The sequence below is a fragment of the Flavonifractor sp. An10 genome (assembly GCF_002161215.1).
Taxonomy (GTDB): domain Bacteria; phylum Bacillota; class Clostridia; order Oscillospirales; family Oscillospiraceae; genus Flavonifractor; species Flavonifractor avistercoris.
Genome location: NZ_NFMB01000010.1, coordinates 57,672 through 172,645, shown reverse-complemented (window position 1 = coordinate 172,645; position 114,974 = coordinate 57,672). Strand labels below are relative to the sequence as shown.

The 114,974-nt window shown below is 63.0% G+C and carries 102 protein-coding genes, 2 tRNA genes, 1 pseudogene and 1 CRISPR repeat array (2 of these 106 cut by a window edge); of the genes and pseudogenes, 58 read left to right on the top strand and 47 right to left on the bottom strand.

The window, feature by feature from the left end; all coding sequences use genetic code 11:
• Both B5E42_RS17025 and B5E42_RS17020 read left to right on the top strand, forming a co-directional pair.
• A protein-coding gene (locus tag B5E42_RS17025; protein WP_087241852.1) for a hypothetical protein crosses the window boundary here: on the top strand, positions 1–126 show its 3' portion. It extends 81 nt beyond the left edge of the window; the window shows 126 of its 207 coding nt (coding positions 82–207); its start codon lies beyond the left edge, outside the window; its stop codon occupies positions 124–126.
• 296 nt (positions 127–422) lie between these two features.
• Positions 423–1,982 carry a recombinase family protein gene (locus tag B5E42_RS17020; protein WP_087241850.1) on the top strand — a complete coding sequence of 520 codons (1,560 nt, stop codon included), beginning with the start codon at positions 423–425 and terminating at the stop codon, positions 1,980–1,982.
• Positions 1,983–2,426: 444 nt separating this feature from the next.
• On the opposite strand, the gene B5E42_RS17010 is transcribed toward B5E42_RS17020, so the two are convergent.
• The 5 genes from B5E42_RS17010 to B5E42_RS16990 all read right to left on the bottom strand — a co-directional run bounded on the left by B5E42_RS17010 (position 2,427) and on the right by B5E42_RS16990 (position 9,011).
• On the bottom strand, positions 2,427–3,980 hold the full coding sequence (locus B5E42_RS17010; protein ID WP_087241845.1) for a hydantoinase/oxoprolinase family protein: 1,554 nt from the start codon (positions 3,978–3,980) through the stop codon (positions 2,427–2,429).
• Positions 3,980–5,074 (bottom strand): DUF917 domain-containing protein, encoded by a 1,095-nt coding sequence (locus B5E42_RS17005; protein ID WP_087241843.1) that lies wholly within the window; start codon positions 5,072–5,074, stop codon positions 3,980–3,982. Before B5E42_RS17005 ends, B5E42_RS17010 begins: the two co-directional genes overlap by 1 nt.
• A gap of 185 nt (positions 5,075–5,259) precedes the next feature.
• Positions 5,260–6,588 carry a cytosine permease gene (locus B5E42_RS17000; RefSeq protein ID WP_087241841.1) on the bottom strand — a complete coding sequence of 443 codons (1,329 nt, stop codon included), beginning with the start codon at positions 6,586–6,588 and terminating at the stop codon, positions 5,260–5,262.
• Positions 6,589–6,734: 146 nt separating this feature from the next.
• Positions 6,735–8,327 (bottom strand): PucR family transcriptional regulator, encoded by a 1,593-nt coding sequence (locus B5E42_RS16995; protein WP_162614013.1) that lies wholly within the window; start codon positions 8,325–8,327, stop codon positions 6,735–6,737.
• A 607-nt stretch (positions 8,328–8,934) separates the two neighbouring features.
• Positions 8,935–9,011, bottom strand: a tRNA-Arg gene (locus B5E42_RS16990).
• Between the two features lie 286 nt (positions 9,012–9,297).
• Between B5E42_RS16990 and typA the strand changes: the two genes are divergently transcribed.
• A complete protein-coding gene (gene typA / locus B5E42_RS16985) occupies positions 9,298–11,124 on the top strand; it encodes a translational GTPase TypA (RefSeq protein WP_087241837.1) in 1,827 nt (608 codons plus the stop codon).
• Positions 11,125–11,463: 339 nt separating this feature from the next.
• Here typA and B5E42_RS16980 read toward each other — a convergent pair whose 3' ends face one another.
• From B5E42_RS16980 to B5E42_RS16960, 5 genes and pseudogenes are all read right to left on the bottom strand, one after another.
• A complete protein-coding gene (locus B5E42_RS16980; protein ID WP_087241835.1) occupies positions 11,464–12,456 on the bottom strand; it encodes a diaminopimelate dehydrogenase in 993 nt (330 codons plus the stop codon).
• Positions 12,457–12,466: 10 nt separating this feature from the next.
• Positions 12,467–13,036: pseudogene (locus B5E42_RS16975) on the bottom strand (polysaccharide deacetylase family protein); the annotation flags it as partial.
• A gap of 74 nt (positions 13,037–13,110) precedes the next feature.
• Positions 13,111–14,409 (bottom strand): ATP-binding protein, encoded by a 1,299-nt coding sequence (locus B5E42_RS16970; RefSeq protein ID WP_087241833.1) that lies wholly within the window; start codon positions 14,407–14,409, stop codon positions 13,111–13,113.
• A gap of 264 nt (positions 14,410–14,673) precedes the next feature.
• A complete protein-coding gene (locus B5E42_RS16965) occupies positions 14,674–14,964 on the bottom strand; it encodes a type II toxin-antitoxin system YafQ family toxin (protein WP_087241831.1) in 291 nt (96 codons plus the stop codon).
• The gene (locus B5E42_RS16960; protein WP_087241829.1) at positions 14,961–15,239 is read right to left on the bottom strand and encodes a type II toxin-antitoxin system RelB/DinJ family antitoxin; all 279 of its coding nucleotides are present in this window, start codon (positions 15,237–15,239) and stop codon (positions 14,961–14,963) included. Before B5E42_RS16960 ends, B5E42_RS16965 begins: the two co-directional genes overlap by 4 nt.
• Before the next feature lie 257 nt (positions 15,240–15,496).
• Here B5E42_RS16960 and B5E42_RS16955 point away from each other — a divergent pair, with 257 nt between their 5' ends.
• Positions 15,497–15,676: a hypothetical protein gene (locus tag B5E42_RS16955; protein WP_087241827.1), complete on the top strand. Its 180-nt coding sequence runs from the start codon at positions 15,497–15,499 to the stop codon at positions 15,674–15,676.
• 496 nt (positions 15,677–16,172) lie between these two features.
• On the opposite strand, the gene B5E42_RS16945 is transcribed toward B5E42_RS16955, so the two are convergent.
• The 9 genes from B5E42_RS16945 to B5E42_RS16910 form a co-directional block, all read right to left on the bottom strand.
• Entirely contained in the window at positions 16,173–16,730 is a 558-nt protein-coding gene (locus B5E42_RS16945; protein WP_087241823.1) for a recombinase family protein, read from the bottom strand.
• The gene (locus tag B5E42_RS16940; protein WP_087241821.1) at positions 16,727–17,002 is read right to left on the bottom strand and encodes a DUF6809 family protein; all 276 of its coding nucleotides are present in this window, start codon (positions 17,000–17,002) and stop codon (positions 16,727–16,729) included. The genes B5E42_RS16945 and B5E42_RS16940 overlap by 4 nt, the downstream gene beginning before the upstream one ends.
• Before the next feature lie 127 nt (positions 17,003–17,129).
• On the bottom strand, positions 17,130–17,498 hold the full coding sequence (locus tag B5E42_RS16935; protein WP_087241819.1) for a DUF3846 domain-containing protein: 369 nt from the start codon (positions 17,496–17,498) through the stop codon (positions 17,130–17,132).
• On the bottom strand, positions 17,486–18,433 hold the full coding sequence (locus B5E42_RS16930; protein ID WP_087241817.1) for a class II glutamine amidotransferase: 948 nt from the start codon (positions 18,431–18,433) through the stop codon (positions 17,486–17,488). The genes B5E42_RS16935 and B5E42_RS16930 overlap by 13 nt, the downstream gene beginning before the upstream one ends.
• Positions 18,433–19,554: an amidoligase family protein gene (locus B5E42_RS16925; RefSeq protein WP_242967205.1), complete on the bottom strand. Its 1,122-nt coding sequence runs from the start codon at positions 19,552–19,554 to the stop codon at positions 18,433–18,435. The genes B5E42_RS16930 and B5E42_RS16925 overlap by 1 nt, the downstream gene beginning before the upstream one ends.
• Positions 19,555–19,782: 228 nt before the next feature.
• The gene (locus B5E42_RS16920) at positions 19,783–21,324 is read right to left on the bottom strand and encodes a recombinase family protein (RefSeq protein ID WP_087241813.1); all 1,542 of its coding nucleotides are present in this window, start codon (positions 21,322–21,324) and stop codon (positions 19,783–19,785) included.
• A 40-nt stretch (positions 21,325–21,364) separates the two neighbouring features.
• A complete protein-coding gene (locus B5E42_RS19920; RefSeq protein WP_255397047.1) occupies positions 21,365–21,490 on the bottom strand; it encodes a hypothetical protein in 126 nt (41 codons plus the stop codon).
• Positions 21,491–21,597: 107 nt separating this feature from the next.
• Positions 21,598–22,086 (bottom strand): relaxase/mobilization nuclease domain-containing protein, encoded by a 489-nt coding sequence (locus tag B5E42_RS16915; protein ID WP_087241811.1) that lies wholly within the window; start codon positions 22,084–22,086, stop codon positions 21,598–21,600.
• Positions 22,068–22,343 (bottom strand): hypothetical protein, encoded by a 276-nt coding sequence (locus tag B5E42_RS16910; protein ID WP_087241810.1) that lies wholly within the window; start codon positions 22,341–22,343, stop codon positions 22,068–22,070. The genes B5E42_RS16915 and B5E42_RS16910 overlap by 19 nt, the downstream gene beginning before the upstream one ends.
• A 328-nt stretch (positions 22,344–22,671) precedes the next feature.
• On the opposite strand from B5E42_RS16910, the gene B5E42_RS16905 reads away from it, so the two are divergent.
• Entirely contained in the window at positions 22,672–24,477 is a 1,806-nt protein-coding gene (locus B5E42_RS16905) for a hypothetical protein (RefSeq protein ID WP_087241808.1), read from the top strand.
• Here the strand turns inward: B5E42_RS16905 and B5E42_RS16900 are convergent.
• Both B5E42_RS16900 and B5E42_RS16895 read right to left on the bottom strand, forming a co-directional pair.
• On the bottom strand, positions 24,474–24,704 hold the full coding sequence (locus tag B5E42_RS16900; protein WP_141242564.1) for a helix-turn-helix domain-containing protein: 231 nt from the start codon (positions 24,702–24,704) through the stop codon (positions 24,474–24,476). The genes B5E42_RS16905 and B5E42_RS16900 overlap by 4 nt on opposite strands.
• Before the next feature lie 550 nt (positions 24,705–25,254).
• The gene (locus B5E42_RS16895) at positions 25,255–25,488 is read right to left on the bottom strand and encodes a helix-turn-helix transcriptional regulator (RefSeq protein WP_087241806.1); all 234 of its coding nucleotides are present in this window, start codon (positions 25,486–25,488) and stop codon (positions 25,255–25,257) included.
• 124 nt (positions 25,489–25,612) lie between these two features.
• Between B5E42_RS16895 and B5E42_RS16890 the strand changes: the two genes are divergently transcribed.
• The 11 genes from B5E42_RS16890 to cas2e all read left to right on the top strand — a co-directional run bounded on the left by B5E42_RS16890 (position 25,613) and on the right by cas2e (position 39,441).
• Positions 25,613–26,545: a WYL domain-containing protein gene (locus tag B5E42_RS16890; RefSeq protein ID WP_242967204.1), complete on the top strand. Its 933-nt coding sequence runs from the start codon at positions 25,613–25,615 to the stop codon at positions 26,543–26,545.
• Positions 26,546–26,549: 4 nt separating this feature from the next.
• Positions 26,550–27,917 (top strand): hypothetical protein, encoded by a 1,368-nt coding sequence (locus tag B5E42_RS16885; RefSeq protein WP_087241802.1) that lies wholly within the window; start codon positions 26,550–26,552, stop codon positions 27,915–27,917.
• 21 nt (positions 27,918–27,938) lie between these two features.
• Entirely contained in the window at positions 27,939–29,534 is a 1,596-nt protein-coding gene (locus tag B5E42_RS16880; protein ID WP_087241800.1) for a hypothetical protein, read from the top strand.
• Between the two features lie 699 nt (positions 29,535–30,233).
• Positions 30,234–32,966: a CRISPR-associated helicase/endonuclease Cas3 gene (locus B5E42_RS16875; RefSeq protein ID WP_087241798.1), complete on the top strand. Its 2,733-nt coding sequence runs from the start codon at positions 30,234–30,236 to the stop codon at positions 32,964–32,966.
• Positions 32,947–34,581 (top strand): type I-E CRISPR-associated protein Cse1/CasA, encoded by a 1,635-nt coding sequence (gene casA, locus B5E42_RS16870; RefSeq protein ID WP_087241796.1) that lies wholly within the window; start codon positions 32,947–32,949, stop codon positions 34,579–34,581. Before B5E42_RS16875 ends, casA begins: the two co-directional genes overlap by 20 nt.
• Before the next feature lie 2 nt (positions 34,582–34,583).
• On the top strand, positions 34,584–35,186 hold the full coding sequence (gene casB / locus B5E42_RS16865) for a type I-E CRISPR-associated protein Cse2/CasB (RefSeq protein ID WP_087241794.1): 603 nt from the start codon (positions 34,584–34,586) through the stop codon (positions 35,184–35,186).
• Positions 35,179–36,252, top strand: a complete 1,074-nt coding sequence (gene cas7e / locus B5E42_RS16860) for a type I-E CRISPR-associated protein Cas7/Cse4/CasC (protein ID WP_087241792.1) — start codon at positions 35,179–35,181, stop codon at positions 36,250–36,252. Before casB ends, cas7e begins: the two co-directional genes overlap by 8 nt.
• Entirely contained in the window at positions 36,252–36,980 is a 729-nt protein-coding gene (cas5e, locus tag B5E42_RS16855; RefSeq protein WP_087241790.1) for a type I-E CRISPR-associated protein Cas5/CasD, read from the top strand. The genes cas7e and cas5e overlap by 1 nt, the downstream gene beginning before the upstream one ends.
• A gap of 4 nt (positions 36,981–36,984) precedes the next feature.
• On the top strand, positions 36,985–37,638 hold the full coding sequence (gene cas6e, locus B5E42_RS16850; protein WP_087241788.1) for a type I-E CRISPR-associated protein Cas6/Cse3/CasE: 654 nt from the start codon (positions 36,985–36,987) through the stop codon (positions 37,636–37,638).
• A complete protein-coding gene (gene cas1e, locus B5E42_RS16845) occupies positions 37,631–38,596 on the top strand; it encodes a type I-E CRISPR-associated endonuclease Cas1e (RefSeq protein WP_087241786.1) in 966 nt (321 codons plus the stop codon). The genes cas6e and cas1e overlap by 8 nt, the downstream gene beginning before the upstream one ends.
• A complete protein-coding gene (gene cas2e / locus B5E42_RS16840; protein ID WP_087241784.1) occupies positions 38,593–39,441 on the top strand; it encodes a type I-E CRISPR-associated endoribonuclease Cas2e in 849 nt (282 codons plus the stop codon). Before cas1e ends, cas2e begins: the two co-directional genes overlap by 4 nt.
• Positions 39,442–39,488: 47 nt before the next feature.
• Positions 39,489–42,320: a CRISPR direct-repeat array (repeat unit 28 nt; unit sequence CTTTTCCCCGCGTATGCGGGGGTGATCC).
• 113 nt (positions 42,321–42,433) lie between these two features.
• Here cas2e and B5E42_RS16835 read toward each other — a convergent pair.
• Positions 42,434–42,649 carry a hypothetical protein gene (locus B5E42_RS16835; RefSeq protein ID WP_242967203.1) on the bottom strand — a complete coding sequence of 72 codons (216 nt, stop codon included), beginning with the start codon at positions 42,647–42,649 and terminating at the stop codon, positions 42,434–42,436.
• A gap of 235 nt (positions 42,650–42,884) precedes the next feature.
• Here B5E42_RS16835 and ppdK point away from each other — a divergent pair, with 235 nt between their 5' ends.
• Positions 42,885–45,524, top strand: a complete 2,640-nt coding sequence (gene ppdK / locus B5E42_RS16830; RefSeq protein WP_087241780.1) for a pyruvate, phosphate dikinase — start codon at positions 42,885–42,887, stop codon at positions 45,522–45,524.
• A gap of 343 nt (positions 45,525–45,867) precedes the next feature.
• On the opposite strand, the gene larC is transcribed toward ppdK, so the two are convergent.
• The 16 genes from larC to B5E42_RS16745 all read right to left on the bottom strand — a co-directional run bounded on the left by larC (position 45,868) and on the right by B5E42_RS16745 (position 61,463).
• A complete protein-coding gene (gene larC, locus B5E42_RS16825; RefSeq protein WP_087241778.1) occupies positions 45,868–47,223 on the bottom strand; it encodes a nickel pincer cofactor biosynthesis protein LarC in 1,356 nt (451 codons plus the stop codon).
• Positions 47,220–47,981: a nickel pincer cofactor biosynthesis protein LarB gene (gene larB, locus B5E42_RS16820; protein ID WP_087241776.1), complete on the bottom strand. Its 762-nt coding sequence runs from the start codon at positions 47,979–47,981 to the stop codon at positions 47,220–47,222. Before larB ends, larC begins: the two co-directional genes overlap by 4 nt.
• 4 nt (positions 47,982–47,985) lie before the next feature.
• The gene (gene larE / locus B5E42_RS16815; protein ID WP_087241774.1) at positions 47,986–48,729 is read right to left on the bottom strand and encodes an ATP-dependent sacrificial sulfur transferase LarE; all 744 of its coding nucleotides are present in this window, start codon (positions 48,727–48,729) and stop codon (positions 47,986–47,988) included.
• Between the two features lie 10 nt (positions 48,730–48,739).
• On the bottom strand, positions 48,740–49,270 hold the full coding sequence (locus B5E42_RS16810; RefSeq protein ID WP_087241889.1) for an FmdE family protein: 531 nt from the start codon (positions 49,268–49,270) through the stop codon (positions 48,740–48,742).
• Between the two features lie 159 nt (positions 49,271–49,429).
• Positions 49,430–51,067, bottom strand: a complete 1,638-nt coding sequence (locus B5E42_RS16805) for an ABC transporter ATP-binding protein (protein ID WP_087241772.1) — start codon at positions 51,065–51,067, stop codon at positions 49,430–49,432.
• Positions 51,052–51,876, bottom strand: coding sequence for an ABC transporter permease (locus B5E42_RS16800; RefSeq protein WP_087241770.1), 825 nt, complete (start codon positions 51,874–51,876; stop codon positions 51,052–51,054). Before B5E42_RS16800 ends, B5E42_RS16805 begins: the two co-directional genes overlap by 16 nt.
• Entirely contained in the window at positions 51,873–52,841 is a 969-nt protein-coding gene (locus tag B5E42_RS16795; protein WP_087241768.1) for an ABC transporter permease, read from the bottom strand. The genes B5E42_RS16800 and B5E42_RS16795 overlap by 4 nt, the downstream gene beginning before the upstream one ends.
• A 27-nt stretch (positions 52,842–52,868) precedes the next feature.
• Positions 52,869–54,476 (bottom strand): ABC transporter substrate-binding protein, encoded by a 1,608-nt coding sequence (locus B5E42_RS16790; RefSeq protein ID WP_087241766.1) that lies wholly within the window; start codon positions 54,474–54,476, stop codon positions 52,869–52,871.
• A 286-nt stretch (positions 54,477–54,762) separates the two neighbouring features.
• Complete coding sequence (locus tag B5E42_RS16785) at positions 54,763–55,857, bottom strand: aldo/keto reductase (protein WP_087241764.1); 1,095 nt, start codon at positions 55,855–55,857, stop codon at positions 54,763–54,765.
• A 29-nt stretch (positions 55,858–55,886) separates the two neighbouring features.
• Entirely contained in the window at positions 55,887–56,414 is a 528-nt protein-coding gene (locus B5E42_RS16780; protein ID WP_204244426.1) for a zinc-binding dehydrogenase, read from the bottom strand.
• Between the two features lie 186 nt (positions 56,415–56,600).
• Positions 56,601–57,143 (bottom strand): flavodoxin family protein, encoded by a 543-nt coding sequence (locus B5E42_RS16775; protein WP_087241760.1) that lies wholly within the window; start codon positions 57,141–57,143, stop codon positions 56,601–56,603.
• A gap of 33 nt (positions 57,144–57,176) precedes the next feature.
• Positions 57,177–57,806 carry a TetR family transcriptional regulator gene (locus B5E42_RS16770; protein WP_087241758.1) on the bottom strand — a complete coding sequence of 210 codons (630 nt, stop codon included), beginning with the start codon at positions 57,804–57,806 and terminating at the stop codon, positions 57,177–57,179.
• A 7-nt stretch (positions 57,807–57,813) separates the two neighbouring features.
• Positions 57,814–58,281: a flavodoxin gene (locus B5E42_RS16765; RefSeq protein WP_087241756.1), complete on the bottom strand. Its 468-nt coding sequence runs from the start codon at positions 58,279–58,281 to the stop codon at positions 57,814–57,816.
• A gap of 27 nt (positions 58,282–58,308) precedes the next feature.
• Positions 58,309–59,199 (bottom strand): DUF362 domain-containing protein, encoded by an 891-nt coding sequence (locus B5E42_RS16760; protein ID WP_087241754.1) that lies wholly within the window; start codon positions 59,197–59,199, stop codon positions 58,309–58,311.
• Positions 59,200–59,638: 439 nt separating this feature from the next.
• On the bottom strand, positions 59,639–59,971 hold the full coding sequence (locus B5E42_RS16755; RefSeq protein WP_087241752.1) for a nucleotide pyrophosphohydrolase: 333 nt from the start codon (positions 59,969–59,971) through the stop codon (positions 59,639–59,641).
• Between the two features lie 208 nt (positions 59,972–60,179).
• Positions 60,180–61,463 carry a DNA/RNA helicase domain-containing protein gene (locus B5E42_RS16745; RefSeq protein WP_087241747.1) on the bottom strand — a complete coding sequence of 428 codons (1,284 nt, stop codon included), beginning with the start codon at positions 61,461–61,463 and terminating at the stop codon, positions 60,180–60,182.
• A 310-nt stretch (positions 61,464–61,773) separates the two neighbouring features.
• Here B5E42_RS16745 and B5E42_RS16740 point away from each other — a divergent pair, with 310 nt between their 5' ends.
• The 14 genes from B5E42_RS16740 (at position 61,774) to B5E42_RS20000 (ending at position 78,710) form a co-directional block, all read left to right on the top strand.
• Positions 61,774–62,958, top strand: a complete 1,185-nt coding sequence (locus B5E42_RS16740; RefSeq protein ID WP_087241745.1) for a DEAD/DEAH box helicase — start codon at positions 61,774–61,776, stop codon at positions 62,956–62,958.
• Between the two features lie 97 nt (positions 62,959–63,055).
• Entirely contained in the window at positions 63,056–63,262 is a 207-nt protein-coding gene (locus B5E42_RS16735) for a PspC domain-containing protein (RefSeq protein WP_087241743.1), read from the top strand.
• A 63-nt stretch (positions 63,263–63,325) separates the two neighbouring features.
• Entirely contained in the window at positions 63,326–63,622 is a 297-nt protein-coding gene (locus tag B5E42_RS16730; RefSeq protein WP_087241741.1) for an MGMT family protein, read from the top strand.
• A 137-nt stretch (positions 63,623–63,759) separates the two neighbouring features.
• The gene (locus B5E42_RS16725; RefSeq protein WP_087241739.1) at positions 63,760–64,677 is read left to right on the top strand and encodes a phosphatidylglycerol lysyltransferase domain-containing protein; all 918 of its coding nucleotides are present in this window, start codon (positions 63,760–63,762) and stop codon (positions 64,675–64,677) included.
• 488 nt (positions 64,678–65,165) lie between these two features.
• Entirely contained in the window at positions 65,166–66,047 is an 882-nt protein-coding gene (locus B5E42_RS16720; RefSeq protein ID WP_087241738.1) for a GNAT family N-acetyltransferase, read from the top strand.
• A gap of 365 nt (positions 66,048–66,412) precedes the next feature.
• A complete protein-coding gene (locus B5E42_RS16715; protein ID WP_087241736.1) occupies positions 66,413–67,366 on the top strand; it encodes an ABC transporter permease in 954 nt (317 codons plus the stop codon).
• 3 nt (positions 67,367–67,369) lie between these two features.
• Entirely contained in the window at positions 67,370–68,698 is a 1,329-nt protein-coding gene (locus B5E42_RS16710) for an ABC transporter permease (protein ID WP_087241734.1), read from the top strand.
• Positions 68,699–68,720: 22 nt separating this feature from the next.
• Entirely contained in the window at positions 68,721–69,815 is a 1,095-nt protein-coding gene (locus tag B5E42_RS16705) for an ABC transporter ATP-binding protein (protein WP_242967202.1), read from the top strand.
• Positions 69,808–70,842, top strand: coding sequence for an ABC transporter ATP-binding protein (locus B5E42_RS16700; protein ID WP_087241732.1), 1,035 nt, complete (start codon positions 69,808–69,810; stop codon positions 70,840–70,842). The genes B5E42_RS16705 and B5E42_RS16700 overlap by 8 nt, the downstream gene beginning before the upstream one ends.
• A 945-nt stretch (positions 70,843–71,787) precedes the next feature.
• The gene (locus tag B5E42_RS16690; RefSeq protein WP_087241728.1) at positions 71,788–73,524 is read left to right on the top strand and encodes a peptide ABC transporter substrate-binding protein; all 1,737 of its coding nucleotides are present in this window, start codon (positions 71,788–71,790) and stop codon (positions 73,522–73,524) included.
• A gap of 151 nt (positions 73,525–73,675) precedes the next feature.
• Positions 73,676–74,584 (top strand): transporter substrate-binding domain-containing protein, encoded by a 909-nt coding sequence (locus B5E42_RS16685; protein ID WP_242967201.1) that lies wholly within the window; start codon positions 73,676–73,678, stop codon positions 74,582–74,584.
• 83 nt (positions 74,585–74,667) lie between these two features.
• Positions 74,668–75,429 carry an amino acid ABC transporter permease gene (locus B5E42_RS16680; RefSeq protein ID WP_087241724.1) on the top strand — a complete coding sequence of 254 codons (762 nt, stop codon included), beginning with the start codon at positions 74,668–74,670 and terminating at the stop codon, positions 75,427–75,429.
• A complete protein-coding gene (locus B5E42_RS16675) occupies positions 75,416–76,138 on the top strand; it encodes an amino acid ABC transporter ATP-binding protein (protein WP_087241722.1) in 723 nt (240 codons plus the stop codon). Before B5E42_RS16680 ends, B5E42_RS16675 begins: the two co-directional genes overlap by 14 nt.
• Before the next feature lie 415 nt (positions 76,139–76,553).
• Complete coding sequence (locus B5E42_RS20000) at positions 76,554–78,710, top strand: 5'-nucleotidase C-terminal domain-containing protein (RefSeq protein WP_162614012.1); 2,157 nt, start codon at positions 76,554–76,556, stop codon at positions 78,708–78,710.
• Between the two features lie 90 nt (positions 78,711–78,800).
• Here B5E42_RS20000 and B5E42_RS16665 read toward each other — a convergent pair whose 3' ends face one another.
• Positions 78,801–80,498, bottom strand: coding sequence for a DAK2 domain-containing protein (locus tag B5E42_RS16665; protein WP_087241718.1), 1,698 nt, complete (start codon positions 80,496–80,498; stop codon positions 78,801–78,803).
• Positions 80,499–80,535: 37 nt separating this feature from the next.
• Positions 80,536–80,886: an Asp23/Gls24 family envelope stress response protein gene (locus B5E42_RS16660; protein WP_087241716.1), complete on the bottom strand. Its 351-nt coding sequence runs from the start codon at positions 80,884–80,886 to the stop codon at positions 80,536–80,538.
• A gap of 222 nt (positions 80,887–81,108) precedes the next feature.
• Here B5E42_RS16660 and B5E42_RS16655 point away from each other — a divergent pair, with 222 nt between their 5' ends.
• The 18 genes from B5E42_RS16655 to B5E42_RS16570 all read left to right on the top strand — a co-directional run bounded on the left by B5E42_RS16655 (position 81,109) and on the right by B5E42_RS16570 (position 99,547).
• Entirely contained in the window at positions 81,109–81,306 is a 198-nt protein-coding gene (locus B5E42_RS16655; RefSeq protein WP_087241714.1) for a hypothetical protein, read from the top strand.
• Positions 81,307–81,463: 157 nt separating this feature from the next.
• Positions 81,464–81,991 (top strand): DUF1836 domain-containing protein, encoded by a 528-nt coding sequence (locus B5E42_RS16650; protein ID WP_087241712.1) that lies wholly within the window; start codon positions 81,464–81,466, stop codon positions 81,989–81,991.
• A 43-nt stretch (positions 81,992–82,034) separates the two neighbouring features.
• A complete protein-coding gene (locus tag B5E42_RS16645; protein ID WP_087241710.1) occupies positions 82,035–82,907 on the top strand; it encodes a DegV family protein in 873 nt (290 codons plus the stop codon).
• The gene (prmA, locus tag B5E42_RS16640; RefSeq protein WP_087241708.1) at positions 82,907–83,848 is read left to right on the top strand and encodes a 50S ribosomal protein L11 methyltransferase; all 942 of its coding nucleotides are present in this window, start codon (positions 82,907–82,909) and stop codon (positions 83,846–83,848) included. The genes B5E42_RS16645 and prmA overlap by 1 nt, the downstream gene beginning before the upstream one ends.
• 356 nt (positions 83,849–84,204) lie before the next feature.
• On the top strand, positions 84,205–85,362 hold the full coding sequence (locus B5E42_RS16635; protein ID WP_087241706.1) for a diphosphate--fructose-6-phosphate 1-phosphotransferase: 1,158 nt from the start codon (positions 84,205–84,207) through the stop codon (positions 85,360–85,362).
• A gap of 138 nt (positions 85,363–85,500) precedes the next feature.
• Complete coding sequence (locus B5E42_RS16630; protein WP_087241704.1) at positions 85,501–86,280, top strand: ABC transporter permease; 780 nt, start codon at positions 85,501–85,503, stop codon at positions 86,278–86,280.
• Positions 86,256–87,059, top strand: coding sequence for an ABC transporter ATP-binding protein (locus B5E42_RS16625; RefSeq protein ID WP_087241702.1), 804 nt, complete (start codon positions 86,256–86,258; stop codon positions 87,057–87,059). The genes B5E42_RS16630 and B5E42_RS16625 overlap by 25 nt, the downstream gene beginning before the upstream one ends.
• Positions 87,060–87,113: 54 nt before the next feature.
• Positions 87,114–88,196 (top strand): ABC transporter substrate-binding protein, encoded by a 1,083-nt coding sequence (locus B5E42_RS16620; protein ID WP_242967200.1) that lies wholly within the window; start codon positions 87,114–87,116, stop codon positions 88,194–88,196.
• A gap of 126 nt (positions 88,197–88,322) precedes the next feature.
• Positions 88,323–89,831 (top strand): ATP-binding protein, encoded by a 1,509-nt coding sequence (locus B5E42_RS16615; protein WP_087241700.1) that lies wholly within the window; start codon positions 88,323–88,325, stop codon positions 89,829–89,831.
• A 5-nt stretch (positions 89,832–89,836) separates the two neighbouring features.
• Positions 89,837–90,514, top strand: coding sequence for a response regulator transcription factor (locus B5E42_RS16610; RefSeq protein WP_087241885.1), 678 nt, complete (start codon positions 89,837–89,839; stop codon positions 90,512–90,514).
• 219 nt (positions 90,515–90,733) lie between these two features.
• On the top strand, positions 90,734–91,549 hold the full coding sequence (locus B5E42_RS16605) for a glucosamine-6-phosphate isomerase (RefSeq protein WP_087241698.1): 816 nt from the start codon (positions 90,734–90,736) through the stop codon (positions 91,547–91,549).
• Between the two features lie 10 nt (positions 91,550–91,559).
• Positions 91,560–92,717 (top strand): N-acetylglucosamine-6-phosphate deacetylase, encoded by a 1,158-nt coding sequence (gene nagA / locus B5E42_RS16600; protein WP_087241696.1) that lies wholly within the window; start codon positions 91,560–91,562, stop codon positions 92,715–92,717.
• 25 nt (positions 92,718–92,742) lie between these two features.
• A complete protein-coding gene (locus B5E42_RS16595) occupies positions 92,743–93,897 on the top strand; it encodes a class II fructose-bisphosphate aldolase (protein ID WP_087241694.1) in 1,155 nt (384 codons plus the stop codon).
• A gap of 3 nt (positions 93,898–93,900) precedes the next feature.
• Positions 93,901–95,184 carry a glucose-6-phosphate isomerase gene (locus B5E42_RS16590; RefSeq protein ID WP_087241692.1) on the top strand — a complete coding sequence of 428 codons (1,284 nt, stop codon included), beginning with the start codon at positions 93,901–93,903 and terminating at the stop codon, positions 95,182–95,184.
• 1 nt (position 95,185) lies between these two features.
• Positions 95,186–96,022: a triose-phosphate isomerase family protein gene (locus B5E42_RS16585; RefSeq protein WP_087241689.1), complete on the top strand. Its 837-nt coding sequence runs from the start codon at positions 95,186–95,188 to the stop codon at positions 96,020–96,022.
• A gap of 16 nt (positions 96,023–96,038) precedes the next feature.
• On the top strand, positions 96,039–97,526 hold the full coding sequence (locus tag B5E42_RS16580) for a lactate racemase domain-containing protein (RefSeq protein WP_087241687.1): 1,488 nt from the start codon (positions 96,039–96,041) through the stop codon (positions 97,524–97,526).
• Positions 97,527–97,570: 44 nt separating this feature from the next.
• Positions 97,571–98,350: a sulfite exporter TauE/SafE family protein gene (locus B5E42_RS16575; protein WP_242967212.1), complete on the top strand. Its 780-nt coding sequence runs from the start codon at positions 97,571–97,573 to the stop codon at positions 98,348–98,350.
• Positions 98,351–98,446: 96 nt separating this feature from the next.
• Positions 98,447–99,547 (top strand): metallophosphoesterase, encoded by a 1,101-nt coding sequence (locus B5E42_RS16570; protein ID WP_087241883.1) that lies wholly within the window; start codon positions 98,447–98,449, stop codon positions 99,545–99,547.
• Positions 99,548–99,783: 236 nt separating this feature from the next.
• Here the strand turns inward: B5E42_RS16570 and B5E42_RS16565 are convergent, their stop codons facing one another.
• Together B5E42_RS16565 and B5E42_RS16560 are read right to left on the bottom strand one after the other, a co-directional pair.
• Entirely contained in the window at positions 99,784–100,443 is a 660-nt protein-coding gene (locus B5E42_RS16565) for a hypothetical protein (protein ID WP_087241683.1), read from the bottom strand.
• Positions 100,440–100,778, bottom strand: a complete 339-nt coding sequence (locus B5E42_RS16560) for a PadR family transcriptional regulator (RefSeq protein ID WP_087241681.1) — start codon at positions 100,776–100,778, stop codon at positions 100,440–100,442. The genes B5E42_RS16565 and B5E42_RS16560 overlap by 4 nt, the downstream gene beginning before the upstream one ends.
• Before the next feature lie 156 nt (positions 100,779–100,934).
• Here B5E42_RS16560 and B5E42_RS16555 point away from each other — a divergent pair.
• The 6 genes from B5E42_RS16555 (at position 100,935) to B5E42_RS16530 (ending at position 107,342) form a co-directional block, all read left to right on the top strand.
• A tRNA-Gly gene (locus tag B5E42_RS16555) sits at positions 100,935–101,010 on the top strand.
• A gap of 113 nt (positions 101,011–101,123) precedes the next feature.
• Positions 101,124–102,398: a 2-hydroxyacyl-CoA dehydratase family protein gene (locus B5E42_RS16550; RefSeq protein WP_087241679.1), complete on the top strand. Its 1,275-nt coding sequence runs from the start codon at positions 101,124–101,126 to the stop codon at positions 102,396–102,398.
• On the top strand, positions 102,395–104,047 hold the full coding sequence (locus B5E42_RS16545) for an acyl-CoA dehydratase activase (protein ID WP_087241677.1): 1,653 nt from the start codon (positions 102,395–102,397) through the stop codon (positions 104,045–104,047). Before B5E42_RS16550 ends, B5E42_RS16545 begins: the two co-directional genes overlap by 4 nt.
• Before the next feature lie 53 nt (positions 104,048–104,100).
• Complete coding sequence (locus tag B5E42_RS16540; RefSeq protein ID WP_087241675.1) at positions 104,101–105,435, top strand: transglutaminase-like domain-containing protein; 1,335 nt, start codon at positions 104,101–104,103, stop codon at positions 105,433–105,435.
• Between the two features lie 154 nt (positions 105,436–105,589).
• Entirely contained in the window at positions 105,590–105,943 is a 354-nt protein-coding gene (locus tag B5E42_RS16535; protein ID WP_087241673.1) for a BlaI/MecI/CopY family transcriptional regulator, read from the top strand.
• Positions 105,944–105,959: 16 nt separating this feature from the next.
• Entirely contained in the window at positions 105,960–107,342 is a 1,383-nt protein-coding gene (locus tag B5E42_RS16530; protein WP_087241671.1) for a M56 family metallopeptidase, read from the top strand.
• A 59-nt stretch (positions 107,343–107,401) separates the two neighbouring features.
• Here B5E42_RS16530 and B5E42_RS16525 read toward each other — a convergent pair whose 3' ends face one another.
• Positions 107,402–110,029 (bottom strand): cation-translocating P-type ATPase, encoded by a 2,628-nt coding sequence (locus B5E42_RS16525; RefSeq protein WP_087241669.1) that lies wholly within the window; start codon positions 110,027–110,029, stop codon positions 107,402–107,404.
• Between the two features lie 333 nt (positions 110,030–110,362).
• Here B5E42_RS16525 and B5E42_RS16520 point away from each other — a divergent pair, with 333 nt between their 5' ends.
• The 3 genes from B5E42_RS16520 to B5E42_RS16510 all read left to right on the top strand — a co-directional run bounded on the left by B5E42_RS16520 (position 110,363) and on the right by B5E42_RS16510 (position 112,465).
• On the top strand, positions 110,363–110,776 hold the full coding sequence (locus tag B5E42_RS16520; RefSeq protein ID WP_087241667.1) for a hypothetical protein: 414 nt from the start codon (positions 110,363–110,365) through the stop codon (positions 110,774–110,776).
• 124 nt (positions 110,777–110,900) lie between these two features.
• Positions 110,901–111,389 carry a sigma-70 family RNA polymerase sigma factor gene (locus tag B5E42_RS16515; RefSeq protein ID WP_087241665.1) on the top strand — a complete coding sequence of 163 codons (489 nt, stop codon included), beginning with the start codon at positions 110,901–110,903 and terminating at the stop codon, positions 111,387–111,389.
• Positions 111,386–112,465, top strand: coding sequence for a DUF4179 domain-containing protein (locus B5E42_RS16510; protein ID WP_087241663.1), 1,080 nt, complete (start codon positions 111,386–111,388; stop codon positions 112,463–112,465). The genes B5E42_RS16515 and B5E42_RS16510 overlap by 4 nt, the downstream gene beginning before the upstream one ends.
• Before the next feature lie 282 nt (positions 112,466–112,747).
• On the opposite strand, the gene obgE is transcribed toward B5E42_RS16510, so the two are convergent.
• The 4 genes from obgE to rplU all read right to left on the bottom strand — a co-directional run.
• Positions 112,748–114,028 carry a GTPase ObgE gene (gene obgE / locus B5E42_RS16505; RefSeq protein WP_087241661.1) on the bottom strand — a complete coding sequence of 427 codons (1,281 nt, stop codon included), beginning with the start codon at positions 114,026–114,028 and terminating at the stop codon, positions 112,748–112,750.
• A gap of 63 nt (positions 114,029–114,091) precedes the next feature.
• Entirely contained in the window at positions 114,092–114,376 is a 285-nt protein-coding gene (rpmA, locus tag B5E42_RS16500) for a 50S ribosomal protein L27 (RefSeq protein ID WP_087241659.1), read from the bottom strand.
• 46 nt (positions 114,377–114,422) lie between these two features.
• Entirely contained in the window at positions 114,423–114,755 is a 333-nt protein-coding gene (locus B5E42_RS16495; RefSeq protein ID WP_087241657.1) for a ribosomal-processing cysteine protease Prp, read from the bottom strand.
• A 1-nt stretch (position 114,756) separates the two neighbouring features.
• A protein-coding gene (rplU, locus tag B5E42_RS16490; RefSeq protein WP_087241655.1) for a 50S ribosomal protein L21 crosses the window boundary here: on the bottom strand, positions 114,757–114,974 show its 3' portion. Its footprint extends 94 nt past the window's final position; 218 of the gene's 312 nt are visible here — the last part of the coding sequence; its start codon lies off the right edge, out of view; the stop codon is at positions 114,757–114,759.

Genomic DNA, 114,974 nt, shown 5'->3' with positions numbered 1-114,974 from the left:
CATTATATGTGCGGCGAGGTCTTCATCCTGGAGTTCGGGGACTTTGAATCCGCCGAGGTGTCCCTCCCAGAGCGTCTCACTGAGGCCGCCCCGCCGGGTGCCTGCTGCCGGAACACTGCCGGCTGAACGAAATGGTTTCCACCCCTGGGCGCATCATTAAGTCATGATCTCACTTGTATGGGCCTGCCGGGGTTGCATACCGGCCCCAGCAGGCCCATACCATGGAGTATCCTGACACAGAAAGGAGGTGGCTGCTATGGCACCGCAGGCCGCTCAGAACAACAGAAACGATGCTTGGCGGATCTCCCGCTGCTTTGAGGGGGACAAGAGCCCGGAGGAGTTGCTCCGGGCCCTGATCCAGGCCCACAGCAAGTAAGCCCCGGTACATAACGACATTGTGGCAGAAAGGAGGTGGGGCGGTCATGGAAACCTGGAGGACGGCGGCGTATCTGCGCCTGTCCCGGGAGGACGGCGACAAGGCGGAGAGCGACAGCATTGCCAACCAGCACAAGCAGCTGGAGCAGTATCTGGCGGAGCATCCGGAGCTAGAACTGGCGGACTACTATGCGGACGACGGCTATACCGGCACCAACTTTGACCGCCCCGCCTTCCGCCGCATGGAGGAGGACATCCATCAAGGGAAGGTCAACTGTGTGCTGGTGAAGGATCTGTCCCGCTTCGGTCGGGACTACATCGAAATGGGGCGCTATCTGGAGAAGGTCTTCCCCGCCCAGGGGGTGCGCTTCATCGCTGCCAACGACCACGTGGACAGCGAGCGGGGGCGCTATGATATGCTCCTGCCCATGAAGAACCTGTTCAACACCCAATACGCCCGGGACATCTCGGACAAGGTGCGCTCCGCCATCCACACCAAGCAGCGGCGGGGGGAGTTTGTGGGGGCCTTCGCCAGCTACGGATACCAGAAGGACCCGGACAACCACAACCATTTGTTGATTGACCCTCCGGCGGCCCAGGTGGTACAGCGGATCTTCGACCTCTTTGAGCAGGGCGAGGGAAAAGTCAGGATCGCCAAGCTGCTCAATGCGGAGGGGGTTCCCAGCCCCAGTGAGTACAAGCGGCTCTCCGGTGAGCGCTACCACAACGGCCGGCGGCTGGGACAGACCACCTACTGGACCTACGCCACGGTCCACCGGATCCTGCAGAACCAGATGTATGCGGGGGATATGGAACAGGGGCGCGCCTTACGCCCCACCATGCACGGCAAGGCAAAGCAGAAGGCGCGGGCAGACTGGACGGTGGTTCCACACACCCACGAGGCCATCATTGACCGTGCTCAGTGGGAGCGGGTGCAGGAACTGCTGGGCAAGCGGACCCGCCAGTTGAATTTTGAGCAGAACCAGAGCCCCTTTGCCGGCTTCCTCCGCTGCGGAGACTGCGGGCGGGCCATGGTCAAGACCCGGAGCGACGGCGGCATCTACTACAGCTGCGGCTCCTACAAGCGCTATGGCCCCACCGTGTGCAGCAAGCACAGTATCTCCCACAAGGTGCTGGAGGAGATCGTGTTGGCGGATCTCAACCGCATCATTGCCGCCGTTCAGGACTGGAAGAAGCTGGCCGACGAGCGGGTGGAGGGTCCCCGGCGAAGTGTTCAGGCGGAGCAAAGCCGGCTGGAGATCAGGCTGGAGCGGATACAGGAACGCAAAAAGCGCGCCTATGAGGACTACCAGGACGGCCTGCTGGGCCGGGAGGACTATCTCCGTTACCGGGAGGACTATGAGCGCCAGGAGAAAACGCTCAACGCCCAGCTGGAGCAACTCGCCCAGGCCGGAGAGTCCGACCCGCTGCACCACCCCTGGGTGGAGGCACTGCTCCGCTATGGGAAGCTGACCGAACTGGATCGCGTCACTGTGGCGGAGACGATTAAGCAGATCCGAATCTTCGAGGACGGACACGTTGAGATTACGTACACCTTCTCCAATGAGCTTGGACTTCTGGAGGCAGAGGGAGGGATTACGGTCTGAACCGTAATCCCTCCCGACTTATTTTGAAAATCAGCCTTTGATTTTGTAAAGCAAAATAGGAAGGACATCCCATGCCGGCATCAGAACTGCTGAAGTTTGTCAAAACGGATTGCAGACAGAAGGCGAAAGGACAGAGCGTGGAGGTAAAAAGCGCACATGTGGACGGCCCCAGACAGCTCTACGACACCCTGTCCAGTTTCTCCAGCCAGGACAGCGGCGATATCAAAAGGCCTTTCAACCGGAGTACGCCGCCAAGCTGTCCACAAAAAATTTGACATGGAAAACGGACACGGTGCCCTTGTACGTATGCTTCTGCATCTGATGCCAGCTCTGAGCATAACACACAGAGACGGCACAGACAGTAAGGAACCTCCCCGACTCAATTGAGCCGGGGAGGTATAGCTTGGAATGAATGTTCACGCAGCCCGGCGGGACTCCATGGTCTTACGCCAGATCCCCGGCGGCCTTGATCTTCACCCGGCAGGTATTGCCGGGGTAGTACTGCAGGGGCACGTCCTCCACGTCGATGATCTCCACGGTCTCCCGGACGGCGCCGGCCTGCACCGCCAGCTCCACGGCCTCGGCCTTGAGCTGCTCCAGGGCCTGCTCCCGGGGGAGCTCGTTGTAGTCCACCAGCTTCTCGCAGGTGCCGGACACCTTGGAGATGGCCGAGCCGATGGCGTTGGCCACGCCGCCCTCGGCGGGCTTGGCCACGCTGCGGGCGCCGGAGAGCTTCTCCGGCAGGATGATGGAGCCGCCGCCCACCAGGATCACATCCACGTCGCCGGCGGACACCTTCATGGCGTCCAGGGCGTCCTCCGCCAGGGTGGTGATGGCCGCCAGGGCCTTGCGGGCGAAGCCCTCGTCCAGGCTCATGACCTTCTCCCGGTCGCCCAGCTCCGTCATGCCCAGCCGCACGGCGATGTCGGTGGCGGTACAGACGGCGCCGCCGAAGCACAGGGCCTCCTCGGTGATCCGGTAGCCCACCGAGTCCGGGCCCACGGTGACCGTGCCGTCGGGCTGCTGCCGCACGATGGAGCCGCCGCCCAGACCGATGGACACCACGTCGGGCATACGGAAGTTGGTGCGCACCCCGCCGATGGTCACCGCCACGCCGGACTCCCGGGGGAAGCCGTGCTGGATCACGCCCAGATCGGTAGTGGTGCCCCCCACGTCGATGACGATGGCATCCCGCAGGCGGCTGAGATAGCTGGCCCCCCGGATGGAGTTGGTGGGGCCGCAGGCGATGGTGAGGATGGGGTAGCGCCGGGCGTAGTCCATGGTCATGAGGGTGCCGTCGTTCTGGGAGAGGTAGACCTGGGCATTGGTGACCCCCAGGTCGGCCAGGGAGCGGGCGAAGCCCTCGGTGAAGGAGTGGGCCACCTGGTAGAGCGCGGCGTTGAGGATGGTGGCGTTCTCCCGCTCAATGAGGCCCATGGAGCCGATCTCGCTGGAGACGGACACGTGGACGTCCTCCCCCATCACCTCGCGGCACAGCCTGGCGGCCGCCCGCTCGTGGTCGTCCCGGACGGTGGAGAACACGCAGGAGATGGCCACCGAGCGCACCCCTTTGGCCTTCAGCCCCTGGAAGAAGGCGCGGGCCGCCTCCTCGTCAAAGGGGGCCAGCTCCTTGCCGTCGTACTCAAAGCCGCCGCCGATGACGGCGGTGTCCACGGCGATGGAGCGCAGATCCTCCGCCCAGTCCACCATGGGCGGGATGCCCACCGTGGCGGGGGCGCCGATGCGCAGCACGCCGATGGGGGCCAGGTGGCGGCGCTCCACAATGGCGTTGGTGCACTGGGTGGTGCCCAGCATGGCCTGGCCGATCTCCCTGCGATCCACGCCGGACTCCTCCAGCACCGCGCGGACGGCGTCCAGGATGCCGTCGTAGGCGTCGGGGGTGGTGTGGCGCTTTACGCTGGCCACAACCCTGAGGTTTTCGTCAATGAGCACCGCGTCGGTATTGGTGCCGCCCACGTCAATTCCTAATTTATACATCAGCCGCGGCCTCCCTTGCACCGCTCCTCCAGCGGGATATAGTCGGTATCCACCCCGAAGTACCGGGGCCCCACCAGGGCCAGCCCCTCCGGCGTGCGCCACAGGGGGAAGCACTCCAGGCCCACCACCAGTACCCGCTTGCCGTATTTCAGCGCGTCGGTGGGGACGGGGGTGAAGGTCTCGGTGTCCACCAGGCAGATCAGATCCGGGGTGGTGGCCAGGATCTCCCCGTCCACCGTGGCGGTGAGGTTTTCGTTCTGGAACTCCACATAGGCCTGGCGGCCCTTGTACTCGTAAATGCCCTCCAGCATCACCTTACCGAAGTTGAAGCCGCCCCGCACCTCCCGCAGCACGTCGCCGATCTTGCCGCGGAACAGCTTGTGGCCGCCGGTGAAGCGGAAAAACTCCTCCTCCGGCGTGCCGTCGGCCACCTCCTTCATCCGGCGGATGGCGGTCCCCAGGTTCTGGCTGCGGGTGACGATGCCGTGGACGCCGTACCGCTTCATGAAGGCCCCCTCCATGGGGTAGAGGGACACGGACACCGAGCCGCCGCAGGCCATGGTCACCGCCCGGGCCAGCTCCTCCGTCCACTTGTTGGTGATGGTCTTGAAGATGCAGGAGTTGCCCTTCTCGTCCACCAGGGCCATGGGGGTGGCGGAGCCGCCGCCGATGGTGAAGGTGACCATCTGCAGCTCCGGGAAGGCACGGCCCATGCCGTCCACATCCACCAGGGGCAGACCCAGCCGGGCCGCCGCCGCAATGGGCAGCATGGAGTTGACCCCGCCGGCCTCCATGGGCATGAAGGCGTAGATGGGCTTGCCGAAGAAGCCGGACACCGTGTCGTAGAGGGTCTTGTACTCGCTGCCGCCCACCGCCTTCTCACACAGGACGGTGGGGGCGCCCATCATGGCGATGGGCACGATGAGGGCGTCGTCGGGCACCTCCTCCGGCTCCAGCAGGGTGACGGGGCCGTGCTCCTTCACCGCCCCGATGGCCACCAGCTTGCCCACATAGGGGTCGCCGCCTCCGCCGGCCCCCAGCAGGGCCGCGCCCAGGGCAATGTCCTCAATCTCGGGAATTCCGATCTGTCGCAAAATGGGTTCCTCCTTCTTGTTTGCTATGCAAAAGCATAGCAGATATGGCCATGTGCCGCCTTCAGCGGCACGGCCATGGAATCAAAGCGCGTGGGCCGGGACGGCCCACATGCGCAAAAACTTCATGCTCCCCAGCGTTTGCCTGTGCTCGTGGTGCACCCCAGGCGCATGAAGTTTTATGCCTGTCATGCCTCGGCCGGGGCCGGGGCGGGCATAAGCTTGTCCAGCACCATATAGAGCACCAGGGATACCACAATGCCGTTCACCGGCCCCACAAAGAAGGGGATGTTCAGCCAGGGGGCTGCGGCCACCAGGGCGGGGAAGCTGGCGAAGGTGCCGCCGGTGATGCAGGCCAGGACGGCTCCCGCCAGGAAGGCGATCACGCCGGGGGCGGAGAAACCCTCCCGCCGCTGGAAGCGGTCGAGCCGGCCCCGGCCCACCACCCAGTAGCCGGCGATGATCACCCCGGCCAGGGGCGGGATCAGGGCGGACATGAGGGACAAAAAGCCCTGGAAGGCGTTGAGCAGGCCGAAGGCGGCCAGCAGGGTGCCGATGCCGCCGGCGATGCCGGTGGTGATCTTGAACCTGCTCTCGTCAAAGCCAAGCAGGTTGCTCAGGGCCAGGCCGCCGGAGTAGGCGTTGGTGACGTTGGTCGTCCAGGTGGCCAGCACCAGGGCGATCAGCCCGAACAGGGGCACCCCCAGGCTGGCCAGGATGGCGGAGATGTCGTACTGTCCGGTGACGATGCTCATGAGGGCGCCGGTGAGCAGCATGAACAGCCCCGCGGGGATCACGCCCAGGATGGAGGACTTGACCACGTCCGCCCGGCTTTTGGCGAAGCGGCAGTAGTCGGCGGAGATCACGCCGCCCAGGGCGAAGGAGGCCACCACCATGGAGATGCCGAACACCATGCCGGAGGACTGCTCCGGGGCGTAGGCCATGATGGCCGAGGCGCCGTCATTGCGGACGATGCCGGCGATGAGGCCGTACAGGCACACCACCACCAGCAGGGGCACCGCCAGGTAGTTGAGCCACTTCAGGCCCTTGAAGCCGGCGCAGGCGGTGACCAGCATGATGACGCCCCACACAATGGAGGAGACCACCACCATGGCGGGGCTGGCCGCCCCCAGCCCCAGCATGTCCGCCGTCATGGTGGCGAAGGCCTGGCCGCAGGTGGCGGACTGGATGCCAAACCAGCCCACGCAGGCGATGGCCAGCAGGGTGCTGATGATATACCGGGCGCCCTTGCGGCCCAGGGCTCCCTCCGCCAGCACGGAGACGGGCAGGCCGGTGTCGCAGGCCGCCATGCCGATGAAGATCATGTAGGCGCAGATCAGGCCGTAGCCGATCAGAATGGCGGCCACAATGTGGGGCAGGGGCAGGCCCCCGCCGGACAGCACGCCGCCCACCATCAGGCAGGGCACGCAGATCATGCCCCCCGCCCACACCAGGGCGATGGACTGCCAGCTCTGCCGCTGTTCCGCTTTGATCTCAAAGCCGGATTGCTTGTTCATGTGAAAATCCCTCCTCGATCCAGCGCGTATCGCTGGTTTGAGGAATATTTTAACTCTTTACAGCAAAAAAGTAATTGGTTTCCAGGCAGAAAAACAGGGCTGTCTCATTGTCCCTTGGGACAATGAGACAGCCCTGCCTGCCAGCCTCAGCCCTCCAGCAGGCGCTCCACCGCGCAGGCGGTATAGAGCCCGAAGGCCTCCGGGAACTTGGCCACCGGGTGCCCCAGCCTGGCGCCGAGCTGCTGAAGCCGGTATTTGACGGTGTTCTTATGGACAAAAAGGGCCTGGGCGGTCTGGGTGACGCTCCGATCCGTGTCCAGCAGATAGAGCTGCAGCGTGTGCACCAGCTCCGCCCCCTCCCGCAGGGCCCGGACGGGCTCCAGGGGGGCCAGGGCCCGCTGCACCGCCGCCTCGCCGGCGGCCACCGTCTCCCGGCAGGTCTGGGCGAACTCCATCTCCCGGAGGGTGTACCGGCCCCGGCCGGGCCAGATCCGGAGGGCGTCGGGCAGCGCCTTCCGAATGGCCAGATAGGCCCGGCGCACGTCGGCGGTGGTGGTGAGATCCTGACAGGTGACCAGCACGCCGTCCAGCCCGGCCTGCGCCATCTGGGCGCAGAGGGCCTCCGCCATGGTCTCCGCGCCGGCCGCCTCGGGCAGCCAGTCCATAAAGGCCACCACATCCCCCTCATAGGCGTCCGCCACCAGGGCGCCGCAGGCGTGGGACAGCGCCTCCAGCACCAGGGGCAGCACATCCCGTGGAAAGTCCCCCTGGGCCCGGAGGCTGTGGAGCACCCACATGCTGTGGATGGAGGCCACGTCCACGTGGAAGATGTCCGCCAGGCGGCGCATCTTCAGCGGCTCGTCCCGCAGGATGGCCCGCACCAGCTCGCTCATCACCTCCCGGTCGTGGCCCCGGCCCCACAGGTTCACCGCCAGGCGTACCACCTCCGCCGACTGGCGGGCCGTCTCCGGGGAGAGGGGCGTCCCCTCCTTGAGCAGGAACAGCTCCATGCCGGAGGCCGTATCCGACAGGGAGCAGCGGTAGAGCTGAAACCGGCCGCCCTCCAGCTCCATAGGCGCTCCCCAGGGCTGGGGCAGCGCGGGGAGGGCGGGCAGCACCTGCTCCGGCCGGAACTCCAGCGTGCGGGGCCAGTTGGCCGCACTGAGCACATGGCGGGCGCGGTCAGACAGCGCGGCGGAGGCACGGATGCGGTCGCTGAGCAGCCGGAGCACGGTGTCCGGCGTCCGCTGGTGCTCGGGCAGGAGGGACATGCGCTGGAGGATGTCCCCCACCAGGCCGGCGGCGGAGTTCTGATCCCGGAAGATGGCCTCCATCACCTCGCAGATGACCTCGGAGTACCGCTGGTTCATCTGCTTCTCCGGCATGACGATGAGGGGGAAGTCCAGGCTGTCCGCCAGCTCGACAAGCTCCCGGTCTACTTTTGGCATAAAGATGCCCACATAGAACAGGATCAGCCCCACCTCCCCCGCCCCGGCCAGCCGGCGGATGTTGGCGCACTGGGCCTCCACATCCCGGGGAATGCTGGTGAAGCCGGTGATCACAATCTCGCTTCCGTAGAACTCGTTGTTTTCAAACAGCTCGCTCTGCAGGGCATTGGCGTCGGCGTACTCCAGCACGGAGATGGAGGACACCGGCCTGTCCAGCCCGCCCCTCCCCGCCGCCAGGCGGGCGTTGCGCAGGCTGGGCAGCTTCAATAAATCCGCCACCGTCACACTCATGTCAAACATGCCTCCCCCTGTACCTCGGTTCCCTGCGGCTGGATAGAATGCCGCCAACTCCCTTTATCATAGCACGGATTTCCGCGAAATGCGACAGCTTTCCTCCGGCGGCAGAAAGGTACAGACGCCTTATGAGGCTTTATCCGGCTTTACCAGAAGCGGGCAGCGGTTCCTGGAGCCTTAGAGCCCCAAGGGCCGCAATTTCACATCACCCTGGGGTGATGTGAAATTGCGGCACCCGGGATAGGCCCCGGGTGCCGCGACCCTTTTGAATCAGAAATAGCTCTGGCTATACAATTTCTCAATGGCGTCTCTGATTTTACTCGCTAATGATATTCATCCCATGCCTGATGTTTGTAAAACAATAATTTTGTTGGCCTGGGGATTGAAACACGCAAATATGCCATCCTTATTTATACAGGCCAGTTGTATATTCGATAAAAGCATCACTTTCTCGGGCTCAATCTCACTAATATCCAACCGAACATTTCTTTTTCTACTTTCCTCCTCGCTATAAGCTACTTTTTTACCCCCGGCTTAGCCGGGGGTTGCCTTTGGTGCCAGCAATGCAAAAAGGAGCCAAAACAGATAGTTTTGGCTCCTTTTTTGGCACCCTGGACTGGATTCGAACCAGCGGCCTTCCGCTTAGGAGGCGGACGCTCTATCCAGCTGAGCTACCAGGGCAGGTGAGGTTTTCTGTTCTCCGGAGGAGATACCGGATAATTGTACCCCAATTCGCGGCATCTGTCAACGCCGGCGAGGGATTTTGCCCGGAATTTCGGCTGATTTTTTGGCAAAAGAAGTTGCACAGGTCATTTTTCTACGGTATAATAAGTGGTCGAGCCTATGAAAGGCGGAGCCATCCGGTTCCGGCTTCGACGCATATTTCCAGTGAAACAGCCGCTCCGCGCCGTGATCGGACGGGGCGCCGCAGGATAGTCCTTGTCAGTTTTAGGAGGAACGAGAGAACATGCAGGATCAACATCTCAGAAACGTCGCCATCATCGCCCACGTCGACCACGGCAAGACCACGCTGGTGGACGAGATGCTCAAGCAGGGCGGCATCTACCGGGAGAACCAGGCCACGGTGGATCGGGTCATGGACTCCAACGATCTGGAGCGGGAGCGGGGCATCACCATCCTGGCCAAGAATACCGCCGTCCACTACAAGGACGTGAAGATCAACATCGTGGACACCCCGGGCCACGCCGACTTCGGCGGCGAGGTGGAGCGCATCCTGAAGATGGTCAACGGCGTCATCCTGCTGGTGGACGCCGCCGAGGGCCCCATGCCCCAGACCCGCTTCGTGCTGTCCAAGGCCCTGGAGCTGGGCCACAAGGTGATCGTGGTGGTCAACAAGATCGACCGCCCCGACCAGCGCATCCACGAGGTGATGGACGAGGTGCTGGAGCTGCTGCTGGATCTCAACGCCACCGACGAGCAGTTTGAGTCCCCCACCCTGTTCTGCTCCGGCCGGCAGGGCACCGCCTCCTACTCCCCCGACGTGCCCGGCACCGACCTGGTGCCCCTGTTTGAGACCATTCTCAACTATATCCCCGCCCCCGAGGCCGATGTGGACAAGCCCTTCCAGATGCTGGTGTCCTCCATCGACTACAACGAGTTTGTGGGCCGCATCGCCATCGGCCGCATTGAGCGGGGCGTGGTACGCCAGAACCAGGAGATCGCGGTGTGCAACTTCCACACCCCCGACGAGGCCCCCCGCAAGGCCAAGGCCACCGCCCTCTATCAGTTCGACGGCCTGGGCCGGGTGCCGGTGACCGAGGCCACCGCCGGCAACATCATCGCCATGAGCGGCATCGGCGACATCACCATCGGCGACACCATCTGCGCCCCCGAGGCCCCCGAGCCCATCGAATTTGTGAAGATCTCCGCCCCCACCATCGAGATGACCTTCTCGGTCAACGACTCCCCCTTCGCCGGGCGGGAGGGCAAGTTCGTCACCTCCCGCCAGATCCGGGAGCGGCTGTTCCGGGAGACGCTGAAGGACGTGTCCCTCCGGGTCACCGAGACCGACTCCACCGACGCCTTCAACGTGGCCGGCCGTGGCGAGATGAGCCTGTCCATCCTCATCGAGACCATGCGCCGGGAGGGCTATGAGTTCCAGGTGTCCCCGCCCCGCGTGCTCTACCAGGAGATCGACGGCAAGACCTGCGAGCCCATCGAGCGGCTGGTGGTGGATGTGCCCGCCGACGCGGTGGGCGCGGTGATCGAGAAGATCGGCGCCCGCAAGGGCGATCTGCTGGAGATGACCCCCGTGGGCGAGCGGATGAAGCTGGAGTTCCTGGTGCCCTCCCGGGGCCTGTTCGGCTACCGGAACGAGTTCCTCACCGACACCAAGGGCGAGGGCATCATGGCCTCGGTGTTCGAGTGCTACGCACCCATGAAGGGGGAGATCCAGCGGCGTAACTCCGGCTCCCTGGTGTCCTTCGAGACCGGCGAGAGCGTCACCTACGGCCTGTTCAACGCCCAGGAGCGGGGCGTGCTCTTCATCGGCCCCGGCGTGCCCGTGTACGCCGGCATGGTGGTGGGCGAGACCCCCAAGCAGGAGGACATCTCCGTCAACATCTGCAAGAAGAAGCAGCTGACCAACATGCGGGCCTCCGGCTCCGACGACGCCCTGCGGCTCACGCCCCCCCGGCAGATGAGCCTGGAGCAGTGCCTGGAGTTTTTGGCCGACGACGAGCTGCTGGAGGTCACCCCCAAGTCCCTCCGCCTGCGCAAGCGCCTGCTGGATCACGCGGCCCGCATGCGGGAGGCCTCCAAGAAGAAGGGCTGAGGCCGTCGAAAAAGTGGCCGAAGCCACTTTTTCGAGGAAGGCTGCATGACCGAAGGGACTCGATTTCTGGCGAAATGCTCGCCCATCCCGTCACGAGAAGTGTCATTTCCGAGGCCGCAGCGTAAAGAAAATGTGCCGGTGGCACATTTTTAGCGTAGGCCGCGCAGCTATGCTGCGCGGGAAAGGTTGGTGTCCCCGGAAATGACGGATTTTGATTTTATTCCGTCATCTGCGGATGACGGAACTCTGCGAGGCTTCCCCCCGAGGAAGGTTTTTTGACATGCTGAGCCCGAACCCGGCCGAGCCGGGTTCGGGCTTTTTGTTTTGCGCGGGGATCGGTCAGATCAGCTTCCAGTACCCCTCCTCCCCCCGGTCAAAGGGCAGGAGCAGGGCGGGCGGGATGTCCAGGAGGGTTTTGCAGCCGTACTCCCCCGCCTGACCCAGCCGCCAGGCGGCCCGGGCGCAGGCGGCCAGCACGCCGCCGGTGAACTCCGGGTTGGAGTCCAGGCGCAGCCGGAACTCCAGGCCGGCCCGGTGGGCCTCCCCCCGCCCGGTGCGGCCGGTGCGCAGCACCAGCCCCCCATGGGGCAGGCCGGTGTGGTCACGGGCCAGCTCTTCCCGGGCGACGAAGTGCACCGTGGTGTCGTAGTCCGCAAAATAGTGGGGCATGGTGACGATGGCCCGCCGGACGGTCTCCGGCTCCGCCCCCTCCTCCAGCGCCACATAGCACACCCGCCGGTGCATCGAGCCTGGGGTCAGCTCCGCCCCCTCCCCCGCCCGGGCGGCCTCCAGGGCGGCGGGGATGGGCACGGTGTACGCCCGGGCGTCCAGGACGCCGGGCAGGCGGCGGACGGCCTCCGAGTGCCCCTGGCTGACCCCCTCCCCCCAGAAGGTGTGGCTCTCCCCCCGGGGGAGGGCCGCCAGGGCCAGGGCCCGCAGGACGGAGAACAGGCCGGGATCCCACCCGGCACAGATCACCGCCGCCCTGCCGCCCCGCCGGGCGGCGGCATCCACGGCGGCAAAGTGCTCCGGTGCGCGGGCGTGGGTGTCGAAGCTGTCCACGATGTGGAAGCGCCCGGCGTACCGGGGGCTCTGCCGGGGGAGATCCCCGGCGCTGCCCCCGCAGAGGAGGAGCACATCCACCGGCGGCCCGCCCTCCTCCAGCAGGGCGGCGGGGCAGACCGGCATTCCCCCCGCCTCCGCCGCCACCTGCTCCGGCGGCCGGCGGGTGAAAATGCCGGCCAGGGCCATGTCGGGGCTTTGGGACACGGCCGCCGCCGCCCCCCGGCCCAGGTTGCCGAAGCCCAAAATACCAACGCGGAGCTGTTCCATAGCCGCCTCCTCACCGGGCCGGGCACTGCCGGCCGGTGTGGTCGATGGTGTAGTCGGCGTTGTACGCGCCGGGGAGGATCAGCTCCGAGATGGGGACAAAGGTGTACCCCTCCTGGAGCAGGGCCTCCAGGATGCCGGGCAGGGCCTCCGGCGTGTGGAGGGCCGCGTTGTGGAACAGGACAATGGAGCCAGGCTGCACCCTGGAGGTCACCCGCTCGGTGATCTCCGCCGCAGAGAGCTCCTTCCAGTCCAGGCTGTCCACGTCCCACTGGATGGGCTCCATGCCCATGGAGCGGATGGCGGTGATCACGTGGTCGTCATATTCCCCGTAGGGCGGGCGGATCAGGGTGGGGCGCACGCCGGTGACCGCCTCAATCTTGTCGTTGCAGGCGGTCACGTCGGCGATAATCTCGTCGGTGGACAGCTGGGAGAAGTGAGCGTGGGTGTTGGAGTGGTTCATCACCTCGTGGCCCGCGTCGGACAGGGCCTTCACCGACTCCGGATATTTGTCCACCCACTCCCCCACCACGAAGAAGGTGGCCTTTACGTCGTACCGGCCCAGAATGTCGATGAGCTGCTGGGTGTCCTCGTTGCCCCAGGGTGATGTAAGATAGCGGCCCTTGGGGCTCTAGGGCTCCAGGGGCCGCGATTCATTCAGATGCAGAAGCAGGCATACAGGGGCACCGATTTCAGCCCGTTCTCCAGACCAAAATTTTTAGTGGACAGCCGGACGGACTGCTCCGGCTGAAAGGCCTTTTGATAGACCTCCAGGCTCCTGGCCTTGGTGTGCTCCCCGGCCTTCACTTCGATGGGGAGGATGGCACCCTCCCGCTGGATCAGGAAGTCGATTTCATATCCGCCCCGCTCCGCTGTCCAGTAGTAGCTGGTATAGCCGCTGGCGGTGAGCTGGGTACACACGTAGTTCTCTGTCATCCCGCCCTTGAAGTCGTCCAGCTCGTGGGTGGGATACAGAATGTCCGCCGGGACGATCTCCTTCTTGGCGCACAGCAGGCCCACATCGGAGACATAGGTCTTGAAGGCGTCAATGTCCCGGTAGTTCTCCAGGGGCTTCTTGACCTGCTCCACCCGGTAGATGCGGGTGACGATTCCGGAGAGGACCAGCCACTCGATGGCGTTTTCAAACTCCGAGGCCCGCCCGCCCTTCTTGACCAGCTTGTACTGGAAACGGGTGTTCTTCTTGGAGAGCTGGACGGTGATATTGTCATAAACCAGCCGGGTCTTCTTGGTTTCGTTCTCCTTGTTGTACTTGCTCATGTCGTTGAGGTAAGCCGCCAGAAGGGTGTCCTGGATATGCCGGACCAGGACATAGTCGTGGGTCTCAATGAATTTGCTGACGCAGTCGGGCATACCGCCCACCAGCAGATATTGCCGGTAGTAGTTCAGCGCCGTCTCGTGGAGGACTGCGGGCATGGGGGTATCCTGGGCAAAACAGTCCCGGATCTGTCCCACCAGCTCCTTCTCGCCGCAGGCCAGCAGGAACTCCTCCAGATCCATGGGGTACAGGGTTTTCATATCCACCTTGCCCACAGGGAAGGAGAACTTCTGCCGGTTGACTGCCACCCCCAGGAGACTGCCGCAGGCGATGATATGATAGGCTGGGGCCAACTCACAGAAGTATTTCAGGCTGGTCAGAGCCCGCTCGCAGAGCTGCACCTCGTCAAAGATCACCAGGGTCTTCTCCGTCACAATGCTCTGTCCCGCCAACCGGGAGAGGAGCGGAACCAGGTAGGAGGGCTCCAGACTCTCGTCAAAGGCGCTGGCTAAGCCGGGGTTGGTCTCAAAATTGAAGTAGGCTACGTTCTCGTAGTGAGCCTTTCCAAACTCCAGAAGAGCATAGGTCTTGCCCACCTGCCGCGCCCCCTGCAAAATCAGCGGCCGGCGGTAGGGGCTCTTTTTCCAATCCAGAAGATACTGGGTGATCTTTCGGTACATCATCACACCTCCAGTGTGGAGTTCAAGAGAATTATAGCGCATTTTGATGTAAAAAACAAGTCGAAATTTACACCGAATGATAAAGCCAGAGGGAGTTCTGCATCATTACGCAGAACTCCCTTTATCCGGTCAGAAGTCTAAGCTCAGGGGTAGGAGCATTATTTCCAACGACAAAATTGAATCGTCGGAGGTAGCATTGAAAGGCTTGTGTTGTTACACACAGAAAAACCGCCGTACAGGTTTCCCCATACAGCGGCAGACGGTTTATTTGCCGAACAAGTCGCTGTGCGACCCGGTACGGGCCAGCGTTAGCACCAGCACATCATCCTCGATACGGTAAATGAGCAGCCAGCCTGGGAGAATGTGACATTCCCGATGGCCCACCCAATCGCCGGACAGATCGTGATCGCGATTCTTCTCCGGCAGCGGTTCGCCCATCGCCAGCAGCGCCACGACCTGCTCCAGCAGTTCGATTTTCAGGCCGCGCTTGATTGCCCGTTTGTAGTCCTTCTTAAAGCCGGTTGTGTACTTGACGGTGTACTTTGTTTTCCTCATTTTTTCAGGTCGGCAAACAACTCGTCAAGGTCCTGGTAGCCCTTTACAGACGGATCTTTTGCAATCCTTTCCGCTTCCAGCATGGCAGCAATTGTTTCCTTGTTGGGCTGTTCCAGCTTCACTTCAAAGGGAATGCCGCCCTCACGAAGCGACTGGCGCACGAAGATGTTGAACGCCGTGGATAAATTCATGCCGAGTTCCGCAAACAGGGCGTCGGCCTGTGCCTTCAAATCCGTGTCCATGCGGATGCTGATGTTTGTAGTATTTCCAGCCATATCATCAACCCCTTTCTGTTGGCACTTTTAGTATATTCCATTTGCACGAAGAAAACAATATTTTGCACGAATATTTAACAGTAAATTTATTGAAGGAGGTCGCTGTATGAAGCAGATTATTTTACCCGTCACTGTCCACTTGAAATATTCACCTGCTCCTTGCCCTCTTGCAGCCAGAACCGGCAGACGCGCCCACCGGCCCGGAGCCGGAGACCCATGCCTGCCAGGGCTGCGGCAACTGCGGCGGGTGATGAGCGGTGTGGGCAACGACCTCCTATGCGGACATCTCCGCCTTGGCACTGGAGGGCGTGACCTGGGCTGTGAATGCCGGTCTGCTTAACGGCAAGGGCAACGGCATCCTCATCCCCATCGGCAATGCCACCCGCGTAGAAGTGGCACAAATCCTGATGGACTTCTGCGAGAATATCGTGGAGTAAAGAGAGTACAGAGTTAACCATCAAGAGGGCGCTCCAGCTGGAGCGTCCCCTTTTTGATGATAGGGATCTTGCGTGATTCTGCGGGACATAGGCGTACCTCTGTGTAGGAACCTGCCGCCGGCATAAGGCACAGGAAATCTCTGCTCACATCCTTCTGTCTGCAAACCGTTTTGACAAACTCCAGCAGCTCTGATGACAGCATGGGATGTCGCTCCTATTTTGATTTACAAACGGCTTAGCAACTTTTCTTTGCAAACGCAATCGGATTTTGTAAAAAAGAAGTTGAATTTTCAAAATAAGTCGGGAGGGATTACGGTTCAGGCCGTAATCCCTCCCTTCGTCTCCAGAAGCCACAGCTCGATCAGCTTCCCATAGCGGAGCAGCACCTCCACCCAGGGCTGGTGCAGTGGGTTGGATTCCCCGGTCTGGGAGAACTGTTCCAGCTGGACATAGAGGGCCTTCTATAAAGCCCAGAATACGTAAACCAGAGATACACTTACATTCTTTTGACTGCCCGGTAGAGCGTGGTCCTCCTGATGCCGGTCAGCTCTTCGATCTCCGCCATGGTGTGCTTTCCGGCCGCGTAGAGCTTCAACGCCTGCTGGAGCTTATGCTGGTCGCACCTGGGCCTTCCACCCTTCCTACCGCGGGCCCTAGCTGCTCTCAGGCCCTCACGGGTGCGTTCTGCGATCACATCCCGCTCAAACTGGGCCAAGGCGGACATGAGGGTGAACAGCAGCTTGCCGGTGGGCGTGCTGGTGTCGATCTGCTCCTTGAGGCTGACCAGCTGTACGCCTTTTTCCCTCACCAGTTCCACCAGCTCGATCAGATCCTTGGTGCTCCTACCCAGCCGGGACAGTGATTCCACAATGACCGTATCCCCCGGCGCTATGTGGGAGAGCAGCTTGTTCAGCTCCGGCCTGTCCCGCTTGGTGCCGGTCATCTTCTCCTGGAAGATGATTTCCGCCCCCTGCTGGCGGAGCATATCCAGCTGCCGCTCCAGGTTCTGGTCTGTGGTGGATACCCTGGCATAGCCGATCTTTTGATGGTTCACAGCTTCATCCCTCCCCGCAGGAGCTCCAGGATGATGCGGACGGCCAGGTAGAAGCCCCGGTCGAACTCCATCCGCCGCTCCCACTCGTGGTAGCTGTCCTGCCTGTCCAGAAACGTCTGCCACTTCTCCCGGAGCTCCTGGGGGATGCGGACGTTTATATCTTCCCTGGCATCGATCACCCTCTCCCCCGCCTCGGCGTACTGGTACGCCTCCTCCTGCTCCATGGGGATGTTTAACTCGCTCTCAAAGAGCCACTTCAAAATGGATTCCATATTGCTTCCTCCAGTTTCAAAAAGGTATGGGTATTGCGGCATAGATTTTGGTACGGGTTTTGGGACGAAAACAGGGGCCGGAGAGGGTGATTTTAATCCCTTTCGGCCCCTGTTCCAAAAACCTTCGTTATTGATCCGGCAGGCAGAGGATACGTCCGCCGATGTTGAGGAACAGCTCCGGGCGGGCAAACCGCTTTTCATAGCGCGCGGCCTGCTCCTCGGTCAGGCTCTCCAGCGTGTCGCTGTCCGGCGGGGCTCCGCACAGGAAGAAGGCGCCGCACACGATGTCATAGATTCTGCCGTCCGCGTCCCGCAGAGCTCTATTGAGCGGCAGACCCAGCAGCTTCCCCTCCTCGCTGCACACCAGGGCCACCGGTTCGCCAAAGGGATAGAGGATCTGGATGGAACCGCCCACGACTTTCTGCATCTCCTCCAGACGGTGGTTCAACTCCAGACGCCGGGGCACTTTCCCTGGTTCAATCATCAGTACAAACATGTCAGATCCTCCCCTCCACAGTCATACAGCATCTCCTCGATCTCGTCGATAGTCCAGCCGTCGGCCAGCATGGCGTCGATTTCCTCCCCACCATAGCCGAAGGATGCCGCGATATTTTTCAGTTGCCGCAGATACTGACGCTCCACCCGGCTGGCATGAGGCACACACAAGCGGGCTCCCCTCCGGTTGAAATACCAACCTGAAAAACAGATGCCCTCCCAGGCAAAGTGTTCAGACAGGCGGGCCCCATCCGGTGTGATCCAGAGGATCTCTCCACCGTCCACCGTGATCTTTTTAGAGGGCTCCCGGTTCAGCCAGAGGTCGTTCAGGGCCATCCTCAGAATGGCCTCTGTGGACGCATAGACATACAGCCCCAGAGATGGGAACTGGAGCAGGCAGAGCGGATTGTCCCCCTTGACAAAGTAGAAGTTGTCCTGCTCGTCCAGCACCGTGAACACAAAAGAGCCCTCCACCGCCTCCGCCATGGTTTTCAGGCTGGCCGGTGTGAGGGCTCCTTGCTGTTCAATGAGCTGGACAGCTATATAGCTGTCCGTCTCGATGTTGGTTCTGGGCAGTTTCTTTTCTTGCCGGAGGACGTGATCATTATACAGAACTCCGTTATGGGCCAGGGCAAACTTGGTGCCGGGCACCTTCCCGGCAAAGGGATGGTTGTTCCGGTTGAATTTTGCCTTTCCCTGAGTGGTCATGCGGCTGTGGCCCATAACGACATAGGCATCCTCCGGGATAAAGAGGTTCAGCTTGTGGGCTGGTCCGGGGCGCTTGCAGATGTGGAGACTGCCGCCGGAGTTGTAGGCCACCCCCGCGGCGTCGGTGCCTCTGGCCTCACTCTCCACCGCCAGGGCACGCATCAGCTGCCCCTTCTGTCGTCCTGTGAGGCGGTGGCTATAATCAATCAGTCCAAACAGGCAGCACATCAGTCCTCCACCCCCGCTTCCACCGGCTCGTTCACATAGAGCCGCCGCTCCTTGAGGTATTGAACCAGCTCCGGGAACCTCTCCGTCGGAATACCGGCCACAAAGGAGGTCCAGGGCACGGTCTTCAACTCCTCGTCCGTGAGGCAGACCGCCAGATCGCAGATGCGATCCAGCAGCTCCAGGGTGGCAAGGATGGTGTTTGCCTTCAGCGTCCCACGGAACATACGGAACTCCACAGTGGCGGCATTCTGGAGGTTGACGCAGGTATAGCGGCCTCCGTGGTAGCCCTTCTTGGCGAAGTCCAGGATCTCCATGGGCTGTTCCTTGTAACCATAGCGGGCCGCCCACCGCTCCAGCTGCCTGGGCGTTCTCCGGCTGAATTTCAACAGCTCCTCCCAGTGCTTCTCAAAGAAGTAGAGCACCCGGGCGATGGCCTCGTCCGGGGTCCGCTCTGAGGCCCCAAAGGCTTTGCGGCTCACGTGGACGTGGAGGCCGCAGGTGGTGGCCCGGTGGCTGAGGTAGCCCAGGGAGACCGCCCTTTGGCACAGCTCCGCCCATGGAACCTTGTGAAGGTGGCAATCCAGGGACAGGGGGTGTGTCACCAGCTCCATGCCGTCGTTCAGGGAACCGTCGTGCTTGATGTAGAAAAATTCCGCGTCTCGATTGGCGACCTCCATCAGCGAGCGGGCGTTGCCCTTTACCTCGCCGCCTCCGTCGATCTCCAGCTCCACGCCAAAAAACCGGGGCCCCTCTCCGCAGAAGATAGGCTCCGGCTTGTAGTAGTAGTCGTGGATGGGATTGTCCTTGTACCGCTCCTGGTAGCAGGCCACACAGTAGGGGTATTCGTCGTAATCGTCGTCCTCGGCATAGTAGGCGCTGGACTCGTGCAGCAGCGTCCCACAGCGGCAGCAGTGGGTGTAGTGGTCGTCAAAGCAGCTCTGGCACAGAGGCGTGTCCGAGCTGCCGGCGTTGTCCTCCGACCAGATACGCTCCCCACAGTGTTCGCAGGTCAGGGTGCGCTCGTCCAGGCAGTGCGGGCAGAGCTCCAGGCCGTCAAAGGAGTGCAGTTCTTCGGCCGGACAGGGCTCATCGCACAGTCCGCAGGTTCTTTGTTCACGCATAGTCATTACCTCCATGATTTTTCACCCCGCTTACATTCGGGATATTCATGAAGATAATATTTAGACGAAATTTTCAAAAATGCACAGGGATAACACAAAAGATTGCGGCCTGAAACCGAATGTGCTATATTTGAAGGCGAAATCTGTGTAGTATGCGGACAAAAAATGAAGAACGCAAACTGACGGAAGGCAGGGGGACGGCAGCTGCTGATCCTGCAAACTGCCGTCCTATGCCTCCAGAAGCCCCAGTTCATTGGAGAAGGTATATGTAATCTCAATGTGTCCATCCCCAAAGACCCGGATCTGCTTGATGGTCTCCGCCACGGTGACGCGATCCAGCTCGGTCAGCTTCCCGTAGCGGAGCAGTGCCTCCACCCAGGGGTGGTGCAGCGGGTCGGACCCCCCGGCCTGGGCGAGCTGCTCCAGCTGAGCGTTGAGCGTTTTCTCCTGGCGCTCATAGTCCTCCCGGTAACGGAGATAGTCCTCCCGGCCCAGCAGGCCGTCCTGGTAGTCCTCATAGGCGCGCTTTTTGCGTTCCCGTATCCGCTCCAGACTGATCTCCAGCCGGCTTTGCTCCGCCTGAAAATTCCGCTGGGGGCACTCCGCCCGCTCGTCGGCCAGCTTCTTCCAGTCCTGGACGGCGGCGATGATGCGATTGAGATCCGCCAACACGATCTCCTCCAGCACCTTGTGGGAGATGCTGTGCTTGCTGCACACGGTGGGGCCATAGCGCTTGTAGGAGCCGCAGCTGTAATAGATGCCGCCGGCGCTCCGGGTCTTGACCATGGCCCGCCCGCAGTCGCCGCAGCGGAGGAAGCCGGCGAAGGGGCTCTGGTTCTGTTCAAAATTCAACTGGCGGGTCCGCTTGCCCAGCAGTTCCTGCACCCGCTCCCACTGGGCACGGTCAATGATGGCCTCGTGGGTGTGGGGAACCACCGTCCAGTCTGCCCGCGCCTTCTGTTTTGCTTTGCCGTGCATGGTGGGGCGTAAGGCGCGCCCCTGTTCCATATCCCCCACGTACATCTGGTTTTGCAGGATGCGGTGGACCGTGGCGTAGGTCCAGTAGGTGGCCTGTCCCAGCCGCCGGCCGTTGTGGTAGCGCTCACCGGAGAGCCGCTTGTACTCACTGGGGCTGGGAACCCCCTCCGCATTGAGCAGCTTGGCGATCCTGACTTTTCCCTCGCCCTGCTCAAAGAGGTCGAAGATCCGCTGTACCACCTGGGCCGCCGGAGGGTCAATCAACAAATGGTTGTGGTTGTCCGGGTCCTTCTGGTATCCGTAGCTGGCGAAGGCCCCCACAAACTCACCCCGCCGCTGCTTGGTGTGGATGGCGGAGCGCACCTTGTCCGAGATGTCCCGGGCGTACTGGGTGTTGAACAGGTTCTTCATGGGCAGTAGCATATCATAGCGCCCCCGCTCGCTGTCCACGTGGTCGTTGACGGCGATGAAGCGCACCCCCAGTGCGGGAAAAACCTTCTCCAGATAGCGTCCCACCTCGATGTAGTCCCGGCCGAAGCGGGACAGATCCTTCACCAGCACACAGTTGACCTTCCCTTGATGGATGTCCTCCTCCATGCGGCGGAAGGCGGGGCGGTCAAAGTTGGTGCCGGTATAGCCGTCGTCCGCATAGTAGTCCGCCAGTTCCAGCTCCGGATGCTCCGCCAGATACTGCTCCAGCTGCTTGTGCTGGTTGGCAATGCTGTCGCTCTCTACCTTGTCGCCGTCCTCCCGGGACAGGCGCAGATACGCCGCTGTCTTCCAGGTTTCCATGACCGCCCACCTCCTTTCCGTCGCAGTTATGTATCAAAGGTTACTTGCTGTGGGCCTGAATCAGTGCCCGGAGCAGATCTTCCGGAGTCTTGTCACCGTCAAAGCAGCGGGATACCCGCCAAGTAAATTGCAAATTCGTCTGCTGTGGATGTGCGGCTGTCTTCATAGTGAACCTTCCTTTCTGAGTGCATTCTCTAAAATAATATGTGGTTGTAGCCGGAGTATATTCGGTAATGACATACGAGGATCTATGAAAATCGACCAATGAGAAAATTACTCTGTTTCGCCTTTCGCAGCAATGGTGTGGATGCCATGCTCCTCGGTGACGGTGTTGATATACTTGAGGTTAGCATAGTAATCCTGTTTGGTCCCATAGTACTTGCGGCCAGTTCGGTAATTGGTGGAGTTCATCAGGAAATGGATATGAAGATGAGGTTTGTCCTCATGGATTGCACCTATCAGTTGGTAACGGGGATCGTAGAATTTCATGATCTTCTGTGCGACCACCTTTGCAGTCTGGAAATCCATCTGTTCTTCCGAGTCAAAGCTGAGGACGGTGTGTCTCAGCTTAACTCCATTCTCTTTATGATAGGCGGCGGTGACTGCTTCCATGGCAAGCTCCGCCACCTCGGGGAGCACCGCGGCGCCAATGACACCGCCGGGCCTGACCTTTTGTGGAGATGTCACATAGCGTATCAGATCCGCGTAAGTTCCATCGTCGTGGTACTTTTGGGGGCCATGGATCACTCTAAAAGTCGCCATAGTTCGGCCACCTCCTTTTCAATGTCCGCCCGCAGCGCCTCGCCGGAAATTTCCCCGGTCAGCCTGCACAGATTACAGAGTGCCGCAACCGTGTTCTGACGTTCTTTTCCGGTGAGTTGTGGTTTTTCCTGATCGAGTAGCCTGTGCCTGACGTAGACGGAGACACAGCTGCCAAAGTCAGCTGCGGCATGTTCAACTGCTAATTTCTCGTCGTCGGAAACGAGTATTCTTAAGGTATAAATTCTTGAACTTCCCATATAAAAAACTCCTTTAGATAGATTTATGGGGTCTACATTACGCCAGGGGAACAACTCATGGCCATGTAAGAGCCAATCGTGTTCACCCAGGGTCCCCGTTAAGACGCTGTACTATGCTCATGAAAAAGTAAACACCGTTCGTTTGAGGCAGTTGTATCACCGGACATAGGGTGCGTATGATATGCTCTGTCCCCGGAGGTCTGATTTTTTATGGCAAGGAGATGCGTCCATTTTAAGATTTACGTGAGACGGCGCTTCAACTTTTAATAATAAGATTTGGTTGAAATGAAAATATAATATAAAAAATTTTTGTGGTTTGGTGGTTCTTATGCGGGCGCTGGAAAAGCAACTTCAATGTAGAGATATCATCCGGAATATACAGGAGGATCATGTAGAGAAAGATGCCGAGGCCAGATTGAACGCAGCGAAATTTGACCAACTCACCTATGCAGCCAAACAGGCGGCAAAGCAGGTTGGGCTTGCGTTCCGTGCCGGCTGCCTCCAAAGCCGGAACAACAAGCAGAAGTGCAGGTATTTCTTTATCCCTGGAAGCGAGTCTGATTATATGGAAAATGGGAAAAACGGAAAGTTCCCATTCCTGAAAGGCCTTTGGATTTTTACAGCAAAACCGATTGCGGGCGGGAAAGGGGAGGAGAGATATTACAAGGTGGAATGTGTTTTGTACACGGATAATACCATCACCTCCTATGAGGAGCTCGCGGAATATTTTTATAAGGCCCGAAACCGAGCGGGTCAGAAAGGGAACGATGAAATTACGCTTCCACGGCAGAAGCTGGAGGAGTTCTTTGCGTGCTATATCGATGAATTAAGCCGATGCGGTGTTCTTTCCAAAGCGCGTGGGGAAATAGTCACTGGCTGGGCAAGGGGTCACGACGGGCGATTTTGTTGTATTTGGGCTTTGAGGCCGGAGTTGAACCCCGGGAGAGATATGGATGATCTGCTGCCCATCCGGCAATATCCAACGGATGGCATCTGGTTTGCGGCCACCGTATTTTCCCTGTGTAAGGCGCTTTTTACACTGTGCAAGTTGCCGCACAGCACGGACTTTGTGCTGCAGCTCCTTCTCGATACCAGCAAGGAATACGGCAAAGAGGATACACAAGGGCTGTGGGTGTTGGAACAGCAGGCGCATTACTGGTGTGACTTCCGGGACTGGATGAAGGAGATGGGGGAGGAGGAATGGGCTGAATATAGTAAATTCAGATGCCGCTATGACAGGCTGCCACCTATCGGCAGTTGGGCAAATTTGGGGTTTCCAACAGTCCTTTTCAACTTTAAAAAGCAGGAAGAGCCCTCTGATCCCATTGAATACCGAATCACCAAGGATGGTGAGCCGGTCATTGCCCTGAAAAAGGCGGACCTGGACTATCTCTGCAACGGATACGGGCTGTCGGTCCTCCTCCCGGCCCTGCCGCCTAAACGGAGCTATGCAAAAAAGCAGTGCCTGTCTCTCGATGTACCCTTGGAGAATTGCCAGGACCTATGCAGGAGATGGAATTGGGGTATTCCCCGCAAGGGACATGAAGCTGTCATGGAGTATTACCGCCTGTGCTTGCGGGCCATCGACAGCCAGCCGGCATCCAAGGTGAAAAAAGGGCTCCGAGAAAGTTGCCAGAGAGCACTGGCTGACCTCGGCGCGGTCTCCGGCGAGGAGACCCGAAAGGACCAGCTGGCGTGCCTGTTAGGTACTCTGTATTTTCTGCGTACGACACTGGAGCAGAAAGGAGAAAAGGTAGAACGCCTGGAGAAACTCATTCAGGCGTTCTACCGGGAAATCGGCGGAGTAACCACGGCGCATTTTGCGGCATTTGTGAAGCAGCTGCTCCAGAATCCGGCCAAGCATGCAAATGTCCTATTTGGACAGGAACAGGACGGAATCTACCTGGTGTATCAGACCTACTGGGACGCATTCCAGGATTTCTGCCGCCGACAGGGCGTCCTGCTGAGCTGTTCAGCCAAAAAGTTTCGGGACAGCTGCCTGCTCCCAAACCGCTTGATTCAGCCGCAGTATACGCCGTCAAACGGCGGATATGCCCGCTATGATTACCGCAAAAAGCTCAATGGAAAAGAAGAGACAGTGCTCAAGGTGTCGCCTGACATCCTAAAATTCTAGCGCAGATTGTCATCGGGGACGCCCAGCATAAAGTACTCCAGGGCATCTCCGGAGATCCGCCAGCTCCGCCCGATGCGGATGCCCTGTAAGGCACCGGAGGCCAGCAGACGGTAGATGGTGTTCTTCCCAACGTGCAGGATGTCCATGGCCTCTGCCGGGGTCAGCATGACAGGGAGCCGCTCCAGCTTTTCCGATTCCAAAAGCGCAAGATCGTTCCTGTCCCACATTTCTTTCAAAACCTCCCTTTGGTTATTTAATCCCCTGTTGGGTTTTCCTGTCCCTTTTGTCCATATATTATATTCACGAGATGCCGGAAAGTACCGCCCGTTCAGCGCAGCAGTGGCTTTCCGGTATCTTTCTATTTTGGGGGAAAGGAGCGCAAACACATGCTGAAAACACTTCTCACTATGCTTCGGGCCCTGCTTATGGAGTTGCTGGACCAGCTGCTTCGGAAAGCCTGCGCCACAGTGGCGGGGTGAACCGGGTGAACTGCCGCAAAGAGGCGCTGGAAAAGCTGACAGCAGCAGTTCTGGCGGCGGCGGTGGCCCTGCTGTGCGCGGCCATCGATCACTTTATCGAAGCGCATGACTGAGCAGGCGCAGAAAAAGGCTGTCCCAAAAGTCTCCTGAGACTTTTGGGACAGCCTAAAATTTTCCCTGCGTAGTGCGCTTTTTTGTGTTGTTGGCCAGGCAGCCGCGACTTTTGACAATTTTCCGTGGAATTTTCCAGAGTGACAACAGATGTCCTCTTGATCTGCTACACTAGAGTCAGAATAGCTTATTCATCAAACAGAAGGAATTTGTAGGCCGGCACATCCAGTACCGAGGCGATGTCAAACAGCGTATCCAGGGAGACCGCCTTGCTGATATTGGGGGCCTCGATATGGCCAATGAAGGCGGGGGTGCGCTCCACCTTTTCCGCAAGCTGCTCCTGGGTCAGGCCCCGGAGCTTGCGGTAGTAGGCGATCTTCAGGCCGATCTGGCGGTATTCCGGTTCATATTCTGGCTTCATGCCATCACCTCGCTGTGATCTATGTTACCCAAGAAAGACAGCGATTGACATGACTTGATAATGAGATTATTATATCTATAAAATATAAAAAATTGACAGAAAGCGCATGAGGGAGGGGAGTGCTTTGGACTATCTGCCGGAGGCAAAGTCTGCTCGTCTGCTGGCGATCTATGCCCGCCTGCTCTCCGGAGAGGGGCTGAACCGGGTTGCCCTGGCCGGGGAATACGGGGTGGCTGTGCGGAGCATCCAGCGGGATATCGAGTCTCTGCGGTGCTTCCTGGCCGAGCAGCGGCTGCCCCAGGATGTGGTCTATGACCGCCGCGAGCGGGCCTACAAGCTGGTCAACAGTGTGCCGAGGGGGCTGAGCAACAGCGAAATCCTGGCGGTGTGCAAGATCCTGCTGGAGAGCCGCTCCATGCGGCGGGACGAGATGATGCCCATCCTGGACAAGCTGATCGACTGCTGCGTGCCGGAGGAGAGCAAGCGGGCCGTCACCGAGCTGATCGCCAATGAGAAGCACCACTATGTGGAGCCCCATCACGGGAAACACATCCTGGACGGTTTGTGGGAGATCGGTCAAGCGGTGAAGCACCGGCAGGTCATGGAGATCACCTACGAGCGTATGAAGGAGCCCAGGCTGGTGAGCCGGCGGGTTCAGCCGGTGGGGCTCATGTTCTCCGAGTACTATTTCTATCTAACGGCATTCCTGGAGGACAGGACAGACTTTGAGAACCCGGATGACCTCTTTCCCACCATCTACCGGTTGGACCGGATCAAGAGTTTTCAAGTGCTTAATGAACATTTCGTCGTACCCTACCGCGGCCGCTTTGAGGAGGGAGAGTTCCGCAAACGGGTGCAGTTCATGTACGGCGGAAAGCTCCAGACCGTGAAGTTTGTCTACACCGGGCCCTCCATTGAGTCGGTACTGGACCGCCTCCCCACGGCGGAGATCCTGGAGGAGCACGACGGAGCTTATACTGTCCAAGCTGAGGTGTTCGGCAAGGGGATTGAGATGTGGCTGAGGAGCCAGGGGGACTATATAGAAGGAGAGGGATAGCCGTATGAATACGACTCATTACACCCATACTGCCGATTGTGAGGGCCTTTGTGTTCAGTATGATTTGTGTTTTCCCGATAACCATGACCAGAAAGTGACTGAGTTCGAGACCGCCTATCATGAAACACTTGGAGAACTTGGGCGGCTTACAAACACCGCAGACGGTGTCGATTACGCCGTAGCGGCAGCAAGCGGGATCGTTGCCGGAATCATTGATGTACTTTGGGTCGGTGAATTTTCAATAGAACGCGCCAATCAGTGGGGCAATAAACAAGTGGAGAAATTTGTGGTCAAGGTAGCGCAAATGTGTGGATATGGCGGGGATGATTTGGCGGGAGCCGTAAAATATCTGGAAGAAAACTTCCCGATTGCCGCAGACAAGGCCACACATGCTTTTGGAGGGGGCTTCGCGCACCACCTCCGCGACTTTTCACACCACCCTACACCGGTTGGCTTAATTTTTTCTATGTTAACGCAATTTACTAGCAATGTTTATGGAACAGACGTTGCCGGACATTTTTTGGTCGTGCCATTGAAGGAGGAAAATGACCTTGTCCTGCTCGGAAAGAATCTTCCAGAAAAATTGATTTTTGGTGTCATTAACTGGGTTTTCCATATGGTCAGCGACATGGCCGGCTCCTATGGCTCCATTGTCGAGGGGAAGGTGGGGACAGGGCTTCCCGGGCCAATCGTCTCCTTGTTAAAAGAGATATCTGCCTTGCCGATATTCCGAAAGATGAATGAAAATGGTTATAAGGAGTTTTCGGTCTGGATCTCCAAGCTGTTTAACGGCACGCTGCTGGGCAGGCGGAATGCGAGCGGCAATGTGGTCGAACCCATCAAATTTGACCTGCGCACAGAAATAGGGGTCGCCCATGAGCTCGGACGGCAGGCGTTGCCGGTGGTTGTAAATGAGTGTGTTGTGAGAGCGTTCTATTTTATTCGGAGGCTGTTTAGCGAAATCAAGGAAAATGAGGTCAGGCGCATAGGTGACCTCCATAAGGTCAACTGGAAAAATACGCTCCCCATCAAAAACCGCACGATCGTCCGCATGCTGACCATTTCAACAGGGGTTATGGAAGTGATAGACCTGGCGGATGCCGCTGTCCGCTCCGGCGGAAATATCGGGATGTTTGTCCTCCGCGTCAATTATGTTGGAGTGGTCCGCTTTGCGGTAGCCGGATCTACGGATTGGATGATGGGCGTTAGAAAAGCCCGACTGGAACTGGCCATGGCCTCGGCCGAAACTGCGAAGACTGCGCAGGTGGCAATAACTATGATCCGCAGTGTTGAACGGCAAAAAGCCCAAACGCAGGAAAATCTGGACAGATTAACAGAAGAGGTCAACAAAACAGCCCAATTGAAGTTTTGAGGTGTGGGGAGGAGACAAAAGATGAAGTGTACGATAAACGATATCCACGTAGATGTGAATAAATTGACGATGGAGGATATAGAGGCGGCGTGGCGCCAGATTTTTAACTTGCAGAGCAATGATTTTCAGCGGGTCAAACGTGAAAAATGGTACCACAACCTACTGAGGGCGGTAACGTTTGGCTCCGGTGACAGAAAGATGATGATCTCCGACATCATATCTTTGAATCAGATTCAACAGCTCTTTATGATAGTATATCTAAAAAATTATAGGGATCTAAACAAGAAGTTGAACCAAAATATGGTTCTCATAGGGAACCTTAATAAAGTCATAAAAGAGTTATACCACACCTGTGTTAGCAAAATAAAACTGCAAGAAGAAATTGACAGCTTTGAACCAGAAGAAATTGCAGTCCTCCAACACTTTCTGAGCGAGTACAAATCTCAAAATAACAAAACAGAAGATTTTCAAAAATACCGGCGAAGCATACTTGGCCTTTTGCATGCGCGTACGCCGGAGAGTAAGTTTGAAAAAGAACAGCTCGAGAAAGCAAGTCACCCAAATGCGTTTTGTAGGTGTGCATTTGAGTTGTGTGCCATCGACGGATGCCTTGAAAAAGGGAACATTCCTCCCAACATGCAGGAACTCTTGGACTATCTTCCGATCTCTGCTGTAAAGCGGAGGGAAATAAGAGAGAACGTTTTGTGGGAAGCTGATAATATGGGCGCAGAATATTTTATAAACGGAAAGTATCGACCAGATTTCGCGGATTTTGATTTGAACGATATTAAGCTGAAGGAATATCAAGAAGATACTTCAACGTATGAATCTAACACGCCGTCGTCATCAGAACAGATCGGTGTCCAGGGTTTGCGTGTCTACATATCTCCTCCTCAAAGCAGCATAGAAAAGAAAAGTGCGAATGCACTTCGAGTCAAATTATTCGATATAAATGTTGAGGTTGCCGACACTCCGAATGGGTGTCAATACTGTATTTATTTCCCGTCCTCAAAGGAGGCAAATGATGCGAAGAATGTGGCCCAAAAGCCAATATACAAAGGCAAATACAACTTTCGGATCCTTCGCAGTGAATATAGTGGAGCCTATATCTATTTAGACTATTCCCCCATTCCTGATATCAATGACAATTTGCGCGAAGAAATTGTTGAGGTCTATAAAAATTCTGGAATGAGCAGTGTCAAAGGAAAAGATATAGAAACATGGCAGAAGGGCCATAGCCCTAAAAGCAGGCAGGACTATCTTTCGCAAAAGTTGAGCGAAGCCGTCGGGGATTTTTCAAGCTCTGCCAAAGAAGGGGCTGCATCGCTCTGGGAAACGAAGTCTCCCAGAGCGAACCCCTGGGAAATTAAGATTGGGCCACCACCCATTCTCTCCCTTGGCAAAAAAATAGGCGGTGCAGCAATGTATGGGATTGGCGCTCTGAGCGAAGGAATTGGCGCAGCAACATCCGCAGTTGGCACCACGGTTGAACAGACATTGGACAAGACCGTCATAAGGCAAGTGAACGATAACTTCGATAAAAAGATTTTACCTGCGATGCAATGTGACTTTCTTGTGCTAGAGCTGTTTAACTTGCTAATAAAAAATGAGCTATAAGAGAGCTATACATAAAGTGCAAAGAGTATACAAGCTAGAAAGCAGATGCCATAGCTTGCGGCACCCGGGATTAATCCCGGGTGCCGCAATTTCGCATCCCCCCAATGTGTGGCGAAATAGATCGGATTGTGGTTTCCGATAAATAATTGATAATATTTTGAATTTTTGATTACCGCACCCAAACTGATCAGGCTGGATAGATATGAAAGTTTATCACCCCTTTTATATCTTGTGCCTTGCAGAAATGCATTTCACGAGGGAAAATATCACCACAATCTATGGAAAATATTCGCCTCATAATAGAGGCGGCGGGCGGATAGAGCGAAGGATGAACCAGGGAAACGGTTCCGTCAGAAGCGGTCTGCTTCATGTTCGGGAGGTGCCGAGCAATTTGTGGTATATGAAGAAGCAGAGGAAGCGGACTTAAACTCATACAAAAAAGTTAGCTGAGATCTGAACTGTATCGGCCAAAGGCCCTTGACCTTAGTCCTGAATTAGACGCTAGGGTAACTAACTGGACTTTTCAGAATTGTGCAGAATGGCGGGTGGTCTGCTTAACATTGTAAAAAACAACTTTTGGATATATAATCTTGACCAACGAAAGATCCCGCTTTATAAGCGGAGAAATCGCAAGAGATCACCGGATCCCGTTATGAGGCGCAACAAGAGTACTTGGCTACGAAGAAAGGGACTTGCCATATGGATGAGCGACCAAGGCCACTTTATCAACGACTGGCTGGAAAGTCTGATCCCGCCCACAGCGGCCTATGGCTCCCGCTGTGGATGCATATGTGGGACACCACCGGGGTGATGCGGCGGCTTGTGCAGAAGTGGCTCCCGGAAATGGTCCGGCGCGGCATCGGCCTGGAGGAGGGGGATTTGATCCGTTTGGCCTGCTTTTTGGGGTTTGTACATGATATTGGGAAGGCAACGGCTGTTTTCCAGAGGAAGATTATGGGAAGCCTACCCGAGGCATGGGAGCGGCTGGAGACGCAGATCCCGCTGCCGGACAGACTCCTGTCCCCTCAGGCCACACCTCACGCCCGGGCCAGCGAGGCAATTTTACTGGAGCTGGGCTGCCCAGTCGGGCTGGCTTCGATTGCCGGTGCGCACCACGGCAGCCCCCAGAAAAATGGACCCGGCAACCACGTGGAGGATTTTTATCCCCCAGAGAACTATTGGGGCAGAGGGGGAGAGGCGCGCTGGAGGGACCTGTGGGAGGAGCTCCTCCAACAGGCGCTGAGGCAGAGTGGGTTTTCCAGTGTGGAGGAGCTGCCGGAGCTGTCCATCCCAGCGGAGCTGCTCCTCACCGGCCTGCTGACCATGGCGGACTGGATTGCCAGCAACACCGCCTATTTCCCGCTGATTTCGGAGGACCGGCTAGGAGATGCCAGCTGTTATCCCGCCCGGGTGGATCGGGCATGGGAACAACTGGCCCTGACCTTTCCATGGGAAGCGCAATATACTAGTATGGACGCCGCCGCTTTTGAAGAACGGTTTGGCTTTGCGCCCAACAGCCTCCAGTCGGCGGTGATGGGCGCGGCCGATCGGATGGACTCGCCCGGCCTGCTGATTGTAGAGGCACAGATGGGCGTGGGGAAGACCGAGGCGGCGCTGGCCGCCGCCGAGATTTTTGCGGCCCGCTATGGCGCCGGTGGGCTGTATTTCGGCCTGCCGACACAGGCCACCGCTAATGGTATTTTCCGGCGGCTGAGCAAATGGGCCCAGACCCAGTCCCAGGATATGACGCACTCCATCCGCCTGGCCCACGGGATGGCGGAACTGAATGAGGATTACCGGCAGATGTTTACCGGCGGTGCGGTCACGGAAGAGGATAGTGGGGACGAGACGGGCGGCATACAGGTCCATCGCTGGTTTCTGGGCCGGCGGCAGGCGTTGCTGGCGGATTTTGTGATCGGCACGGTGGATCAACTGCTCCTGGCGGCGCTGAAGCAAAAGTATATCATGCTGCGCCACCTGGGGCTGGCCGGCAAAGTGGTTGTCGTGGATGAGTGTCACGCCTATGATGCCTATATGGGGCGCTATCTTGACCGGGCGTTGACCTGGCTGGGGACCTATCGAGTGCCGGTGATCTTGCTGTCGGCCACCCTGCCCGCCGCCCGGAGGGCGGAACTGGTGGAGGCATATCTGGGACATCCGTGCGACCAAGCGGCGTGGAAAACCAGCCGCAGATATCCGCTGTTGACTTGGACCGACGGGGAGCAGGTGTGTCAGCAGACGACCGAGGAGACGCCCGACGGGCGAACGGTAGAACTGCTCTCTCTGACAGAGGAGGCGCTGCCCGCACTGCTACGGGAGCGTATGGCGCAGGGGGGCTGTGCGGGCGTAATTGTAAACACGGTGAAGAAAGCCCAGGAGCTGGCGGCTGCCCTTCGGGCCGCGCTGCCGGATTGGGAGGTGCTGCTGTTCCACGCCCAGTTCCTGATGCCGGACCGGTCGGAAAAAGAACGGGCCATTCTGAGGCGGCTCGGAAAGGACTCCACTCCGCTGCAGAGGGACAGGCTGATTGTGGTGGGCACCCAAGTGTTGGAGCAGTCCCTGGACATCGATCTGGATTTCCTGGTGACGGAGCTGTGCCCCATGGACCTCCTCCTCCAGCGCGTGGGCCGGCTGCACCGGCATAGGCGGCCCTGCCGGCCCGGGCCGCTGAGCATGCCCTGCTGTGCCGTGTTGGATACGGGGACGGACGCCTTTGATCCGGGCAGCAGCGCGGTATACAGTGAATGGCTCCTGTGGCGCACCCGCCAGCTGTTGCTGGACCGCATCGAATTGCCGACGGACCTTCCCCGACTAGTGCAGGACACCTACGGGTGGGAGGAGGGGGACGTCCTTCCGGAGACGGCGGAGAGCCGGCGGTTCAGGGAGGAATACTGCTTCCAGCAACAGGAGCAGGCGCGTAGGGCGGAGGCCTTTGCCGTGCAAATGCCGGAGGATCACCCGGAGTTCCCGAGCCTGAATACACTGGACGACTGGATGTGCGATGCGGTGCCCGGGACGGAGGCGGCGGCCCGGGCCGCCGTCCGCGACGGCGACCCGTCGGTGGAAGTGCTGGTGATGGTGGAGCGCCGGGACGGTGATATCTGCTTCCTTCCCTGGAGAGAAGGGGGGCAAAAGGTGGCGGCTGACGCTCCGCCCTCCCAGGAGGAGAGTCTGCGGATCGCCCGGCAGAGGCTGCGCCTGCCGGGATACTTTGGCCGCCGCTGGAAGCTCCGGCAGGTAATTGACGAACTGGAGGCGCAAAACCGCCGGTTCCTGGCTCGGTGGCAGCAGGCGCCGCTGCTCAAGGGGGAGCTGATCTTACTCCTGGATGAAACGCTCACCGCGCACCTGGCCGATACGGTGCTGCACTACGACAGGGAGGAAGGCCTGACATACTGGAAGGAGGACGCCTGTGAAGGAAGTGGAGTTTAACCTGCTGGACGAGCCGTGGGTGCGGGTGCTGACGCCGGACTGCACAGTGCGGGAGGTATCCCTGACCGACGCGCTGCTCCACGCCACGGAGTATACCGGATTGGCCGGGGAACTGCCCACCCAGGACGCCGCTGTGCTGCGGCTGCTGTTGGCGGTGCTGCACACGGTGTTCTCCCGGGTGGACGAAGAGGGGCGGGAGGCAGAGCTCACCTCTGCGGACGGCGCGCTGCTGCGCTGGCGCAGCCTGTGGCGGCTGGGCCATTTTCCCGAGGGGCCTATCCGCGCCTACCTGGAGCGGTGGCATGAGCGGTTCTGGCTGTTCCACCCGGAGCGGCCCTTCTGGCAGGTACCGGAGGCGAAGATTGGAACCGAGTACAGTGCCGCCAAACTGAACGGGGAGATTTCCGAGAGCGGCAACAAACTGCGGATCTTCAGCGCGTACACTGGCATTGGAAAAGCGGAGATGACGTATGCGCAGGCGGCTCGCTGGCTGCTGTACATCAACGGGTTTGATGATACGTCTGCAAAGCCCAAAGGGAAGGGCCTGCCTTCGGTGGGGGCGGGCTGGCTCGGAAAGCTGGGGCTTATTTTGGCACAGGGAAACACGCTGTTTGAGACGCTGATGCTCAATTTCGTCCTGCTGCGGGACGGGACATCCCTCTGGGGGCCGCCGGCGCCCTGCTGGGAGCTGCCGGAGGTCCGCAGCGCGGAGCGCACGGAAATTCCCCAGCCGGACGACGCGGCGTCCCTGCTGACCCTCCAATCCCGTCGCATATTCCTGTACCGGGAACAGGGGATGGTCACGGGCTATGCCTTGCTGGGCGGGGATTTCTTTCAAAAAGAAAATGCCTTTTGTGAGCAGATGACGCTCTGGCGGGGGAAGCAGGAGAGAAAGAACGCCCCCATCGTCTATTTGCCGCGCCGGCACGATTCCGCGAAACAGTTTTGGCGGGAGTTTCCAGCGGTATTCCTGCAGCGGCCTGGGGACAGACGGCCAGGACTCATCCATTGGATCGCCCGGTTGCAGTCGAGCAATATTTTAAGCCGTAGAAAAATGATCTGCTTTCAGATCACCGGCGTGGGATATGGAGACAAGGACTTTTTTGCTACAGACACGTTCTCGGATTCCCTCTCATTCCATATGCAGCTGTTGGACGAGCTTGGAAAAATCTGGCGGCAGAGGATTACCGACGAGATCGGCTCCTGCGAGAGGCTGGCCGTGGCGGTCAGCCGATTGGCAGAGGATCTGATCATTGCGGCGGGAGGCTACGGTGAGCGGCAGCAGAGTGAGGCGGCAAAAGTGGCCCGGGAGCAGTACTATTTCCGGCTGGATCAGCCGTTTCGGGACTGGCTGCGGGAAATCGACCCTGAATGGGATGGAGAGAAAACAGAGCAGAGTATCCTGGCGTGGCGGGAGCAGGCGCAGAAGCTCGCCCGGGCGCTGGGAAGGGAGCTAGTCCGGGAGGCCGGGACGGCGGCCTTTACCGGCCGCGCCGTTATCCGCAATCCGGGGAAGCCGACGGAAAGGAAGTTCTATTATTCAGCGCCAAAGGCTTACAACCGGTTCCGCATAGAGCTTGCAAAGGTTTATCCGACAGACAGAAAGGTGGAATAGGCATGTCACAGGCACAGCGGATCGAGCAATATGTGGCCCGGCGTCTGCGCTGGCTGCGGGATTTGCCGGAGCACCCGAGAAAGGCGGCCCTGGCCCATCTGCGGCGGGGCGTGGGGCGCGCCCCCGGCGACCTGCCGGAGCTCTGGGGCATTTTCCTGGAGGGGATGCCGGAGGAGTTGGAGAGTCAGACGGGAAAGCCAACCCAGGGGGAATGGGCGATCTACCTGGCGCTGACCCTCTACGCCCTGCACCAGCAGGGACACACACTGCCCGGGGATGACATGAACCGGCAGGGCGTGGGTCTTGGTCAGGCGGTACGTCGCCTGGTACCCCAAGGGGAGGACCCAGCGGACAGCAGCATCCAGCGGCGGTTCAACGCCCTGGCCACCGCTGCACAGACACGGGAGATTGCTCAGCATCTGCGTGGGATGATCCAGCTCCTGCGCGCCGCAGAGGTTCCGCTGGGCTACGCACAGCTGGCGAAGGATCTGTTCTACCTCCAGTTCCCGGACAGCGCGTCACAGGTCCGCCTGCGCTGGGGGCAGGACTTCTACGCAATCCCGTCCGAAAACGATCAGATAGAGGAGGAGACGAACTATGGATAACAGGCGCCTTTACATCGACCTTCACATCTTGCAGACAGTGCCGCCCAGCTGCGTCAACCGGGATGACACCGGCAGCCCCAAGACCGCCATCTACGGTGGGACCACCCGCGCCCGGGTCTCCTCTCAGGCTTGGAAGCGGGCGGTGCGGATGATGTTCCGCGATGGCCTGTTGGGGCGGGAGCAGCTCGGAGAGCGGACGAAGAAGATTGTCGCCATGGTAGCAGAGGAGGTCACCGCCCTTGCGCCGGACGCGGATGCCCCGAAGCTGGCCAAGAAAGCCCTGGAGAGCGCAGGCTTGAAGAAGGTGACCGAGGAGAAGGGCACTGACGCGCTGTTTTTCATGAGCCGCGCCCAGGCCAGGGCGCTGGCGCAGCTGGCCGTAAATGGCTGCGGAGAGGCAAAAGAGTACAAAAGCGCCATCAAGTCCGCGCCATCGGTGGATATGGTCCTGTTTGGCCGCATGGTCGCCAGCGACCCTTCCCTGAACTATGACGCCGCCGCCCAGGTGGCCCACAGCATCTCCACCCACGCCGTACAAAACGAATACGACTACTTCACCGCTATGGATGACCTGGCCCCGGAGGACAATGCAGGCGCTGGCCACTTGGGCACGGTAGAGTACAACTCCGCCACCCTCTACCGCTATGCCACGGTGAACGCCCTGGAGCTGGAGAAGCATCTGGGCCGCGCTGCCGTCCCGGATGTGGTCCGAGCCTTTGCAGAGGCGATGATCCGCTCTATGCCCACTGGGAAGCAGAATACCTTCGCCAACCGCACACTGCCTGACGCGGTCTATGTAGCCCTGCGGGACGACCAGCCCGTGAACCTCTGCGGCGCCTTCGAGAAGGCGGTGCCTCCTTCGGAAGAGGGATTTGTGGCGCCCTCCTGCCGGCGCCTGGTTCAGTACGCCCAGCAGGTCTACCAGTGCTATGCCGACGCGCCGAAGCGGGCCTTTACCGTCGGGATGGGTCTGGAAACGCTGGCGGACGCCCAGCCCCTGGGTCAGATGCTGGACGCGCTGCGGGGCGCAGTGGCCACCTGCCTGGATGGGAATGGGGTGGCATAATGGCCACGCTGTTGCTGCGCCTGGCTGCACCGCTGCAGTCCTGGGGCGCGGACTCCAAATTCGAGATTCGGAAAACCGACCGAGAGCCCACAAAGAGCGGGGTTGTCGGCCTGCTGGCGGCGGCCCTGGGCCTGCGCCGAGATGAGGCGGATGCCCTGCAGGAGCTGGGGCAGCTGCGCTTTGCCGTCCGGGTAGATCGGGAGGGCAGCCTGCTGGTGGACTTTCACACGGCGGGAAATCCGACACCGGCCGAGGTGGAGAAAGCCCGCGCCGCCCGGAAAGCCCCCTTGCCCCCCTATGTGACGAAGCGCCAATACCTATCTGACGCGATATTCCTGGCGGGTTTGGAGAGCGCCGACCGCGCCCTGCTGGAGCGATTGGAACAGGCGCTGCGCCGCCCGGCCTTCCCCCTGTTCCTGGGGCGGCGCTCCTGCCCTCCCACGATGCCCCTCTGCCTGGGCATTCGAGAGGGAAAATTGCTGGACGCCCTGCGGTCGGAGCCGCCGCAGGCGGCAGATGGAGCCCGGACCTCCTGCCGCATCGTGATAGATGCTGACCCGGGACAGCCTGGGGCGGTCCCCAAGCGGGATCTGCCCCTCTCGTTCAGCCCGATCCACCGGCAGTACGGCTACCGCGCCGTGGAAGAGCGTGCGGTGGGCTTGCGGCCGGCCGGGGCGGCGGAAGCCTTGGAGGAGACGGAGCACGACCCTTTTACAGAATTGAGGTGACGGCATGTACTTATCCAGAGTCGAACTGGACCTCACCCGGCGCTCGACCATGGAGGCGCTGGCGGCGCCGCAGAAACTGCACGGCGCGGTGGAATCCGCCTTCCCCGGAGAGCGCCGCCGGCGGCTGTGGCGGCTGGACTACCTTGGGGGAAAGCTGTACCTGCTGCTCCTCAGCGAGGATGTGCCGGAGCTGTCCGTTCTTACAGAGCAGTTTGGCCCTCTGTCGGCCACCCCGGCGGAGACAAGGGACTATGACCCGCTGCTGCGGCGTATCACGCCGGGCGGCCTCTGGCAGTTCCGTCTGACCGCCAACCCCACTAAGAGCTGTCCTGCCCCGGAAGTCGGCGGGGCGCGGGGAATTGTCCGTGCCCACATCACGGCGGAATATCAGAAGCTGTGGCTGCTTCAGCGGAGCGAGCGGCACGGATTTGCCCTCACACCGGACAGCTTCACCGTGACAGGCTCCCGCTGGCTCCGCTTTGCCAAGAGCGGGGACCGGCGCCATCCGGTCACGCTGCTGGCAGTTACTTACGAGGGCGTCTTGGAGGTGACAGATCCGCAGGCGTTCTGCCAGATGCTCACCAACGGCCTCGGCCGTGGAAAGGCATATGGTCTGGGGCTGATGACGATTCTGCAAAGGGGGCGGTCCAATGGCTGATCACACAGGCATGATACGTCCGGAACTACAGGCACTTCCCCAGATCAAGGACCGGATGACCTTTTTGTATTTGGAGCACTGCACCCTAGGCCGCCAGGATGGGGCTATCACCGTCACGGACGAGAATGGAATCGTCCATATTCCGGCGGCAGCCATCTCAGTGCTGCTGCTGGGCCCCGGTACCCGTGTGACTCACCGCGCCATGGAATTGATGGGAGACACCGGAGTAGGCGCTGTTTGGGTGGGGGAACACGGCGTGCGCTATTACGCCCACGGCCGCCCGCTGACTACCCGGGCCGGACTGCTGCTGCGGCAGGCAGAGCTGGTCAGCAACACCCGCAAGCACCTGACAGTGGTACGCAAGATGTATCAGCTCCGGTTCCCAGGGGAAGATGTCTCCAAGCTGACGATGCAGCAGCTCCGGGGGCGGGAGGGGAGCCGAGTGCGGAGTGCTTACCGCAGGGCGGCCAAGGAGACGGGCATTCCGTGGAATGGCCGTATGTACCGGCCGGATGACTTCTCCGCCGGAGACAGCGTGAACCAGGCTCTCTCGACTGGACACGCATGCCTGTACGGGCTGGCCCACGCGGTGATCGTCGCCCTGGGCTGTGCGCCGGGACTTGGTTTTGTCCATGTGGGCCATGAGAACTCCTTTGTCTACGACATTGCGGACTTATATAAGGCGGAGGTGACTATCCCCATTGCATTTGAGGTAGCAGCACAGCAGCCGGATGATCTGCCGGCCGTCGTTCGCCGCCGGGTGCGGGATGCCATGGTAAAGGCCCGCATCTTGGAGAGGATGGTACATGATATCCGATGGCTACTCTTGCCGGACGGGGAGGAGCTCGAAGATGAGACGGCTGTTTATCTGTGGGATGACCGGCTGGGTGTTGTGGCCAATGGGATTAACTACTTCCGGAGCAGAGAGGAGGAACCGCCATCGTCGTCATCACCATGACCGACTGCCCGCCTAAACTGCGCGGCGACCTGTCCAAGTGGCTCTGCGAGCTGGACACGGGCGTCTATGTGGGCCATGTCAGCAGCCGAGTACGGGATGCCCTGTGGGAACGGATCTGCCAAAACCTCAAAAAGGGACGGGCTACGATGGTTTTTTCCACGAACAACGAACAGAAAATGGACTTCCGCGTGCATAACACTAACTGGACGCCGGTGGACTTTGATGGCATCTGTCTGATGCGAAGACCGTTGCCCCAGAGTGGTGAGTCAGGCCTAACGCTCAAGCCGGGCTTCAGCAAGGCGGCCAAGTACCAAATGTCCCGGCGCGGGAAAGAGAAGAAGATGGCGGGTGCCTATGTCGTGATTGATTTAGAGACCACCGGTCTGCATCCCTCCACAGATGAGATCCTGGAGTTCGGAGCAATTCGGGTGGAGCAGGACGGGGGTGAGAAGACGTTTCACTGTCTTGTGCGTGGAGGACGGCCAATCCCGCAGCAAATCCAATCGTTGACAGGCATTACCGACCAACTCTTGGGACAACAGGGCATCGCGATGCCGCAGGCGCTGGAGCAGTTCATGGCTTTTATTGGTAGGGAGCAACTGGTTGGGTACCATATCTCTTTTGATTTGGAGTTCCTCCGGGCGGAATGTAAGCGGCAGGGGCGTCCGGCACCCGTCAACCGCTGCCTCGATCTGCTTGATCTGGCCCGGCGCAAGGTGGATGGTGTCTCTGACTATAAACTTGCAACCCTGGCTGATCATCTTTCTCTGGAGCGACGATCCGCCCACAGGGCGTTGCCAGACTGTTACCTGGCGCTTGAGCTCTATCGCAAACTGAACGAATAGCACTGACGGGCAATCCAAAAACAGCGTAATTACGGGATTCTTTTAGTCTTTTCCCCGCGTATGCGGGGGTGATCCTGTTTTGAAGAGTGGATACTATGCCGTTAGCAACTTTTCCCCGCGTATGCGGGGGTGATCCCTGGTGGAGCTGGGCGGAAAGTACACCAACACCCTTTTCCCCGCGTATGCGGGGGTGATCCTACCGGCATCAGCAAGGATACCAACGGCGGCGGCTTTTCCCCGCGTATGCGGGGGTGATCCTCAATACGCCGGTACAGGGCACGGGGTCAGACTCTTTTCCCCGCGTATGCGGGGGTGATCCTTGCCAAATGCGCCGGAAGCGTTTTCTTGTTTGCTTTTCCCCGCGTATGCGGGGGTGATCCTGTGAACGACTATGCCAACAGCACCATTGACAACTTTTCCCCGCGTATGCGGGGGTGATCCTACCACTCGCCATTGGCGTCCCGCTCCAAGAAGCTTTTCCCCGCGTATGCGGGGGTGATCCTCGCACCCAAGGGCTTCCTTCACCTGCGTCATGCTTTTCCCCGCGTATGCGGGGGTGATCCTCTCCTTGAGCCCATACGGACAAAAATGCCCCACTTTTCCCCGCGTATGCGGGGGTGATCCCTACCTGATTGTGAACCAGGGGATACCGAGTGCCTTTTCCCCGCGTATGCGGGGGTGATCCTTTCGTAGACAATTTCGAAGCATCGTTCGTCGTCTTTTCCCCGCGTATGCGGGGGTGATCCTCAGGCATGCGGGTGCGTCGGTCTTGGCCAGCACTTTTCCCCGCGTATGCGGGGGTGATCCTGGCAAACAGGACTTGAGCCAGGTTATCACGCGCTTTTCCCCGCGTATGCGGGGGTGATCCACTTCGTGGAGAAGATCTTGTAATGGGAGGAGCTTTTCCCCGCGTATGCGGGGGTGATCCCTGGAAAAAGATTGCCTTGCAAAACTAAATGCACTTTTCCCCGCGTATGCGGGGGTGATCCTTAAATTCGCTTTCAAAGTAATGCGTAAAGGCGCTTTTCCCCGCGTATGCGGGGGTGATCCTAGTTCCCGGGGCCGCATAGGTTTGTCCAGTGACTTTTCCCCGCGTATGCGGGGGTGATCCTAGAGTAACCTCTGTATCAGAGTCTCTTGCAGCCTTTTCCCCGCGTATGCGGGGGTGATCCTATATATACGATATCTCTTGAAGAGCCTGTACCCTTTTCCCCGCGTATGCGGGGGTGATCCTGAAGAGGCTCTGCAAGTGTTTATACAGAATAACTTTTCCCCGCGTATGCGGGGGTGATCCTGCAACAAACCAATCAATTATAGACTGTACTCCCTTTTCCCCGCGTATGCGGGGGTGATCCTGCCCTTGACCATGTACAAGCTATCTTTGATATCTTTTCCCCGCGTATGCGGGGGTGATCCCAGATATGCTGACGGTGAGTAGCATTTTCCTGACTTTTCCCCGCGTATGCGGGGGTGATCCTCAGTATCGATTTGATGAAGATATGATACAGGACTTTTCCCCGCGTATGCGGGGGTGATCCCTATCTAGGTGTATTAGATTGGGACATTTCTAACTTTTCCCCGCGTATGCGGGGGTGATCCTACTACGAAGTCGACGACTTGTACCCTGAACGGCTTTTCCCCGCGTATGCGGGGGTGATCCCAATGATAAAACCCATAGAGGCCCGTCTGATTGCTTTTCCCCGCGTATGCGGGGGTGATCCTCGTGGAGCTTCGATAGGTCAGCGCCTCCATACCTTTTCCCCGCGTATGCGGGGGTGATCCTACGGTGTTATCCTGGAGGAACTGCACCTCATACTTTTCCCCGCGTATGCGGGGGTGATCCTGATTACAGTGAATCTGACAGCGGCAGGATGGTCTTTTCCCCGCGTATGCGGGGGTGATCCGGTTACAGAGCCGCCGGAGGTATATCCAGCCGGCTTTTCCCCGCGTATGCGGGGGTGATCCCTGACGCTTCAACGGCTCATATGCATTTTGGTACTTTTCCCCGCGTATGCGGGGGTGATCCCCGGGATGTAATCCAACAGGATGCGCTCTGGAACTTTTCCCCGCGTATGCGGGGGTGATCCCTTTGGTAGGAAGTACCCGGTAGCCGGTTACAACTTTTCCCCGCGTATGCGGGGGTGATCCTTGCTTCTGCCAAACTTCGCACCCTTTATTGGTCTTTTCCCCGCGTATGCGGGGGTGATCCTTGTGCAAACCAGTTACCAATATTATTAAGAATCTTTTCCCCGCGTATGCGGGGGTGATCCTATAATCGGAACAATTATACCGTATACCCTGCACTTTTCCCCGCGTATGCGGGGGTGATCCCAAACCATCAGCAATAGACATCATACCATCCCACTTTTCCCCGCGTATGCGGGGGTGATCCGAATGGCGCCGGCGTCCTGGTGGAGGCCGAGGCCTTTTCCCCGCGTATGCGGGGGTGATCCTAAGACCTTCTGGCTGTCCCTGATCCCCGCCGTCTTTTCCCCGCGTATGCGGGGGTGATCCCAGTGCCATGCGCACCACTCACCTGCCCGCCATCTTTTCCCTGCGTATGCGGGGGTGATCCTATATGAGAGAAGTTCAAAACAATTTGAACGATCTTTTCCCCGCGTATGCGGGGGTGATCCCGTGCAGCTGCGCACCATCACCGACGAGGAACTCTTTTCCCCGCGTATGCGGGGGTGATCCTAATAATCAACCATCCTGCTCCCTCCGTAGTGCCTTTTCCCCGCGTATGCGGGGGTGATCCCTATCCAGCAACTTGGGGGGGCAAAGGATTTACTTTTCCCCGCGTATGCGGGGGTGATCCTCATACCATGAGAGCAGCTTGTGCCACTGTGTACTTTTCCCCGCGTATGCGGGGGTGATCCCACAAACAGGTGTGCTAATACAGTGTCCCCAACACAGGAAAATGAGCGGGCGACGCTGGCAGTTTTATACACGAATTGCGTCTCTTTTACACGACAGTCTGCGGCACCCGGGCCTATCCCGGGTGCCGCAATTTCACATCACCCCATGCGGCGTCGAAGGAGATGGAGAGCATCTTCTGGTCGCGCTGGACGCAGTAGATGGGCAGCTGGCGGTCGGTGGCAGAGGCCTCCGCCACCGCCGGGGCGTTGACCAGGGCGAACATGGCCGCCGCGGCCAGGGCGCAGGCCAGCACGGTCAGTGTGCGGCGCCGCAGGATCAGGAATTTCATGGTTTGCATCCGCTCCCTTCAGGTCGATCCGATCCGTTTTCCATTTATTATATGAGCCGCGGCGGGGGTGCATGCCGGCCCCGCCGGCCTACGGCCGGAAAAAGTGGTAAAATCTCAGCAAAAACAGAAGAAAACCGATGGGTATCTCTTGCAATCTTTTGGCAAAATGGTATAATGTCTCCGGTTGCTGAATTTGCGAATCGCAGTGTAACGTAAATCTAGGAGGAATGACAAAATGGGCAACGCGCACAAGTATGTGTATCTGTTCTCAGAGGGCAACGGCTCCATGCGGGAGCTGCTGGGCGGCAAGGGCGCCAACCTGGCTGAGATGACCAACCTGGGTATGCCCGTGCCCCAGGGCTTCACCGTCACCACCGAGGCCTGCACCCAGTATTATAACGACGGCCGCCAGATCAACGAGGAGATCCAGGCCCAGATCTACGAGTACCTGGGCAAGATGGAGGAGATCTGCGGCAAGAAGTTTGCCGATCCCGAGAACCCCCTGCTGGTGTCCGTGCGCTCCGGCGCCCGCGCCTCCATGCCCGGCATGATGGACACCATCCTGAACCTGGGCCTGAACGACGTGGTGGTGGAGGGCCTGGCCAAGTTCACCAACAACCCCCGCTTCGCCTACGACTCCTACCGCCGGTTCATCCAGATGTTCTCCGACGTGGTCATGGAGCTGTCCAAGAAGCGCTTTGAGGAGATCATCGACGAGGTCAAGGCCAAGAAGGGCGTCAAGCAGGACGTGGAGCTGGACACCGACGACATGAAGAACCTGGTGGTTCTCTTCAAGGAGTTCTATAAGAAGGAGAAGGGCGAGGACTTCCCCCAGGATCCCAAGGTTCAGCTGATGGAGGCCGTCAAGGCCGTGTTCCGCTCCTGGGACAACCCCCGCGCCAACGTATACCGCCGCATGAACGAGATCCCCTACGACTGGGGCACCGCCGTCAACGTGCAGGCCATGGTCTTCGGCAACTCCGGCAACAAGTCCGGCACCGGCGTGGCCTTCACCCGCAACCCCGCCACCGGTGAGAAGGCCCTGTTCGGCGAGTACCTGATCAACGCCCAGGGCGAGGACGTGGTGGCCGGCGTGCGCACCCCCTCCCCCATCTCCAAGCTGCACGAGGAGATGCCCGAGGTGTACGACCAGTTCGCCGCCATCGCCGACCGGCTGGAGAAGCACTACAAGGACATGCAGGACATGGAGTTCACCATCGAGAACGGCAAGCTCTATATGCTGCAGACCCGCAACGGCAAGCGCACCGCCGTGGCCGCGCTGAAGGTGGCCGTGGATCTGGTGGACGAGGGCATGATCGACGAGAAGGAGGCCGTGTGCCGCGTGGAGCCCAAGCAGCTGGACGCCCTGCTGCACCCCACCTTTGACGCCGAGGCCCTGAAGAAGGCCCAGGCCGTGGGCAAGGGCCTGGCCGCCTCCCCCGGCGCCGCCTGCGGCAAGGTGGTCTTCACCGCCGAGGACGCCAAGGAGTGGCACGAGCGGGGCGAGAAGGTTGTCCTGGTTCGCCTGGAGACCTCTCCCGAGGACATCGAGGGCATGCAGGTCTCCGAGGGCATCCTCACCGTCCGCGGCGGCATGACCTCCCACGCCGCCGTGGTGGCCCGCGGCATGGGCACCTGCTGCGTGTCCGGCTGCGGCGACATCGTGGTGGACTATGAGAACAAGAAGTTCTCCCTGGCCGGCAAGGACTATCACGAGGGCGACTGGATCTCCCTGGACGGCTCCACCGGCAGCATCTACGGCGAGGCCATCCCCACCGTGCCCGCCGATCCCGGCTCCGGCTATTTCGGCCGCCTGATGGGCTGGGCCGACAAGTACCGCCAGCTGATGGTGTACACCAACGCCGACACCCCCCGCGACGCCAAGCAGGGCCGCGCCTTCGGCGCCCAGGGCATCGGCCTGTGCCGCACCGAGCACATGTTCTTTGAGGAGACCCGCATCAAGGCCATGCGCGAGATGATCGTGGCCGACAACACCGAGGATCGCAAGAAGGCCCTGGCCAAGATCATGCCCTATCAGCAGGGCGACTTCGAGGGCCTGTACGAGGCCATGGAGGGCTGCCCGGTTGTCATCCGCTTCCTGGATCCCCCGCTGCACGAGTTCCTGCCCACCAAGGAGGAGGACATCGCGGAGATCGCCAAGGAGATGAACATCACCGTGGAGCGGCTCCACGAGGTCATCGCCTCCCTGCACGAGTTCAACCCCATGATGGGCCACCGCGGCTGCCGTCTGGCCGTCTCCTACCCCGAGATCGCCGAGATGCAGACCACCGCTGTCATCAACGCCGCCATCAACGTGCAGAAGAAGCACCCCGACTGGAAGATGGTGCCCGAGATCATGATCCCCCTGGTGGGCGAGGTCAAGGAGCTCAAGTACGTCAAGGACGTGGTCACCGCCACCGCCGACAAGATCATCAAGGACGCCGGCATCGACATGAAGTATGAGGTGGGCACCATGATCGAGATCCCCCGTGCCGCCCTCACCGCCGACGAGATCGCCACCGAGGCCGAGTTCTTCTCCTTCGGCACCAACGACCTGACCCAGATGACCTTCGGCTTCTCCCGCGACGACGCCGGCAAGTTCCTGAGCTACTACTACGACAAGAAGATCTACGAGTCCGACCCCTTCGCCCACCTGGATCAGAAGGGTGTTGGCAAGCTGGTGAAGATGGCCGCCGACATGGGCCGCGCCACCCGTCCCAGCATCCACCTGGGCATCTGCGGCGAGCACGGCGGCGACCCCACCTCTGTGGAGTTCTGCCACAAGGTGGGCCTGGACTATGTGTCCTGCTCCCCCTACCGTGTGCCCATCGCCCGGCTGGCTGCCGCCCAGGCCGCCATCAAGAACCCCCGCTGAGCGTATTCGGCGCTCCGCTTCTGAGGCAAAAAACACCGCCCCGGCTCTATGGAGCCGGGGCGGTCAGCTTGTCGAAAAGACCTTTTCGACAAGCTGCTGAACTTTTTGAAACTTCAAAAGTTTCAAAAAGTTGTTTGATCCAACGCGAAAGGGAACCCTAACGGTTCATCTCCGCGCCAAGTGCCGCCGCTTTGCGGCGGTTGCGCTCCGAAACGCCCTGTGGGGCAGCCTTTCACACTATCCTTCCCTCCGAATCCTTCGGCCGGAGATTATATCGACAGCCTAACCGCCCCGGCTCTATGGAGCCGGGGCGGTATTCTTTTTTAGTAATCGGTGCCGGGGCTCAGCGGAGGAGCTCCGCCGCCTCCGCCAGGCTGATGCCCTGCTCCCGGGCGATGCGGGCCAGATCCTCATACTCCGGCTTGCTCCGGGAGACACCCCAGCCGGAGGCGGTCTTGACGGTCACCGGGCCGTGGGGGGTGTCCACGGTGCGCTGCTCCCGGGACAGGGTGTAGCGGCGGCACAGGCTCTCCCGCACGCCCAGGGTGGTGGTGTGGCGGAAGATCAGGCGGGCCATCTTCTCCCGATCCTCCGGGCGGCACAGGCAGGTGAGCAGCACGGCGGGGCGGCCCTTCTTCATGCCGATGGGGGTGGTGAATACGTCCAGGGCCCCGACGGAGAGCAGCTCCTCCATGGCAAAGCCCACGGCCTCGCCGGTCATATCGTCCAGGTTGCACCGCAGCTCAACCGCCTCGTCCCCGGTCTCCGCCGTCTCGCCCAGCAGGGCCCGGACACAGTTGGCCGCCTCAAAGTCCTTATTGCCCATGCCGTAGCCGAGCTTCTCCACAGACATGACCGGCATGGAGTCAAATTTCGTGACAAAATGCCTGAGCAGGGCCGCGCCGGTGGGGGTGCACAGCTCCCCGCGGACGGCGCCGCCGTAGATGGGCACGCCCCGGAGGATGTGGGCCGTGGCGGGGGCGGGCACCGGCAGGATGCCGTGGGCGCAGCGCACCTGCCCGCTGCCCACGTGGACGGGGGAGCAGAGCACCTGCTCCGCCCCCAGCTGGTGCATCAGCAGGCAGACGCCCACCACGTCGGCCACCGCGTCCAGCGACCCCACCTCGTGGAAGTGGATCTCCTCCACCGGGCGGCCGTGGGCGCGGCTCTCCGCCTCGGCGATCAGGCCGTACACCGCCTCCGCGTCGGAGCGCACCTGTTCCGGCAGATCCAGGTGGCTCAGCAGGTGGCGGATCTCCCCCATGCCGGTGTGGTGGTGATGGTGGTCATGGTCATGGGAGTGCTCATGCCCATGATCGTGGTCATGAGCATGATGGTGGTCATGGTCATGCGCATGCTCGTGATGGTGATCATAGTCGTGCTCGTGCGCATGCCCGTGGCAGTGCGCATGCTCGTGGTCATGGCCGTGGCCGTGGTGGTCATGGTCATGGATGTGGACGGGGGCCGCCCCGGCGTCCACGTCGCAGCTGATCTCCTCCTGGCCGTTCACCGTCACCGTCACGTGGGTGCCGGTGATGCCGCACTTCACCGACGGCTGGGCGGTCACCTCCACGCCGGGCAGGCCCAGGCCGTTCATCTTGTCCAGGAACGCCGCCTTGTCGTCCACAAGCTCCAGCAGGGCGGCCATGAGCATATCGCCGGCGGCCCCCATGCCGCAGTCCAGATACAGTGTTTTCATCCCTTCTTGCCTCCCATGTGATTGATCATGCTGGCCAGATAACCGGCGCCGAAGCCGTTGTCGATGTTGACCACGCTCACCCCGCTGGCGCAGGAGTTGAGCATGGACAGGAGGGAGGACAGGCCGTGGAAGCAGGCCCCGTAGCCGATGCTGGTGGGCACGGCGATCACCGGGCAGTCGGCCAGGCCGCCGATCACGCTGGCCAGGGCCCCCTCCATGCCCGCGATGGCGATGATCACGTTGGCGCTCATGATCTCCTCCAGGTGGGACAGCAGCCGGTGGAGTCCGGCCACCCCCACGTCGTACAGCCGCGTCACCTCGTTGCCCAGGGCCTCAGCGGTGAGGGCCGCCTCCTCCGCCACCGGCATGTCGCTGGTGCCGCCGGTGGCCACCACCACCTTGCCGCTGCCGTCGGGGACGGGCAGGGCGCCCACGATGCCGATGCGGCCCATCTCGTGGTAGGTGAAGGGGTGGGCGGGGTTGATTTTCTCCGCCGCCTCGGCGGACATGCGGGTGATGAGGATGGTCTCCTGGCCGCCGGCGCGCATGGCGTCCACGATTCCGGCAATCTGCTCCGGAGTCTTGCCCGCGCCGTAGATCACCTCCGCCACACCCTGGCGGAGGCCCCGGTGGCTGTCCAGCTTGGCGTAGCCCAGCTCCTGAAAGGGCTCCAGCTTCAGTTTCAGCAGGGCGTCGTCCACGTTCACCTGTCCGGCGGCCACCTGCTCCAGCAGGGCCTTGATCGCTCTCTGTTCCATGTTCTTATCTCCCCTCCAGATCCAGCAGGATCGGTGTAAAATACGGTTTCAGCGCCGCCTGGATGGCCTCCGCCTCCCGGACGGCCCGCTCCATCTGCCCCTGGGGGAGCTGGAGCCGGGCGGCCCCATGGAACACCCGCACCCGGAAGTCGGTGTACCCCAGGCGGAACAGGGCGTCCTCCGCCCCCTCCACCCGGGCCAGGGTCTCCGCCGTAATGGCCTCCCCGGCGGGCACCCGGGTGGCCAGGCAGGCGTAGGCCGGCTTGTCCCAGGTGAACAGCCCCGCCTCCCTGGAGCGGGCGCGGATCTCGGCCTTGGTGAGCCCGCACTCCCGCAGGGGGGAGCGGACGGACAGCTCCGCCAGGGCTTTCATGCCCGGCCGGTCCCCCGCCTCGTCGGAGGCGTTGGTGCCGTCCAGCAGCACGGGGTATCCGTCGGCCACTGCCCGCTCCTTCAAGGTGCGGAACAGGTTCTGCTTGCAGAAATAGCAGCGATCCGCCGGGTTGGCCGCCACCCGTGGGTCGGCCAGGGCGTCCAGCTCCAGCACCGTCACCTCCGCCCCCAGCCCCTCCGCCAGCTTTCGGGCGTCGGCCAGCTCAAAGGCGGGCTGGAAGGCGGTCTTGATGAAATAGGGCCTGATGTCCGCCCCGGCCTTCACCCCGGCGTACAGCAGGTAGGCCGAGTCCACGCCCCCGGAGAAGCCCAGGGCGCATCTGGGGTTTTCCTGAAAAAATTGTTCCAGCGTCATGGGCAGTCCCTCACACATCAAAGCGGTTGTAGGCCCGGAAGCAGTCCAGGCACAGCTTTTTGCCGTTCTCCAGCCGGAGCAGGTGCTCCGCCGTCACCTCGCCGCAGCCGTCGCAGGGGTAGGACTGGAACATGCGGGCTTTTTCGGGCAGCTCCAGCACTGCGGGCTTCACGTCGAACAGGTCGGCGGGTTCGGCGTCCTGGAGGTAGCGGAAGCGTTCCTCCTTATCCAGCCCCTCCGGAGTGGGCCGGAGCACCAGCCGCACCGACTTGCCGGTCTTCCGGTTGTAGAAGGAGAAGGCCTGCTTGCCCCGGAGGTGGAAGAGCAGGTTGCCCTTGCCCGCGCTGCACCCCAGCAGCACCTGGATGGCATCCACGCCGCAGGCGTCGTTCTCCGAGATGCACACCACGTCCTCGTCCCGGGAGAAGTCCAGCTCCAGCAGCTCCATGGCGTACCGGGCGGCCTGGAAGCCGATGGTCAGGCCGCCGCAGCCGTGGCCGTGGAAGGCCACGCATTTGTCCCAAAGGGCTTGTTTGTCCATCATGGTTCGTCCTCTCTGTGTTTTGTGAATTGGCATCAGGGGAGAGCGGCGGGGGCAAGCCCCCGCCCTACAAATAGGTGCGGGCAGCGGGGCGTTGTGCCCAACGCGCCGGGTCGTCGCGCCCCACGGACGGGGCGGCGCGCACCACGGGCCCCGCCGTCACCCGGCGTCAAACAGGCGGTCAAAGTCCACCCGGATGTGGTCGTTGGGATCCAGCCGCCGCAAGCTGCCCCCCTCCAGCAGGAAGATGCGGTCGGAGATCTTCAAAGCGGCGTCCAGATCGTGGGTGATCATCAGCATGGAGAAGCCCCGGCTGTTCTGGAGGCCCTTCAGCATCCGCAGCAGGTTGGCCTTGCCCGAGGGATCCAGCATGGAGGTGGGCTCGTCGGCGATGAGCAGGGCGGGCTCCATGGTCAGGGCCCGGGCCACCGCCACCCGCTGCTTCTGCCCGCCGGACAGGGCGTGGATGGGCCGGCTGAAAAAGCTGTCGCAGGCGAAGAGGCCCACGTCCTCCAGGGCTTTCGCCGCCGCGTCCTCCCGGAGGTGGCCGGTGAGGCGCATGGGCTCCTCCACCGCCGCCCGGACGGTCATCCGGGGGTTGAGGGCGGCCTGGCTGTCCTGGAGCACCATCTGCACCCCGCCCAGCCGCCGGTGGAGGTCGGTGAAGCGGGCCGGCTCCCCCTGAAACGCCACCGTGCCGCCCCCCTCCAGGGGGAGCAGGCCCGCCAGGGTGCGGGCCAGGGTGGTCTTGCCCGCGCCGGAGCGGCCCACCAGGGAGACGATCTCCCCGCTGTACAGGGTCAGGTCGATGTTCTCCAGCACCTTCTGTCTCCCGAAGGACTTGCTCAGGTTCCGGCAGGAGAGCAGGGTGAGGATGCCGCCCCGGTTGCAGGAGAGCTGCCGCCCGTCGGGCAGCCTTTCCAGCTCCGGCGCGTGGGAGGCGCACGCCGGCAGGCTCTGGGTGCACCGGCCGTAGAAGGGGCAGCCGTGGGGCTCCCGGGTGTAGGCCGCGGTGGTGGGGCGGATGCCCCACATGTCCCGCGCCGGGTTCAGGCCCACCGCCGACTGGAGCAGGCCCCGGGTGTAGGGGTGGCGGGGGTTGTCCAGGATGGCCCGGGTGTCTCCGGCCTCCTCCACATGGCCGTCGTAGAGCACCACCATCCGCTCCGCCAGGTCGGAGGCCAGCTTGAGATCGTGGGTGATGATGAGAAAGGCGGTGCCCAGCTTGCGGTTCAAGTCCCGGATCAGCGCCGTGATCCCCCGGCTGGAGGCCAGATCCAGGGCCCCAGTGGGCTCGTCCAGCAGCACCAGGGGCGGGTTGAGGGCCAGGGCGCTGGCCAGCAGGAATTTCTGCACCATGCCGCCGTACAGCTCCCGGGGGTAGCGGGACAGATCCCCCTCCTCCAGGCCCACCAGGGCCATCAGCTCCCGCGCCCGCCGGGCCAGGGCCTCCCCCCGGTACGCCCGGCACAGCACCTCCCTCAGGTGCTCCGCCAGGGTGAGGGAGGGGTTGAGCCACTCCGCCGAGGTTTGGAAGGAGAGGGCGAACTCTTTCATCCGCAGGGGCTTCCGGTCGCGCTCCTTCATGCCCAGCAGCTCCCGGCCGTTGAGGAGCACCTCCCCGCTGACCCGGGCCATGGGGTCGGACAGGCAGGCGATGGCCCGGGCCAGGGTGGTCTTGCCGCTGCCCGACTCCCCCACCAGGGCCAGGATCTCCCCCCGCTCCAGGGTGAAGCTCACCGGGTGGAGGGTGAACTCCGGAAAGGAGACCGACAGATTCTTTACTTCCAGGAGCATGGGTGACGCCTCCTCTCTTGCTGTTCCAGCCCGGCCACCAGCAGCCGCAGCAGCAGGGTGGACAGGAGCAGGGCCCCCACCGGGGCCAGAATCCACCACTTCCAGAACTGGGTGCGGTAGATGCCGGGGAAGTCCACGGCCCGGGCGATCATCATGCCCCAGGACCGGGCCAGGGGATCGGACAGGCCCAGGAAGGCCAGGGACGACTCCTGGAGGATGGCCCTCCCCACCACCGCCAGGGAGTTGATGGTGAGCAGGGGCCAGAGCTCGTGGCCGATGTGGGTGCGGATGAGGTACCAGGGCCCGCCGCCGTAGAGCCGGGCCAGCTGCACATAGTCCCGGCGGCGCACCGAGATGGTCTTGGCCCGCAGCTGCTTGGCGATGGGGGCCCAGGAGAACAGGGCGATGATCCAGATGATGTTCCAGGTGCTCTGGCCCAGGAAGGCCCCGATGACGATCATGACGGGCAGCTGGGGGATGGACAGCAGCACCTGGATCAGAAAGGAGACGGCCAGATCCACCCAGCCCCCCGCAAACCCGGCCAGCACCCCCAGCACGCCCCCCACCAGAAAGGTGAAGGCGGCGGCGGCCAGGCCGATGCCCATGCTGCGGAAGTAGCCGGCGGAGAGCTGGGCATAGATGTCCACCCCCAGGTTGTCGGTGCCCAGCCAGTGGGTGGCGGAGGGGGCCTCCAGGGAGTCCCCGGAGGGCAGCTGGGCCGGGTGGGGGTAGCCGGTGAGGCCCCACAGGAAGAACAGAGTGAGCAGGCCCAGCAGCACCAGGGGGAGCAGCCAGGATTTCCGTTTCACAGCCCATCCTCCTCTCCGTCCAGACGGCGGTTGACCAGATCCGCCGCCGCCAGGCTCACCAGCACCAGCACGGCGGACAGGAGGAACACCCCCTGGAGCATGGGGTAGTCCCGGTACTGCACCGCCTCCCGCAATACGGTGCCCAGGCCGGGGTAGGCGAACACGTTCTCCACCAGGATGGTGCCCCCCACCGCGCCGCCCACGCTGAGAAAGAGCCGGGCCACGATGGGGGTGGCGGCGTTGCGCAGGATGTAGCGGGTGCGGATGCGGCCCTCCCTCAGGCCCTTGGCCCGGGCGTGGGTCAGATAGGGCTTTTCCAGAATGGAGAGAAAGCTGGCCCGGGCGGTGAAGAAAAACCGGGGGACGGTGACCAGGGTGAGGGCGGCCACGGGCATGAGGCTGTGGAGCAGGATGTCCCCCAGCCGGGCCCAGAGACTGCCGTACTCGGCGAAGGCGGTATAGGCCCCCGACAGGGGGATCCACGCCACCCGGGCGGCCACCAGGAAGAGCAGCAGCACGCCGGTAAGGAAGGGGGGCACCTCCGCCAGGGCGGAGAGGACGGGGTAGAGCACCCGGTCGGCCCAGCGTCGCCGCACGCACCACAGGGCCAGGCCCACCCCGATCACCAGGCTCAGGGCCAGGGAGGCCCCCAGGATCCACAGGCTCCAGGGCAGGCGCTCCAGCAGCACCTCCCCCACCGGCCGGCGGTAGTGGATGCTCTGGCCGAAGTCCCCGCGGAGGTTGCTCCACAGGGTGTCCCCGAGCTGTTCCCAGAAGGGCTTGTCCAGGCCGTAGTAGGCCCGCAGCTGCTCCTTCTGCTCCTCCGAGTAGGCCACGCTGCCGTCGTCCCCGGCGGCGGAGGATACGTAGTCGAAGGGATCCCCGGGCATGAGGCGGGGTATGGTGAAATTGATCAGATAGATCACCAGGAAGGCCCCCAACAGCATCAGCAGTTTTCTTCTCATGGAACCCCTTCCCCGGCCGGGGATGACTCAGCGCGCCATGTAGGACAGGCGGTTCTGCTCCGCCTGCTGGTAGGCGTAGGTCTTCATCCAGCCGTCGTAGTAGTCGGTGCGGTACATGGAGTAGGTGGACTGGTTGGCGATGACGAAGATGGGGATCTCCTGGCTCACCAGCAGCTCCAGCTCCCGGAACAGCTCCACCCGCGCGTCGAAGTCGGTCTCCGCGGCCTGGGCCTCCGCCAGGGCGGTCATCTCCGGGTTGGAGTAGCCGATGGCCCCCATATAGATGGGGCTGGTGCCGGTGAACTTGGCGGTGTCGGAGAACAGGGTGCGCATATAGGTGGGGGGATTGTTGCCCCAGCCGCCGTTGCCCACCAGGGCGAACTGGTAACTGCCGTCGTTGACCATCTGATCCCGGGTGGCGGAGTCGTGGGACTCCACCGTCACCTCCACGCCCGCGGCGGTGAGGCCGTTGCGGATGAGCTCCGCGATGGCCAGGTCGTCGGCGCCGTCGGAGCACAGGAGGGTGATCGAGAGGCCCCGGCCCTCCAGGGCGGCCCGGGCCGCCTCCGGGTCGTAGTCGTACTGCACCACGTCCTCGTTGTAGTACAGGCTGCCCTGGGGGACGTACCCGGCGCTGCCCACCGTGCCCGCGCCCCGGAACACGCTGTCCACCACGCTCTGCCGGTCAATGGCGGCGTACACCGCCTGCCGCAGGGGCAGCTCCAGGAAGTCGGGGCAGGCCTCGTAGTTGATGAGCAGCTTGTAGCCGAAGTCGTTGGCCTTCTCCACCACGCCGATGGTCGGGTCGCTGAGGTAGGTGTCCATCAGGTCGGCGGGCAGGTCGGTGATGTGGATCTCCCCGTTCTCAAAGGCCAGCAGGGCGTCGCTCACCGGCACGAACTGGATCTTCTCCGCCCCCTGAGTGCCGTTGCACCAGCCGTCGAAGGCGGTGAACTCATAGCTGCCGGCAGCCCCGTCGTAGGCGGTGCAGGAATAGGCCCCGCTGCCCGTCAGATAGCCGTCGCCGGTGTAGGTGTAGGGGTCGTCCACGTTCTCCCAGATGTGCTTTGGGAGAATTACGAAGGAACCCAGATTGGACAGGGTGTCGGCGTCGGCCTCCTTCACGGTGATGGTGATGGTCTGCCCGTCCACCACGGTGTAGTGATCCACAATCCAGCCCTCGCCGGCCCCCAGGGGGTTGGTCACCGGGGGGTGCTCCTGATAGTAGTCCAGGGTGAAGGCCACGTCGGCGGTGGTGAGGGGCTCCCCGTCCTGGAACCGGGCGTTCTCAAAGAGGGTGAAGGTGTAGTCATTGCCGTCCATGGACCAGCTTTCCGCCAGCCAGGGCACGTCCCCCTCCTCATCCTTCTCCAGCAGGCTGCCGTACACCAGGCGCATCTTGGCCGTGCCCGGGCCCCGGGAGTTGTGGAGGAAGGGGTTGGGCGCGCCGTAGTCGGTGCCCCCCTCCAGGCGGAGGGTGTCCACCCGATACTCTGATGCGGCGGCGGGGCTCTCCGACCCCGACGGGATCCCGCTTCCGCCTGTCTGCTCTGTGCCGCCGCAGCCCGCCAGCAGGCCCAGGCTCAGGGCCCCGGCCAGGGTCAGGCTGACCGCCTTTTTTCCGATGTGCTTCATATCCGTGTCTCCTTTTTGCCCCGGGACGCAAAAAAGTTCACCATGTGCACCTCTTGTGCACATGGTGAACTTCCATTCACCGGTTCTGCTGCGCCGGGGGATTGCGTGAAAAAAGGCTTCGGCCTCTCCAAGACCGCTTCTGCGGTTCAGTGGTGTTCAGTATAGCAGAGGCTCCGCCCCTTGTCAACCCGGGATTTTCCGATCTTTTCTTCCCCCGGTGGCCGGGTCAGGCGGAGGCTATCCCTCGCCGCGGCCGGGGATGCCGCGCGGCGGCCCCTGTACCCGCTTACCGCCCAAAGTATTCCGCGATGGTCTTCATCCGGTTCGACTGGGCCACGTGGAAGGGGCAGCGGCGGTCGCAGTGGCCGCAGGAGACGCAGTCGGAGGCGTGCTTTTCCAGCTTGGCATAGTGATCCGCCGCCATGGCGTCGCCGATCTTGGCCAGGTCGTAATACTTGTTGATAAGGCCGATGTTCAGCCCGGCGGGACAGGGGGCGCAGTGGTTGCAGTACACGCAGGTGCCCGTGACGTCCTTGGGGGTGAACGTCCCTAGGACGGAGTAGTCCCGCTCCTCCGGGGAGGCGTCCAGCCAGGAGAGCGCCTCCTTCATGTCCTCCAGGTTCCGGATGCCGGGCAGCACTGTCAGCACCCCCGGCTTATCCAGAGCGTACTGGAGACACTGTACCTTGGTGAGGGCCCTGCCGAAGGGGGAGGTCTTGTCGTTGAGCAGCTGTCCGGCGGAGTAGGGCTTCATCACAGAAATCCCGATCCCCTCCGCCTCGCAGCGCTGGTAGAGCTTCATCCGCTCCGACGCGCTGCCGATGGCAAACTCCCCGTGCTGGTAGTCGTAGGCGGGGTTGATGGAGAACATCAGCTGCTCCACCAGGCCGGTGTCCAGAATTTTCTGGATCAGCTCCGGCGTGTGGGAGCTCAGGCCGATGTGCCGCACCACGCCGGACTGCTTCATCTCCAGCAGGCAGTCCAGTACGCCGTTTTTCTGGTATGCCTTCCAGTCCCGCTCCTCGTCCAGGCAGTGGATCATGCCGAAGTCGATGTAGTCGGTTTTCAGCTCCTTCAGCTGCCAGTCCACCTGGCGCTTGACGGTGTCCAAATCCGTAGTCCAGCCGTACTCGCCGCTCTCATAGTTGGCGCCAAAGTGGATCTGATAGAACAGCTCCCTGCGCACGGAGCCCAGGGCCGCACCCACATAGGGGAAGGTCTTGGCCCCGGCGGTGGCGAAGTCCAGGTAGTTGACCCCGTGCTCATAGGCATAGTTCAGGGCGGCGGCCGCCTCCCGCTCCGTGGTGTCAAAGATGGGGCCGGTGCCGATGCCGATGACGCCGATTTTGTCCCCGGTCTTGGGGTGAATTCTGTATTCCATCTGCGTTCCTCCTGATCAGGTTCGATTCATCAGGGCTTGACCACAAACTTGACCATGGGGTCGTTGGGGTCAATCTGCCGCTCCAGGGCGTGCTGAAGCCCCTCCAGGGGGAGCACCTCGGTCACATACTTCTCCGGGTCGATCATGCCGCCGGCGATGAGGTCGATGGTCTCCTCAAACTCCTTGCGGGTGCAGGAGACGCTGCCGATGAGGGTCATCTCCTGGAGCACCGCCCGGTTCATGGCAAAGGGAATCTCCGGGTCGATGGAGTTGCCGATCATCACAATCTTTCCGCCGGGGCGCACCCCGTCCACGCAGGCGGCCAGAGCAGAGGACGCACCCACCGCCTCGAAGGCGATGTCAAAGCCGCCGTGGGAGGCCTCCTGGAGCACCCTGCCACTGCCGGCTTTCCACATGTGCACGTCGCTGCCGCACACGCCGCAGGCGGACACCTTGATCTCGATCTCACCGGGCTTCAGGACGGGCACCGGCACCTCCTTGACCTCGATGGCCTGTGGGCCGGTCAGGACAGCGGCCTTCATCCTTCTCCGTTCCATCCGATTACGATTCTCCTTATTCTGCAGATTATTTTAGGACTTGTTTGAAAATTGGCGATGTGCCCAGCGGCGAGGGATTTGGGGCCGCTGGCAAGCAATTTTTTCGCAGGAATCCTGGCGGATTTCAAGAAAAAATTGTGCCGTCCAGGGGACGAAAGATCCGCCGATTGGGCATGTTGACATGTTTCAAACAGGCTCTAGACTCCGGCCCAGCTCATAGGCCTCTCCGGGGTAGCGGGTGTGCTTTGTCATGGGCAGGGTTCCGCAGCCCTTGCCCAGCACCATGCCCTGGTCGTCCAGATCCAGGTAGCGCACCAGGGTGCGGTAGTGGGCCTCCAGGGCCTCGAAAGTCCAGCCGTCCGCGTTCCAGGCGGCGGAGAGCAGGGCGGACTTCATGTGCTTCCGGGTGATGCTGCTGTTGATGGCGCAGAACCGGTCCACCAGGATTTTCAGCTGGGCGGACATCCCGTAGTAGTACAGGGGGGTCACAAATACCAGCATGTCCGCGTCCAGGATCTGTCTGCGGAACTGCTCCATGTCGTCCTTCTGGACGCAGGGGCCCTCATACCCGCAGCGGACGCATCCGGTACAGGGGTGCAGGTCGGCGTGGGCCGCGTCGATGACCTCCACCGCATGGCCGGCCTCCTTGGCGCCGCGGATGAATTCCTCCGCCAGGAAATTGGAGGAGCCGTGCCGGTTGGGGCTGCCCTCCAAAACAAGAATCTTCATTTGAACTGCCTCCTTGCACTCGCCGGGGGCCCCTTACACAAAGGCCCGCAAAAGATTGCCCACAAAGGACTTTGTCAGCTCGTAGATGGAGGTTTGGATGTACTCCACGTGGGCCGCCTCCATGGCCGCCAGCTGTTTCTCCGTGTGGGAGGTGTAGGGGTAGACGCCGAACAGGAAGGGGAAAAAGGCGTAGAGGAAGGTCTGGATTTCATCCGCGGTCAGGCTGGGAAAGGCCTTCTCCAGGCAGCGGGTGACCGCCCGCAGCGCGCCGGCGTATGCCAGCTTGAAGGCCACCAGGTTCTCCAGCCGGCTGTTTCCCTCCATGTCATAGAGGTTCATGCACATCAGCTTCAGCATACACTTCCGCTTTTCCAGCATGCGGGCCATCCGGTCTGCAAATTCCTCCACGGACAGGGCCCCGCCCTGCCGGGCCAGCTCCTCCAGATCGGCGATCCAGGCCTCGTGCTCCCGCTGGAGCAGGGCCAGGAAGATCTCCTCCTTGGTCTGGAAGTAGTTGTAGATGGAGGTGCGGGTGAAGGAGGTCTTGGCCCCGATGTCCCGGATGGTGATGTCCCGGAAGCCCATGGTCTCATACAACGCCGCGCAGGCGTCGATGATTTCCTCCTTCCTGGCGTGGGTCAGCTCTTCCGATCCCTTGGGCATGGCCGCCTCACATTCCCAGAGCGGACTTGGCCCAGGCCGCCGCGCCGCGGTTCACCAGCCCGCCCCGCTTCCAGTCGGCCTTGGGGCAGTGGGCCTCCAGGCTCTTCTCCGCCTTGCTGATGCCGCTGCCGCCGGAGGTGGCAAAGGGGATGAGGGTCTTGCCGGAAAAGTCATAGCTCTCCAGGAAGGTGTCCACGATCCGGGGCTCCACATACCACCAGACGGGGAAGCCCACGAACACCGTGTCATACTGCTCCATGTGCTCCACCGCGCCGGCAATGGCGGGGCGGCAGGCGGGGTCGTTCATCTCGACGGTGCTGCGGCTCTTCTTGTCCATCCAGTTCAGATCGGCCTGGGAATAGGGCTCCGCCGGGCGGATCTCATACAAATCCGCCCCCACGGCGTCCGCGATCTCCTTGGCCGCCCGGGCGGTCACGCCGCTGGCGGAAAAATAGGCCACCAATGTTTTGCTCATCACGTTTTCCTCCATTCCAATCCGATTTTACAGCTCAATCAGCTCATATTCCCGGGTGCCGAAGCCCAGCTCGGCGGCCGCCTCAATGGTGTGTATGCCGTTGCGGCTGTTTACCCGCTCCATAAAGTGCTCCCTGCCGGGGGCGTCGGAGTTCACCACCAGGTCGATGCAGGCCTGGTCGATGGCCACCGGATCCAGAGAGGCCAGGATGCCGATGTCCTTCATGCAGGGATCCTCCGCCACCTCACAGCAGTCGCAGTCCACCGACAGGTTCTTCATCACGTTGATGCAGGCGATGCGCCCTTTGAAGTGCTCGGCCACGCACATGGCGGCGTCGGCCATGGCCTCGGGGAACGCCGCGCTGTCGGCGTGCTCCTCCCAGGTCTTGAACCGGTCGTCCGTCTTGCCGGCGGAGTGGATCAGGGCCTTGCCCCCGGCGCTGGCACAGCCGATGGACAGCTGTTTCAGGGCCCCGCCGTAGCCGCCGGCGGGGTGGCCCTTGAAGTGGGCCAGCACCAGCATGGAGTCGTAGTTTTCGATGTTCCTGCCCAGGTGATCCTCCTTCAGGATTTTCCCGCCGGGGATGGGCCACACCACGTCCGGCCCCTCGGCGTCCATCAGATCCACGCCGAAATACTTCGTCCAGCCGTGCTCCTCCAGGAGCCTGCGGTGGCTCTCCGTGTGATCCCGGACGCCGCCGGCGGCATCCCCGTAAGCGGTGTTGCACTCCACGACGGTGCCGTGAACCGCCTCCACCATGGGCCGCCAGAACTCCGGGCGGAGGAAGTTCTGGTTCCCCTTCTCCCCGGAGTGAACCTTTACAGCCACCTTTCCGGGCAGCTCCACCCCCAGGGCGCGGTACAGCTCAACGACCTTTTCCGGGGTGATCTCTCTGGTAAAATACACGTTTGCCTTCATAACAGCTCTCCTTGTTCGAAGTCCAGAAATGGCGGTTTCGGGAACCGTCCTGCGCACATTCTGACTCTGTGTCAGCACATACAATATAGCACAGTTCTGACACGGTGTCAATCCTCTCTTTCGCCGTCCGGAATCAAAAAGCGCCGGAGCAAAGCAAGCTTTGCTCCGGCGTGCAGCGTGTCGAAAAAGCGGCAAAGCCGCTTTTTCGACACGCTGAAAATGTGGGCTGAGAAATCATATTCTCAGCCCACATTTTATCCATACTTATCTGGCCGCTCTGCCGTCCCATCACCCTCCATCCCTCCCTATTTCAGTTATACCATAGAGTTGGAGTTTGGTGGGACTTTGTCAACAGGTCCAACCCTTGACACTGCATTATCAAAAGGCCGAGGGCAGGGCCTGTATGCAAGCTGTAGTGCATGGCAGGGCGTGCAGGACCTCAGAGGTCAGTATATTTTGTGCTGCGTCCCATGCACTTTTCTACCGGGTATTTTCGAACATTCTTTTCCAGCTTCTTCATCACAATTTCGTCCAGATCAAATCCGAGGTCATCTGCCAGCATGGCGGCATAAATCAGTACATCCGCCAGTTCATCCTGCAGTTGGCCGGTCTTAACGCCTACCACGTCCTCGCTGTGCTTCCATTGGAACAATTCCAGCAGTTCCGAGGCCTCCAGAGAGATTGAGATGGCTAGATCCTTTGGGTTGTGGAATTGCCGCCAGTGCCGCTCATCCCGGAAACGGTTGATTGCCTGGATCGTTTCTCGTCTCATAACAGTCCAACGACCTCCATAAAGTGCTGCTTCAGGGCTGGATCCTCAAAGTAAACCCGAATCCCGCTGATTCCTCTTGTGAGGAGCACATAATAAATCTGCCTGACGTAGGTGCTTAGTTCAGCCGGGGAAAAACTTGCTTTCGGCGGCGTCCCGTTGGTATCAAAGTAGTGTTCCTTTTTTGCCGTTACCATTCCGTTTTCGTAGGTCAGATCCTTTGCGATGATAACACCTGCATATCCAGATCAGAAACATAACTGCCCAGATATCCTGCCCGCTTTTGTGAGTGCAAGGAACAGAATGTATAGGGAATCCCGTGATCCTCGGCAAACCGGCGGAAGCGGTCCACAGTTCCTTCTTCTGTGGGACGAATACGCTGCCGGTCATCCTGCAGCACAACGATCAGACCAGCCTTGTGGAACAGTTTGCTTAGGGTGTCATCCAGATGTTCAATACGGTGGGCTTCATCTACAACGACCAGATCTCGCCCTGGCGGAACCGCGTCCAGATAGGCGGGCGCAACGCCGGACGCTCCTGCAATCACCTGGGACAATGTACGGCTTCTCGGCAGTGCAAAAATACATTTGTGCCGGTTTTGACCGGAACGCTTATCTTTTAAGCAATAGGCATAAATGGCGTGCAGCCCTACCACCGTTTTTCCGGTACCCGGGGGACCGGAGATAATAAACAGATGCTTGCCGGCTTCGGGCCGAAAAAGCGCGTTGATTCTGCGGCAGACCTGAATGTTGACCTCGCGCTGGTCGTCCAGCATGACCGCATTTTCTTCGGCCCCCAGCGCTTTCTTCAGATCCCGGAAGCTGGCCTGTCCCAGCGTATAGACGCCGGTGAGGAAGCTGCTCACCACGTCCGGCCTGGGGGTGGGAGAAAAAAGCCTGCGCAGATCCGCCGCCAACCGGGCCTCTTCGCCCTTGACGTACGTCTCATGCCGGTACGGGGCAAATACGCCATATGCTCCCGTAAAAAGCTGCTCTTTCTCCTCAAAATTGTGCAGAAACTGGCAGCGCTCCACTTCCATCTGCCCATCGCATACGCCGCTGTGGTTCATCTGCAGATGCTTGGCATATGTCTGGGTCTGCAGCACTGGATGGGGGCGGTCCTCATAACGGCCATCGAGTTTGGAAAGAAGAACAGGGACATTGCTGCTTGTATTCTGTGGGTTTTCTCCTATGGAGCTCCACTGCTTCAACTCAAAGATCAACACAAGGGGTTTTCCAGTCTCTCGCCGTTCGCCCAGCAGCACAGCGTCAATTCGACTGCCAATGGGTGTCTGATATTCCAAAACCAATGTCAATGCGTCCAGCCCTGCCTGGTGCAGCACCTTGACCAAAACGGGAATAGAGTTCTCCCAGGATCTATATTCTGATTCGGAAGGATCCCCCTGCAATTTCCGCAGATGGCTGGCAATTTTTTCCCCGCTCATAGAGTAGAGCGCTCCTATGGTGCCGATAAAACTTCCGCCTGCTCTGTCCATAACACCGCTCCTTCTGGCGGGATAATTGCCTTCTAATTATATCATGAATGTACTGCTGATGCACCACGCATTCTTCTATAATAATCCTGGTTCGAATCCAGTCCGGCGTTTTTCTGCCTCCGGCAGGCCATGGGCTTGCGCAATCGGTGCCGCTATGATATAGTAGTGGGCGACAGCGGCCGGGGAAGCCCGGCCCTTGGATTTGAGGCCGCGCCCCCGGACGGGGAGGCGTTTGGGTACGGAACGGGGTTTCGGTTGCCTGTGGGGGCCTTGAATCAGGCAGATCGAGACGAAAGGAAGTTTTGTACCCGTGGAAATCAACGGCGAGCAGGTCAACGAGACCAAAACCTATGCGGAGCTGGGCCTGTCCGAGGCCATCATGAAGGCCATCGGCAAGAAGGGCTACGTCCAGGCCACCCCGGTGCAGGCCGGGGCCATTCCCTATTTTATGGAGTGGAAGGACGTGATCGCCAAGGCGCCCACCGGCACCGGCAAGACCTTTGCCTTCGGCATCCCCATGGTGGAGCACATCGACCCGGCGTGTGAGGACGTGCAGGGCCTGGTGCTGGCCCCCACCCGGGAGCTGGCGGTGCAGATCCAGGAGGAGCTGCGGGATCTGTGCGAGTTCAAGGAGGGGGTGCGCACCGTCTGCCTCTACGGCGGGGCCCCCATCGACAAGCAGATCAATACCTTAAAAAAGAGACCCCAGATCGTGGTGGCCACCCCCGGCCGCCTCATGGATCACATGAAGCGGCGCACCGTGCGCCTGGACAAGGTGCAGACCGTGGTGCTGGATGAGGCCGACCGGATGCTGGACATGGGCTTTGTGCGGGACGTGACCCGGATTCTGGATCAGCTCAAGCACCGGCGCAACCTGGGCATGTTCTCCGCCACCATCAGCCGGGAGGTGATGGACATCTCCTGGGTGTACCAGCGGGACCCCGTGGAGATTACCGTCCGGCCGGTGGAGGAGTCCAAGCCGGACATCACCCAGTACCGCATCGATCTGGACGGGCGGGAGCAGAAGCTGGACACCCTGGCGGCCCTCATCACCCACGGGGAGTACGAGCGGGCCATCGCCTTCTGCAACACCAAGAACATGACCGACCGCCTGGCCGGCCTGCTGAAGATGCGGGGCATCTCCTGCGAGGCCATCCACGGCGACATCCAGCAGCGCATCCGGGAAAAAACCCTGGAAAAGTTCAAGAAGGGGGAGATCGCCGTGCTGGTGGCCACCGACGTGGCCGCCCGGGGCCTGGACATCGACGACGTGGACGCGGTGTTCAACTATGACGTGCCCGACGAGCTGGAGAACTACACCCACCGCATCGGCCGCACCGGCCGGGCCAAGAAGCACGGCGTGGCCTACACCTTCATCGCCACCGTCACCGAGGGTATCCGCATGGACGACATCGTGCGCAACACCAAGGCCGAGGTGCAGCGGCTGAAATACGACAAGGACGGCTGCCTCATGCTGGTGGAGGACGGCAAGTGATTTTTATCTATTTTTAAGAAAGCCGGAAGGACTTTTTAACCCCTCCCGTGGTATCCTGATCCCAGAAAGCAGATCAAACGACCTGGGAGGGTTTTGTATGAACGAGACAAAAAAACTGTACCGGCTGGACAACGGCGTGCTGGCCGGCGTGTGCGGCGGCGTGGCCGAGTATTTCAACGTGGACGCCAACGTGGTGCGCCTGATCTGGGTGGCCCTGTGCTTTGCGGGGACTGCCGGGTTCTGGCTCTATGTGGCGGCGGCCCTGCTGCTGCCCAAGAAGAGCCAGGTGTATCCGGGCTACTGAGGCCGGGAAAAGGAATGGGGGCCGTCCGAAAGGGCGGCCCCCGCTTTTTATGGAGGGGTTTGGATGAATTTTTACCAGCGGGTCTATGAGCTGGCCCGGCGCATTCCGGCGGGGAAGTGCGCCTCCTACGGGCAGCTGGCCCTGATGCTGGGCAATCCCCGGGCCTCCCGGGCGGTGGGCTATGCCATGCGGGCCTGCAAAGATCCGGCGGTGCCCTGCCACCGGGTGCTGCGGGGGGACGGCTCCACTGCGGAGGCCTTCGGCCCCGGTGTCCAGCGCGCCCTGCTGGAGGCGGAGGGGGTGCCCTTTACCGCCGACGGCCGGGCGGCGCTGGAGCTGTGCCGCTGGGACGGAACCTGACCCGGGCACGAATCCCGCCGCGGGCCCCTGCGGCCGCCCCGGCGGGGGAAATATGACGGGTTTTGCTTGCCATTTCCCCACGGTCGTGATATGATTTCGGCGGATGACGCATCAAAAACGAAGGAGACATCCCCTGCATGATCGAGTTTCAAGCCCCCACCCCGGCGGATAAGGCCTGGGTGGATGAACTGCTGGCCCTGGGCAACCTCCGGGGCTGCGACTATAACTTTACCAACCTCTTTGTCTGGCAGAAGGCCTACCGCTTCGAGCTGGCGCGGATGGGGAACTTCCTGCTCATCCGCCTGCGGGGGCGGACGGGGAACAGCTATATGTACCCCGCCGGCTCCGGTGACATCGCCGCCGCCGTCCGCGCTTTGGAGGCCGACGCGGCGGAGCGGGGAGAGCCCCTGCGCCTGGTGTGCCTCACCCCGCCCCAGATGGCCGAGCTGGAGGAGTTCTTCCCCGGCCGGTTCACCTGCACCGCCGACCGGGACGGGTACGACTATCTGTACGACATCGACCGCCTGGCCGACCTGGGGGGCAAGAAGCTCCACGCCAAGCGCAACCACATCCACCGCTTTGTGGAGAACAACCCCACCTGGGCCTACGAGGAGATCACCCCCGCCAGCCTGCCCGAGTGCCTGGAGATGGATCAGGAGTGGTACCGCCGCTCCCTCCAGCGGGAGGGGGAGGTGGAGGAGCGGGATCTGGGCGATGAGGGCATCGCCCTGCGCGCCGCCATGGAGCACTATGAGGAGCTGGGCCTGGAGGGCGGGCTTATCCGGGTGTACGGCGAGGTGGTGGCCTTCACCATCGGCGACCGGCTGTCCGCCGATACCTACGACGTCCACTTCGAAAAGGCCTACGGCGAGCTCCAGGGGGCCTACGCCATGATCAACCGGGAATTTGCCCGCTGGGTGCGGGAGCACCACCCCGAGATCAAATACCTGAACCGGGAGGACGACATGGGCGTCCCCGGCCTGCGCAAGGCCAAGGAGAGCTACTATCCCGACCTCCTGGTGGAAAAGCACACTGCGATTTTGCAAAAAGCGTAGGGGGCTTTTCCACCGGGGCCCCACACGGTGGGGCGCGCCTGTGGCGCGTACAAGCTGCAAGGCAGCTTGCCGCAGGGCGGACAAGGTGAATTGCCGCGCAGCGGCAAGAGAAGGTGGCCTGGGCCATTCATTCCGCCCGAGGAAGTAAGGAAGGGGAACCCGCGGCGGCTCTGCCGCCGTGGGCGGAAAGGCACACTGCGATTTTGCAAAAAGCGTAGGGGGCTTTTCCACCGGGGCCCCACACGGTGGGGCGCGCCTGTGGCGCGTACAAGCTGCAAGGCAGCTTGCCGCAGGGCGGACAAGGTGAATTGCCGCGCAGCGGCAAGAGAAGGTGGCCTGGGCCATTCATTCCGCCCGAGGAAGCAAAGAAGGGGAACCCACGGCGGCCCTGCCGCCGTGGGCGGAAAAGCACACTGCGATTTTGCAGAGACCGTGACATCAGAGGGCCCCGGCGAACCGTCCGGGCCTGTGTGAGAAAGGAGCGCGCAATGACCGACATCCGACTGTCCCGCCCCGAGGAGATCCCGGCGCAGAAGCGGCTGTGGAAGACGGCCTTCGGGGACGACGACGCCTTTATCGACTGGTTCTACGACTGCCGGGGGCCCGAGGCCCAGGTGCCGGTGGTGCTGGAGGACGGGGCGGTGGTGTCCATGCTGACGCTGCTCCCCCACACCCTGAGCCTGCCCGACGGGGGCGCCGCCTCGGCCCGGTACGTCTACGCCCTGGCCACCGATCCGGCGGCCCGCAGCAAGGGCTACGGCCGGCAGCTGCTCCGCTGGACGGACACCTTCCTGAAGGAGCAGGGGGTGGACTGCCTCACCATCGTGCCGGCGGAGCCCAGCCTGTTCAAATTCTTTGCCACCGTGGACTTCACAGCCAGCTTCTCCACCCGGAAGCTGGAGCTGCTCAAGGATATGCTGGAGCCCCTGGCGGAGGGGGACTATGCCGAGCCGGTGGAGCCGGCGGACTACAACGCCATCCGGAACCGGCTGCTGGAGGGCGTCCCCGCGGTACACTATCCGGAGCAGCTCATCCGCCTGCAGCAGGGCATGAGCACCATGTCCGGCGGCGGGCTCTACCGGGTGGTGGCCGGCGGCACGGAGGGCTGCGCCGCCGCCGAGTACCTGGAGGACGGGGAGAGCGTGCTGTTCAAGGAGCTGCTGCTGCCCTCGGAGCAGATGGGCCGGGGCCTGGCGGCCCTGGAGAAGCGCCTGCCCGGGCGGCGCTGCCACGTGCGCACCCCGGCCGGCTGGGAGGGCATGAAGGGGAGCTACCTCCAGCCCTTCGCCATGCTCAAGTGGTATGATCCCGGGAAGGAGGCCCGCTGGGGCGCGGGCACCCACGGCTATATGGGCCTGGGCTTTGACTGACATTCTGCGCGGAGCGCGGGGCATTTGCTCCGCGCTTCGTAATTTTTGCAATGCGGATTGTGCCGGGATGCACGGGGCGGCCGGTACTTCAAAGGACAAAAATGAATAATTATTAGTAAATTTATGCATATTATGAAATACTGGACGGGTTTCCACGGATGAGGTGCCGCAGAAGAATCCTTCTGTGACGAACGGTGAAAAGGAAAAATGTCTCTCACACAAAGACACTTGCAAGAATAGGCAGGGCTTCCATCAAAAACGGGGCAGTTTCTCTTGACGGATGGGGGATTTTGCGCTAAAATAAACGGACGCATATATTGGGAAAGTTTGATGTGTGAACAGAGAATACTATAGGAAGTGAGAGAATGGCAAAATACATTGTGAAGCGGGTTGTCATGGCCATCATCACCATCTTGGTGGTGGCCTGCGTCACGTTTGTCCTGATGATGAGCGTGCCGGGCAGCCCCTTCAACGACGAAAAGATCACGCCGGAACAGAGGGCGATGATGGAGGAGAAGTACGGCCTGGACGATCCGCTGCCCGCGCAGATGATGCGCTATCTGGGCGGGATTATCACCCGCGGGGACTTCGGCGTCTCCCTGAAGATGCAGAAAGACCGCCCCGTGCTGGACATCATCACGGAGAAGTTCCCCCTCTCCGCCAGCATCGGCGTGGTGGCCCTGTGCTGGGCCATCTGCCTGGGCATACCGCTGGGCTGTCTGGCGGCCTATAACCGGGGCAAGTGGATAGACAGCCTGCTGCGGGTGATCTGTACCCTGGGCGTATCCATGCCGGGCTTCGTGGTGGCCACCTTCCTGCTGATGCTGTTCTGTAACGACGGAGGGCCCTTCAAGTTCCTGGGCATCAACGTGATCTTCAACCCGACCGAGGACGGGTGGCTGGCCTACCTGATGCCGTGCCTGGCTCTGGGCCTCTACCCCATGTGCTATATCGCCCGGCTGACCCGCTCCTCCATGCTGGACGCCCTGGGGCAGGACTATATCAAGACCGCCCGGGCCAAGGGCCTGATGACCCCCAAGATCATCTTCAAGCACGCCCTGCGCAACGCGGTCATCCCCGTCATCACCTACCTGGGCCCCCTGACCGCCTTCACCCTGGTGGGCGGCTTCGTGGTGGAGACCGTGTACACCATCCCCGGCCTGGGCCGCTATCTGGTGCAGTCGGTGCAGAACCGCGACTACTTCATCATCATGGGCACCACCATCTTCCTGGCCACCCTGGTGGTCATCATGAACCTGGTGGTGGACATCCTCTACCGCGTAGTGGATCCCCGCATTGATCTGACGAAAGGAGAGTAAAGAATGGCAGAGAAAAAGAAAAAGGCCGTCCTTGGCTCCCTCCAGCCCAATGTGGATCCCCTGCTGGAACTCAACAGCCTGACGGCGGCGGACTTCGCCCCGGCCAGCAGCGACGAGAAGGAGGACTTCATCCAGCAGCGCAAGAGCGTGTCCTACTGGGCCGACGCCTGGCGGCGGCTGCGCAAGAATGTGGTGGCCATGGTGGCCCTGGGGGTCATTGTACTCCTGGTGCTCTTCGCCTTTGTGGGGCCCCTCCTTGTGCCCTACACCAACACCGGCTTCAATCAGGGGGCGGAGAACCTCTACCCCTGGCACTACTCCCTGGAGGCCCAGCGGGCCTACGCGGAGGCCACCGCCGCCCAGGATCCCGACGAGGCCGTTGAGGCCGCCCGGGCCGAGGCCGAGGCCAACGGCGAGGAGTTCACCAGCAAGGACGCGGCCCTGATCCGGGCCCAGATCCGCGCCGGCGGCTCCGAGAAGTACGAGGGCATGACCGAGGCCCAGATCTACAAGGAGCTGGGCTATTCCCTCCAGCCCTTCGGCTACTCCCTGGACGAGCTGGAGCGCATCGAGGCCGGCGAGAAGGTGTTCCCCCACATCTTCGGCACTGACCGGTACGGCCGCGACATCCTTGTGCGCACCATGATCGCCACCCGGGTGTCCATGATCATCGGCCTGGCCGCCGCCCTGATCGTGCTCATCATCGGCTCCATCTACGGCTCCATCTCCGGCTTCTTCGGCGGCACCGTGGACGTGGTCATGCAGCGCATCGTGGACGTGATCTACTCCCTGCCCGACGTGCTCATCATCCTGCTCATTTCCACGGCCATGAGCCCCCATGTCACCCAGTTCATCACAGACCACCAGGGCAACCCCCTGGCGGAGTTCTTCAAGACGGTGGGCCCCAACCTGATCGGCATGTTCATCGCCTTTGCCTGCCTGTACTGGGTGGGCCTGAGCCGCATCATCCGCGGCCAGATCCTCACCCTGAAGAAGCAGGAGTACGTCACCGCCGCCCGCGCCCTGGGCGCCTCCAGCGGCCGGATCATCAAGCGGCACCTGCTGCCCAACTGCATCGGCCAGATCGTGGCCACCACCTGCCTGCAGATCCCGTCGGCCATCTTCACCGAGTCCTTCATGTCCTTCCTGGGCGTGGGCGTGCTGGCCCCCATGACCAGCCTGGGCTCCATGTGCTCCGACGCCCTGGGCGGCATCAATACCTACCCCTACCGGCTGATTATCCCCGCCATCATCATCAGCGTGATGATCCTGGCGTTCAACCTGTTCGGCGACGGCCTGCGGGATGCCCTGGATCCCCGGCTGAAGAAATAAGAGAGGAGGAGACACCATAACCATGGAACAGACGGTACAGAATGAGAAAACCGGAAAGCTGCTGGAAGTCAAGGATCTGCGCGTCTCCTTCTTCACCCCCGCCGGCGAGGTCAAGGCGGTCAGCGGCATCAGCTATGACCTGGACTACGACGAGGTGATGGGCATCGTGGGCGAGTCCGGCTCCGGCAAGAGCCAGGAGGCCTACTCCATCATGGGCCTGCTCCAGTCCCCCGGCAAGGTCATCGGCGGCTCCATCACCTTCGAGGGCAGAGACGTGCTCTCCTTCGGCAAGAACGAGATGGCCGCCTTCCGGGGCAGCGAGGTGGCCATGATCTTCCAGAACCCCATGACCTGCCTCAACCCGGTTTACACCGTGGGCAACCAGCTTATCGAGGCCCTGCGGGCCCACGACAAGAAGATCTCCAAGGCCGCCGCCGCCAAGCGGGCCATGGAGATGCTGGAGCTGGTGGGCATCAACAACGTGCAGAAGCGGATGAAGCAGTACCCCCACGAGTTCTCCGGCGGCATGCGCCAGCGCGTCATGATCGCCATGGGCCTCATCTGCCACCCCAAGCTGCTCATCGCCGATGAGCCCACCACCGCCCTGGACGTGACCATCCAGGCCCAGATTCTGGAGCTGATGAAGTCCCTCCAGAAGAAGACCCACATGGGCATCATCTTCATCACCCACAACCTGGGCGTGGTGGCCGAGATCTGCGACAAGGTCTCCGTCATGTACGCCGGCAAGATCGTGGAGCAGGGCCCGGTGGACGACATCTTCTACAAGCCCGGCCACCCCTACACCGTGGGCCTGCTGCGCTCCATGCCCCGGGTGGACGCCGAGAGCTATGAGCGGCTGATCCCCATCGAGGGCACCCCCGTGGACATGCTCAATCCCCCCGAGGGCTGCCCCTTCGCCCCCCGGTGCGAGCACGCCATGAAGATCTGCCTGCAGAAGATGCCCCCCTACGTGGAGCTGGGCGGCAACCACCGCTCCGCCTGCTGGCTGCGGGTGCAGGAGCAGCTGGAGCGGGAGAAGGCCGCCGGCACCGCGCCGGAGGCCGGGGCCGCCCCGGCCGCGGAGAACGAGCAGGAGGAGGTGACCGGCCGTGAGTGAGAAGAATGAAATCCTGGTTCAGGTCGATCACCTGAAAAAATACTTCCCGGTCAAGGGCGTCAAGGGCCCCGGCGTCCAGGCGGTGGAGGACGTGTCCCTCTTCATCCGCCGGGGCGAGACCCTGGGCCTGGTGGGCGAGTCCGGCTGCGGCAAGACCACCCTGGGCCGCACGATCCTGCAGCTGTACAACCCCACCTCCGGCCGCATCGTCTACGGCGGCGAGACCATCTTCCAGGGGGATGACCCCTGGCCCGTGGGCGAGGACGGGGAGAAGCACCACGCCAAGGTGGCCAAGGGCAAGCAGGTCAACATGCTGCCCTACCGCCGCAAGATGCAGATCATCTTCCAGGATCCCTCCGCCTCCCTGGATCCCCGCATGACGGTGGGCGAGATCATCGGCGAGGCCCTGGATATCCATAAGCTCTGCGCCTCCAAGCAGGAGCGCACCGACCGCATCAAGGAGCTGCTGGGCATGGTGGGCCTCAACACCGAGCACGCCAACCGCTACCCCCACGAGTTCTCCGGCGGCCAGCAGCAGCGCGTGGGCATCGCCCGCGCCCTGGCCGTGAAGCCCGAGTTCATCGTCTGCGACGAGCCCATCTCCGCCCTGGACGTGTCCATCCAGTCCCAGGTGGTCAACATGCTGGAGGACATGCAGCAGGATCTGGGCCTGACGTACCTGTTCATCGCCCACGACCTGTCCGTGGTGCGCCACATCTCCACCCGCATCGGCGTCATGTACCTGGGCTCTCTGGTGGAGCTGGCCGAGAGCTATGAGCTCAACAAGAACCCCCTGCACCCCTACACCAAGACCCTGCTGTCCGCAGTGCCGGTGCCCGACCCGGAGGTCAGCCGTCAGCGGCAGCGCATCGTGCTGGAGGGCGACATCCCCTCCCCCATGAACCCGCCCAGAGGCTGCCGGTTCCACACCCGCTGCCCCTACGCCACCGACAAGTGCAAGGAGGCCGCCCCCGAGTTCAAAGAGCACGCGCCGGGTCACTGGGCTGCGTGTCATCTGCTGGGCTAAGTCGGCGCGTGCTCTTGCGAGCGAGAGCGAGCCGCCGCGACAGCGGCGCCCAAGCGTTTTGCGCAGCAAAACCTTGCCGCAGGGCGGATTCACTCCGCCCGAGGATGTGAAATCAAACCGGGGCCCCCGCGCGGCCTGCCGCGTGGGGCGCACGCGCCGGGTCACTGGGCCGCGTGCCACCTGCTGGGTTAAGACGGCGCGCCGAGTCGTCGCGCCCCACAGAGCGGCTGGATTATGTTCCCCTCGGAGAGCGGAGGGGGTATCGCGCCGGAGGCGCGTATCTAGGGGGAACTGGTTCCCCCTGGAAGGCGCGGCTTTGGAGCGAAGCGACGCATGTTCCGCAGAACATGCCCGCGCCTTTACTGGGCCGCGTGCCACCTGCTGGGTTAAGACGGCGCGCCGAGTCGTCGCGCCCCACAGAGCGGCTGGATGATGTCCCCCTCGGAGAGCGGAGGGGGTATCGCGCCGGAGGCGCGTATCCAGGGGGAACTGGTTCCCACTGGAAGGCGCGGCTTTGGAGCGAAGGGACGCATGTTCCGCAGAACATGCCCGCGCCTTTACTGGGCCGCGTGCCACCTGCTGGGTTAAGTCGGCGCGCCGAGTCGTCGCGCCCCACAGAGCGGCTGGATGATGTCCCCCTCGGAGAGCGGAGGGGGTATCATGCCGCAGGTTCCGCGGAATAACGACACGCCCTTCCCCTGATGCAGAGGGGGAGGGCAGTGTTTGCGGCACGCACTCTGCTGCGCTAGTTTGAAACTTTACAACAGTGAGAATGTGTGCTATAATGCACCCCATAGGGAATACAACTGTATACCCGGTGCGGACAACAGGGGTTAACCCCTGTCCGCTGCCCCGGCACGGGGCAGCGGAGTAAGACGGTATCTGCGCCTTCGGGCGTTCTGGATACAAATAAGAGGATCAAGAATTGATTGGAGGTACAAGCAAATGAAGAAGCGCAGAATCCTTGCTCTGGGTCTGTCTGCGGCGCTGACTGTCGGCCTGCTGGCCGGCTGCGGCGGCGGCACGCAGCCCACCGAGACCTCTCCCACCGGCGGCGAGACCACCCCGGTCGAGACCGGCGCGGTCGCCACCGGCACCAACTCCATCCGTGTCTGCTTCGCGTCTGAGCCTGAGACCATGGATCCCAGCCTGAACCGGACTGTGGACGGCAACGTCATGATCAGCCACCTGTTCGAGGGCCTGTACAAGTGGGTTGACAGCGATCCCTCCGGCGACGGCCGCAACGGCGCCACCGCTGAGCTGGATCTGGGCATGGCCGCTGCCGAGCCCGAGGTCACCGACAACGGTGACGGCACCTTTACCTACACCTTCACCCTGCGCGACGACGCCAAGTGGTCTGACGGCCAGCCCGTCACCGCCAACGACTTCGTGTACTCCTGGCGCCGCCTGGTGGATCCCGCCACCGCCTCCCCCTACAACACCATCATCGCCATGGTGAAGAACGCCAACGAGATTATCGCCGGCGAGCTGCCCAAGGAGGAGCTGGGCGTGTCCGCTCCCGACGACCACACCTTCGTGGTGGAGCTGACCTACAACTGCCCCTACTTCCTGGACATCTGCGCCTTCCCCAACACCATGCCTCTGCGTGAGGACATCGTGGAGGGCAACACCACCTGGACGGATCCCTCCACTTATGTGACCAACGGCCCCTTCAAGATGGAGTCCTGGACTCACGACGCCGAGATCGTCATGGTTCCCAACGAGAACTACTATGATGTGAGCAGCATCAGCATCGAGAGCCTGACCTTCGCCCTGATGGACGACGCCAACGCCCAGCTGACCGCCTTCAACAGCGGCGATCTGGACTTCATGCAGAATCCTCCCCCGGACGAGGTTGCCACCCTGCTGGCCGACGGCACCCTGATTGCCGGCGACTACCTGGGCACCTACTATGCCTGCTTCAACAACCAGAAGGCCCCCTTCGACAACGTGCTGGTTCGCAAGGCCTTCAACCTGGCCATCGACCGCAACTACATCGTGGAGATGGTGACCCAGGCCGGTGAGATCCCCGCCGGCGCTTGGGTGCCCGAGAGCGTGGTTGACGCCGAGGGTACCTCCGGCCCCGACTTCCGCGAGGTGGGCGGCGACTTCTGGAGCGTGGAGAACACCGACGAGGCCTATCAGGCCAACTGCGACCAGGCCCGTGAGCTGCTGGCCCAGGCCGGCTACCCCAACGGCGAGGGCTTCCCCGAGACCACCTACCTGTACAACACCGACGACAAGCACCAGGCCGTGGCCGAGGCCCTGCAGCAGATGTGGAGCAACGTGCTGGGTGTTAACGTGACCCTGAACAACCAGGACTGGAACGTGTTCCTGGAGACCCGTTCCGCCGGTGACTACAGCATCTGCCGCAACGGCTGGATCGCCGACTACAACGACCCCGTGTCCTTCCTGGACATGTTCATGACCGACAACGGCAACAACGACGCCCACTACTCCAACCCCGAGTATGACGCCATGATGACCACCGTGCTGAGCGACTCCGACGCCGCCGGCCGCATGGAGCTGATGCACCAGGCCGAGACCCTGCTGTGCGACACCGACTGCGCCATCGCTCCTCTGTATTATTACTCTCAGCCCTACATGGTGTCTGACCGTGTCCACGGCATGTACTACACCCCGCTGGGCAACTTCATCTTTACCTACGCTACCGTGGAGTAAAGAGCTTTCCCTGTTGAAAAGAGCGGAGCCTTACGGCTCCGCTCTTCTTTTTTTGTTGGGTTTGACGAATGAATAAATATTGCATTTTTATGAATATGGTGTATAATAGGGAGCATCCAAACGAGAGAACTTCCCTTCGAGGATACAAGGAATGAATAAGGAGAGATACACCATGAAGAACTTCAAGAAGCTGGCCGCCTTCGCGCTGGCCGCCACCATGTCCCTGGGCCTGCTGACCGCCTGCGGCGGCACCGGAGATTCCAACACCCCCGCCCCCAACACCGAGACCCCCGCCGCCACCGAGAGCACCGCGCCCGAGACCGAGACCCCGGCCGCCGACGGAACCTTCACTACTGTGGAGGACGGCAAGCTGATCATGTCCACCAATGCCACCTTCCCGCCCTACGAGATGGTGGCCGACGGGGACGGCGTCAACGGCTCCGGCTACGAGGGCATTGACATTGAGATCGCCTACGCCCTGGCCGACAAGCTGGGCCTGGAGCTGGTGATCGACGACATGGACTTCGACGCCGCCCTGCTGGCTGTACAGAACAACTCCGCCGACATGATGCTGGCCGGCCTGAGCTACTCCGAGGAGCGGGATGAGGTGGTTGACTTCTCCGACCCCTACGCCACCGGCGTGCAGGTGGTCATCGTCAAGGAGGGCTCCGACGTGACCCTGGACAACCTGGGCGACTACATGATCGGCACCCAGCGGGGCACCACCGGCTACCTCTACGCCTCCGACACCCCGGAGAACGGCGGCTATGGCGAGGATCACGTGATCGGCTATGACAGCGGCGTCACCGCCGTGCAGGAGCTGATCAACGGCACCATCGACGCCGTGATCATCGACAAGCAGCCCGCCGAGGCCTATGTGGCCGCCAACCCCGACGCCGGCCTGACCATCCTGCCCGGCAACTGGGTGGAGGAGGACTACTGCCTGGCCGTGGACGAGGGTAACACCGCCCTGCTGAACGCCCTGAATACCGCCCTGAATGAGCTGAAGAGCGACGGTACTCTGGACGAGATCGTGGCCAAGTACATCAACGCTGAGTAAGCATTCCAGAAGATATCCGCGAAAGGAGCGGCCCGTGGCCGCTCCTTTTCGCCCTGTGATCTGACAAGAGAGGGGAGCACGTGATGGGATTCACCCAGCTCTATGAGACATTCAGTGCCCTGGAACATCCCGGGTTCTGGCAGAACGCCTATATCCAATTCTACAACGCCTGGTTCTACAAAGACCGGTGGACCATGTACTTTGACGGCCTGCTCACCACCCTGGAGGTGACGGTAATGGCCCTGGCCCTGGGCGTGGTCCTGGGCGTGGTGGTGGCGATGATCCGCACCGCCCACGACCAGCAACGCCTGGGGAAGCGGAACCCCTTCCTGAGCGTGGTCAACTTCCTGTGCAGGATCTACGTCACCGTGATCCGTGGCACCCCCATGATGGTGCAACTGCTGATCATGGGCCTGGTGATCTTCGCCTCCAACCGGAACAAGACCCTCATCGGCGCCCTGTCCCTGGGCATCAACTCGGGGGCCTATGTGGCGGAGATCATCCGGGGCGGCCTCATGTCCCTGGACCCCGGCCAGATGGAGGCCGGCCGCTCCCTGGGCCTGGGCTACTTCGACACCATGCGCTTCATCGTCATTCCCCAGGCCTTCAAGGCCATCCTGCCCGCCCTGGGCAACGAGTTCATCACCCTGCTGAAGGACACCTCTCTGATCAATGTCATCGGCGGCAAGGAGATCGTCTACTTCGCCAAGGCCATCATCACCAACACCTATCAGCCCATGATGCCCTATCTGATCACCGCCGTCATGTACCTGATCATGGTGCTGATCTTCACCTGGCTCCAGAGCAAGCTGGAAAGGAGGCTGCGTCAAAGTGATCGCCGTTGAGCATCTGACCAAATCCTTCGGGAAGAACCTGGTCCTGGACGACATCAGCGAGACCATCCAGGAGGGGGAAAAGGTGGTCATCATCGGCCCCTCCGGCTCCGGCAAGTCCACCTTCCTGCGGTGCCTCAACCTGCTGGAGGAGCCGACCTCCGGCACCATCACCTTTGAGGGAACCGTGATCACGGATCCCAAGGTGGACATCGATACCATCCGCCGCCAGATGGGCATGGTGTTCCAGCACTTCAACCTGTTCCCCAACATGACCATCCGCAAAAACATCACCCTGGCCCCGGTGCGCACCAAGCTCATGAGCCAGGCCGAGGCCGACGAGGAGGCTGTCCGCCTGCTCCGCCGGGTCAACCTGGAGGACAAGGCCGACGCCTACCCCAACCAGCTCTCCGGCGGCCAGAAGCAGCGCATCGCCATCGTCCGCGCCCTGGCCATGAAGCCCAAGGTGATGCTCTTTGACGAGCCCACCTCCGCCCTGGACCCCGAGATGGTGGGCGAGGTGCTGGACGTGATGAAGGAGCTGGCCAACGAGGGCATGACCATGGTGGTGGTCACCCACGAGATGGGCTTCGCCCGGGAGGTGGGCAGCCGCGTCCTCTTCATGGACGGCGGCCACATCCTGGAGCAAAACGAGCCCCACGCCTTCTTCGCCAACCCCAGGGAGGAGCGAACCCGCGAGTTTTTGTCCAAAGTGCTGTAAAAACATACGCAGAAGGGCCGCCCTGAGACTGTCGAAAAAGCGGCTTTGCCGCTTTTTCGAGCAGGATGCAGTCCGCCGCGCGCAGGATTTGTCCGCTTCAGGCGGACAAATCCCACACTTGCGGCCTGAGAAGTGTTTTCTCCGACGCACACCCCCCAGGGGGCCCTCTCTTGCCCCTTCGGGGCAATTCACCTTGTGTCGCCGGAGAAAACAGATTCCCATTTTTTCGCGCCTGCGGGCGCGAACTCTGTGAGACCTTTTCGACACGCTGAGGGCCGTCCGGCGAAGCCGGGCGGCCTTTTTTTACAGTCCGATTACAGGAACTTTACTTGTGGCGGCGGGGCGGCTGTGCTACAATGCAGATATGCGGGCGGACTGGCCCGCCCGCGCAGAGATGAAAGGAGAGACCCCAGACATGAAGCACTTCCGTATTTCCGCCCTGGCGCTGGCCGCGGCAGTCAGCCTGTCCCTGGCTGTGCCGGCCTCCGCCGCCTCGGTCAGCGACGCCTCCGGCACCTATGCCGAGAGCATCCAGCGCCTGGCCGAAGAGGGCATCATCCGGGGCGACGGCACCGGCGCCTACCGCCCCGACGACCCCCTGACCCGTTCCGCCGCGGCCTCCCTGCTGTATGAGGCCTTTGACCTGGTTCCCGTGTTCTCCATGGAGGCCCCCGCCCCCGAGGCCAATGAGGACGGCACCATGCCCGAGCCGGTGACCAAGCAGTTCTATTCCACCGACACCACCGTGGCCACCCTGGACGCGGTGCTCATGCCCGCCGCCCCCGACGCCGTGGACACCTGGGCGGAGACGGCGGCCAACACCGTGCTGGAGGCCCGCCTCATGGATCAGATCGACGGGGAGTTCCGCGGTGAGCAGACCATGACCCGCGCCGAGTTCGCCCTGGCGGTGATGAAGGCGGTCTACGGCGCCGACAAGGACATGGACTTCCTGGCCCAGGGCGCGGAGGACGGCCTGCTGCCCGCCGGCCTGACCCTGGACAACACGGTGATCACCCGGGGGGAGGCGGCCTATGTGCTGGACACCGCCGTCAAGGATCTGACCATCATCACCACCATGTCCACCTCCGACATCCACGGCCACATGGTGCCCTACACCCCCTCCGGCTCCAGCATCGAGGTGGGCGGCTCCGCCAAGGCGGCCTGGCTCTTTGACGAGGCCGAGCGCCGCAACCCCAACACCCTGGTGCTGGACGGCGGCGACTCCCCCTACAACACCGACCTGGCCAACATGTCCCAGGGCCAGTCCAGCGTGGACGTGATGAACGCCCAGGGCTATGACGCCACCGTGCTGGGCAACCACGACTTCGACTACGCCTTTGACAACCTGCTCTCCCTGGCGGAGCGGGCCGAGTACGCCATGCTCTCCGCCAACACCTACTGGAAGGACGGCACCTACCCCGAGCAGTTTGAGCCCTACATCGTCAAGGAGGTGGGCGGCCTGAAGGTGGCCATCGTGGGCCTGACCGACGACGGCAGCAAGGCCACCACCCACTACTCCAACACCCAGGACATCGAGTTCCACGACCACTGGGAGGTGGGCCAGCAGGTGGTGGATCAGGCCAACGCGGAGGCCGATCTGGTCATCATGCTGGCGCATCTCCACGGCGCCAACAACGAGGTTCCCACCCGCATTGACGGCATCGACATGGAGATCGGCGGCGGCAACGACACCTTCGGCCGCCCCCTGAACATCGAGGGCACCGTGGTGGTCAACCCCGGCGGCGTGGGCACCTGCGTCAACCAGACCAACCTGAACGTGAAGGACGGGGAGCTGCTGGGCTACACCTTCAACCAGATCATCCTCTCCTCCGACGTGCCCGAGGATCCCGAGGTCAGCGCCATCATCGCCGACTACCAGGCGGATCTGGACGCCCAGATGGATGTGGTCATCGGACAGTGCGCCTCCGACATCCCCTGGTCCAGCGCCCTTGTCCGCGCCCAGGAGAGCCCCCTGGGCAACCTGGCCGCCGACGCCCTGCGGGACTACTGTGACGCCGACATCGCCATCCAGAACGGCGGCGGCATCCGGGCCGGCCTGACCGCCGGCGACGTGACCGTGGGCGACATCTTCGGCATGCTGCCCTTTGACAACAAGGTCACCCTGGTGGAGGTCACCGGCCAGACCGTGTGGGACGCCCTGGAGAACGGCGTGGACGCCTATCCCGAGCTCAACGGCAAGTTCCCCCAGGTCTCCGGCATCCAGTACACCTTTGACGCCTCCAAGCCCGCCGGCGAGCGCATTGTCTCCGTCACCATGGCCGACGGCACCCCCCTGGATCTGGATGCCTGGTACACCCTGGCCTGCAACGACTTCATGTGCGGCGGCGGCGACGGGTACACCATGCTCAACGTGCTCAACCCCGACGGCGCCTCCTCCAACAGCGAGACGGCCGCCCAGGAGCTGCCCGGCTGCCGCCTGGTGTACCGCACCAACGACTACTACCGCACCGTGATCTCCCAGTACATCCAGGAGCAGGGCACCGTCGCCCCCGCCGTGGAGGGACGCATCACCATCCTGAATCCCCAGGATGTCAACGGCACCCTGAGCTGAGCGGCCGCCCCCGGAGCAGAGAGCTGAACCAGCAAAAAATACCGCCCCGGCTGCAACAGCCGGGGCGGTATTTTGCTGGTCTCCTGCGGCTTACTCGGCGGAGATCATGTAGTAGTACACCGGCTGCCCGCCGGAGAGCAGGGTGATCTCCGCATTGGGGCAGCACTCGGTGAAGAGCTTGAGGGCCTTCTGGGCCTCCCGCTCCGTCACGTCCTCCCCGTAGAAGATGTTGATGAACTCGGCGTTCTGCTGGTTGTCGGCCTCCGCCAGGCGGCGCAGCAGCTTCTCCACCTTCCGGTCGGTGCCGAAGAGCTGGTGCTCGGTGAGGGCCAGATAGTCCCCCCGCTTGATGGCAAAGCCGTCAAAGTCGCTGTCCCGGGCGGCGTAGGTGATCTCCGAGGTGTGCACCCGGCTCAGGGCCTCCTGCATGGCCTGGACATTGGCCTCGGTGTCCGCCTCGGGATCCATCACCATCAGGGCGGAGATGCCCTGGGGCACCGTCTTGGTGGGGAGCACCACCACCTGCTTGCCCTCCACCAGGCGGATGCACTGCTCGGCGGCCATGATGATGTTCTTGTTGTTGGGCAGGACAAAGACGATCTCCGCCGGGGTGGCGTCAATCTCCCGGAGGATGTCGTCGGTGGAGGGGTTCATGGTCTGGCCGCCGCTGATCACGCCGTCGGCCCCCAGATCCTTGAACACCGCGGCCAGGCCGTCGCCGGCCGCCACCGCCACCACGCCGTACTTCTTCTCCGGCGCCGCGATCTTCCGGCCGCCGGGGGCGGGCTCCCCCTCCAGTTCGGCCTCCACCGCGTCCAGATCGTCGGTGCTCTGGATGTGCCGCCCGGCGGCCAGATCCTCCGCCTGGGTGCGCATGTTCTCGATCTTGGCCAGCTCCAGGGTGCCGTACTTCTGGGCCTCGGTGAGGGCGGCGCCGGGGATGTCGGTGTGGACGTGAACCTTGAAGCAGTCGTCGTCCTCGCCGATAACCAGGCTGTCGCCGATGCTGTTCAGATAGGCCTCAAAGGCCTCCAGCCCCTTGTGGGGGTCGGTCTTGCGCACGATGAACACCGTGTCGAAGGTGAAGGTGATCTCCTCGGCGGCGATGGCGGCGTAGTCGGTCTTCTGCTCCGAAGCGGCGCCGGAACCGCCCTCCTCCTCCGGCATGGGCTCCCCACGCAGGGAGTCCAGCATGCCCTGGAGGATCACCAGGAAGCCCTTGCCGCCGGCGTCCACCACCCCGGCCTTTTTCAGCACGGGGTTCATCTCGGTGGTGTGCTCCAGGGCCAGCTGGCCCTCGGCGATGGCGGCGGCCAGCACGGCCTCCGGATCGTTGGGGGTCTGCCGGGCGGCGTCGGCCGCCTTGGCGGCGGCCAGCCGGGAGACGGTGAGGATGGTGCCCTCGGCGGGCTTCATCACCGCCTTGTAAGCGGCGGCCACGCCGAAGTCCAGGGCGATGGCCAAATCCCGGCCGTCGATGGTGTCCCTGTCCTTCACGGCCTTGGACAGGCCGCGGAACAGGAGGGACAGAATCACGCCGGAGTTGCCCCGGGCGCCCCGCAGCAGGGCGGAGGCGGTGGTGGACGCGGCCTCGCCCACGGTGCGGGGCTGCTTCTTGCGCAGCTCCGTGGCGGCGGTGCCGATGGTCAGGCTCATGTTGGTGCCGGTGTCCCCGTCGGGCACGGGGAAGACGTTCAGCTCGTTGATCTCCTGCTTGCGCAGATTGAGGGAGGCCGCCGCATGGATCACTGCCTGGGCAAAGGACGCTCCGTCAATGCTCTCTCTCATGTCTGTTGTTCCTTCCTTTCGATGGGCAAGGGCCGGTTCAGCCGATGACCATGGAGTCGATGCACACATCCACGCTGCGCACCTCGGCGCCGGTGGTGCGGCTGACGATATAGCGAACCTCGCTCATGATGGAGCGGCTCACCGCCATCAGGTTGACCCCGTTGTCCACCATGATGTGCAGCTCGATGGAGACGGAGGAGTCGTCGTGATAGGTGATCTTGACGCCCTTTCCCATGGACTCCCGGCGCAGCAGATGCACCAGGCCGTCGGTCTTGGAGCGCATGGCCATGCCCTTGACGCCGTAGCAGTTGGTGGCCGCCGCGCCGGTGATGTTGGTGAAAACGTCGCTGCTGATGGTGATCTCGCCCTTTTCGGTTTGAAGCCTCATTTGGCTGATCCCTTCCTTTCCGTGGGAGAATACCAGCGGATACCCGCTGAAGCTGGGGCGGTTTGGCTGCCTTTTGTCCTCTTATTGTATTCTATTTCAGGCGAAATTACAAGGGAAAAAAAGTTTTCTGAAAGTGGGGGCGGGCCCTTGTAATTTGGGGCGGAAGCGTGTAAACTGAGAACAACCGATCCAGGAGACCTGGACAAAGGAGGCTTTCGGCTTATGAAGAAATTGATCTGCGCTCTGGTAAAGCTGGTGGCCGCGCTGGCGGTGATCAGCGCCCTGCTCTACGCCGCTGTGCTCTACTGGGACAAGATCATGGCCGTGGTGGCCAGGATCAAGACCATGCTGCCCGACGCGCTGAAGGTGCGGGCCGACGGCGATGCCGAGGCGGAGGATTACGCCGACTGGGAGCTGTAACACCCGGCCGCAGCCCGGCGGAGTCACATAATTTTGTTATGTGACTCCGCCGGGCTTTTTTCATGCCCGGATGGCCTTTACTTCCCCGTGGGCAATGTGATATAATGACGGCAACATTCTATGGCATCATTTTCAAAACCAGAAAGGAGGGGCGGCGTTGGAGGAGATCCGCGAACTGAAGGAGCGCCTGGAGGGGGAGCGGCCCGTGGAGTGGGAGGCTCTGCCCGACATCGGGCTGTATATGGATCAGCTCATCTCCTATATGCCCCGGCAGCTCATCCGCTATGGGGAGGGGGAGAGCCTCACCTCCGCCATGGTCAACAACTACATCAAGGACGGGGCCATGCCCCGGGCGGAGGGCAAGCGGTACTCCCGCACCCATCTGGCCTATCTCACCGCCCTGTGCGCCCTCAAGCAGGTGCTGTCCGTAAAGGACGCGGGCCTGCTGCTGGCCGCGGCGTCGGAGGGGCGGGAGCCCCGGGAGCTGTATGAGCAGTTCCGGGAGGAACTGGATCGGGCCCTGGACGTGACGGCGGGCAGCCTGGACGCCACCGACGGGGAGGAGGAGCTGCCCGGCCTGGCCCTGGCCCTGGCTCTGCGCAGCTACGCCGACCGCCTGGCCTGCCAGCGGCTGCTGGAGCTGCTGCGAGAGCGGCGTCCCCAGCCGGAAAAGGGGAAGAAATAGCCTGTTGTGACAAGTACGTGTGAATACTGGAGGTTATGGTTTGATGAGTGATTACGTCCTGTTGACTGATTCGTCGGCGGATCTCACCGCGGAGCTGGTGGCGGAGCTGGGGGTGGAGGTGCTCCCCCTGTCCTTCCACATGGGGGACAAGACCTACCGGAACTGGCCGGACAACCGGGAGATCGACCCGAAGGACTTTTACCGGCGGCTGCGGGCGGGGGAGACGGCCACCACCTCCGCCGTCAACGTCTCCGACTACACCGAGGCGGTGGAGCCCCTGGTGCAGGCGGGGAGGGATGTGCTGATTATCGCCTTCTCCTCCGGCCTGTCCGCCACCTGCCACTCCGCCCAGATCGCCGCCCAGGAGCTGTCCGAGCAGTATCCCGACCGGAAGATCTGGGTGGTGGACTCCCTGTGCGCCTCCCTGGGGCAGGGCCTGCTGGTGTGGTACGCCGCCCGGATGAAGGCCCAGGGGAAGAGCATGGAGGAGGTGCGGGACTGGCTGGAGGACAACAAGCTCCACCTGTGCCACTGGTTCACCGTGGATGATCTCCACTTCCTCAAGCGGGGCGGGCGCATCTCTCCCGCCACCGCCGTGGTGGGCACCATGCTGTCCATCAAGCCGGTGATGCACGTGGACGACGAGGGCCGCCTGGTGAAGGTGGGCACCGCCCGGGGCCGCAACGCATCCCTCAAGGCCCTGGTGAACCACATGGAGGAGACCGCCATCGACCCGGGCAGCCAGGTGGTGTTCATCAGCCACGGCGACTGCCTGGAGGACGCGCAGAAGGTGGCCGACGACGTGAAGCGCCGCTTTGGGGTGGAGCAGGTTGTGCTCAACAACGTGGGCCCCGTCATCGGCGCCCACTCCGGCCCCGGCACCGTGGCCCTGTTCTTCCTGGGGAGCAAGCGCTGATGGAGGATATCAAGTGGCTGGAGGTGGTGCTGGACACCACCGAGGAGGAGCTGGAGGGCCTGTGCGCCCGCCTCACCGCCAACGGCGTCACCGGCATGGCCATCGAGGACGAGGAGGACTTCAAGACCTTCCTGGAGCAGAACCGCCAGTACTGGGACTATGTGGACGAGGGCCTGATGGAGCAGATGCGCGGCGTGTGCCGGGTGAAGCTCTACGTCACCGACGATGACGACGGGAAAAAGCAGCTGGCGCGCTGGCTGGAGGGGATCGACCTGCCCTACACCGCCGCCTCCCTGGGGGAGAACGACTGGGCCCACTCCTGGCAGAAGTACTACAAGCCCATGGCCGTGGGGGAGCGGCTCTACATCGTGCCCGAGTGGGAGCGGGGGGAGCCCGTGCCGGCGGGGAAGGTGCCCCTGTACCTGAACCCCGGTCTCACCTTCGGCACCGGCAACCACGCATCCACCCAGCTGTGCCTGGCGGGACTGGAGGCCTATACCGTCCCCGGGCAGCCGGTGCTGGATCTGGGCTGCGGCAGCGGCATCCTGTCCATCGCCGCCCTGGCTCTTGGGGCGTCGGAGGCCATGGCGGTGGACATCGACCCCAAGGCGGTGGACGTGGCCTATGAGAACGCCGCCCTCAACGGCATCGGAAGGGATCGCTACACCGTGCTGGCCGGCGACGTACTGTCCGATCAGGATCTGGTCAGCCGGCTGGGGACGGGAAAGTACGCCCTGGTGCTGGCCAACATCGTGGCCGACGTGATCATCCCCCTGTCCGCTAAAGCGGGGGACTTCCTGACGGAGGACGGGGTGTTCCTGTGCTCCGGCATCATCGACACCCGGGCCGACGAGGTGCAGGCCGCCCTGGAGAAAAACGGCCTGCATGTGTTCGAGCGGCGGGAGCAGAACGGCTGGGTGGCCTTAGCCTCAAAAAAGTGACTCTGTCACTTTTTTGAATGAGCCTGCACGCCGGAAAGCGCTCGATTGCGGGGCGATTGTCACGCTGTCCGGCGTGAGAAGAGTCCTTTCCGAGGCGCACCCCCCAGGGGGCCCTCTCTTGCCCCTTCGGGGCAATTCGCCTTGTGTCCCCGGAAAGGAAGGAATTTTTAATCTTTTTGCCGCCTGCGGGCGGCAAAACTCTGCGAGGCTTTCTTGCCAAGCGGCGCGCCGGATAGCGCGCCGCTTTTGCGTCCGCTGAAAAGGTATGATGGGAAATCCTCCTTGCGGGGCGGGAACGGCCCGGGTATAATAAAGGATATCATGGGATTTTGGATCAAAACGAGGAGGGGATCCCCTTGAAGGACAATCTGGTCATCATCCACGGCGGCGGCCCCACCGCCGTGCTCAACTGCTCCCTGTACGGAGCCATCCGGGAGGCGCAGCAGAGCGGCGCGGTGGAGCACGTCTACGGCGCCATCGGCGGCACCGGCGGCCTGCTGCGGGAAAACCTGCTGGACTTCGGCACCGTGCCGGAGGAGGAGCTGGAGCGGCTCCCCCGCACCCCCGCCACCGCCATCGGCACCTCCCGGGACGCCCTGGAGGCGGAGGACTACGCCCGCATGGCGGACATCCTGGCGGAGAAGCACATCCGCTACGTGCTCATGAACGGCGGCAACGGCACCATGGACGCCTGCGGCAAGCTGGCGGCGGCCTGCAGGGGCAGGGGCATCTCCGTTATGGGCATCCCCAAGACCATGGACAACGACATCGCCGTCACCGACCACTGCCCCGGCTTCGGCAGCGTGGCCCGGTACATGGCGGGCACCGTGCGGGAGCTGGCGGTGGACGTGCGCAGCCTGCCTATCCATGTGGTGGTGCTGGAGGCCCTGGGCCGCAACGCCGGCTGGACGACGGCGGCCTCCGCCCTGGCCCGGGAGCAGGGGGGCGACGGCCCCCACCTGATCTACCCGCCGGAGCGGCCCTTCCACGAGGAGGAGTTCCTGGACGAGGTGAAGGCCCTCTATGACAGGCTGGGCGGCGTGATCGTGGTGGCCAGCGAGGGCCTCCACGACGAGGCGGGCAAGCCCATCGTGCCCCCCATCTTCCAGACCGGGCGCTCCACCTATTTCGGGGACGTGTCCTCCCACCTGGCCCAGATGGTGGTGCGGCGGCTGGGCATCAAGGCCCGCAGCGAGAAGCCGGGCATCCTGGCCCGGGCATCCATCGCCTGGCAGTCCCCGGTGGACGCCGCCGAGGCGGAGGAGGCGGGGCGCGCGGCCTGCCGGGCCGCCCTGGCCGGCGAGACGGGCAAGATGGTGGGCTTCCGCCGCCTGTCCTCCGCCCCCTACCGGTGCGAGACCTTCCTGATCCCCATCGAGGAGGTCATGCTGGGGGAGCGGGTGCTGCCCCCGGAGTACCTCAGCGCCGGAGGCACCGACGTGACGCAGGAATTTGTGGACTGGTGCCGGCCCCTCATCGGGCCGGAGCTGCCCCACATGGCGCGGCTGCTCTGATGCAGATACACACAGGGCCCCGGCCGGAGACATCTCCGGCCGGGGCTCTCCGCCTTGGAGAAAAGTATGATAAAAGTTCATACTTTGAAAAACCGGGCAGTCTGATATACTGGGGACAACAAAGGAGGCTCGGTTCCGATGAAGCTAAAAAAATCGTCATTCTGGAGTAAGATACCCAACTGGGTATGGCTGCTCATCTCCCTGGGCGTGGCAATCGCACTGTGGCTGGTGGCCGCAACCCTGTGGCCGATTGTCTTTGCCACCCCGAAACAGGTGCTGGACGCATTCATTGACAAGGCGGCCAGCGGCGTGCTGTGGGGTCACGTGTGGGCCAGTCTGTCCCGTGTGCTCTCCGGCTTTGCGATTGCCTTTGTGGTATCCATCCCGGTGGCTTTCCTCATGGCCTGGTATGACCCCTTCCGCCACGTGGTGGAGCCCTGGATCCAGTTCATCCGCAACATCCCCCCTCTGGCCTATGTGTTCCTGATCATCGCCGCCCTGGGCATCGGTCAGGTCAGTAAGGTCACCGTTATCTTCATCGCCGCCTTCCTGGTGATGGTCATCACCATCTATCAGGGCGTCAAGAGCGTGGACACCACCCTCATCAAGGCCGCCCGGGTGCTGGGCGCCAAGCAGAGCGACATCTTCTTCAAGATCACCATCCCCGCCTCCACCCCCTTCATTCTGGTGGCCGCCCGGCTGGGCCTGTCCACCTCTATGACCACCCTGATGGCCTCCGAGATCGTGGGCGGCGACAAGGGCATCGGCATGATGATCCAGCAGGCCAACGGCTACTACCAGATGGATGTAATGCTCATGGGCATCATCCTGCTGGGCATCATCGGCATCTGCTTTGAGAAGATCGTGAAATTCCTGGAGAGGAGGTTTACGGGATGGCAGGAAACAATTCAGGCGTAAATGCCCCTGTAAAGGTACATATTGACCACGTGGTCAAGAAGTTCAACGGCCGCAACGGCGAGATGGTGGCCCTGAACGGCGTGGATCTGGACATCCATGAGAACGAGTTTGTGTGCGTGGTGGGCCCCTCCGGCTGCGGCAAGTCCACCCTGCTCAACATCATCGGCGGCCTGGAGAGCCCCACTGAGGGCCAGGTGCTGGTGGACGGCAAGCCCGTGCAGGGCCCCGGCCCCGACCGCGGCATCGTGTTCCAGCAGTACGCCCTGTTCCCCTGGCTCACCGTGGAGAAGAACGTGCAGTTCGGCCTCAAGCTCCAGGGCAAGAGCAAGGAGGAGTGCGAGGAGACCGCCCGCAAGTATCTGAAGATGGTGGATCTGGAGGGCTTCGCCAAGTCCTACCCCAAGGAGCTGTCCGGCGGCATGAAGCAGCGCGTGGCCATCGCCCGGGCCTATGCCGTCAACCCCAAGGTGCTGCTGATGGATGAGCCCTTCGGCGCCCTGGACGCCCAGACCCGCACCCAGCTGCAGCAGGAGCTGCTCAACACCTGGGAGAAGGAGCAGAAGACCTGCTTCTTCATCACCCACGACGTGGAGGAGGCCATCATCCTGGCCCAGCGTGTGGTGGTCATGTGCGCCCGCCCCGGCCGCGTCAAGGACATTGTGGACATCGACATCCCCTACCCCCGCGATCAGGAGACCAAGATGAGCCCCCGCTTCCTGGAGCTGAAGAACCACATCTGGAGCCAGGTGTACCAGGAGTATCTGTCTGTGCGCAAGTAACCGTGATTGCTCCGGCCCTGCCGGATCGTCAAAAATCAACAAGGAGGAACCATTATGAAGAAACTGCTTTCTCTTGCCGTGGCCCTGGGCCTGGCTCTGTCCCTGGCCGCCTGCGGCGGCGGAACCACCACCGACGAGTCCCCTGCTCCCGCCACCGACTCCCCCGCGGCCAGCACCGAGACCGCTGCTCCCGAGTCCGAGACCCCCAGCTATGAGCCCGCCACCGTCCGCGTGGCCTACATGCCCAACCTGGGCTCCGCCGGCTCCCTGTTTGTGGGCATTGAGCAGGGCTACTTCGAGGAGGTCGGCCTGACTGTCGAGCCCTTCGAGTTCCAGGGCGGCCCTGCTGAGATCGCCGCAATGGCCTCCGGCGACATCGACATCTCCCAGATCGGCCACGGCGCCCACTCCCTGTGCATCCAGGGCCAGGCCGTGATCTTCCAGATGGATCACACCACCTCCCTGTCCGACGTGGTGGTGGGCAACCGCTCTCACGGCATCGAGACCATTGAGGATCTGGCCGGCAAGACCGTGGCCGTGTCCTCCGGCACCTCTTCCGAGATCATTCTGCAGCAGGCCCTGGCCCGCGCCGGCATGAGCATGGACGACATCAACACCGTGGAGATGACCGTGGACGGCATGACCACCGCCATGGTGTCCGGCCAGATTGACGCCGCCGCCTCCTGGTCTCCCAACACCATCACCCTGCAGAACGCTCTGGGCGATGACTATGTGGATCTGGGCACCAACGCCGACTTCCTGGACAGCGCCATCTTCCCCTCCAGCTACATCTGCACCCCCCAGTATGCCGAGGAGAACCACGACATCCTGGTGCGCTTCGCCCAGGCTCTGGACAAGGCCCACGACTGGCGTGCCGCTCACCCCGAGGAGATGGCCACTCTGCTGGCCCGGGAGCTGGACGCCCCTGAGGAGACCATGCTGGCGGCCGTTGGAGAGGCTGACTGGCAGACCATCACTGAGGTCTGCGGCGACATGGACGCCATCAAGACCGTTTATGAGACCCAGCAGGGTATTTTCCTGAACAACGGCACCATCACCGAGGAGGTTCCCGTGGAGAACTACGTACTCTTCGACGTGATGCAGGAGGCCTACGACGCCTACAGCGCCGCCAAGTAAATCCCCGATGATCCCGCCGGGGCTCCGTGTTGATGGCGGAGCCCCGGCGCTCTTTCTGCTCAATTGCATCCCCGGGCGGGATCGGGTATAATGATGTCACTGGCCCAAAAGGAGGGAGATGCGGGGATGCTGATATTGGTGCTGATTTTGTGCCTGGCTACGTCCCTGTATGTGGCGCTGCGCCGAAAGGACTCTCTGTCCCTGTACCTGCTGGGCATGAGCCTGTGCAACCTGATCATGCTGGCGGGCATCATCGTCTATATCGCGGCCATCGGCGGCACCGCCGCCCAGCAGCGCACCCTGCTGTTCCTCTTCCCAAGCCTCCAGACCTGGCTGCACGATCTTCCCATCCCTCTGGGCAAGCTGGGCTACCTGGTGGCGGTGGGCCGCTCCCTGTTTCCGCTGTTCGTGCTCCAGGCCGCCCTGGAGACCACCATGATCTCCCTGGTGCGGCGGCACCTGCGGACGCTGCGTCTGCTCTCCTTCCTGTTCCCCGTCCTGTCCCTGGTCTACTATTACCCGCCTGTGTTCCGGATGGTGATCAACGGCAGGCTGTGGCTGCTCCCCGTGATGGTCAACATCTGCTTTGGCTGGATTGTCCTCTATCTGGCGGTGGCCATCGCCCTTATGTTCCTGGAGTACCGGGCCCACACCTTCCCCGCCTTCAAGCGCAATTTCCGCTATGTCCTCCTCTCCGTGGTGAGCATTTCCGCACTATACCTGCTCTACGCCAGCAAGGATCCCGCTCAGATCTACAACATGTTCGTCTCCGAGTACATCCGCCTGGGCATCAGCAGCTATATCAGCCCCACCCTTCCCGCGCTGGGGTGGCTGATGCTGGGGCTGTGCACGGTGTTCTTTGTGGCCCTGGGCAGCTATAACATGGTGCGCTACACCCAGCTGAACTATGACGACGAGCGGCAGGATATGATCCTCCAGCGGAAGTTCGACACCGCCGGCATGGGCATCTCGGTATTTGTCCACGGCGTGAAGAACCAGCTGCTGTCCAGCCGGGTGCTCCACAAAAAGCTCTCCCGCGCCCTGTCGGCGGAGCCGCCGGATCTGGCGCAGGCCCGGGCCTGCGCCCTTCAGCTCAACGAGCTGAACGAGGGCATGCTGCGGCGGATGGACGAGCTCTACCGCACGGTGAAGAACAACGCCATCTCCCTGCGGCCGGTGCCGGCGGCAGAGCTGGCCCAGGCGGCGGTGGAGCGGTTCCACGGCAAATACCCCGGTCAGCCGGTGGAGGTGGAGCTGTCCACCGACCGGCCCGTGCTGGCCGACCTGGGCCATCTCAGCGAGGCGGTGTGCAACCTGCTGTGCAACGGGTATGAGGCCGCCGTCCAGGCCGGGCGGGAGGAGCCCCGCGTCACCCTGCGCATCCGGGCCGAGCGGATGTGGACGGTGGTGGCGGTGGAGGACAACGGGCCCGGCATCCCTCCGGAGAAGCGGGGCAGGATCTTTGAGCCCTTCTTCACCAGCAAGAATACCAACTACAACTGGGGCATGGGCCTGTACTATGTGCGAAAGATCGTCCAGAGCCATCTGGGCAAGCTGCGCCTGGAGAGCCGGGAGGGCCAGGGCGCCAGCTTCCTCATCATGCTCCCCGTCTACGACCCCCGCAGGAAGGAGTGAACGGCGTGGACAAACCGATTCGTGTCATGGTGGCGGAGGACTTCCCCCTGCTGCGGGAGGACTTCTGCGACGTGGTGTCCTCCCAGCAGGACATGGAGGTGGTGGGCGCCGCCGCCACCGGCGACGAGATTGTGGCCCTGGCGCGGAGCACCCCCTGCGACGTGATCCTCATGGACATCGAGATGGAGACGGTGGACGCGGGCATCCGCGCCGCCGAGATTATCTCCGCCATCCATCCGGACATCAAGATCATCTTCCTCACCGCCCACGAGACCGACGACATGATCACCAGCGCCATGGGCACAGGCGCGGTGGACTATGTGGTCAAGGGCTGTGAGGAGGAGCGGCTGCTGGAGCACATCCGCCGGGCCAGCCAGGGCCGGGCGGAGCTGGAGCCCAAGATCCAGAACACCGTCATGCAGGAGTACGCCCGCCTGCGCCGCAGCGAGCGATCCCTGATCTTCTTCATCAACAATGTGGCCCACCTGACCCCTGCGGAGCACGAGCTGGTGAAGCTGCTGCTCCGGGACAAGAAGGTGGCCGAAATCGCCAGGCTCCGGTGCGTGGAGGTGGTGACGGTCAAGACCCAGATCAAGGGCCTGCTGCACAAGTTCGGCTGCTCCCGCACCAAGGAGATCGTCAAGATGATCCGCCAGATGAACCTGGAGCATCTGTTCCAGTGAATTCGTCCAGGCAGCATAGGGCTGCCTGGACGAGGAAGCTGCAGCCCGCTGTGCGCAGGTATTGGCCGCTTCCGGCGGCCAATACCCACGCTTGCGTGCTGAGAGGTGTTTTCGTCCACGCGCGTGTCGCGGCCGAAAACTGATCCAACTGAGTTCGCGCCTGCGGGCGTGAACTCTGCGAGGCTTTGTCAGGCAATATTGTGAAAGGAGTTTACCGCAATGGACTACTATCATATTTCCGCCCAGGAGCTGGGCCAGGGGGCCAAGCTGCCCATCCTCAAGCTGGGGGACTCCGGCGAGGTGTTCTACGAGATGGCCCTGGAGATGGTCAATGCCATCCGGGCCAACAACGCCGCCGGCAAGCACACCGTCTTTATCTGCCCGGTGGGCCCGGTGGGCCAGTACCCCATCTTCGTCCGCCTGGTGAACCGGGAGAAGCTGTCCCTGAAGAACTGCTGGTTCATCAACATGGACGAGTACCTGACCGACGACGGCCAGTGGATCGACCAGAACGACCCTCTGTCCTTCCGGGGCTTCATGGCCCGGAACGTGTACGGCAAAATCGACCCGGAGCTGCTCATGCCCGAGGAGCAGCGGGTGTTCCCCGATCCCAGCGACCTGGGCCGCATCCCCGCCCTCATTGAGCAGTTGGGCGGCGTGGACATCGCCTTCGGCGGCATCGGCATCACCGGCCACCTGGCCTTCAACGAGCCCCAGCCCGAGCTGACCCCCGAGCAGTTCGCCCAGCTGCCCACCCGGGTGCTGGACATCCACCCGGAGACCCGGGCCACCAACTGCGTGGGCGATCTGGGCGGCGCCCTGGAGGACATGCCCCACAAGTGCGTCACCATCGGCATGAAGGAGATCCTGGGGGCCAGGAAGCTGCGCCTGGGCGTGTTCCGGGACTGGCACCGGGCCGTGTGCCGCCGGGCGGCCTACGGCGAGATCACCGCCGCCTTCCCCGCCACCCTGGCCCAGAAGCACCCCGACGCCCTGCTGTATGTCAACAGCGTGGCCGCCGGCCAGGCCTATTGAGGAGCGCGCCATGGACAATTCCTTCTATCTGAAAAACGGCGCAGTGCTGTGGAACGGCGCCTTCACCCCGGTGGATCTGGCGGTGGAGGACGGAACCATCACCGCCGTCACCCACGGCTATCACAATGAGAAGGGCCTGCCCGAGGTGGACGCCGCCGGGTGCAAGGTTCTCCCCGGCTTCCTGGATCTCCACACCCACGGGGCCGCCGGAGTGGACGTGAACGCCGCCGACGCCGAGGGCCTGCGCACCATCGGCCGGTTCTTCGCCAGCCAGGGGGTCACCGGCTGGCTGTGCTCGGTGCTCACCGACACGCCGGAGCAGACCCTCTGGTGCATGGAGCAGGCCCGGCAGGTCATCGAGGGCGGCCCCTACGACGGGGCGGCCCTGCTGGGCATCCACCTGGAGGGGCCCTGCCTGTCCTCCGAGTACAAGGGCGCCATGCCGGAGCACCTGCTGATGCACACCGCCGACGCGGAGCTCTTTGCCCAATATCAGAAGGCCTCCGGCGGCCACGTGCGCTACACCACCCTGGCCCCCGAGATCCCCGGCGTGCCCGAGCTGATCCCCCGCCTCAACGCCATGGGCATCGTGTGCGCCATGGGCCACAGCGGCGCGGGCTATGACCAGTGCGTAGCCTGCGTGGAGGCGGGCGTCCGCTCCACCACCCACCTGGGCAACGCCATGCGCCTGTTCCATCAGCACGACCCGGCCATCTTCGGCGTGGCCCTGGAGAGCGACGTGTATGTGGAGGCCATCTGCGACGGCCGCCACCTCCACCCGGGCACCGTGCGGCTCTACCTGAAGGCCAAGGGGTATGACCGGGTGATCGCCGTCACCGACTCCATCATGGCCGCCGGCCTGCCCGACGGCAACTACAAGCTGGGGGTCAACGACGTGATTGTGGAGGACGGGGACGCCAAGCTGCCCAACGGCGTCCGGGCCGGCTCCACCCTCACCCTGGCCCAGGCCCTGCGCAACCTGATGGCCTTTACCGGAGAGGGGGCGGAGACCGTCTCCCGCCTCATGACCGCCAACCCCGCCCGCCTGATGGGCTGGGCCTCCAAGGGGGAGCTGGACGTGGGCCGTGACGCCGACCTGGTTCTGCTGGACGAGGATTACCAGGTGGCCCGCACCGTGGTGGGCGGGCGCACCGTGTACACCAGATAACCGAACAACCGAAAGGAGAATCATTATGCCTCTCGTACCTCTGCGTCCCGTGCTGGACGCCGCTGTGAAATACGGCTACGCCCAGGGGGCCTTCAACGTCAACGCGGTGGCCCAGGCCGAGGCCGTCATCGCCGTCCACGAGATGTTCCGCTCCCCCGCCATCCTGCAGGGGGCCGACCTGGCCAACGCCTTCATGGGCGGCCGGGTGGACTTCCAGAACGGCACCCTGGAGGACAAGAAGAAGGGGGCCCGCAACATCGCCGAGGCGGTGAAGAAGTTTGCGGCGGACAGCCCCATCCCCGTGGTGCTCCACCTGGACCACGGCAAGAACTTCGACTCCTGCGTGGCCGCCATCGAGGGGGGCTACACCTCCGTCATGATCGACGGCTCCTCCCTGCCCTTTGACGAGAACGTGGAGCTGACCCGCGAGGTGGTCAAGTACGCCCACGCCCGGGGCGTGTCCGTGGAGGGCGAGCTGGGCGTGCTGGCCGGCGTGGAGGATCACGTGTTCGCCGCCAACTCCACCTACACCAACCCCCTGTCCGCCATCGAGTTCTTCAAGAAGACCGGGGTGGACGCCCTGGCCATCAGCTACGGCACCATGCACGGCGCCAGCAAGGGCAAGAACGTGAAGCTGCGCCGCGAGATCCCCATCGCCATCAAGGAGTGCATGAACCACGAGGGCATCCAGGGCGCCCTGGTGTCCCACGGCTCCTCCACCGTGCCCCGCTACATCGTGGACGAGATCAACGCCCTGGGCGGCAGCATCCAGAACGCCTACGGCATCTCCAAGGAGGAGCTGAAGGCCGCCATCCCCTGCGGCATCAGCAAGATCAACGTGGACACCGACATCCGCCTGGCTGTCACCCGCAACTTCCGGGAGCTGTTCCGGGACTGCCCCGAGCTGAAGGACGACCCCAAGGTGGGCGGCATCTGGAAGCTGCTGGACGAGAAGCGGGACGCCTTTGATCCCCGCGCCTTCCTGGCCCCCATCATGGACACCGTCATGTACGGCACCGGCGACGAGGGCTCCGTGGCCCTGATCACCGATGCCATGCGCCGGGGCGTGAAGGAGGCCGTGGGCACCCTGATCGTGGAGTTCGGCAGCTATGGCCGCGCCCCCCTGGTGGAGCAGGCCACCCTGGCCGACATGGCGGAGCGCTACGCCGGGGAGGGCTGAGCCATGGGGGACATCACCCTGACCTTTTCCGGCGGCCGGACGGGCCTCACCCAGGAGGCCCTGGAGCAGCGGCTCCAGGCCGCCGCCCCCCTGCTGGCGGAGGTGCTGGCCGGGGAGGCGCAGCACCGGGACAACCTGGGCTGGTTCTCCGTGGACGAGGCCGCCGGGCCCGAGCGGGTGGACTTCCTGCTGGAGCAGGCCGCCCGGGTGCGGGACGACGCCGACGCCTTTGTGGTCATCGGCATCGGCGGCTCCAACCAGGCGGCCCGGGCGGTGGTGAAGGCCCTGCGGCCGGAGAACGGCCCCGCCATCCTGTGGGCGGGCAACACCATCTCCGCCTGCGAGACCGCCCGGCTGCTGAAGGAGCTGGACGGCTATCAGTCCGTCTACATCGACTGCATCGCCAAGAACTTCGAGACCCTGGAGCCGGGCATCTCCTTCCGGGTGCTGCGCCGCTATCTGGAGCAGCGGTACGGCCAGGCGGAGGCGGCAAAGCGCATCTTCGCCACCGGCACCCCTGGCTCCACCCTCCACCAGCTGTGCATCGACAACGGCTACACCTTCCTCACCTTCCCGGAGCGCATCGGCGGCCGCTACTCCGTGGGCAGCGACGTGGGCCTGTTCCCCATGGCGGTGGCCGGGGTGGACGTGAAGGCCCTGGTGCAGGGCATGCGGGACATGCGGGATGAGCTCCGCGCCGCCCCGGCGGGGGAGAACCTGGCCCTGCGGTACGCCTGCCTGCGCAAGTGGATGCTGGAGCAGGGCCTGAGCCTGGAGATGCTGGCCTTCTTCGAGCCCCGGCTGGACTACTTCGCCAAGTGGTGGATCCAGCTCTTCGCCGAGAGCGAGGGCAAGGACGGCACCGGGCTGTACCCGGTGGTGTCCTCCAACTCGGAGGATCTCCACTCCATCGGCCAGTTCATCCAGCAGGGCAGCCCCATCCTCTTTGAGACCTTCGTGACCGTGCGGGCCCGCGACGCGTCGGTGGTGCTGCCCGCCACGGACAAGAAGGACTACTTCGACTACCTGACGGGCAGGGACTTCTGGGACATCAACGACACCGCCCGGCGGGCCACCATGCGGGCCCACAGCGAGGGGGGCATCCCCTGCCTGGAGCTGTCCATCCCCGCCATCGACGCCCACACCCTGGGGGAGCTGTTCTATTTCTTCCTCTTCTCCTGCTACCTCTCCTGCAGGCTGGTGGGGGTCAACCCCTTCAACCAGCCCGGCGTGGAGAGCTACAAGGGCTATATGTTCAAAAATCTGGGAAAGCCGGGTGCCAAGTAATATGAAACATATTTTCCTCAATTTGAAACGTTTTGACGTGCCGGTGGAGCTGGGCGGGGTCAACCGCCTGGCCCCCATGGCCGAGTGGGGCAGGGTGATCGTGGCCGAGACCCAGAAGGGCCTGACCGGCTACGACCCCGCCGAGGCGGAGTTTGTGGACTTCTTCCCCGAGGCCCACCTGATTCCCGCCGCGGCCGCCCGGGCGGAGAACAGCCCGGTGCAGCTGGGCTGCCAGGGCGTGTTCCGGGCGGACACCGCCGTGGGGGGCAACTTCGGCGCCTTCACCACCAACCGGCCCGCCCACGCCGCCGCCGCCCTGGGCTGCGGCTGGACGCTGATCGGCCACTGCGAGGAGCGCAACGACAAGGCCGGCATCCTGGCCGAGGCGGGCGTCACCGACACCGCCGCCGTCAACCGCCTGCTCAACCAGGAGGTAAAGGCGGCCCAGGCCGCGGGTCTGAAGGTGCTCTACTGCATCGGCGAGAAGAGCGAGGAGCAGGAGCAGTGGCAGCAGGTGCTGGGCGACCAGCTGTCCATCGGCCTGGACGGGGTGGACAAGAGCCGGGTGGTCATCGCCTACGAGCCCATCTGGTCTATCGGCCCCGGCAAGACCCCCGCCGACAAGCCCTACATCGAGAAGATCGCCCGCTTCGTCAAGGAGCAGACCGGCGGCCTGGACGTGGTGTACGGCGGCGGCCTGAAGGCGGACAACGCCGCCATGCTCTCCTCCATCGGCGACATCGACGGCGGCCTGATCGCCCTGACCCGGTTCAGCGGCGAGATCGGCTTCTACCCCGAGGAGTATCTGGAGATTATCCGCCTGTATCTGGGCAAGTAAAAAGGAGTGGAAACACATGAAACTGGAGTTTGAATACGGCCAGGGCCTGATGGGCGCGGAGCTGCCCGACAGCACCGACATCTTCATCCCCGGCGAGACGGTGGCCGACCCGCCCTGCCTGCCCCAGGACTGGGACAGCCTGTACAGCGCCACCCTGGAGTCCATCCGCAACCCCATCGGCATGCCCACCCTGCGGGAGCTGGCCCACAAGGGCAGCAGCGTGGTCATCGTCATCCCCGACATCGTCAAGGGCGGCAACCAGCCCACCAGCCACCGGAAGGTGGCCATCCGGGCCTGCCTGGACGAGCTGTACGCCGCCGGGGTGGAGAAGAAGGACATTCTGCTCCTCTTCTCCAACGGCCTGCACCCCCGGGCCACCGTGGCCGAGATGCAGACCATCCTGGGCCCCGAGCTCTTCAACGAGTTCTACCCCTCCGGCCAGATCACCAGCCACGACAGCGAGGACTACGACCACTTGGTGGATCTGGGCCACACAGCCCAGGGCGACCACGTGATCATGAACAAGTACGTCTATGACGCCGACGTGGCCATCCTCATCGGCCACACCCAGGGCAACCCCTACGGCGGCTACTCCGGCGGCTACAAGCACTGCGCCACCGGCATCTCCCACTGGCGGAGCATCGCGGCCCACCACGTGCCCCAGGTCATGCACCGGCCCGACTTCGTGCCCGTGTCCACCAACAGCGAGATGCGCCACAAGTTCGACCAGCAGGGCATGCTCATGGAGGAGAAGATGGGCAAGAAGTTCTTCTGCTGCGACGCCGTGCTGGACACCAAGAGCCGCCAGATCGAGATCCACTCCGGCTGGGCCAAGGAGATGCAGCCCATCTCCTGGAAGATGGCGGACAAGCGCACCTATGTCCACTGGGCGGAGAAGAAGTACGACATCATCGTCTTCGGCATGCCCACCAACTTCCACTACGGCAACGGCATGGGCACCAACCCCATCCAGATGATGCAGGCCCTGTCCGCCCAGGTCATCCGCCACAAGCGCATCATGAGCGACCACTGCGTGTTCATCGTGTCCTCCATCTGCGACGGGTACTTCCACGACGAGCGCTGGCCCTACCTGCGGGAGCTGTACGACCTGTTCCAGCACGACTACATGAACATCCTCCCCGACATGAACCGCTACGGCGAGTACTTCGCCACCAAGGAGGAGTACATCCGCAAGTACCGCTTCGCCAACGCCTTCCACCCCTTCCACGGCTTCTCCATGATGAGCTGCGGCCACCTGGCCGAGGAGCACACCAGCGCCATCTACATCGTGGGCGCCCGGGAGCCGGGCATCGCCCGGGGCATGGGCCTGAAGACCCGCGCCACCTTCGAGGAGGCCCTGGCCGACGCCATGCGCAAGTACACCGGCCCCAACCCCAACATCCTGGCCCTGCCCCGCACCTACACCACCGCGGCGGTTCACCTGTGCATGAAGGATCCCGCCCTCAACTCCGCCCCCGTGGGCGGTTGCCCCTGCGGCGGCTGAGCCCCCGCTGAAATTCTCCGAAAGAAGGCGTTCCCTTGCAGTACGTGCTCTACTTCCTGATTGCCATCGGCGCCACCACGGTGGGCTCCCTCACCGGCATGGGGGGCGGCGTCATCATCAAGCCGCTGATGGACGTGCTCCACGGCTTTGACGTGCAGACCATCGGCGTGCTGTCCTCCCTCACCGTGTTTTCCATGTCGGTGGTGTCCATCGGCAAGCAGATGCTCGCCAGGACGAAGATCCCCTTCGGCACCGCCATCCCCCTGGCCCTGGGCTCTGTGGTGGGCGGCCTGGCGGGGGAGCACCTGCTCCAGCTCATTGTGGACGCCCTCCAGGCCAACGCCGCCGTCACGGTGGTGCAGAACGTGGTGCTGGGCCTGCTGATCCTGGCGGTGTTCCTCTACATGAAGAACAAGAGCCGCATCCCCAGCAGACAGCTGCGGGGCGCGGCGGTGGCCCTGCTGGTGGGCGTGTTCCTGGGCGTCTGCTCCTCCTTCCTGGGCATCGGGGGCGGCCCCATCAATGTGGCCCTCATCATCTACCTGTTCTCCTTTGACACCAAGACCGCCACGGTCTGCTCCCTGGTCACCATCCTGTTCGCCCAGATCTCCAAGCTGGCCACCGTGGCCCTGACCACCGGCTTCGCCGTCTTCGACCTGTCCATCGCCCCCGTGATGATCGTGGGCGCCATCGCCGGCGGCTTCATCGGGGCCAGCCTGAACAAGAAGTGCTCCGAGGCGGCGGTGGAGAAGGCCTTCAACGCCGTACAGCTGGTGGTGCTGGCCATCGCGGTGTTCAATATTGTCCGCAATCTGATGGCCTGACGCCTCACAAAAAAGGAACGGGATTCTCTCCGGAGAATCCCGTTCCTTTTTTGCGCCGGGCGTGGTACAATAGCAGGAGGAACCGAGGTGAAGCCCATGTCCAGAACCGCAAACGTGGTGCGCCTGACCCTGCCGCCGGGGCGGCGGGTGCTGGTGATCAGCGACATCCACGGCAATCTGCCGTTTTTCAAGGGGGTGCTCTCCGCCGCCCGCTATACCCCGGACGATGTCCTGGTGCTGCTGGGGGATCTGGTGGAGAAGGGGCCGGACAGCCTGGCCACCCTGCGCTATATCATGGCCCTGGAGGAGCGGAACACGGTGTACTGCGTCCGGGGCAACTGCGACAACCTGGTCAGCGATTTCGCCCTGGACGAGGGGGCGCCGGAGGCGGGCTTCTACCACCACTACCTGAATGTGTGGCGGGACCGCTGCCTGCTGGTGCAGATGGGGCAGGCGGCGGGCTTTGAGACCAGAGGGCCGGAGGATCTGGCCGCCCTGCGGGAGGTGGTGCGGGAGCGCTTCGCCCCCGAGCTGGCCTTCCTGGAGGCCATGCCGGAGATCCTGGTGACCCCCGACTATCTGTTCGTCCACGGCGGCGTGGCCGATGAGGAGCGGCTGGACGGCCTGGACGCCTGGGGCTGCATGAAAAACGACGACTTCCTCTCCCAGGGGCACGCCTTCCGCCGCTGGTGCATCGTGGGCCACTGGCCGGTGACCCTCTACGACCCCCGGGTGCCCCGCTGCCGGCCCCTGCTGGAGGAGAGGCGGCACATCGCCTCCATCGACGGCGGCTGCTCCCTCCAGATCGGCGGGCAGCTCAACGCCCTGGTGCTGCCGGAGAGGCCCGGCGGGGCCTTCTCCTGGTTTGCCTACGACGGCCTGCCCACTGCCGCGGCCCTGGACGCCCAGGCGCCGTCGGCGGACTCGGTGAACGTCCGCTGGGGCCGCAACGCCCTGGAGGTGCTGGAGCGGGGGCGGGAGCTGAGCCGCTGCCGCCACCTGGAGACGGGGCGGGTGCTGGATGTGCTCACCGAGTACCTGTACGTGGACAGGGGGGTTACCCGGTGCGAGGACTCCACCGACTACCGGCTGGAGGTGCGCCCCGGCGACACCCTGTCGGTGGTGCGGCGCATCTCCGACCGGGCCCTGGTGAAGAAGGACGGCGTCACCGGCTGGTACTTCGGCCGGATGGAATAACAGCAAAGAGCGGGGCGGGCCTTTGGCCCGCCCCGCCGTGCAGCGTGTCGAAAAAGTCTTTTCGACACGCTGCAGAACTTTTTGAAACTTCAAAAAAGTTTCAAAAAGTTGTTTGATCCAACGCGAAAGGGAACCCTGACGGTTCCCTTTCACACTATCCTTCCCTCCGAATCCTTCGGTGGGATGGTTTATCGACAGCCTGAGCGGGGCGGGCCAAAGGCCCGCCCCGCCGTGCTTTAACGGTCGGTGAGGTGCTCCAGCACCTTGCCCAGTACAAAGCAGAGGGCGACCCCGGCCAGCACAACGCCAAAATGGAGATACCCCAGAAGGCCGTCAAACACCCGGCCCACCACCAGCAGCACCGCCAGGGCCCCAAAGACCTTGATCAGCAGGAGGTTTGAGCTGCCGGAAAACGCGGCCCGCGAGACGCTGTGGAACAAATATCCCGCCGCGGCCAGGATGAGCACCGTCACCAGCGCATCCCCCGTGGTGACCGGGATCTCCGGCCAGCCGCCCCACACAATGGCCATCGGAAAGAATCGGGCCAGCACCCCCCGGTTGACAAACCAGATCACACCCCATACCCCCAGGCATACCAGGGAGGTGGACAGGCCGTCCAGCACCCGCTCCCGCACCGTGAGCCGGGGCACCTCGGCCAGCACCTGGTCGCAGAACTGGCGGTAGTCCTCCCCGATCACGTCGGCGGGGGAGTCCCCCCGGCGCTGGGCGTCCAGGAACATCCGGCCGATGTCCCGGCGCACCAGCTCCTGATTGTACTCGCTCACCGGGGCGGAGCGGAGGTAGACCACCATGTCGGTGAGCACCTGATTGAATTCCGGGCTCAGCGCCCGCTCAAAGGCGTTGTTCTCCCGCATCAGCTGTTTGGTTCGGGTCATGGGGACTCCTCCTTCCGCGTGTCGGCCAGCAGGCGGTTCACCGCCTGCGTCAGCTCGGCATAGCTGCCCATGAAGGCGGCCAGCTCCTCCCGGCCCCGCTCCGTCAGGGCGTAGTATTTCCGCTGGGGGCCCAGCTCCGACGGCCGGAGTTGGGCCTGGACGGCCCCGTTTTTCTCCAGCCGCAGCAGCAGGGGATAGATGGTGCCCTCGGCGATGCGGCCGAAGCCGTAGGCGGCCAGCTGCTGGGCGATCTCATAGCCGTAGGTGGGCTTTTTGCGGATTACCGCCAGGATGCACCCCTCCAGGGTGCCCTTGAGCAGTTGAGACGGGATCATGGCATCACTACCTTGCGTTGCAAAATACCTTTCGCAGCTACATTGTATCACAAAGTAGTCTCCTGTCAAGAGAAAATCCGCAAAAAGGGAACAAGAAAATTTGACACAACCTCTTGACAGAGACGGCCCTGTCCGCTATAATATAATCCGTCGCTTGCAGGTGTAGCTCATCTGGTAGAGCGCCACCTTGCCAAGGTGGAGGTAGCGAGTTCGAGCCTCGTCACCTGCTCCAGAAAAGAAAGAAGGACGGCTGAAAGCCGTCCTTCTTTCTTTTCTGGAATATATGCGTTTTATGTTTCGGGCCGCCTGTTCCGGGCGGCCGTTTTTCTCAGGAAAGGAGCCCCTATGCCAAGTCCCGCCATTGAAAAGCTGGGCCGCTTCATCTCCCGCCAGGTGGGGGAGCATCCGGAGCGGGCCCGCCGCCTGCTCCACACCGCCTACAATCTGGTGGGGGTGCAGATGCGCCTGATTCCGCCCAAAAACGTGCTGCCCGCCCGGTGCATGATGCAGGGGGCCACGGCCCGCTCCATGGCCGCCGGGCTGGGGAAGCCCGGCCGGGCGGCCTGCGTCAACATCTTCCTGCCCTGCGAGCTGCTCCACGCCCTGGACATCCCGCCGGTGCTGCCCGAGGGCCTGTCCTGCTACCTGGTGTCCACGGCGGCCGAGCGGGTGTTTGTGGAGGCCGCGGAGGAGCGGGGGGTGCCGGACAGCTACTGCTCCTACCACAAGATCCTGCTGGGCCTGGCGGAGACCGGCGTCATGGCAAAGCCCCGGTTTGTGCTCAACACCTCCCTGGCCTGCGACGCCAACCAGCTCACCTTCCGCCGGCTGGCCCGGTTCTGGGACGTGCCCCACTTCACGGTGGACGTGCCCTTCTCCCCCGCGGAGGACAGCGTGGCCTATGTGGCGGAGCAGCTGCGGGCCATGGGGGACTTTATCCAGGCCCACACCGGCCGCACCCTGTCGGAGGACGCCCTGCGGGCGGCCATGGCCCGCTCCCGGGCCACGGTGGAGGGTTACCGCCGCTACCTGGAGCTGCGGGCGGAGCGGCACCTGTCCGACGAGATGACCTCCGAGATGCTCTCCGTCTTCGCCGTCCACCCCATGCTGGGCAGCCAGGCGGCCCTGGAGTACGTGGAGCGGCTGTGCACCCAGGTGGCCGCCCTTCCGGAGGGGCGGCGGGGGAAGCGGCTGCTGTGGCTGCACACACTCCCCCACTGGCAGGACAGCCTGCGCGCCCTGCTCAACTTCCGGGAGGACGTGGAGATCGTGGGCTCCGACATGACCCTGGACACCGATCTCCTCCCCGATCCGGAGCACCCCTACGAGTCCATGGCCCGGCGGCTGGTGAGCTCCTCCTTCAACGGCGGGGCGGCCCGCCGGGCGGAGCGGGCGGTGGAGCTGGCCCGGCGGCTGCACGCCGACGGGGCGGTGTACTTCTGCCACTGGGGGTGCAAGCAGACCTCCGGCGCGGCCCAGCTGGTGAAGGGCCGCCTGGAGGAGGCGGGCTTTCCCACCCTGGTGCTGGACGGGGACGGCTGCGACAGCGGCAACGTGAACGACGGACAGATGGTGACCCGGCTCCAGGCCTTCCTGGAGCTGCTGGAGGGAGCGAAATGATCGGATATACCTGCAAATACACCCCGGTGGAGCTGCTCTCCGCCTTCGGCGGGGAGCCGGTGCTGCTGAACCGGGAGGCGGCGGACTTCACCCGGGCCGAGGAGCTGACCCACAACCACTTCTGCTGCCACGCCAAGGCGGTGCTGGAGGAGTGCGGCCGGGAGGGCGTCCGGGAGCTGGTGCTGGTCAACTGCTGCGACTCCATCCGCCGCTGCTATGACGTGCTCCGGGATCGGGGGGAGCTGGACTTCCTCTTCCTGCTGGATCTCCCCCACCACGACGATGGCTGCGCCCGGGCCAGGCTGGCGGCGGAGCTGAAGCGCCTGGCGGCGGAGTACGGGGCCTGCCGGGGCGCAAAATTCGACGCCGCGGCCTTCCGGGCCGCCTTCACCCCCCGCAGCCCCCTGCCCGTTGGGCCCTTCCTGGCGGTGACCGGTGCCCGGGCGGGGGAGAGCCTCCTGGCCGCCCTTCGGCGGGCCTCCCCCATCCCGGTGGAGGACTTCACCTGCGGCGGCAACCGCTTCGTCCCCCCGCCGGAGGGGCTGGGGGAGGAGCCGGACGGCCTGCTGGACTGGTACGCCGGGGCCCTGCTGGGGCAGATCCCCTGCCTGCGGATGGACGCGGTGGGGCGGCGGGAGGAGCTGCTGGCCCACCCCAACCTGAAGGGGCTGGTGTACCACACCGTCAAGTTCTGCGACTACTACGCCTTCGAGTACGAGAACCTGCGCAAGACCACCGCCCTCCCCCTGCTGAAGGTGGAGACCGACTTTACCCCCCTGTCCGCCGGGCAGCTGTCCACCCGGCTGGAGGCCTTCCTGGAGGGGATGAACCTCCGGGCAGCCCCCGCCTCCGCCGGCCGGCGGGGGAAGTACGTGGCGGGCATCGACAGCGGCTCCACCACCACCAACGTGGTGGTGCTGGATCTGGCCGGGAACGTGGCGGCCTCCGCCATCGTCCGCACCGGCCCCAAGGCCAGCCAGGGGGCGGAGAAGGCCTTCGCCGCCCTGGACGGCCTTTCTCCGGCGGACATGGCCGCCATCGTGGCCACCGGCTACGGCCGCAGCAACATCCCCTTTGCCACCGGCCAGGTGACGGAGATCACCTGCCACGCCCGGGGGGCCCACCGGCTGTACCCCCAGGCCCGGGCCATCGTGGACATCGGCGGCCAGGACAGCAAGGTCATCTGCCTGGACGGGGAGGGGAACGTGACCAACTTCGTCATGAACGACAAGTGCGCCGCCGGCACCGGGCGCTTTCTGGAGCTGATGGCCCGCACCCTGGAGCTGGAGATGGACGAGATGGCGGCCATCGGCCTGTCCTGGGAGCAGGAGCTGACCATCTCCAGCATGTGCACCGTCTTTGCCGAGTCGGAGGTGGTCTCCCTCATCGCCGACAACCACTCCGCCGCCGACATCGTCCACGGCCTGAACCAGTCGGTGGCGGGCAAGACCGCCGCCCTGGCCAGCCGGGCGGGGGCCAAAGGGCCCTACATGATGACCGGCGGCGTGGCCCGCAACCGGGGGGTGGTGAAGGCCCTGGAGGAGCGGCTGGGCGCGCCCCTGTGGATCGCCCCCGACCCGGATCTCTGCGGCGCCCTGGGGGCCGCCCTTTTCGCCCTGGACAGCCTGGACAGCCCGGCCGGGCCGTGATAAAATGATGTCTGACGAATCAACCGCAGCGCGTGAAAAGGGAGGCCGGTTCCATGACAAAGAACGAGGCGTTTCTGCATCTGGGCGACGCCCTGCCCACCGACATCGCCCGCCGGCGGGACATGGGAGATCTGGAGGGGGCCGTCCGGCTCATTGACCAGCGGCTCTCCGGGGGGAAGCAGCCCCTGCTGGCCCCCCGGCTGGAGGCGGAGCGGGTGCGGCTGGAGCGGCTGGGCCACGACTACCCCTTCACCCGGGCGGAGGCCGTCGGGCAGATCCGGGCGGAGTGGCCGGAGTTCACCGAGGAGCAGTTTGACGCCCTGGTGGACGGCGGGCGCATCGACTGGCGGATGCTGGGCGGGGAGATGCACATCCACGAGCGGTTCCTGGAGTCCCTGCGCATCTACCCCCGGGAGGCCCCCGGCCTGCGGCCGGAGCGCGCCGACCACACCGAGCGGGACGCCATGCTGGCCCGGATGGAGCGGGAGGGCTCCCTCACCGCCCGCATCACCCTGCGGGCCTCCATCCGCGCCCTGGTGCCGGTGGAGGGGCGGGCGGTGCAGGCCTGGCTGCCCATCCCGGCGGCCTGCCCCCAGCAGAGCGGGATCCAGATCCTGGACGCCACCCCCGGCGGCGTTCCCGCCCCGGAGGACGCCCCCCAGCGCACCATCTGGTGGGACACCAGGGGGGTGTCGGAGTTCACCGTCACCTACCGCTACCTCCACAGGGCGGAGTATGTGAATCCCCTGGCCCTCCCCCTGGAGCCGGTGCAGCCCGCCTTCGATCTGGAGGAGCAGCCGCCCCACATCCTCTTTACCCCCTACCTGCGGGCCCTGGCCGCCCGGCTGACGGCGGGGCTCACCTCCCCGGCGGAGCGGGCCAAGGCCATCTATGACTATGTCACCGGCCAGGTGGACTACCGCTATCAGCCCGCCTACCTCCAGCTGGACTGCATCGCCGACCAGTGCGCCAAGACCCTGCGGGGGGACTGCGGGGTGTTCGCCCTGCTCTTCATCACCCTGTGCCGCATCGCGGGCATCCCCGCCCGGTGGCAGAGCGGCCTGTCCGTCCGCCCCGACGGGGCGGGCCCCCACGACTGGGCCATGTTCTACCTGGCCCCCCACGGCTGGCTGTGGGCGGACTGCTCCTTCGGCTCCTCCGCCCGGCGCAGCGGGGAGGACGCCCGCCGCGCCCACTACTTCGGCAGCCTGGATCCCTGGCGGATGGTGGCCAACTCCGCCTTCCAGGCCCCCCTGACGCCCCCCATGACCGGCTGGCGGCAGGATCCCTACGACAACCAGGTGGGGGAACTGATGGTGGACGGCCGTGGGCTGGACAGCACCCAGCGGGACTGGTCTCAGGAGGTGCTGGAGCTGGAGCTGCTCTGAGCCGTCGCGACGCAGAATCATAGCCCGCCCGGGCCGCAAAAGCGGCCCGGGCGGCTTTTTTGTGCGCCAGACTATAACTGTAGTCTTGACAGGCGCCCTGTCCTGTGGTACACTACAGGCGTCTAGACTACAATTATCGTCTGAGAGGTGCGCCATGGAACTGTCCAAATCCGCCCTGCGCGTGATGAACCAGCTGTGGGAGAAGGGGGAGCTCCCCGCCAAGACCCTGTGCGGCCTGCTCCACGAGCAGTGCGGCTGGAACAAGAACACCACCTATACCATCCTCAACAGCTGCGTGAAAAAGGGCCTCATCGAGCGGCGGGAGCCCGGCTTCCTCTGCCGCCCCCTGGTGGGCAGGGAGGAGGTGCGCACCCAGGAACTGGGGCACCTGGTGGACGGCCTGTTCCAGGGCTCCCCCGCCCTGCTGTTCTCCACCCTGGTGGGCAGCGGCTCCCTGAGCCAAGAGGACGTGGAGGAGATGCAGGCCCTGATCGACAAGCTGAAATAGAGAAGGGAGGCGTCCCATGCTGATCTGGCTGACCCCGCTCCAGATGTCCCTGTACGGAGGGCTCGCCGTGCTGGCGGCCCTGGCGGTGCGGACGGCGGGCCGGAGGCGGCTCCCCTCGGGGGTGCTGTCCTGGCTGTGGCTGCTGGCCGCCCTGCGGTTTCTCCTGCCCGTCTCCGTGTCCGGCCCCGCCTCTGTGGATGTCAGCGCCCTTCTGCCCCGGCCCCTGCCCAGCGTGTCCCTGCCGGCGCCCCTGCCCGGGACGGCGGCGGCCGACGCGGAGGCCCTCCCGGCGGCCCCGGACAGGCTCGATATCCCCTGGCCGGTGCTGGTGTGGGCCGCGGGGGCCCTGGTGCTGGCCGCCCTGTTTGCGGGCTTGTGGCTCTCCTGGCGGCTCCGGCTCCGCCGGGCCCGCCCCTGCCGCCGCCCGGCGGTGGAGGCGTGGCTGACCGGCCGGTCAGGCCGTCGGCTCCGGGTGCTGGAGTACCCCGGCCTGACCACCCCCATGGCCTGCGGCCTGTTCCGCCCCGCCATTCTCCTGCCCCCCGGCGTGCCGGAGGAGGCCCTTCCCCTGGTGCTCCTCCACGAGTCCGTCCACCTGGCCCGGCGGGACAACCTGAAACGGGGCCTCTCCCTGCTGGTGGTCTGCCTGCACTGGTACAACCCCCTGGCCTGGGTGCTGGCGGTTTTCCTGGCCCGGGACGTGGAGCTGGACTGCGACAAGGCGGTGCTGGCCCGGGCGGGCCGGGACTGCCGGGCGGAGTACGCCTCCACCCTGGTATCCGCCGCGGCCCGGCCGGCCCGTTCTTCCCCCTATCCCTGCTACGGCAAGCATGCCATCAAAGAAAGAGTGGTGACCATTATGACATGGAAAAAGCCCACCCGCCGCCGCTGTGTGCTGGCGGCCGTGCTGCTGGCGGCCTTCGGCATCGGCCTGCTCACCGGCTTTGCCGCCGTCTCCCGGCAGGGGGAACCGGATGTGCCGGTATTCCCCCAGGGGGAGGGGGTGGTGGGCCTGGGCAATCGGGAGCCTCCCGATGATCTGAACGCCTTCGGCCTGAGCGGCGCGGTGCTGAATATCGGCGACTATTGGGACATCCCGGTGGAAATCAAGAACGGCGTCATGTGCCAGTTCCGGGACGGAGGCCGGCCCTGGACACTGGCGGAGGGGGAGACGGTGCGCTTCTCCCTGACGGCTGGCCTGGTGGAGGGCTACGAGGAGCGGGGCCAGCCCATGGAGATCGGCGTCCTCCGGGACGGGGCCAGGGTGCCCCTGTTCAACGGCAATCTCAATGTGACCATGGACATGCACTTTACCGCCCCCGCCGACGGGAGCTATGAGTTCTACCTGCTCAACGTCTGCGTGGACAGCATCTATCTGCTGGATGTCTCGGTGCAGTGAACAGAAAAAGAGCCCTCCCGGGCCGCTTTTGCGGCCCGGGAGGGCGTTTGCGTTGCAGATTACTTGTTCCGGGCGTCGCAGATGATTTTCACGATCTGGATCACCACAGTGGGAGCCAGGGCCAGCAGAACGATCTCTCCCAGGTTGGCGACTCCGAAAGCGGGAGCCACCATAAACAGGCCCTTCAGGCCGGGGATAAAGAGCACCGCCAGCAGCAGCACCACGCCGGCAAAGAAGGCCATGACGGAGTACTTGTTGGTGGAGAACTTCAGGCGGAAGATGGACGCGTCGCCCCGGCAGTTGAAGCCGTGGAACAGACGGGCCAGGGTGAGGGTGGCGAAGGCCATGGTGGAGGCCAGGACGGCGTCGCCCCCCTGATAGCCCAGGTAGAAGGCAATCATGGTGACGATGGCGATGAGCAGGCCCTGGCCGCCGATGCGGGTCAGCAGGTCCCGGCTGAGGATGGGCTCCTTGGGGTCCCGGGGCTTCTGGTCCAGCAGGCCCCGGCGTGCAGGCTCCATGCCTATGGCGATGGCGGGCAGGGAGTCGGTGAGCAGGTTGATAAACAGCAGGTGGACCGGCTGGAAGGGCACCGGCAGGGCCAGCAGAGAGGCGTAGAGCACACAGAAGATGCCGGCGGTGTTGCCGCTGAGCAGGAACTGGATGGCGTTTTTGATGTTAGCGTACACACTGCGGCCGTTGACCACCGCCTTGACGATGGTGGCGAAGTTGTCGTCGGCCAGGATCATGGAGGCGGCGTCCTTGGATACCTCGGTGCCGGTGATGCCCATGGCCACGCCGATATCCGCCTTCTTCAGGGCGGGGGCGTCGTTGACGCCGTCGCCGGTCATGGAGACAATCTTGCCCTTGCGCTGCCAGGCGTTGACGATGCGGATCTTATGCTCCGGGGACACCCGGGCGTAGACCGAGATGTGCTCCAGCCGCTCGTCCAGATCGGCGTCGCTCATCTGGTCAAGCTCCACGCCGGAGAGGGCCTCGTCCCCCTCCAGGAAGATGCCCAGCTGCTTGGCGATGGCGGTGGCGGTGACCTTGTGGTCGCCGGTGATCATGACGGTGCGGATGCCGCCCTGCTTGGCGTCGGCCACGGCCTGGATGGCCTCGGGCCGGGGCGGGTCGATCATGGAAATGAGGCCGATGAAGGTGAAGTCGTCCTCGTCGTCCAGGGTGAGGGGCCGGACAGCGTCCAGCTCCTTATAGGCGAAGGCCAGCACACGCAGGCCCTCCATGGACAGCTCCATGTTCACCCGGGCGATGGTCTCCTTCCGCTCGGGGGTCATCTCCACCTTGCCCTCCCGGGTGAGGAGCCACTTGGAGCGGTTCAGCAGCACGTCGATGGCGCCCTTGGTGAACAGGGTGGGGGTGCCGTCGATGTCGTGGAGGGTGCTCATCAGCTTGCGGTCGGAGTCAAAGGCCAGCTCGCCCAGGCGGGGGTGCTGCTCCCGGTAGGTCTCCTCGTCCACGCCGAACCGCTCCCCCAGCATGACCAGGGCCACCTCGGTGGGATCGCCGATGGAGGCGCCGGTCTCGGCGTTGTTGGTGGCGTCGCTGGCCAGCAGGGCGGCCTTGAGCAGCAGCCGCTGCACGTCGTTGACCAGATCCAGGTCGTCCCCCTCCAGCAGGGAGCCGTCGGCGTACACCTTCTGGGGGGTCATCTTGTTCTGGGTCAGGGTGCCCGTCTTGTCGGAGCAGATGACGGACACGGAGCCCAGGCTCTCCACGGCCTTGAGATCCTTGATGATGGCGTTCTGCCGGGCCATCTTCTGGGTGCCCATGGCCAGCACGATGGTGACGATGGAGCTGAGGGCCTCGGGGATGGCGGCCACGGCCAGGGCCACGGCGAACATGAGGGAGTCCAGCACGCCCATGCCGGTGCGGAAGATGGACAGGACGAACACCGCCGCGCAGATGACCATGATGACGATGGCCAGCTTGGCGGAGAAGTTGTCCAGGCTCTCCTGCAGGGGGGTCTTGCGCTGCTGGGTCTGGTTCATGAGGGCGGCGATCTTGCCCAGCTCGGTGTTCATGCCGGTGCCGGTGACCAGCACGGTGGCCCGGCCGTAGGTCACCAGGGAGCCGGAGAACACCATGTTCTTCTGGTCGCCCAGGGCCACCTGCTCGGCGTCGATGGCGTCAGCGCTCTTGTCCACGCCCTCGCTCTCGCCGGTGAGGGAGGACTCATTGACCTTCAAAGAGAAGTTCTCCAAAATGCGGCCGTCGGCCACCACCATGTCGCCGGCCTCCAGCAGCACGATGTCGCCGGGCACCACGTCGGCGGAGGGGATCTCCACCCGGGCGCCGCCCCGCAGCACCTTGGCGGTGGGGGAGGACATGGCCTTCAGGCTCTCCAGGGACTTTTCCGCCTTCACATACTGGACGGTGCCCAGGATGGCGTTGAGGATGAGCACGGCGAAGATGACGATGGTGCTCTCCACATTCTCTGACACGGCGGAGATCAGGGCGGCGATGATCAGGATGATCACCAGCAGATCCTTGAACTGCTCCAGGAACACCTGCAGGGTGCTCTTTTTCTTGCCCTCGGACAGCTTGTTGGGGCCGTACTGCTCGGCGCGCCTGCGCACCTCCGCCTCCGACAGGCCGCGGAGGTCGGCCTGCTGGCTCTCCAGCGCCTGCTGGGCGGTCTGCCTGTAGTAGGGCTGCTCGCTCATGACATTCCTTCCTTTCGTTCTTCTGGAATGGGCGGAGGGCAACAAAAAAGACCTTCCGCCAACCGCTGCATGACACAGCAGTTGTCGAAAAGTCTTGTTACCGCACCGGGCGCATACCGCCAGGCCGGAGAACCGGGCCGTGGTGTTGACGGCATGACTTTCAAACTACTCCCTTTTCAACTGCCGGTATTGTAGCACAGCCGACCTGTTTTGTCAATCTAATTTTCCAGTATGCCCCGGTTTCCGCCCGCCGATTCCACAGACCGTTGACGGCAGGGGCGGATTCCGGTATACTTGGATGGATCCATCAAACAGAGCAAGGGGGGAGACGCCATGCGGTCAAAATGGGTGCGCGGCCTGCTGCGGGCGGCGTGGGGACTGGAGCTGGTGGTGGCGGTGGTGATTCTGGCCGTCACCCTGGTGCAGCTGTTCCTGGTAGGGCAGACAACCCTGAACGAGCTGCTGGCCGGACAGTTCGATCTGGACGGCTTTTTTGTCTCGGCCATGACCATCGTGGTGGGTATCGAGTTTGTGAAGATGCTGCTGCTCCACACACCGCGGGCGGTGACCGACGTGCTCCTCTTCGCCATTGCCCGGCAGCTGGTGGTGAGCCACTCCAGCTCGGTGGACACCCTGCTGGGGGTGGCGGCGGTGGCCCTGATCTTTATCATCAAGAAGTTCCTCCACACCGAGGAGGACGACGGCGCCGCCGCCGGGAAGCGCCCGCCGGAGACGCCCGCCCACTGAACCGAAGAGCCGCAGGCCGGCCGGCCTGCGGTATTTTTTTGCCCTGGGTGAAAGATTTCCCTCCCCTCAGTCGTATTGTTGGTGAAAGCGCTTTTGAGCCTGCCAGAGAAAGGATGTGGTGCGCTTGCCCGCCCCGTTGAACCGGGCGGAGGCCGAGCGGCTGGTGCACAGCTACTCGGATCTGATCCTCCGCCTGAGCTATACCTATCTGAAAAGCACCGACGACGCCCAGGACATCTGCCAGACGGTGTTCCTCAAGCTGCTCCAGAAGCCCCGGGAGTTTGCCTCCCCGGAGCATGAGAAGGCCTGGATCATCCGCACGGCGGCCAACCTGTGCAAGGATCACCTGAAAAGCCACTGGCGGCGCACCACCGTGGCCCTGGAGGCCGCGGCGGCGGTGCCCGCCCCAGAGGAGGAGGAGGGGGGCCTCCTGGCCGCCGTCAACCTGCTGCCCCCCAAGTACCGGGCGGTGATCTACCTCTACTACTACGAGGGCTACGCGGCCAAGGAGATCGCGGAGCTGCTGGGCGAGAAGCCCGCCACCGTCTCCACCCAGCTCAGCCGGGGCCGCCAGCAGCTCCGCGCACTGCTAGAAAGCGAGGGATTGACATGAAAAACAGCTATCGGGACGCCATGGATGCTCTCCGCTTCACCCCGGAGCAGAAGGCCGATATGGTGGAACACCTGCTCTCCGCCCCCGCGGCGGGGAAGGTGGTGCGCCCCCTCCGCTTCCGCCGCTTCGCCGCGGCGGCCGCGGCGGCCGCCCTGGTGCTCAGCCTGGGGGTGGCCGGGGCCACCGGCGCCCTGGACAGCGCCGGGGAGGCCTTTGCCGGCCTGTTCGGCGGCGGGGCCGCCGAGACAGAGATCATCGACCAGATCGGCTACCCCATCGGGGCCAGCGCCACCTCCAACGGCGTCACCATCACCGCCGACGCCATCGTGGGCGACACCTACAGCTACGCCATCGTCTACTCCATCCGGCGGGACGACGGGGAGCCCCTGGTGAGCCAGGAGGTGCTGGAGAGCGGGGATAACGCCCTGCCCCTCACCTTCGACAGCCATGATGTGACGCCCGGCAACCCCCTGGCCGTCCTTTTGGGCGGCGGTGGAGGCGGCTACTCCCGCTTCTACGACGCCGATCCCAACGACAACGCCATCCAGTTTATGGAGGTCTGGACTTTCAGCAGCCCCATCCGCCCCGGAAAGGTTACCGCCACCTTCCAGGGCCTCTATGAGGCCTCTGAGGACTATCTGGACAAGGAGCTGCTGGCGGAAGGCCCCTGGAAGCTGGAGTTCCACATGGCCTTTGAGGATTCCTCCGTCTCCCTGCCCGCGGGGCAGGACTTCACCCTCAACGGCATGGACGCCACCCTGGACGCGGTCACTCTCTCCCCCCTGTCCATCATGGTAGAGTATACCGTCCATCAGGAGGTGCCCCAGGCGGAGCGGGAAAACGGCCTGGAGGATGGGGAAAACGACCCTTACGCCCCCTTCCGCGACCTGCCCATTGTGATCACCTACACCGACGGCACTACCCTGGAGATTGACAGCGGCAACACCCACATCGGCTCCGGCAGCGGCCGCGCCAAGTGCAGCATAGGCCTGGTGTTCGACACCATCCGGCCCCTGGACGAGGTGTCCTCCGTCACTGTGGGGGACATCGTCCTCCCGGTAAGCGCGGGCGGCTAATAGCCGCCCCTACAAAAAAGTGGGGATTTCACCATAAAAGACAAGCGCTCCGCCTCGGACGAGGCGGAGCGCTCTGCTTGTCGAAAAATCTCCCGCAAAGGAGAGCCTCGCAGAGTTCCTGCGGCCGCAGCCGCAGGAATAAATTGAAAATCCGTCATTTCCGGGGACATGCGCCTCGGAAATGACACTTCTCATGGCGGAAGGGGTGACAATTTCGCAAGAAATCGAACCCCTTCCGCCATGCATCCTTTCTCAAAAAAGCGGCTTTGCCGCTTTTTTGACTTACCGCTGGTATTCAAATTCCAGGTTGTACAGGGACACGATGTCCCCGTCCTTGATGCCCATCTCCTCCAGCCGGTCGAACAGGCCGGACTGGCGGAGCATCTTGTCGAACCAGTTGCGGGACTCGTAGTCCCCGAAGTTGACGTTGGACATGAGCCGCTGGAGCCAGGGGCCCTCCACGATCCAGGTGTCGTCCTCGTGGATGATGTTGAGGGGCTGGGACATATCCACCTCCGGCGGCCGCTCCACATAGGTGGGCTCGTACACCGTTATGGGGGGCAGGTGCTCCAGCTCCCGGGCGGCGGCGTACATCAGCTCCCGGGTGCCCAGCTGGGCGGCGGCGGAGATCTCGAAGAAGGGGAGCCCCTTGGCCTCCACGTGGGCCTTCAGGGCCTCCAGCCCGCTCCGGTCGGCGGCAATGTCCACCTTGTTGCCCGCCACCAGCATGGGCCGGTTCTCCAGCCCGGAGCCGTACTCCTTCAGCTCGGCCTGGATGGCCTCAAAGTCGGCCACCGGATCCCGCCCCTCGGAGCCGGACACGTCCACCACGTGGATGAGCAGGCGGCACCGGTCGATGTGCCGCAAAAAGTCGTGGCCCAGGCCGGCGCCCTCGGCGGCCCCCTCGATGATGCCGGGGATGTCGGCCAGGACGAAGGACACCCCCTCCTCCACGTACACCACCCCCAGGTTGGGGAACAGGGTGGTGAAGTGGTAGTTGGCGATCTTGGGCCGGGCCTTGCTCACCACAGAGAGCAGGGTGGACTTGCCCACGTTGGGGAAGCCCACCAGGCCCACGTCGGCCAGGAGCTTGAGCTCCAGGATCACGTCCCGGCTCTGGCCGGGCAGGCCCGCCTTGGCGAAGCGGGGCACCTGCCGGGTGGGGGTGGCGAAGTGCTTGTTGCCCCAGCCGCCGTTGCCGCCGCGGGCCAGCACGAAGCGGTCGGTCTGGGACATGTCGCAGATGATCTCCTTCGTCTCGGCGTCCCGCACCACCGTGCCCCGGGGAACCTTGATGATCAGATCCTCCCCGTCCTTGCCGGAGCAGCGCTTGCCCTGGCCGTCCATGCCGTTGGCCGCCACGTACTTGCGCTTGTACCGGAAGTCCATCAGGGTGGACATGTGCTCGTTGATCTCCAGAATCACGCTGCCCCCCCGGCCGCCGTCGCCGCCGTCGGGGCCGCCGGCGGCCACGTACTTCTCCCGGTGGAAGGCCACCGCGCCGTTGCCGCCATTGCCCGCCCGCACGGTGATGCGGGCGGTGTCCACAAAGGGTGCTGCCATACATTCTCTCCTTTATACAGAAAATCGCCCCGAACTCCGGAGTTCGGGGCGATTTGTGCGCAATTACTGAGCGATCTCGACAATGGAGACCTGCTTGCGATCCTTGCCCAGGCGCTCAAACTTCACCTTGCCGCTCTTGAGGGCGAACAGGGTGTCGTCGCTGCCCTTGCCCACGTTGACGCCGGGATGGATATGGGTGCCCCGCTGGCGAACCAAGATGTTGCCGGCCAGGACGAACTGGCCGTCGCCCCGCTTCACGCCCAGGCGCTTGGCCTCGGAATCACGGCCGTTGCGGGTGGAGCCGACGCCCTTCTTGTGGGCGAAAAACTGCAGACCGATGTTCAGCATGGTATTCACACCTCCAAACTTGTGTGTAAATCATGTCGTGCGGAGGTCAATCCTCCTCCAGCACGGTCAGGTTTTCGGGATACTCCTCGTGCAGGCTGGCAAAGTGAACCATCAGGGCGGCCAGAAGGGTCTGGCACACCGACTCGTTCTCCGCGCTCAGCCCGCCGGGTATGCGCAGATGGATGGACGCGTCCTTTTCCCGGATCTTCACCGAGGCCCCCAGGCCCAGCACGTCGTTGACGGCGCACTCGGTCAGGCGGACGGCGCTGGTGACGGCGGCGCAGACGATGTCCGAGCCCGCCTCCCCATAGCCGCTGTGGCCCTGGACGGTGAAGCCCACAATGCGCTCGCCCTCCATCTGAAAGCGAACCGTGGTCATCTTACACAGAGATCTTGCCGATGGTGACTTTGGTGTAGGGCTGACGGTGGCCCTGCTTGCGGCGGTAGCCCTTCTTGGGCTTGTACTTGAAGACGATGATCTTCTTGCCCTTGCCGTTCTTCACCACGGAGGCGTCCACCTTGGCGCCCTCCACCACGGGGGTGCCCACGGTGACGTTCTCACCGTCGATGACGGCCAGCACCTTGTCGAAGGTCACGG

What these genes read in the sequence shown, in the direction of transcription:
- B5E42_RS16875 (WP_087241798.1), top strand. Translation starts at nt 30,234, where the DNA reads ATGGATGAGCGACCAAGGCCACTTTATCAACGACTGGCTGGAAAGTCT.
- B5E42_RS19920 (WP_255397047.1), bottom strand. Translation starts at nt 21,490, where the DNA reads ATGAAGACAGCCGCACATCCACAGCAGACGAATTTGCAATTTACTTGG.
- B5E42_RS16620 (WP_242967200.1), top strand. Translation starts at nt 87,114, where the DNA reads ATGAAGAAACTGCTTTCTCTTGCCGTGGCCCTGGGCCTGGCTCTGTCC.
- B5E42_RS16895 (WP_087241806.1), bottom strand. Translation starts at nt 25,488, where the DNA reads ATGAAGCCAGAATATGAACCGGAATACCGCCAGATCGGCCTGAAGATC.
- larB (WP_087241776.1), bottom strand. Translation starts at nt 47,981, where the DNA reads ATGGAACAGAGAGCGATCAAGGCCCTGCTGGAGCAGGTGGCCGCCGGA.
- typA (WP_087241837.1), top strand. Translation starts at nt 9,298, where the DNA reads ATGCAGGATCAACATCTCAGAAACGTCGCCATCATCGCCCACGTCGAC.
- B5E42_RS16680 (WP_087241724.1), top strand. Translation starts at nt 74,668, where the DNA reads ATGGGATTCACCCAGCTCTATGAGACATTCAGTGCCCTGGAACATCCC.
- obgE (WP_087241661.1), bottom strand. Translation starts at nt 114,028, where the DNA reads ATGGCAGCACCCTTTGTGGACACCGCCCGCATCACCGTGCGGGCGGGC.
- B5E42_RS16915 (WP_087241811.1), bottom strand. Translation starts at nt 22,086, where the DNA reads ATGGCGACTTTTAGAGTGATCCATGGCCCCCAAAAGTACCACGACGAT.
- B5E42_RS16730 (WP_087241741.1), top strand. Translation starts at nt 63,326, where the DNA reads ATGAATTTTTACCAGCGGGTCTATGAGCTGGCCCGGCGCATTCCGGCG.
- larC (WP_087241778.1), bottom strand. Translation starts at nt 47,223, where the DNA reads ATGAAAACACTGTATCTGGACTGCGGCATGGGGGCCGCCGGCGATATG.
- B5E42_RS16585 (WP_087241689.1), top strand. Translation starts at nt 95,186, where the DNA reads ATGAAACATATTTTCCTCAATTTGAAACGTTTTGACGTGCCGGTGGAG.
- B5E42_RS16965 (WP_087241831.1), bottom strand. Translation starts at nt 14,964, where the DNA reads ATGAGGAAAACAAAGTACACCGTCAAGTACACAACCGGCTTTAAGAAG.
- B5E42_RS16705 (WP_242967202.1), top strand. Translation starts at nt 68,721, where the DNA reads ATGGAACAGACGGTACAGAATGAGAAAACCGGAAAGCTGCTGGAAGTC.
- B5E42_RS16900 (WP_141242564.1), bottom strand. Translation starts at nt 24,704, where the DNA reads ATGTGGGACAGGAACGATCTTGCGCTTTTGGAATCGGAAAAGCTGGAG.
- B5E42_RS16980 (WP_087241835.1), bottom strand. Translation starts at nt 12,456, where the DNA reads ATGGAACAGCTCCGCGTTGGTATTTTGGGCTTCGGCAACCTGGGCCGG.
- B5E42_RS16780 (WP_204244426.1), bottom strand. Translation starts at nt 56,414, where the DNA reads ATGGAACGGAGAAGGATGAAGGCCGCTGTCCTGACCGGCCCACAGGCC.
- nagA (WP_087241696.1), top strand. Translation starts at nt 91,560, where the DNA reads ATGGACAATTCCTTCTATCTGAAAAACGGCGCAGTGCTGTGGAACGGC.
- B5E42_RS16550 (WP_087241679.1), top strand. Translation starts at nt 101,124, where the DNA reads ATGCCAAGTCCCGCCATTGAAAAGCTGGGCCGCTTCATCTCCCGCCAG.
- B5E42_RS16660 (WP_087241716.1), bottom strand. Translation starts at nt 80,886, where the DNA reads ATGAGGCTTCAAACCGAAAAGGGCGAGATCACCATCAGCAGCGACGTT.
- B5E42_RS16715 (WP_087241736.1), top strand. Translation starts at nt 66,413, where the DNA reads ATGGCAAAATACATTGTGAAGCGGGTTGTCATGGCCATCATCACCATC.
- B5E42_RS16925 (WP_242967205.1), bottom strand. Translation starts at nt 19,554, where the DNA reads ATGCGTGAACAAAGAACCTGCGGACTGTGCGATGAGCCCTGTCCGGCC.
- B5E42_RS16645 (WP_087241710.1), top strand. Translation starts at nt 82,035, where the DNA reads ATGAGTGATTACGTCCTGTTGACTGATTCGTCGGCGGATCTCACCGCG.
- B5E42_RS16920 (WP_087241813.1), bottom strand. Translation starts at nt 21,324, where the DNA reads ATGGAAACCTGGAAGACAGCGGCGTATCTGCGCCTGTCCCGGGAGGAC.
- cas6e (WP_087241788.1), top strand. Translation starts at nt 36,985, where the DNA reads ATGTACTTATCCAGAGTCGAACTGGACCTCACCCGGCGCTCGACCATG.
- B5E42_RS16690 (WP_087241728.1), top strand. Translation starts at nt 71,788, where the DNA reads ATGAAGAAGCGCAGAATCCTTGCTCTGGGTCTGTCTGCGGCGCTGACT.
- B5E42_RS16710 (WP_087241734.1), top strand. Translation starts at nt 67,370, where the DNA reads ATGGCAGAGAAAAAGAAAAAGGCCGTCCTTGGCTCCCTCCAGCCCAAT.
- B5E42_RS16835 (WP_242967203.1), bottom strand. Translation starts at nt 42,649, where the DNA reads ATGAAATTCCTGATCCTGCGGCGCCGCACACTGACCGTGCTGGCCTGC.
- B5E42_RS16745 (WP_087241747.1), bottom strand. Translation starts at nt 61,463, where the DNA reads ATGGACAGAGCAGGCGGAAGTTTTATCGGCACCATAGGAGCGCTCTAC.
- B5E42_RS16930 (WP_087241817.1), bottom strand. Translation starts at nt 18,433, where the DNA reads ATGTGCTGCCTGTTTGGACTGATTGATTATAGCCACCGCCTCACAGGA.
- B5E42_RS16495 (WP_087241657.1), bottom strand. Translation starts at nt 114,755, where the DNA reads ATGACCACGGTTCGCTTTCAGATGGAGGGCGAGCGCATTGTGGGCTTC.
- B5E42_RS16765 (WP_087241756.1), bottom strand. Translation starts at nt 58,281, where the DNA reads ATGAGCAAAACATTGGTGGCCTATTTTTCCGCCAGCGGCGTGACCGCC.
- B5E42_RS16590 (WP_087241692.1), top strand. Translation starts at nt 93,901, where the DNA reads ATGGGGGACATCACCCTGACCTTTTCCGGCGGCCGGACGGGCCTCACC.
- cas2e (WP_087241784.1), top strand. Translation starts at nt 38,593, where the DNA reads ATGACCGACTGCCCGCCTAAACTGCGCGGCGACCTGTCCAAGTGGCTC.
- B5E42_RS16725 (WP_087241739.1), top strand. Translation starts at nt 63,760, where the DNA reads ATGATCGAGTTTCAAGCCCCCACCCCGGCGGATAAGGCCTGGGTGGAT.
- B5E42_RS16960 (WP_087241829.1), bottom strand. Translation starts at nt 15,239, where the DNA reads ATGGCTGGAAATACTACAAACATCAGCATCCGCATGGACACGGATTTG.
- B5E42_RS16595 (WP_087241694.1), top strand. Translation starts at nt 92,743, where the DNA reads ATGCCTCTCGTACCTCTGCGTCCCGTGCTGGACGCCGCTGTGAAATAC.
- cas1e (WP_087241786.1), top strand. Translation starts at nt 37,631, where the DNA reads ATGGCTGATCACACAGGCATGATACGTCCGGAACTACAGGCACTTCCC.
- B5E42_RS16760 (WP_087241754.1), bottom strand. Translation starts at nt 59,199, where the DNA reads ATGAAGGCAAACGTGTATTTTACCAGAGAGATCACCCCGGAAAAGGTC.
- B5E42_RS16775 (WP_087241760.1), bottom strand. Translation starts at nt 57,143, where the DNA reads ATGAAGATTCTTGTTTTGGAGGGCAGCCCCAACCGGCACGGCTCCTCC.
- B5E42_RS16510 (WP_087241663.1), top strand. Translation starts at nt 111,386, where the DNA reads ATGAAAAACAGCTATCGGGACGCCATGGATGCTCTCCGCTTCACCCCG.
- B5E42_RS16790 (WP_087241766.1), bottom strand. Translation starts at nt 54,476, where the DNA reads ATGAAGCACATCGGAAAAAAGGCGGTCAGCCTGACCCTGGCCGGGGCC.
- B5E42_RS16880 (WP_087241800.1), top strand. Translation starts at nt 27,939, where the DNA reads ATGAAGTGTACGATAAACGATATCCACGTAGATGTGAATAAATTGACG.
- B5E42_RS16525 (WP_087241669.1), bottom strand. Translation starts at nt 110,029, where the DNA reads ATGAGCGAGCAGCCCTACTACAGGCAGACCGCCCAGCAGGCGCTGGAG.
- B5E42_RS17000 (WP_087241841.1), bottom strand. Translation starts at nt 6,588, where the DNA reads ATGAACAAGCAATCCGGCTTTGAGATCAAAGCGGAACAGCGGCAGAGC.
- B5E42_RS16720 (WP_087241738.1), top strand. Translation starts at nt 65,166, where the DNA reads ATGACCGACATCCGACTGTCCCGCCCCGAGGAGATCCCGGCGCAGAAG.
- B5E42_RS16910 (WP_087241810.1), bottom strand. Translation starts at nt 22,343, where the DNA reads ATGGGAAGTTCAAGAATTTATACCTTAAGAATACTCGTTTCCGACGAC.
- B5E42_RS16530 (WP_087241671.1), top strand. Translation starts at nt 105,960, where the DNA reads ATGCTGATCTGGCTGACCCCGCTCCAGATGTCCCTGTACGGAGGGCTC.
- casB (WP_087241794.1), top strand. Translation starts at nt 34,584, where the DNA reads ATGTCACAGGCACAGCGGATCGAGCAATATGTGGCCCGGCGTCTGCGC.
- B5E42_RS16605 (WP_087241698.1), top strand. Translation starts at nt 90,734, where the DNA reads ATGGACTACTATCATATTTCCGCCCAGGAGCTGGGCCAGGGGGCCAAG.
- B5E42_RS16995 (WP_162614013.1), bottom strand. Translation starts at nt 8,327, where the DNA reads ATGAGTGTGACGGTGGCGGATTTATTGAAGCTGCCCAGCCTGCGCAAC.
- B5E42_RS16630 (WP_087241704.1), top strand. Translation starts at nt 85,501, where the DNA reads ATGAAGCTAAAAAAATCGTCATTCTGGAGTAAGATACCCAACTGGGTA.
- B5E42_RS16665 (WP_087241718.1), bottom strand. Translation starts at nt 80,498, where the DNA reads ATGAGAGAGAGCATTGACGGAGCGTCCTTTGCCCAGGCAGTGATCCAT.
- B5E42_RS16935 (WP_087241819.1), bottom strand. Translation starts at nt 17,498, where the DNA reads ATGTTTGTACTGATGATTGAACCAGGGAAAGTGCCCCGGCGTCTGGAG.
- B5E42_RS16785 (WP_087241764.1), bottom strand. Translation starts at nt 55,857, where the DNA reads ATGGAATACAGAATTCACCCCAAGACCGGGGACAAAATCGGCGTCATC.
- B5E42_RS16940 (WP_087241821.1), bottom strand. Translation starts at nt 17,002, where the DNA reads ATGGAATCCATTTTGAAGTGGCTCTTTGAGAGCGAGTTAAACATCCCC.
- B5E42_RS16560 (WP_087241681.1), bottom strand. Translation starts at nt 100,778, where the DNA reads ATGATCCCGTCTCAACTGCTCAAGGGCACCCTGGAGGGGTGCATCCTG.
- B5E42_RS16520 (WP_087241667.1), top strand. Translation starts at nt 110,363, where the DNA reads ATGCGGTCAAAATGGGTGCGCGGCCTGCTGCGGGCGGCGTGGGGACTG.
- B5E42_RS17020 (WP_087241850.1), top strand. Translation starts at nt 423, where the DNA reads ATGGAAACCTGGAGGACGGCGGCGTATCTGCGCCTGTCCCGGGAGGAC.
- B5E42_RS16535 (WP_087241673.1), top strand. Translation starts at nt 105,590, where the DNA reads ATGGAACTGTCCAAATCCGCCCTGCGCGTGATGAACCAGCTGTGGGAG.
- B5E42_RS16565 (WP_087241683.1), bottom strand. Translation starts at nt 100,443, where the DNA reads ATGACCCGAACCAAACAGCTGATGCGGGAGAACAACGCCTTTGAGCGG.
- B5E42_RS16735 (WP_087241743.1), top strand. Translation starts at nt 63,056, where the DNA reads ATGAACGAGACAAAAAAACTGTACCGGCTGGACAACGGCGTGCTGGCC.
- ppdK (WP_087241780.1), top strand. Translation starts at nt 42,885, where the DNA reads ATGGGCAACGCGCACAAGTATGTGTATCTGTTCTCAGAGGGCAACGGC.
- B5E42_RS16545 (WP_087241677.1), top strand. Translation starts at nt 102,395, where the DNA reads ATGATCGGATATACCTGCAAATACACCCCGGTGGAGCTGCTCTCCGCC.
- cas5e (WP_087241790.1), top strand. Translation starts at nt 36,252, where the DNA reads ATGGCCACGCTGTTGCTGCGCCTGGCTGCACCGCTGCAGTCCTGGGGC.
- larE (WP_087241774.1), bottom strand. Translation starts at nt 48,729, where the DNA reads ATGACGCTGGAACAATTTTTTCAGGAAAACCCCAGATGCGCCCTGGGC.
- B5E42_RS16905 (WP_087241808.1), top strand. Translation starts at nt 22,672, where the DNA reads ATGCGGGCGCTGGAAAAGCAACTTCAATGTAGAGATATCATCCGGAAT.
- B5E42_RS16615 (WP_087241700.1), top strand. Translation starts at nt 88,323, where the DNA reads ATGCTGATATTGGTGCTGATTTTGTGCCTGGCTACGTCCCTGTATGTG.
- B5E42_RS16570 (WP_087241883.1), top strand. Translation starts at nt 98,447, where the DNA reads ATGTCCAGAACCGCAAACGTGGTGCGCCTGACCCTGCCGCCGGGGCGG.
- B5E42_RS16655 (WP_087241714.1), top strand. Translation starts at nt 81,109, where the DNA reads ATGAAGAAATTGATCTGCGCTCTGGTAAAGCTGGTGGCCGCGCTGGCG.
- B5E42_RS16685 (WP_242967201.1), top strand. Translation starts at nt 73,676, where the DNA reads ATGAATAAGGAGAGATACACCATGAAGAACTTCAAGAAGCTGGCCGCC.
- prmA (WP_087241708.1), top strand. Translation starts at nt 82,907, where the DNA reads ATGGAGGATATCAAGTGGCTGGAGGTGGTGCTGGACACCACCGAGGAG.
- B5E42_RS16625 (WP_087241702.1), top strand. Translation starts at nt 86,256, where the DNA reads ATGGCAGGAAACAATTCAGGCGTAAATGCCCCTGTAAAGGTACATATT.
- B5E42_RS16540 (WP_087241675.1), top strand. Translation starts at nt 104,101, where the DNA reads ATGACAAAGAACGAGGCGTTTCTGCATCTGGGCGACGCCCTGCCCACC.
- B5E42_RS16755 (WP_087241752.1), bottom strand. Translation starts at nt 59,971, where the DNA reads ATGAGACGAGAAACGATCCAGGCAATCAACCGTTTCCGGGATGAGCGG.
- B5E42_RS16795 (WP_087241768.1), bottom strand. Translation starts at nt 52,841, where the DNA reads ATGAGAAGAAAACTGCTGATGCTGTTGGGGGCCTTCCTGGTGATCTAT.
- B5E42_RS16810 (WP_087241889.1), bottom strand. Translation starts at nt 49,270, where the DNA reads ATGGACAAACAAGCCCTTTGGGACAAATGCGTGGCCTTCCACGGCCAC.
- B5E42_RS17010 (WP_087241845.1), bottom strand. Translation starts at nt 3,980, where the DNA reads ATGTATAAATTAGGAATTGACGTGGGCGGCACCAATACCGACGCGGTG.
- rpmA (WP_087241659.1), bottom strand. Translation starts at nt 114,376, where the DNA reads ATGCTGAACATCGGTCTGCAGTTTTTCGCCCACAAGAAGGGCGTCGGC.
- B5E42_RS16970 (WP_087241833.1), bottom strand. Translation starts at nt 14,409, where the DNA reads ATGTACCGAAAGATCACCCAGTATCTTCTGGATTGGAAAAAGAGCCCC.
- B5E42_RS16885 (WP_087241802.1), top strand. Translation starts at nt 26,550, where the DNA reads ATGAATACGACTCATTACACCCATACTGCCGATTGTGAGGGCCTTTGT.
- B5E42_RS20000 (WP_162614012.1), top strand. Translation starts at nt 76,554, where the DNA reads ATGAAGCACTTCCGTATTTCCGCCCTGGCGCTGGCCGCGGCAGTCAGC.
- B5E42_RS16770 (WP_087241758.1), bottom strand. Translation starts at nt 57,806, where the DNA reads ATGCCCAAGGGATCGGAAGAGCTGACCCACGCCAGGAAGGAGGAAATC.
- B5E42_RS16580 (WP_087241687.1), top strand. Translation starts at nt 96,039, where the DNA reads ATGAAACTGGAGTTTGAATACGGCCAGGGCCTGATGGGCGCGGAGCTG.
- cas7e (WP_087241792.1), top strand. Translation starts at nt 35,179, where the DNA reads ATGGATAACAGGCGCCTTTACATCGACCTTCACATCTTGCAGACAGTG.
- B5E42_RS16805 (WP_087241772.1), bottom strand. Translation starts at nt 51,067, where the DNA reads ATGCTCCTGGAAGTAAAGAATCTGTCGGTCTCCTTTCCGGAGTTCACC.